Origin of the sequence: Streptomyces sp. 3211.6, from assembly GCF_003634815.1 — a bacterium.
Classification (GTDB): domain Bacteria; phylum Actinomycetota; class Actinomycetes; order Streptomycetales; family Streptomycetaceae; genus Streptomyces; species Streptomyces katrae_A.
On the sequence record NZ_RBXC01000001.1, the window covers coordinates 2590956 to 2703780 of the forward strand.

106 protein-coding genes, 1 tRNA gene, 1 other RNA gene, 2 pseudogenes and 1 riboswitch (2 of these 111 only partly in view) are annotated in these 112825 nt (G+C 72.5%); of the genes and pseudogenes, 55 read left to right on the forward strand and 55 right to left on the reverse strand.

Annotation, left to right across the window (positions count from 1 at the left end):
- On the forward strand, window positions 1-447 hold the 3' portion of the coding sequence (gene efeU / locus BX286_RS11985; protein WP_100863739.1) for an iron uptake transporter permease EfeU. It extends 396 nt beyond the left edge of the window; the window shows 447 of its 843 coding nt (coding positions 397-843); the start codon falls outside the window, past its left edge; it ends in the stop codon at window positions 445-447.
- Window positions 448-542: 95 nt separating this feature from the next.
- On the opposite strand, the gene BX286_RS11990 is transcribed toward efeU, so the two are convergent.
- On the reverse strand, window positions 543-1304 hold the full coding sequence (locus tag BX286_RS11990) for an SDR family oxidoreductase (RefSeq protein ID WP_079426465.1): 762 nt from the start codon (window positions 1302-1304) through the stop codon (window positions 543-545).
- A 108-nt stretch (window positions 1305-1412) separates the two neighbouring features.
- On the opposite strand from BX286_RS11990, the gene BX286_RS11995 reads away from it, so the two are divergent.
- Entirely contained in the window at window positions 1413-2750 is a 1338-nt protein-coding gene (locus BX286_RS11995) for a Bcr/CflA family multidrug efflux MFS transporter (protein ID WP_260338059.1), read from the forward strand.
- A gap of 9 nt (window positions 2751-2759) precedes the next feature.
- The gene (locus BX286_RS12000) at window positions 2760-3788 is read left to right on the forward strand and encodes a small ribosomal subunit Rsm22 family protein (protein ID WP_079426468.1); all 1029 of its coding nucleotides are present in this window, start codon (window positions 2760-2762) and stop codon (window positions 3786-3788) included.
- Between the two features lie 46 nt (window positions 3789-3834).
- Here BX286_RS12000 and ddaH read toward each other — a convergent pair whose 3' ends face one another.
- Entirely contained in the window at window positions 3835-4644 is an 810-nt protein-coding gene (ddaH, locus tag BX286_RS12005) for a dimethylargininase (protein ID WP_079426470.1), read from the reverse strand.
- Between the two features lie 151 nt (window positions 4645-4795).
- On the opposite strand from ddaH, the gene BX286_RS12010 reads away from it, so the two are divergent.
- Complete coding sequence (locus BX286_RS12010) at window positions 4796-5440, forward strand: TetR/AcrR family transcriptional regulator (RefSeq protein WP_079426472.1); 645 nt, start codon at window positions 4796-4798, stop codon at window positions 5438-5440.
- Window positions 5441-5619: 179 nt separating this feature from the next.
- Entirely contained in the window at window positions 5620-6369 is a 750-nt protein-coding gene (locus BX286_RS12015; RefSeq protein ID WP_079426474.1) for a bifunctional DNA primase/polymerase, read from the forward strand.
- A gap of 81 nt (window positions 6370-6450) precedes the next feature.
- Here the strand turns inward: BX286_RS12015 and yaaA are convergent, their stop codons facing one another.
- Together yaaA and BX286_RS12025 are read right to left on the reverse strand one after the other, a co-directional pair.
- Window positions 6451-7251: a peroxide stress protein YaaA gene (yaaA, locus tag BX286_RS12020; protein WP_100863736.1), complete on the reverse strand. Its 801-nt coding sequence runs from the start codon at window positions 7249-7251 to the stop codon at window positions 6451-6453.
- A gap of 261 nt (window positions 7252-7512) precedes the next feature.
- A complete protein-coding gene (locus BX286_RS12025; RefSeq protein WP_123995630.1) occupies window positions 7513-8469 on the reverse strand; it encodes a helix-turn-helix transcriptional regulator in 957 nt (318 codons plus the stop codon).
- 267 nt (window positions 8470-8736) lie between these two features.
- Here BX286_RS12025 and BX286_RS12030 point away from each other — a divergent pair, with 267 nt between their 5' ends.
- The gene (locus tag BX286_RS12030) at window positions 8737-10200 is read left to right on the forward strand and encodes an RNB domain-containing ribonuclease (protein WP_079426482.1); all 1464 of its coding nucleotides are present in this window, start codon (window positions 8737-8739) and stop codon (window positions 10198-10200) included.
- Here BX286_RS12030 and BX286_RS12035 read toward each other — a convergent pair.
- Complete coding sequence (locus tag BX286_RS12035; protein ID WP_121014955.1) at window positions 10082-10978, reverse strand: hypothetical protein; 897 nt, start codon at window positions 10976-10978, stop codon at window positions 10082-10084. The genes BX286_RS12030 and BX286_RS12035 overlap by 119 nt on opposite strands.
- Window positions 10975-11130 carry a hypothetical protein gene (locus tag BX286_RS12040; RefSeq protein WP_315974710.1) on the reverse strand — a complete coding sequence of 52 codons (156 nt, stop codon included), beginning with the start codon at window positions 11128-11130 and terminating at the stop codon, window positions 10975-10977. The genes BX286_RS12035 and BX286_RS12040 overlap by 4 nt, the downstream gene beginning before the upstream one ends.
- Before the next feature lie 172 nt (window positions 11131-11302).
- Here BX286_RS12040 and rnpB point away from each other — a divergent pair.
- The 3 genes from rnpB (at window position 11303) to BX286_RS12060 (ending at window position 14735) form a co-directional block, all read left to right on the forward strand.
- Window positions 11303-11704, forward strand: an RNA gene (rnpB, locus tag BX286_RS12045) — RNase P RNA component class A.
- Between the two features lie 351 nt (window positions 11705-12055).
- Window positions 12056-12622 (forward strand): Uma2 family endonuclease, encoded by a 567-nt coding sequence (locus BX286_RS12055; protein ID WP_121014956.1) that lies wholly within the window; start codon window positions 12056-12058, stop codon window positions 12620-12622.
- Window positions 12623-12767: 145 nt separating this feature from the next.
- Window positions 12768-14735 (forward strand): serine/threonine-protein kinase, encoded by a 1968-nt coding sequence (locus BX286_RS12060; RefSeq protein WP_079426490.1) that lies wholly within the window; start codon window positions 12768-12770, stop codon window positions 14733-14735.
- A 75-nt stretch (window positions 14736-14810) separates the two neighbouring features.
- On the opposite strand, the gene BX286_RS12065 is transcribed toward BX286_RS12060, so the two are convergent.
- The 3 genes from BX286_RS12065 to BX286_RS12075 are packed head-to-tail and all read right to left on the reverse strand — an operon-like array spanning window position 14811 to window position 18060.
- Window positions 14811-16460: a bifunctional RNase H/acid phosphatase gene (locus BX286_RS12065; protein ID WP_100863732.1), complete on the reverse strand. Its 1650-nt coding sequence runs from the start codon at window positions 16458-16460 to the stop codon at window positions 14811-14813.
- Window positions 16460-17203, reverse strand: coding sequence for a zinc ribbon domain-containing protein (locus BX286_RS12070; RefSeq protein ID WP_079426494.1), 744 nt, complete (start codon window positions 17201-17203; stop codon window positions 16460-16462). The genes BX286_RS12065 and BX286_RS12070 overlap by 1 nt, the downstream gene beginning before the upstream one ends.
- Window positions 17200-18060 carry a Nif3-like dinuclear metal center hexameric protein gene (locus tag BX286_RS12075; protein WP_079426496.1) on the reverse strand — a complete coding sequence of 287 codons (861 nt, stop codon included), beginning with the start codon at window positions 18058-18060 and terminating at the stop codon, window positions 17200-17202. Before BX286_RS12075 ends, BX286_RS12070 begins: the two co-directional genes overlap by 4 nt.
- Before the next feature lie 172 nt (window positions 18061-18232).
- Here BX286_RS12075 and BX286_RS12080 point away from each other — a divergent pair, with 172 nt between their 5' ends.
- Together BX286_RS12080 and BX286_RS12085 are read left to right on the forward strand one after the other, a co-directional pair.
- Window positions 18233-19345: a hypothetical protein gene (locus BX286_RS12080; RefSeq protein WP_187344123.1), complete on the forward strand. Its 1113-nt coding sequence runs from the start codon at window positions 18233-18235 to the stop codon at window positions 19343-19345.
- A gap of 33 nt (window positions 19346-19378) precedes the next feature.
- A complete protein-coding gene (locus BX286_RS12085) occupies window positions 19379-20020 on the forward strand; it encodes an HAD-IA family hydrolase (protein ID WP_100863730.1) in 642 nt (213 codons plus the stop codon).
- A 6-nt stretch (window positions 20021-20026) separates the two neighbouring features.
- Here BX286_RS12085 and BX286_RS12090 read toward each other — a convergent pair whose 3' ends face one another.
- Window positions 20027-20902 (reverse strand): LysR family transcriptional regulator, encoded by an 876-nt coding sequence (locus BX286_RS12090; RefSeq protein WP_079426502.1) that lies wholly within the window; start codon window positions 20900-20902, stop codon window positions 20027-20029.
- Between the two features lie 70 nt (window positions 20903-20972).
- Here BX286_RS12090 and BX286_RS12095 point away from each other — a divergent pair, with 70 nt between their 5' ends.
- Window positions 20973-21341, forward strand: a complete 369-nt coding sequence (locus BX286_RS12095) for a nuclear transport factor 2 family protein (protein WP_079426504.1) — start codon at window positions 20973-20975, stop codon at window positions 21339-21341.
- A 69-nt stretch (window positions 21342-21410) separates the two neighbouring features.
- Here BX286_RS12095 and BX286_RS12100 read toward each other — a convergent pair whose 3' ends face one another.
- From BX286_RS12100 to BX286_RS12110, 3 genes are all read right to left on the reverse strand, one after another.
- Window positions 21411-22352: a 3-oxoacyl-ACP reductase gene (locus BX286_RS12100; protein ID WP_121014957.1), complete on the reverse strand. Its 942-nt coding sequence runs from the start codon at window positions 22350-22352 to the stop codon at window positions 21411-21413.
- A gap of 24 nt (window positions 22353-22376) precedes the next feature.
- Window positions 22377-23453 carry a Zn-dependent alcohol dehydrogenase gene (locus BX286_RS12105; RefSeq protein WP_079426508.1) on the reverse strand — a complete coding sequence of 359 codons (1077 nt, stop codon included), beginning with the start codon at window positions 23451-23453 and terminating at the stop codon, window positions 22377-22379.
- Window positions 23454-23560: 107 nt separating this feature from the next.
- The gene (locus BX286_RS12110; protein WP_079426510.1) at window positions 23561-24433 is read right to left on the reverse strand and encodes a MaoC/PaaZ C-terminal domain-containing protein; all 873 of its coding nucleotides are present in this window, start codon (window positions 24431-24433) and stop codon (window positions 23561-23563) included.
- 240 nt (window positions 24434-24673) lie between these two features.
- Here BX286_RS12110 and BX286_RS36525 point away from each other — a divergent pair, with 240 nt between their 5' ends.
- On the forward strand, window positions 24674-25033 hold the full coding sequence (locus BX286_RS36525) for a DNA-binding response regulator (RefSeq protein WP_261993627.1): 360 nt from the start codon (window positions 24674-24676) through the stop codon (window positions 25031-25033).
- Window positions 25034-25165: 132 nt separating this feature from the next.
- On the opposite strand, the gene BX286_RS12125 is transcribed toward BX286_RS36525, so the two are convergent.
- The gene (locus tag BX286_RS12125) at window positions 25166-26467 is read right to left on the reverse strand and encodes a cytochrome P450 (protein WP_079426512.1); all 1302 of its coding nucleotides are present in this window, start codon (window positions 26465-26467) and stop codon (window positions 25166-25168) included.
- Between the two features lie 192 nt (window positions 26468-26659).
- Here BX286_RS12125 and BX286_RS12130 point away from each other — a divergent pair, with 192 nt between their 5' ends.
- Window positions 26660-27820 (forward strand): amidohydrolase family protein, encoded by a 1161-nt coding sequence (locus BX286_RS12130; protein WP_121014960.1) that lies wholly within the window; start codon window positions 26660-26662, stop codon window positions 27818-27820.
- Window positions 27821-27956: 136 nt separating this feature from the next.
- Here the strand turns inward: BX286_RS12130 and BX286_RS12135 are convergent, their stop codons facing one another.
- From BX286_RS12135 to BX286_RS12145, 3 genes are read right to left on the reverse strand one after another with little or no spacing between them, the layout of a single operon-like run.
- Window positions 27957-29141 carry a lipid-transfer protein gene (locus tag BX286_RS12135; RefSeq protein WP_079426516.1) on the reverse strand — a complete coding sequence of 395 codons (1185 nt, stop codon included), beginning with the start codon at window positions 29139-29141 and terminating at the stop codon, window positions 27957-27959.
- 16 nt (window positions 29142-29157) lie between these two features.
- The gene (locus BX286_RS12140; protein WP_121014961.1) at window positions 29158-31629 is read right to left on the reverse strand and encodes an acyl-CoA dehydrogenase; all 2472 of its coding nucleotides are present in this window, start codon (window positions 31627-31629) and stop codon (window positions 29158-29160) included.
- A 38-nt stretch (window positions 31630-31667) separates the two neighbouring features.
- Entirely contained in the window at window positions 31668-32693 is a 1026-nt protein-coding gene (locus tag BX286_RS12145; RefSeq protein ID WP_100863723.1) for a YafY family protein, read from the reverse strand.
- A gap of 97 nt (window positions 32694-32790) precedes the next feature.
- Between BX286_RS12145 and BX286_RS12150 the strand changes: the two genes are divergently transcribed.
- From BX286_RS12150 to BX286_RS12170, 5 genes are all read left to right on the forward strand, one after another.
- On the forward strand, window positions 32791-33201 hold the full coding sequence (locus BX286_RS12150; protein WP_079426520.1) for a DUF3224 domain-containing protein: 411 nt from the start codon (window positions 32791-32793) through the stop codon (window positions 33199-33201).
- A gap of 174 nt (window positions 33202-33375) precedes the next feature.
- On the forward strand, window positions 33376-34020 hold the full coding sequence (locus BX286_RS12155; RefSeq protein WP_121014962.1) for a class I SAM-dependent methyltransferase: 645 nt from the start codon (window positions 33376-33378) through the stop codon (window positions 34018-34020).
- Window positions 34021-34251: 231 nt separating this feature from the next.
- Window positions 34252-35223 carry an N-acetylmuramoyl-L-alanine amidase gene (locus tag BX286_RS12160; protein ID WP_100863721.1) on the forward strand — a complete coding sequence of 324 codons (972 nt, stop codon included), beginning with the start codon at window positions 34252-34254 and terminating at the stop codon, window positions 35221-35223.
- Between the two features lie 200 nt (window positions 35224-35423).
- Window positions 35424-36212, forward strand: coding sequence for a DUF5336 domain-containing protein (locus BX286_RS12165; RefSeq protein WP_079426528.1), 789 nt, complete (start codon window positions 35424-35426; stop codon window positions 36210-36212).
- Window positions 36213-36551: 339 nt separating this feature from the next.
- Window positions 36552-37562, forward strand: a complete 1011-nt coding sequence (locus BX286_RS12170; RefSeq protein ID WP_121014963.1) for an LLM class F420-dependent oxidoreductase — start codon at window positions 36552-36554, stop codon at window positions 37560-37562.
- Between the two features lie 103 nt (window positions 37563-37665).
- Here BX286_RS12170 and BX286_RS12175 read toward each other — a convergent pair whose 3' ends face one another.
- Complete coding sequence (locus tag BX286_RS12175; RefSeq protein WP_237292807.1) at window positions 37666-38307, reverse strand: hypothetical protein; 642 nt, start codon at window positions 38305-38307, stop codon at window positions 37666-37668.
- 160 nt (window positions 38308-38467) lie between these two features.
- Between BX286_RS12175 and BX286_RS12180 the strand changes: the two genes are divergently transcribed.
- On the forward strand, window positions 38468-38773 hold the full coding sequence (locus BX286_RS12180; RefSeq protein WP_398898424.1) for a hypothetical protein: 306 nt from the start codon (window positions 38468-38470) through the stop codon (window positions 38771-38773).
- A gap of 65 nt (window positions 38774-38838) precedes the next feature.
- Here the strand turns inward: BX286_RS12180 and BX286_RS12185 are convergent, their stop codons facing one another.
- From BX286_RS12185 to BX286_RS12195, 3 genes are all read right to left on the reverse strand, one after another.
- Complete coding sequence (locus BX286_RS12185; RefSeq protein ID WP_121014964.1) at window positions 38839-39927, reverse strand: prenyltransferase; 1089 nt, start codon at window positions 39925-39927, stop codon at window positions 38839-38841.
- Window positions 39924-40721 carry a class I SAM-dependent methyltransferase gene (locus BX286_RS12190; protein WP_100863718.1) on the reverse strand — a complete coding sequence of 266 codons (798 nt, stop codon included), beginning with the start codon at window positions 40719-40721 and terminating at the stop codon, window positions 39924-39926. Before BX286_RS12190 ends, BX286_RS12185 begins: the two co-directional genes overlap by 4 nt.
- A 207-nt stretch (window positions 40722-40928) precedes the next feature.
- Window positions 40929-42248, reverse strand: coding sequence for a glycosyltransferase family 4 protein (locus tag BX286_RS12195; RefSeq protein ID WP_079426536.1), 1320 nt, complete (start codon window positions 42246-42248; stop codon window positions 40929-40931).
- 249 nt (window positions 42249-42497) lie between these two features.
- Here BX286_RS12195 and BX286_RS12200 point away from each other — a divergent pair, with 249 nt between their 5' ends.
- Window positions 42498-43139: a TetR family transcriptional regulator gene (locus BX286_RS12200; RefSeq protein ID WP_079426538.1), complete on the forward strand. Its 642-nt coding sequence runs from the start codon at window positions 42498-42500 to the stop codon at window positions 43137-43139.
- Between the two features lie 202 nt (window positions 43140-43341).
- On the opposite strand, the gene BX286_RS12205 is transcribed toward BX286_RS12200, so the two are convergent.
- Complete coding sequence (locus BX286_RS12205) at window positions 43342-44100, reverse strand: GntR family transcriptional regulator (protein ID WP_121014965.1); 759 nt, start codon at window positions 44098-44100, stop codon at window positions 43342-43344.
- 149 nt (window positions 44101-44249) lie between these two features.
- Between BX286_RS12205 and BX286_RS36530 the strand changes: the two genes are divergently transcribed.
- Both BX286_RS36530 and BX286_RS12210 read left to right on the forward strand, forming a co-directional pair.
- Entirely contained in the window at window positions 44250-44390 is a 141-nt protein-coding gene (locus BX286_RS36530) for a hypothetical protein (protein WP_159036793.1), read from the forward strand.
- Entirely contained in the window at window positions 44383-44592 is a 210-nt protein-coding gene (locus BX286_RS12210) for a hypothetical protein (RefSeq protein WP_079426542.1), read from the forward strand. The genes BX286_RS36530 and BX286_RS12210 overlap by 8 nt, the downstream gene beginning before the upstream one ends.
- 43 nt (window positions 44593-44635) lie before the next feature.
- On the opposite strand, the gene BX286_RS12215 is transcribed toward BX286_RS12210, so the two are convergent.
- The 5 genes from BX286_RS12215 to BX286_RS12235 form a co-directional block, all read right to left on the reverse strand.
- Window positions 44636-45373 (reverse strand): cyclopropane-fatty-acyl-phospholipid synthase family protein, encoded by a 738-nt coding sequence (locus BX286_RS12215; protein WP_121014966.1) that lies wholly within the window; start codon window positions 45371-45373, stop codon window positions 44636-44638.
- Window positions 45374-45499: 126 nt separating this feature from the next.
- Window positions 45500-45691 (reverse strand): DUF1059 domain-containing protein, encoded by a 192-nt coding sequence (locus BX286_RS12220; protein ID WP_079426546.1) that lies wholly within the window; start codon window positions 45689-45691, stop codon window positions 45500-45502.
- 70 nt (window positions 45692-45761) lie between these two features.
- On the reverse strand, window positions 45762-47969 hold the full coding sequence (locus tag BX286_RS12225; RefSeq protein ID WP_121014967.1) for a choice-of-anchor J domain-containing protein: 2208 nt from the start codon (window positions 47967-47969) through the stop codon (window positions 45762-45764).
- Between the two features lie 125 nt (window positions 47970-48094).
- A complete protein-coding gene (locus BX286_RS12230; protein ID WP_045951372.1) occupies window positions 48095-48328 on the reverse strand; it encodes a ferredoxin in 234 nt (77 codons plus the stop codon).
- Complete coding sequence (locus BX286_RS12235) at window positions 48328-49779, reverse strand: aldehyde dehydrogenase (RefSeq protein ID WP_121014968.1); 1452 nt, start codon at window positions 49777-49779, stop codon at window positions 48328-48330. Before BX286_RS12235 ends, BX286_RS12230 begins: the two co-directional genes overlap by 1 nt.
- A gap of 209 nt (window positions 49780-49988) precedes the next feature.
- Here BX286_RS12235 and BX286_RS12240 point away from each other — a divergent pair, with 209 nt between their 5' ends.
- The 7 genes from BX286_RS12240 (at window position 49989) to BX286_RS12270 (ending at window position 58284) form a co-directional block, all read left to right on the forward strand.
- On the forward strand, window positions 49989-51026 hold the full coding sequence (locus BX286_RS12240) for an MBL fold metallo-hydrolase (RefSeq protein ID WP_121017622.1): 1038 nt from the start codon (window positions 49989-49991) through the stop codon (window positions 51024-51026).
- A 92-nt stretch (window positions 51027-51118) separates the two neighbouring features.
- Window positions 51119-51198, forward strand: a riboswitch (cobalamin riboswitch).
- Between the two features lie 130 nt (window positions 51199-51328).
- Window positions 51329-52579 carry a prenyltransferase/squalene oxidase repeat-containing protein gene (locus BX286_RS12245; protein WP_121014969.1) on the forward strand — a complete coding sequence of 417 codons (1251 nt, stop codon included), beginning with the start codon at window positions 51329-51331 and terminating at the stop codon, window positions 52577-52579.
- Between the two features lie 74 nt (window positions 52580-52653).
- A complete protein-coding gene (locus tag BX286_RS12250) occupies window positions 52654-53334 on the forward strand; it encodes an SCO2322 family protein (protein ID WP_121017623.1) in 681 nt (226 codons plus the stop codon).
- A complete protein-coding gene (locus tag BX286_RS12255; protein WP_261993405.1) occupies window positions 53331-54632 on the forward strand; it encodes an energy-coupling factor transporter transmembrane protein EcfT in 1302 nt (433 codons plus the stop codon). The genes BX286_RS12250 and BX286_RS12255 overlap by 4 nt, the downstream gene beginning before the upstream one ends.
- Window positions 54629-56659 (forward strand): ABC transporter ATP-binding protein, encoded by a 2031-nt coding sequence (locus BX286_RS12260; RefSeq protein WP_121014970.1) that lies wholly within the window; start codon window positions 54629-54631, stop codon window positions 56657-56659. Before BX286_RS12255 ends, BX286_RS12260 begins: the two co-directional genes overlap by 4 nt.
- Window positions 56656-57546: an ECF transporter S component gene (locus BX286_RS12265; protein WP_121014971.1), complete on the forward strand. Its 891-nt coding sequence runs from the start codon at window positions 56656-56658 to the stop codon at window positions 57544-57546. Before BX286_RS12260 ends, BX286_RS12265 begins: the two co-directional genes overlap by 4 nt.
- A gap of 333 nt (window positions 57547-57879) precedes the next feature.
- The gene (locus tag BX286_RS12270) at window positions 57880-58284 is read left to right on the forward strand and encodes a transglycosylase SLT domain-containing protein (protein ID WP_237292811.1); all 405 of its coding nucleotides are present in this window, start codon (window positions 57880-57882) and stop codon (window positions 58282-58284) included.
- Between the two features lie 76 nt (window positions 58285-58360).
- Here BX286_RS12270 and BX286_RS12275 read toward each other — a convergent pair whose 3' ends face one another.
- Both BX286_RS12275 and BX286_RS12280 read right to left on the reverse strand, forming a co-directional pair.
- Window positions 58361-58954 (reverse strand): exonuclease, encoded by a 594-nt coding sequence (locus BX286_RS12275; RefSeq protein ID WP_187344126.1) that lies wholly within the window; start codon window positions 58952-58954, stop codon window positions 58361-58363.
- Between the two features lie 221 nt (window positions 58955-59175).
- Window positions 59176-60345, reverse strand: coding sequence for a steroid 3-ketoacyl-CoA thiolase (locus BX286_RS12280; RefSeq protein ID WP_079426562.1), 1170 nt, complete (start codon window positions 60343-60345; stop codon window positions 59176-59178).
- A gap of 266 nt (window positions 60346-60611) precedes the next feature.
- Between BX286_RS12280 and BX286_RS12285 the strand changes: the two genes are divergently transcribed.
- A complete protein-coding gene (locus BX286_RS12285; protein ID WP_100863712.1) occupies window positions 60612-61862 on the forward strand; it encodes a cytochrome P450 in 1251 nt (416 codons plus the stop codon).
- A gap of 242 nt (window positions 61863-62104) precedes the next feature.
- Complete coding sequence (locus BX286_RS12290) at window positions 62105-63490, forward strand: FAD-binding oxidoreductase (protein ID WP_121014972.1); 1386 nt, start codon at window positions 62105-62107, stop codon at window positions 63488-63490.
- A gap of 72 nt (window positions 63491-63562) precedes the next feature.
- Here BX286_RS12290 and BX286_RS12295 read toward each other — a convergent pair whose 3' ends face one another.
- The 4 genes from BX286_RS12295 to BX286_RS36055 all read right to left on the reverse strand — a co-directional run bounded on the left by BX286_RS12295 (window position 63563) and on the right by BX286_RS36055 (window position 66682).
- Entirely contained in the window at window positions 63563-65584 is a 2022-nt protein-coding gene (locus tag BX286_RS12295) for a phosphatase PAP2 family protein (protein ID WP_187344127.1), read from the reverse strand.
- A gap of 461 nt (window positions 65585-66045) precedes the next feature.
- Complete coding sequence (locus BX286_RS12300) at window positions 66046-66273, reverse strand: hypothetical protein (RefSeq protein WP_121014973.1); 228 nt, start codon at window positions 66271-66273, stop codon at window positions 66046-66048.
- The gene (locus BX286_RS12305; protein ID WP_121014974.1) at window positions 66270-66500 is read right to left on the reverse strand and encodes a hypothetical protein; all 231 of its coding nucleotides are present in this window, start codon (window positions 66498-66500) and stop codon (window positions 66270-66272) included. The genes BX286_RS12300 and BX286_RS12305 overlap by 4 nt, the downstream gene beginning before the upstream one ends.
- The gene (locus tag BX286_RS36055; protein ID WP_148710265.1) at window positions 66497-66682 is read right to left on the reverse strand and encodes a hypothetical protein; all 186 of its coding nucleotides are present in this window, start codon (window positions 66680-66682) and stop codon (window positions 66497-66499) included. The genes BX286_RS12305 and BX286_RS36055 overlap by 4 nt, the downstream gene beginning before the upstream one ends.
- 139 nt (window positions 66683-66821) lie before the next feature.
- Between BX286_RS36055 and BX286_RS12310 the strand changes: the two genes are divergently transcribed.
- Complete coding sequence (locus BX286_RS12310) at window positions 66822-67928, forward strand: helix-turn-helix domain-containing protein (RefSeq protein WP_121014975.1); 1107 nt, start codon at window positions 66822-66824, stop codon at window positions 67926-67928.
- 174 nt (window positions 67929-68102) lie between these two features.
- Here BX286_RS12310 and BX286_RS12315 read toward each other — a convergent pair whose 3' ends face one another.
- Window positions 68103-68681 carry a recombinase family protein gene (locus BX286_RS12315; protein WP_121014976.1) on the reverse strand — a complete coding sequence of 193 codons (579 nt, stop codon included), beginning with the start codon at window positions 68679-68681 and terminating at the stop codon, window positions 68103-68105.
- Window positions 68682-69102: 421 nt separating this feature from the next.
- Here BX286_RS12315 and BX286_RS12320 point away from each other — a divergent pair.
- Together BX286_RS12320 and BX286_RS12325 are read left to right on the forward strand one after the other, a co-directional pair.
- Window positions 69103-70527 (forward strand): annotated as a pseudogene (locus BX286_RS12320) (IS1380 family transposase).
- A gap of 248 nt (window positions 70528-70775) precedes the next feature.
- A protein-coding gene (locus tag BX286_RS12325; protein ID WP_261993406.1) for an IS5 family transposase occupies window positions 70776-71584 on the forward strand; the annotation gives its coding sequence in 2 pieces (ribosomal slippage) (window positions 70776-71093 and window positions 71096-71584; 807 coding nt in all).
- A gap of 5 nt (window positions 71585-71589) precedes the next feature.
- Here BX286_RS12325 and BX286_RS36535 read toward each other — a convergent pair.
- Window positions 71590-71745, reverse strand: coding sequence for a hypothetical protein (locus BX286_RS36535; protein ID WP_187344128.1), 156 nt, complete (start codon window positions 71743-71745; stop codon window positions 71590-71592).
- Between the two features lie 818 nt (window positions 71746-72563).
- Here BX286_RS36535 and BX286_RS12330 point away from each other — a divergent pair.
- The gene (locus tag BX286_RS12330) at window positions 72564-75821 is read left to right on the forward strand and encodes an ATP-binding protein (protein ID WP_187344129.1); all 3258 of its coding nucleotides are present in this window, start codon (window positions 72564-72566) and stop codon (window positions 75819-75821) included.
- A 150-nt stretch (window positions 75822-75971) separates the two neighbouring features.
- Window positions 75972-77414 carry an IS1380 family transposase gene (locus BX286_RS12335; RefSeq protein ID WP_121014977.1) on the forward strand — a complete coding sequence of 481 codons (1443 nt, stop codon included), beginning with the start codon at window positions 75972-75974 and terminating at the stop codon, window positions 77412-77414.
- Window positions 77415-77834: 420 nt separating this feature from the next.
- Here BX286_RS12335 and BX286_RS12340 read toward each other — a convergent pair whose 3' ends face one another.
- Window positions 77835-79583, reverse strand: a complete 1749-nt coding sequence (locus tag BX286_RS12340) for a recombinase family protein (protein WP_121014978.1) — start codon at window positions 79581-79583, stop codon at window positions 77835-77837.
- Here BX286_RS12340 and BX286_RS12345 point away from each other — a divergent pair, their 5' ends adjacent.
- On the forward strand, window positions 79584-79904 hold the full coding sequence (locus tag BX286_RS12345; protein WP_121014979.1) for an antibiotic biosynthesis monooxygenase: 321 nt from the start codon (window positions 79584-79586) through the stop codon (window positions 79902-79904).
- A 54-nt stretch (window positions 79905-79958) separates the two neighbouring features.
- On the opposite strand, the gene BX286_RS12350 is transcribed toward BX286_RS12345, so the two are convergent.
- The gene (locus BX286_RS12350; protein ID WP_079426571.1) at window positions 79959-80354 is read right to left on the reverse strand and encodes a nuclear transport factor 2 family protein; all 396 of its coding nucleotides are present in this window, start codon (window positions 80352-80354) and stop codon (window positions 79959-79961) included.
- 130 nt (window positions 80355-80484) lie between these two features.
- Between BX286_RS12350 and BX286_RS12355 the strand changes: the two genes are divergently transcribed.
- Window positions 80485-81006 carry a GNAT family N-acetyltransferase gene (locus BX286_RS12355; RefSeq protein WP_100863710.1) on the forward strand — a complete coding sequence of 174 codons (522 nt, stop codon included), beginning with the start codon at window positions 80485-80487 and terminating at the stop codon, window positions 81004-81006.
- Window positions 81007-81093: 87 nt separating this feature from the next.
- Here BX286_RS12355 and BX286_RS12360 read toward each other — a convergent pair whose 3' ends face one another.
- On the reverse strand, window positions 81094-83142 hold the full coding sequence (locus tag BX286_RS12360) for an MFS transporter (protein WP_079431697.1): 2049 nt from the start codon (window positions 83140-83142) through the stop codon (window positions 81094-81096).
- Between the two features lie 128 nt (window positions 83143-83270).
- Here BX286_RS12360 and BX286_RS12365 point away from each other — a divergent pair, with 128 nt between their 5' ends.
- Both BX286_RS12365 and BX286_RS12370 read left to right on the forward strand, forming a co-directional pair.
- Entirely contained in the window at window positions 83271-84365 is a 1095-nt protein-coding gene (locus tag BX286_RS12365; RefSeq protein WP_148710266.1) for a peptidoglycan-binding domain-containing protein, read from the forward strand.
- A gap of 133 nt (window positions 84366-84498) precedes the next feature.
- Window positions 84499-85182, forward strand: coding sequence for an HAD-IA family hydrolase (locus tag BX286_RS12370; RefSeq protein WP_079426577.1), 684 nt, complete (start codon window positions 84499-84501; stop codon window positions 85180-85182).
- A 33-nt stretch (window positions 85183-85215) separates the two neighbouring features.
- On the opposite strand, the gene BX286_RS12375 is transcribed toward BX286_RS12370, so the two are convergent.
- Window positions 85216-85797 (reverse strand): TMEM165/GDT1 family protein, encoded by a 582-nt coding sequence (locus tag BX286_RS12375; RefSeq protein ID WP_079426579.1) that lies wholly within the window; start codon window positions 85795-85797, stop codon window positions 85216-85218.
- A gap of 534 nt (window positions 85798-86331) precedes the next feature.
- Here BX286_RS12375 and BX286_RS12380 point away from each other — a divergent pair.
- The 4 genes from BX286_RS12380 to BX286_RS12395 all read left to right on the forward strand — a co-directional run bounded on the left by BX286_RS12380 (window position 86332) and on the right by BX286_RS12395 (window position 90175).
- Window positions 86332-87015 (forward strand): HNH endonuclease family protein, encoded by a 684-nt coding sequence (locus BX286_RS12380; RefSeq protein WP_079426581.1) that lies wholly within the window; start codon window positions 86332-86334, stop codon window positions 87013-87015.
- A 113-nt stretch (window positions 87016-87128) separates the two neighbouring features.
- Window positions 87129-88790, forward strand: coding sequence for an alkaline phosphatase D family protein (locus tag BX286_RS12385; protein WP_079426583.1), 1662 nt, complete (start codon window positions 87129-87131; stop codon window positions 88788-88790).
- 105 nt (window positions 88791-88895) lie between these two features.
- The gene (locus BX286_RS12390; protein ID WP_079426585.1) at window positions 88896-89507 is read left to right on the forward strand and encodes a DedA family protein; all 612 of its coding nucleotides are present in this window, start codon (window positions 88896-88898) and stop codon (window positions 89505-89507) included.
- Between the two features lie 173 nt (window positions 89508-89680).
- A complete protein-coding gene (locus BX286_RS12395; protein WP_079426587.1) occupies window positions 89681-90175 on the forward strand; it encodes a hypothetical protein in 495 nt (164 codons plus the stop codon).
- A gap of 3 nt (window positions 90176-90178) precedes the next feature.
- Here BX286_RS12395 and BX286_RS12400 read toward each other — a convergent pair whose 3' ends face one another.
- Window positions 90179-90406 carry a DUF2277 domain-containing protein gene (locus BX286_RS12400; protein WP_079426589.1) on the reverse strand — a complete coding sequence of 76 codons (228 nt, stop codon included), beginning with the start codon at window positions 90404-90406 and terminating at the stop codon, window positions 90179-90181.
- Window positions 90407-90413: 7 nt separating this feature from the next.
- Entirely contained in the window at window positions 90414-91064 is a 651-nt protein-coding gene (locus BX286_RS12405) for a TRADD-N-associated membrane domain-containing protein (RefSeq protein ID WP_237292813.1), read from the reverse strand.
- 115 nt (window positions 91065-91179) lie between these two features.
- On the opposite strand from BX286_RS12405, the gene BX286_RS38025 reads away from it, so the two are divergent.
- Window positions 91180-91254 (forward strand): 50S ribosomal protein bL37, encoded by a 75-nt coding sequence (locus tag BX286_RS38025; protein WP_099895366.1) that lies wholly within the window; start codon window positions 91180-91182, stop codon window positions 91252-91254.
- Between the two features lie 59 nt (window positions 91255-91313).
- Here the strand turns inward: BX286_RS38025 and BX286_RS12415 are convergent, their stop codons facing one another.
- Window positions 91314-91892 (reverse strand): hypothetical protein, encoded by a 579-nt coding sequence (locus tag BX286_RS12415; RefSeq protein ID WP_079426591.1) that lies wholly within the window; start codon window positions 91890-91892, stop codon window positions 91314-91316.
- Between BX286_RS12415 and BX286_RS38030 the strand changes: the two are divergent.
- Both BX286_RS38030 and BX286_RS36540 read left to right on the forward strand, forming a co-directional pair.
- Window positions 91891-92313: pseudogene (locus BX286_RS38030) on the forward strand (pyridoxamine 5'-phosphate oxidase family protein); the annotation flags it as partial. The gene BX286_RS12415 and the pseudogene BX286_RS38030 sit on opposite strands and share 2 nt — an antisense overlap.
- 16 nt (window positions 92314-92329) lie before the next feature.
- Window positions 92330-92494 carry a hypothetical protein gene (locus BX286_RS36540; RefSeq protein WP_187344316.1) on the forward strand — a complete coding sequence of 55 codons (165 nt, stop codon included), beginning with the start codon at window positions 92330-92332 and terminating at the stop codon, window positions 92492-92494.
- A gap of 68 nt (window positions 92495-92562) precedes the next feature.
- Here BX286_RS36540 and BX286_RS12425 read toward each other — a convergent pair.
- A tRNA-Val gene (locus tag BX286_RS12425) sits at window positions 92563-92637 on the reverse strand.
- A gap of 105 nt (window positions 92638-92742) precedes the next feature.
- Here BX286_RS12425 and BX286_RS12430 point away from each other — a divergent pair.
- From BX286_RS12430 to BX286_RS12440, 3 genes are all read left to right on the forward strand, one after another.
- Entirely contained in the window at window positions 92743-93987 is a 1245-nt protein-coding gene (locus BX286_RS12430; protein ID WP_398898885.1) for a hypothetical protein, read from the forward strand.
- A 176-nt stretch (window positions 93988-94163) separates the two neighbouring features.
- Window positions 94164-94868, forward strand: a complete 705-nt coding sequence (locus BX286_RS12435; protein WP_237292815.1) for a DUF4383 domain-containing protein — start codon at window positions 94164-94166, stop codon at window positions 94866-94868.
- Window positions 94869-94877: 9 nt separating this feature from the next.
- Window positions 94878-95081: a zinc ribbon domain-containing protein gene (locus tag BX286_RS12440; protein WP_045950330.1), complete on the forward strand. Its 204-nt coding sequence runs from the start codon at window positions 94878-94880 to the stop codon at window positions 95079-95081.
- A gap of 31 nt (window positions 95082-95112) precedes the next feature.
- Here BX286_RS12440 and BX286_RS12445 read toward each other — a convergent pair whose 3' ends face one another.
- Genes BX286_RS12445 through BX286_RS12460 form a run of 4 tightly spaced genes read right to left on the reverse strand, consistent with a single transcriptional unit; the run spans window position 95113 to window position 100389 of the window.
- Window positions 95113-95772, reverse strand: a complete 660-nt coding sequence (locus BX286_RS12445) for an O-methyltransferase (RefSeq protein ID WP_079426593.1) — start codon at window positions 95770-95772, stop codon at window positions 95113-95115.
- A complete protein-coding gene (locus tag BX286_RS12450; RefSeq protein ID WP_121014981.1) occupies window positions 95769-96602 on the reverse strand; it encodes an HAD family hydrolase in 834 nt (277 codons plus the stop codon). Before BX286_RS12450 ends, BX286_RS12445 begins: the two co-directional genes overlap by 4 nt.
- A complete protein-coding gene (locus BX286_RS12455; protein ID WP_121014982.1) occupies window positions 96599-99190 on the reverse strand; it encodes a phosphoribosyltransferase in 2592 nt (863 codons plus the stop codon). The genes BX286_RS12450 and BX286_RS12455 overlap by 4 nt, the downstream gene beginning before the upstream one ends.
- Before the next feature lie 23 nt (window positions 99191-99213).
- Complete coding sequence (locus BX286_RS12460; protein WP_100863704.1) at window positions 99214-100389, reverse strand: HpcH/HpaI aldolase/citrate lyase family protein; 1176 nt, start codon at window positions 100387-100389, stop codon at window positions 99214-99216.
- A 194-nt stretch (window positions 100390-100583) separates the two neighbouring features.
- On the opposite strand from BX286_RS12460, the gene BX286_RS12465 reads away from it, so the two are divergent.
- The gene (locus BX286_RS12465) at window positions 100584-101363 is read left to right on the forward strand and encodes a TerD family protein (protein ID WP_187344131.1); all 780 of its coding nucleotides are present in this window, start codon (window positions 100584-100586) and stop codon (window positions 101361-101363) included.
- A 39-nt stretch (window positions 101364-101402) separates the two neighbouring features.
- Here BX286_RS12465 and BX286_RS12470 read toward each other — a convergent pair whose 3' ends face one another.
- The 6 genes from BX286_RS12470 to BX286_RS12495 form a co-directional block, all read right to left on the reverse strand.
- Window positions 101403-102152 (reverse strand): Tellurium resistance, encoded by a 750-nt coding sequence (locus BX286_RS12470; RefSeq protein WP_079426603.1) that lies wholly within the window; start codon window positions 102150-102152, stop codon window positions 101403-101405.
- 143 nt (window positions 102153-102295) lie between these two features.
- Window positions 102296-103432, reverse strand: coding sequence for a DUF475 domain-containing protein (locus BX286_RS12475; protein WP_079426604.1), 1137 nt, complete (start codon window positions 103430-103432; stop codon window positions 102296-102298).
- 25 nt (window positions 103433-103457) lie between these two features.
- Window positions 103458-104033, reverse strand: coding sequence for a TerD family protein (locus BX286_RS12480; RefSeq protein ID WP_079431701.1), 576 nt, complete (start codon window positions 104031-104033; stop codon window positions 103458-103460).
- Window positions 104034-104184: 151 nt separating this feature from the next.
- Window positions 104185-104760: a TerD family protein gene (locus BX286_RS12485; RefSeq protein WP_042816748.1), complete on the reverse strand. Its 576-nt coding sequence runs from the start codon at window positions 104758-104760 to the stop codon at window positions 104185-104187.
- Between the two features lie 125 nt (window positions 104761-104885).
- Window positions 104886-105344 (reverse strand): peroxiredoxin, encoded by a 459-nt coding sequence (locus tag BX286_RS12490; RefSeq protein WP_045945771.1) that lies wholly within the window; start codon window positions 105342-105344, stop codon window positions 104886-104888.
- 227 nt (window positions 105345-105571) lie between these two features.
- The gene (locus BX286_RS12495) at window positions 105572-105997 is read right to left on the reverse strand and encodes a DUF3052 domain-containing protein (protein ID WP_185117272.1); all 426 of its coding nucleotides are present in this window, start codon (window positions 105995-105997) and stop codon (window positions 105572-105574) included.
- Between the two features lie 445 nt (window positions 105998-106442).
- Here BX286_RS12495 and aceE point away from each other — a divergent pair, with 445 nt between their 5' ends.
- On the forward strand, window positions 106443-109190 hold the full coding sequence (gene aceE / locus BX286_RS12505) for a pyruvate dehydrogenase (acetyl-transferring), homodimeric type (protein WP_079426608.1): 2748 nt from the start codon (window positions 106443-106445) through the stop codon (window positions 109188-109190).
- A 93-nt stretch (window positions 109191-109283) separates the two neighbouring features.
- Window positions 109284-110090 carry a potassium channel family protein gene (locus tag BX286_RS12510; RefSeq protein WP_079426610.1) on the forward strand — a complete coding sequence of 269 codons (807 nt, stop codon included), beginning with the start codon at window positions 109284-109286 and terminating at the stop codon, window positions 110088-110090.
- Here BX286_RS12510 and BX286_RS12515 read toward each other — a convergent pair.
- Complete coding sequence (locus tag BX286_RS12515) at window positions 110071-110451, reverse strand: peptidase inhibitor family I36 protein (RefSeq protein WP_100863701.1); 381 nt, start codon at window positions 110449-110451, stop codon at window positions 110071-110073. The two genes, BX286_RS12510 and BX286_RS12515, sit on opposite strands and share 20 nt — an antisense overlap.
- Before the next feature lie 199 nt (window positions 110452-110650).
- The gene (locus BX286_RS12520; RefSeq protein ID WP_398898886.1) at window positions 110651-112231 is read right to left on the reverse strand and encodes an MFS transporter; all 1581 of its coding nucleotides are present in this window, start codon (window positions 112229-112231) and stop codon (window positions 110651-110653) included.
- A 142-nt stretch (window positions 112232-112373) separates the two neighbouring features.
- On the opposite strand from BX286_RS12520, the gene BX286_RS12525 reads away from it, so the two are divergent.
- Window positions 112374-112825, forward strand: the 5' portion of a protein-coding gene (locus BX286_RS12525) for a TetR family transcriptional regulator (RefSeq protein WP_079426615.1). Its footprint extends 217 nt past the window's final position; the window shows 452 of its 669 coding nt (coding positions 1-452); its start codon is at window positions 112374-112376; its stop codon lies beyond the right edge, outside the window.

The window sequence follows — 112825 nt, forward strand, 5'->3', positions numbered from 1 at the left end:
CTGTTCGTGTGGGCCTCGGTCCGGGCCAGCGGGGAGGGCTCCTCCGCGCCGCTGATCGGGGTACTGCTGGGCATCGCGACGGCCATCGTGCTGGGCTGGCTGTTCTACCGGGGCGCGCTGAAGATCAACCTGTCGAAGTTCTTCACGTGGACCGGCGGGATGCTGGTCGTCGTCGCGGCGGGCGTCCTGGCGTACGGGGTGCACGACCTCCAGGAGGCCGGGTTCATCGGCGGCCTGCAGGACAAGGCGTTCGACATCAGCTCGGTGATCCCGCAGGACAGCTGGTACGGGGTCCTGCTGAAGGGCGTCTTCAACTTCCAGCCGGACCCGACGGTGGCGCAGCTGGTGGTGTGGCTGCTGTACCTCGCGGCGGTCCTGACCGTGTTCCTGCTGCCGGCGCGCGTGCGCGGCGCGGCCGAGGCCCCGGCCGCGGCCCCGGTGAAGTAGCCCGCCCGGCTCCGCTGCGTCCCGAAAGCCCGGCGCCCGGTTCGTTCCCCCCTCCGCGGGGACGAGCCGGGCGCCGTTGCGTGCGGGGCGCGGCCCTAGCCGCGGCCGATGTACGGCATGGCCGTGGCCATCACCGTCGCGAACTGGACGTTCGCCTCCAGCGGGAGCTCCGCCATGTGCAGCACCGTCCGGGCGACGTCGGCGGCGTCCATCACCGGCTCGACCGCCAGCTGTCCGTTCGCCTGGAGGATCCCGGTCTGCATGCGCGCCGTCATGTCCGTCGCCGCGTTGCCGATGTCGATCTGCCCGCAGGCGATCCGGTAGGGCCGCCCGTCGAGCGACAGCGACTTCGTCAGGCCCGTCATGGCGTGCTTGGTGGCCGTGTAGGCGATTGAGTGCGGGCGCGGGACGTGCGCCGAGATGGAGCCGTTGTTGATGATGCGGCCGCCCTGGGGGTCCTGTTCCTTCATCACCCGGAAGGCCCCCTGTGCGCAGAGGAAGGACCCCGTGAGGTTGACGTCGACGACCTGGCGCCAGTCCTCGTAGGCGATGTCCTCCAGCGGGACCCCCGCCGGGCCGAAGGTGCCGGCGTTGTTGAAGAGGAGGTCGAGGCGCCCGTAGCGGGTCCGGACGGTCTCGAAGAGGGCGGTCACGTCCCCCGGGTCGCTCACGTCCGCCCGGACGGGCAGGACGTCAGCGCCCTCCCCGGCCGCCGCCGCGGTCTCCTCCAGGGGTCCGGTCCGGCGCCCGGCCACGGCCACCGACCAGCCGGCCCCGGTCAGGGCGAGGGCCACGGAGCGGCCGATCCCGGAGCCGGCGCCGGTCACTACAGCGATCTTGTTCCCACGTGCGCTCATGGGCCCGCAGAGTACGTCACACCGGACATCCGGCCCGGAACGGTCCGACAGCTGAGAGCATGGGCCGGTCAGGGGTGCATAAAGCAGATGAAAAGACTGGAGTTCCGTATGTCGGAGAGAGGCCCCTCCGCGGCCCCCTCGCACGAGCCGTCCCGCTCACCCTCCACCTCCCCCTCGGCCCCCGCCCCCGGCCCCCTGACCGCCGCACGCCGCACCGGCCTGCTGGTCACCTTCATCCTGGGCGGACTGACCGCCCTGCCGCCGCTGTCCATGGACATGTACCTCCCGGCCCTGCCGGAGGTCACCGCCGCCCTGGGCAGCCCGGCCGCGACCGTCCAGCTGACGCTCACCTCCTGCCTCGCCGGCATGGCGCTCGGCCAGCTGGTCATCGGGCCCATGAGCGACAAATGGGGGCGGCGCCGCCCGCTGCTGGCCGGCATGGCCGTCTACGTCCTCGCCACCGCGATATGCGCCCTCGCCCCCTCCGCCGAACTGCTGATCGGCTTCCGGCTGCTCCAGGGCCTGGCCGGCGCGGCCGCCATCGTCATCGCACGGGCCGTCGTCCGCGACCTGTACGACGGGGTCGAGATGGCCCGCTTCTTCTCCACCCTGATGCTCATATCCGGCACCGCCCCGATCGTCGCCCCGCTGATCGGCGGCCAGGTGCTCCGCTTCGCGGACTGGCGCGGGGTGTTCGTCGTCCTCACCGCCGTCGGCCTCGCGCTGACCCTGGTGGTCTGGCGCGGCCTCGGCGAGACCCTGCCGCCCGAACGGCGCCAGACCGGCGGCGTGGGCGCCGCCCTGCGGACCATGCGGGGGCTGCTCTCCGACCGGGTCTTCGCCGGTTACACCCTGGCCGGCGGCTTCGCCTTCGCGGTGCTCTTCTCGTACATCTCCGCCTCGCCCTTCGTCGTGCAGGAGATCTACGGCGCCTCCCCGCAGGCCTTCAGCCTGCTGTTCGGCCTCAACTCCGTCGGCCTGATCGTCGTCGGCCAGATCAACGGCAAGCTGCTGGTCGGCCGGGTCAGCCTGGACAAGGTCCTCGCGGCCGGCATCGCCGTGCTCACCACCGCCTCGGTGGCCCTGCTGCTGATGTCCACCGGCGTGTTCGGGAAGGCCGGCCTGTTCCCCGTCGCCGCCGCGCTGTTCGTGCTGATGTCGACGATGGGCCTGGTCCTGCCCAACACCAACGCACAGGCCCTGATGCGCACCCCGCACGCCGCCGGATCGGCGTCCGCGCTCCTGGGCACCTCCTCCTTCCTCGTCGGGGCGGTGGCCTCCCCGCTGGTCGGGATCGCGGGCGAGCGGACGGCCGTGCCGATGGCCCTGGTCCAGCTGAGCTGCTCCCTGCTGGCGGCGGGCTGCTTCCTCGCCCTGTGCCGGCCCTGGCGGGACCGGGAGGCCATGGCCGCACCGGCAGAGCCAGCCGGCCCGGCCGCGCCGTAAACTTCGCTGGTGAACGCCACCGCCCCCACCACCGCCGAAACCCTCCGCAGCGCGCTGGGCGGGCTGCTCGACGGACTCCCGCCGAAGCAGGCCGCGGCCGCCGTCGAACGGCTCATCGCCAACTACCGGGGCGCCACCCCGACCGACGCCCCCGTGCTGCGCGACCGCTCCGACGTGGCCGCCTACGCGGCGTACCGGATGCCGGCCACCTTCGAGGCCGTGCGCTCCGCGCTGTACGGGCTGGCGGACGCCGCGCCGCAGTGGGCGCCGGGCTCGCACGTGGACGTGGGCGGGGGCACGGGGGCCGCGACCTGGGCGGTGGACGCCGTCTGGGACGGGCCCCGCACGACCACCGTGCTGGACTGGGCCGAACCGGCCCTGGCCCTCGGCAAGGAGCTGGCCGGGCGCTCGGCCTCCGCCGCCCTCCGCTCGGCGGACTGGCGCCGGGCCGTCATCGGCGCCGGGATCGCCCTCCCCGACGCGGACCTGGTCACCGTCTCCTACGTGCTGGGCGAGCTGACGCAGGAGTCCCGCCGGGCGGTCGTCGCCGAGGCGGCGCGCGCCGGACAGGCCGTCGTCCTGATCGAGCCGGGCACGCCGGAGGGGTACCTGCGCATCCGCGAGGCCCGTGACCAGCTGATCGCCTCCGGGCTGAAGGTGGCCGCGCCCTGCCCGCACGACGGGACCTGCCCGATCGAGGTGGGCCAGGACTGGTGCCACTTCTCGGCGCGGGTCAGCCGCTCCTCCCTGCACCGCAAGGTCAAGGGCGGCTCCCTCCCGTACGAGGACGAGAAGTTCGCCTACGTCGCCGCGACCCGCTTCCCCACCACCCCCGTCCCCTCCCGGATCACGCGGAGGCCGCAGATCCGGAAGGGGCTCGTCCTGCTGGACCTGTGCGGTCCCGAGGAGACCGGGCTGGGGCGCGCCACCGTCACCAAGCGCCACGGCGACCTCTACAAGGCGGCCCGGGACGCCGAGTGGGGCGACCAGTGGCCCCCCGCCGGCTCCCCGGACGCCCCGGACGCCCCGGCCGTCTGACGCCCCGGACGCCCAGGCCGTCTGACATCCCGGACGTCCCGGCCGTCTAAGGACGCAGCTCCTGGGTGCAGCACTTCACGCTGCCGCCGCCCTTCAGCAGCTCGCCCAGGTCCATCGGGATCGGCTCGAACCCGCGCGCCCGCAGCGGCGCCAGCAGCCCGGTCGCGCCCTGCGGGAGCAGCACGTGCCGGCCGTCCGAGACCGAGTTCAGGCCGAAGGCCGCCGCGTCCGGGGCGTCCACGAGCAGGGCGTCCGGGAACAGCCGGCGCAGCACGGCCTGGCTGCCGGGCGAGAAGGCCGGCGGGTGGTACATGATCTCGTCGCCGTCGAGCACGCACAGCGCCGTGTCCAGGTGGTAGTAGCGCGGGTCCACCAGGTCGAGGCCGATGACGGGGCGGCCGAAGAACTCCTGCGCCTCGTCGTGCGAGAGCGGGCTGGAACGGAAGCCGCGGCCCGCCAGGATGTAGCCGGCGGTGACGGCGAAGTCCCCCTCGCCCTCGTTGACGTGGGAGGGCTCGTGGATGTCGGTGAAGCCGTTCGCCCGGAACCAGTCGAGGTGGATCTCCGCCTCGGCGGTGCGTTCCGGGTAGGCGAAGCGGGCGCCGAGGACCCGGCCGTCGATGACGAGGGCGCCGTTCGCGGCGAAGACCATGTCGGGCAGGCCCGGGTCCGGCTGAAGGGTCTCGACGGTGTGCCCGAGGGAGAGGTACCGGTCCCTGAGGTCCTCCCACTGGGCGAGGGCGAGGGGCAGGTCCACCGGTTTCGTGGGGTCCATCCACGGGTTGATGGAGTACGTGACCTTGAAGTGTGCGGGTGCGCACATCAGGTAGCGCCGGGGTGTGGCGTCTCTGCGCAAAGAAGGCTCCTCACGACTGCGGACTCACGGTACGGGTGTGTACGGAGAGAATCGTCTCCCCTCAGGGTGCGGCCGCACAGTGAACCGATCGGGTGGTTTACCACAACGGCCGGAAGACGAGACGTCTCGACGGGATTGGTACGTTGGGCCGATGAGCAAGCCTCCGGACTCCAGCCGCCGCAGCGAGCGCTCCCGGCGCGCCATCCTCGAATCCGCCCTCGCCCTCGTCGGCGAGGTCGGCTACAACAAGCTGACCATCGAGGCCATCGCGGCCCGCGCGGGCGTCGGCAAGCAGACCATCTACCGCTGGTGGCCCTCGAAGGCGGACGTCCTGCTGGACGCCTCGCTGGCCCTGGCCGGTGAGAGCGGGACCGATTCCGGCTGGTCGGGATTCCCCGATACGGGTGACCTGGCGGCCGATCTGAAGACCGTCCTGCGGGCCACCGCGGACGAGTTCTCCGACCCCCGCTACGACGCCCCGGCACGCGCCCTGACGGCGGCCGGGGCGACCGACCCCGAGCTGGGGGCCCGTTTCACCGAGCAGCTGCTGGAGCCCCAGCTCGCCCTCTACGAGGCGCGGTTGCGGTCGGCCCAGAAGGCCGGGCAGCTCGCGGCGGACGTCGACGTCCGGCTCGTGGTGGAGCTGCTGGTGGGTCCCGTGACCTACCGGTGGCTGATGCGGACGGCGCCGCTGAGCCATGCGTACACGGACGCGCTGGTGGACTCCGTGCTGGGCGGCGTGGGCGGCGCTGCCGGTGACGGCGTGGGCGGCGGCGCGGGGGGCGGTGTGGCGTAAGTCACCGTCCGATAGCCGGACAGCCTGCGACCTCGGCAAGACCGAGAACATATGGCCGGATTGTGCGGTTATCGGGGGAAGTGGGCCCGGGGGTCCGGTCGGGGGGTGCGGTCACCGGGCCCACGGGATGGTGGGACCATGGATTGGTCTGCCGGGGCAACGGTGAGGTGAGGGGATCGATGGGGTCTGAGTCCGGCCGCGTCAAACGCGGCGAGCAGAGCAGGATTTCCCAGTGGCTGCGCCGCCGCTCGAAACCCGCTCCAGAGGACCCCGGCAGGGAACGCGAAGCGCTCCTCGTGGCCGTCGCCGCCGCCGGACTCCCGGTCGCCCCCGCCGCCCATCCCGTCGGCTACCGCTGTTCGTGCGACCGCATCGGCTGTCCCACCCCGGCCCGGCACCCGGTCTCGTTCGCCTGGCAGACCCAGTCGACCACCGACCGCGCCCAGATCGAACGCTGGGCCCGCAACCAGCCCCAGGCCAACTTCATCACCGCCACCGGCATGGTCCACGACGTCCTGGACGTGCCCCTGGAGGCCGGCCGCAGCGCCCTGGACCGCCTGCTCGCCGCCGGCATCGAGGTGGGCCCGGTCGCCGAGTCGGGCGGCACGGGCGACCAGGCGCGGATGCTCTTCTTCACGGCGACCCGCGGTACGCCCGAGGACGAGGACGAGTGGTGGCCCTGCGAACTGGACTGCCACCCCGAGACGATGGACGAACACCCGGGGCTGCGGTGGCACTGCCGCGGCAGCTACGTCCTGCTCCCGCCGGCGGCGCTGCCGGGTGAGTTCGCGGTGACGTGGGTGAGGGACGTCCGCCACGCCCTGCCGGACCCGCTGACCCTCCTGGAGACCCTGACGGACGCGTGCGCGCAGTACGCGGGCACGGCGGACCAGAGCCCTTCGGCGGTCGCCTGGCCCCTGGGCCGCTAGGGACTTTGACGACAGGCCCTGGGCCGTCTCCTGCGGGTGCCGCTGCACGGGGCTGTCACCCGGCCCGCGCAGCGGCCCCGGTCAGTGGATCTGGGTGACCACCACGTCCAGGGACCAGGCCCGCCCCGCCCGCGCCGGAGCCTCCGCCTCCACCGCGTACCCCAGGTCCCGCAGCGCGGCCACCAGCTCCGCCGGTCCCGCCGGCTCGACCCCCGCGACCAGCAGGTCCCGCACCAGCCGCCCCTTCGTCGCCTTGTTGAAGTGGCTCACCACCGACCGCTTCTCCACCCCGTCCACGATCTGCGCGTGCAGCACCCGCACCGTGGCCGTGCGCCCCGCCGTCTCCCCCTTCGGCTTCCACGCCGACGCGTACGCCGACGACCTCAGGTCCAGCACCAGCCCGTCCCCCGCCGCCTCCGGCATCACCTCCGCCATCGGCGTGCGCCAGTACGCGCCCAGCGCGCCCAGCCCCGGCAGCTTCACACCCATCGAGCACCGGTACGACGGAATCCGGTCGGTCACCCGCACCGCGCCCCACAGCCCGGAGAACACCAGCAGGGTCCGCTCGGCCAGGGCCCGCGCGGGCTCCGGCAGCGCCGCCAGGCCGAGGGCGTCGTAAAGGACCCCCGTGTAGATCTCCCCCGCCGGCAGCGCCGCCGCCGACCGCAGCCCGGCGTTCTTGGCGACCTCGCCCCGCAGCCCCTCGCTGAGCCCCAGCACCTCGCGCGCCTTGAGCTCGTCGCCCGCGCACAGCTCGACCAGCTCCTCCAGCACGGCCGCCCGCGCCCCGGCCAGCCCGGGCAGCGACAGCGACGCGGCGTCGAGCGGTGCGCCGGAGCCGCCGGCGGCCTTTCCCTCGGAGGGCGGCAGCAGCACGAGCACGGTGGTTCTCCTATCGATGGCACGTCGCGGGGGGTGCGGCCCCCGGGCCAGGGTAGACGGCCCGCCGCGGGCCGGTCACGGGCGAACGGCCACGGCCGTGCCCGGGCCGCTGGGCCGGGGCGGGCCGTGGCCGCCGGTGGGGGGTCCGTGGTGGGCGGTGCCTCGTCGCCCGTCGTGCCGTGGTGCTGGACCGACTGTCCGCTGCGGCGCCCGGCCGCGTCCAGGTGTTTCGAGCAGGTTCGAAAGACCTGGACGCGCACCTCAGCCGCGCAGTAGAAGGGAGCCCAGCGAGGTCGCCGTGTGCAGGACGGAGTTGCGGTGGCGGGCCGAGCTGATCAGGCCCGCCGCGCGCAGCACCGCGGTGTGGTGGCTGACCGAGGCCTGGGACATCCCGACCAGCCGGGCGAGTTCGGAGGTGCTGCGGGAGCCCTCCGAGGTGTGGTGCAGGATCTCCGAACGGGTGCGCCCGATCAGCGGCACGAGCTTGCGCCCGGCGGAGCCGTCCGGGGCCACGGTGCGCCGTGCCGGGTAGGTGAGGACCGGCGGGAGTTCCGGGTCGAGGAGCGACACCGGGGTACGGGCGCGGAACAGGGTGGGGACGAGGAGCAGGCCCCGCCCGCCCAGGTGCAGCTCCTGGTCGACCGGGTACTGGACTTCGAGCACCGGGGGTCTCCAGCGCATGCCGGGCCCCAGTCCCGACAGGACCCCCTCGATCCCGGACTCGGCGGCCGTCTTCGCCTGCGCCGCGTACTCCGCCCGGACCGTGGTCCGCATCGTCTGTTCCAGGGGTGCCACCGCCGCCGCGTGATAGCCGCGCAGGGCTCCGGCCAGTCCCCGCAACGCGTCGGGGCGGCCTGCGCCGAGGTCCTGCGTCCAGGTGGGGAGGGCCCCGCCGGCCGCGAGGACCGCCAGGTCGCCGCGCAGGTGGCGGGCGGGCGTGGCGGTGAGGGCGTCGAGGCCGTGCTCGATGTCCGCGGAGCCGTCGGAGGGGGTGAGGAAGTCGGGGAAGTAGCCGAGCGGGCGCACCAGCGGCAGGAGGGTGCGCAGGCTGTCGAGCCGGCGGGCCCGGACCGCGCGGCCCCAGGCGTCGGCCGCCGGGTTGCCGGTGCGGCGCTGGAGCATGCGCAGGCTCAGCACCGTCTCCCACAGGGGATCCGGCCGGCTGGCCACGCTCGTGCGGGCCAGATCGGCTCCGGTGAAGTGAATCCTCAACAGCATGTGCCGCCCCGTGATTGAGTTCCGATCGGTTCCGGTGGGTTCGGGCGATCCGCCCCCCACATTGCGCCCCGGCCGGGCTCCGCGTTCCAGGAGGTTTCACGCCGTCGTGCGCGGCCGTTTCCGCGCCGTGTTCCGGTGAGCGGAACACGGCGCGGAATATCGGACACCCGCGGACCGCGCACCCGTACGCGCGGGGGTCCCCGCGCGCGGCCCCGCCTCCCGCGCCGCTGCCGAGAAGATCTCCCCGGCAGGACATACGCTCGGTCCATGCCACGCCGTCACATGCACATGGCCGGTGCGGACGGTGCCGCCCTGGGCGCCGCGCTGCGTGAGCTGCGGACGCGTCTGGGCGTGCCCGACGCCTTCCCGGCGGAGGTGCTCGCCGAGGCCGAGCGGGCCGCGGCCGCTCCCCGGCTGCCCGCCGAGGACGCCACCGACCTGCCCCTCTTCACCATCGACCCGCCGGCCTCCGTGGACCTCGACCAGGCGATGCACCTGGCGAAACGGTCCGGCGGGGGCTACCGCGTCCACTACGCGATCGCCGACGTCGCCGCCTTCGTCACCCCCGGCGGCGCCCTCGACACCGAGGCCCACCGCCGGGTCACCACCCTCTACTTCCCCGACGGCCGGGTGCCCCTGCACCCGCAGGTGCTCTCCGAGGGCGCGGCCAGCCTGCTGCCCGGCCAGACCCGCCCGGCCCTGCTGTGGCGGCTCGACCTGGACGCCGACGGACGGGTGGAGACCACCGACGTCCGCCGCGCCCTGGTCCGCAGCCGGGCCAAACTCGACTACGACGGCGTGCAGAAGGCCATCGACACCGGCACCGCCGAACCCGCCCTGGCCCTGCTGAAGGACGTCGGGACCCTGCGCGAGGCCCTGGAGACGGCGCGCGGCGGGATCTCCCTGAACGTCCCCGAACAGGAGGTCGTCCTCGCACCGGACGGCTCGTACCACCTGGCCTACCGGGCGCCGCTGCCCGCCGACGGCTGGAACGCCCAGATCTCCCTGATGACCGGCATGGCCGCCGCCGACCTGATGCTGGCCGCCGGGACCGGGATCCTGCGCACCCTCCCGGCCGCCCCCGACGGTGCGGTGGGCCGGCTGCGGCGGGCCGCGCAGGCCCTGCGGATCGACTGGCCGCACCACGTGCCGTACGCCCGGCTGGTGCGCTCCCTCGACCCGCGGATCCCCGCGCACGCCGCGTTCCTCCAGGAGTGCACGGCGCTGCTGCGCGGCGCCGGGTACACGGTGTTCACCGGCGGCGAGCGGCCCGAGCACGCCGTGCACGCGGCGGTCGCGGCGCCGTACACGCACAGCACCGCCCCGCTGCGGCGGCTCGTCGACCGCTACGCCGGGGAGCTGTGCGTGGCGGCGGTCGCGGGGGCGGCGCCGCCCGACTGGGCGGTGGCGGCGCTGGCGGCGCTGCCGCACGAGATGCAGGAGGGGACCAGGCTGGCCAACTCCGTGGAGCGGGAGTGCGTGGACCTGGTCGAGGCGGCCCTGCTGAAAGACCGGGTCGGGGAGACCTTCGAGGCGACGGTCATCGACGTCGAGGAGCGGGACCCGCAGGCCGGGACGGTCCACCTGGAGGACCCGGCGGTGGTCGGCCGGGTCAGGTCCGAGGCGGGTCCCCTGCCGCTGGGCGACCGCATCCGGGTCCGCCTGACGCAGGCCGACCCGGGCACCGCGAAGATCCTCTTCGCGCCCGCGGCTGCCGCCGCAGGGCGGTGACCAGGGCGCGGGGGTCGTCGGCGTGGAAGCGGATCGTCCGGGCCCGCGCGCGGGCGCCGAGGGGGCGGCGGAACTCCAGGGGGCGGTGCAGCTCCAGGGTGACCGTCGTCTGGCTGCCCACGATCAGGTCGAGCACCCCGTCTCCGGAGAGGGTGACCAGCCGGCCCTCCGGGTAGCGCCGGTCCACCCGGACCGAGGCCACCGCCTCCGGCGGGACGGTGAGGTCGAACAGGGCCCCGTAGCGGATCCGCAGCGTCCCGTCGGGCCGTACGACGTGCGGGCGGGTCACGCAGGCGGTGTGCAGGGCGAGCACCAGCAGCACCCCGTAGACGTCGAGCACGAGCACCACCCGGTGCACGGCCGGCCAGGGGATGAGCAGGGCGAGCGCGACGGTCTCGATCAGAGACACGAAGAGCAGCCCGTACATCATCGCCGTCTGCGGCCCCGTGTAGGCGGCGGCGAGGTCCCCCGGCCGCACCCCGTGCGGGCGGCGGGCCACCCACCGGCCGAGCGAGGCGCAGGCCCGCAGCTCGTGCAGCAGCAGCCGGCGCACCGGCTCCGGCACCACGGCCCTTACGGCCTCCCGCCAGGAGCCGGTGCGCCGCCGCAGCGAGACCAGCACCCAGCCCTCCAGCAGCAGCATCCCGAGCACCGCCGACTCGACGCCGGCGGTCAGCCGGCCGGGCGGCCGCACCCCGGACGCGAGGCAGACGACGAGGACCAGCTCGCCCGGTACCGCGGCGGCGGCCGCGATCCGGGCCGCACGGACGGCGTTCACGCCGGCCCCCTTCCCGCGAAGGCCGCCATCACCCGGCGGACGACCTCCGCCTGGGCGGGGGCGTACTCGGCGAGCAGCGCCTCCCCGAAGCCGGGGACGACGGGCCCGCCCGCCGGAATCGCGGCGAAGGCCGCATCCGGTACGGCGGCCACCATCGCCTCCGCGAGCGGGCCGATCCGTGGGTCGTCGGCGGGGGCGTCGGCCAGCTGGTGACCCCGACGAGCGTGGCGATCTCTCCGATCCGCATGCCCCTCAGTAGAAGCCCTGCCGCTGCGTCAAGGTCAAGCCGGCACCGGCAGCCGGTAGCATGGTCGCTACGACAGACGAGTCGGCCGGGCGGCCGCGTCGGGATCCCCGGATCCCGCCGAGGAACGTCCGGGCTCCACAGGGCAGGGTGGTGGGTAACGCCCACCCGGGGTGACCCGCGGGACAGTGCCACAGAAAACAGACCGCCGGGGGCTTCGGCCGCCGGTAAGGGTGAAACGGTGGTGTAAGAGACCACCAGCGCCTGAGGTGACTCAGGCGGCTAGGTAAACCCCACCTGGAGCAAGGTCAAGAGGATCCGTCCCCGGACGGATCTGCGCGAACGCTTGAGGGCTGCCCGCCCGAGTTCGCGGGTAGACCGCACGAGGCCGGCGGCAACGCCGGCCCTAGATGGATGGCCGTCTCCCCGGCGACCGCGAGGTCTCCGGGCGACAGAACCCGGCGTACAGGCCGGCTCGTCCTGCCGAACGCCCCGGACCGGGGATCCTCCGGTCCGGGGCTTTTGCGTCCCGGACACGGAAAAGGGGGCTGCCCGCCGCCGCCCGGAACCGCTCACCGGAGCCGCTGTCACAGGCGCCCGGTACCGTGGGCAACGGACGAGAGGACACACCTTGCAGTTCGACCAGTTGTTCACCGACCGGCTCGCCGCCGTGGGGGCCACCCCGGTGCTTCGGGCGTGGACGATGGCCGTGACCTGCCTCGCCGCCCTTCGGCTGCCGGCACTCTCCCTGGTCCCGCGCTCCGGCTCCGTACCCAGCAGGCGCGCAGTCCCCCAACCGGTACCCGCCGCGTAACCCATTGGGAGCACCCACGATGTCCGCCCAGCACCGGCACCGCGAGTACCTCCCCGTCGACCGGGAGACCTCGCTCAAGTTCGCCGTACAGAGACTCGATGAGAGCGGCGTACGCGCGCAGCTCATCGAGGGGGAATTCGAGATCATGGCTCCCACCTGGGACCACGAGAACGCCGTGCACCTGATCCGCGACGGCCTCGCCCACAGGGCCCGAGAGCTGAAATGCGTCAAGGGCTCGGGGAACCTCGACCTGCCGGGTACCGAGAACTGGTACCTGCCCGATATCGCGATCATCCCGCAGGAGATCGCCAAGGGCGCCAAGTCCCTGCCTGTGGACGAGGCGCTCCTCGTGGTGGAGGTGACATCCGAGTCGAACGCGTCCGACGACCGGATCAAGAAGCGCCGCCGGTACGGCCAGTTCGGGGTACCGCTCTACCTGCTCGTGGACCGCATCGACGGTACCTGGACCCTCTTCTCCGACCCCGTCCACGACGGCTACGCGCAGGCGGAGGGGCCGCACGCCTTCGGAGTCCCGGTCCGGCTCCCCGAGCCGTTCGGTATCGAGATCGACACCACGGGCCTGTAGCGCGCCCCTCGAACGGGCCCCACGGGCACGGAACATGAACAGCGCCGGCCTTGACGAACTGTCAGAACTGTCAGAATGCGCCCTTGAGGGTCACCGGGATGAGACGGTCGCCCCCGACAAGCCGCGCTGACAGAGAGAAGTCCCCTTGAGAAGCACCGACCCTGGTGGGCGGGTCCAGCCCGCCCACCCCGGTGACCCGAAGAGGATCGGTCCCTACCGGATCATCGGGCGCCTCGGCAGCGGCGGCATGGGCATCGTCCACGCCGCCCTCGACCCCCGGGGAACGAGGGTCGCGGTCAAGGCGGTCCACCAGCCGCTGGCGCAGGATCCGGAGTTCCGGGCAAGGTTCCGCCGCGAGGTCGCCCTGTCCTCCCGTGTGCAAGGGCCCTGCCTGGTGCCCCTGTTGGCCGCCGATCCCGAGGCCGCAGGCCCGTGGCTGGCGACGGAGTACATACCCGGCCCGACGCTGGACCGGCACCTCGCCGCTCACGGCCCGCTCGTCGGCGGCAGTCTGTACGCCTTCGCCTCCGGGACCGCGCAGGCGCTCGCGGCGATCCACCGCGCAGGCGTCGTCCACCGCGACGTGAAGCCGCAGAACGTCATCCTGAGCCCCGCCGGACCGAGGATGCTGGACTTCGGCATCGCCCGCGCCTCCGACGGCACGTCCGTGACCCGTACCGGGATCATGACCGGCACACCCGGCTGGATCAGCCCCGAGCACTACCGCTCCGGCACGTCCGGCCCGGCCGGCGACGTCTTCGCCTGGGGCGCCCTCGTGGCCTACGCCGCCACGGGCCGCCTGCCCTTCGGAGCCGGAGCACCCGATGTGGTCGCCTTCCGCATCCTGTCGGGCGAGGCGGACCTAGAGGGTGTGCCGCAGGCGCTCCGCGAGTTGGTGGAGAAAGCCCTCTCCAAGACCCCTGACACCCGCCCGACGGCCGAAGAGGCCGCCCTCCACTGCGCGGCCCTGTTCGCCGCCGGGACCACGCAGGCCGGCCTGCCCGGCAGCGCACCGACCCTCGCCGAGGCGGTCCAGGCCCAGTGGACCGTTCCCGAGGTCGAGGACCCCGCCTGGGCCGCCCCGCCGTCCCGGGGCCGGAAGCGGCTGTTGTTCACCGTCGCCGTGGGCGCGGCCGTCGCCGGCGGGCTCGTCGGCGGACTCCTCGCTCTTCCCGCCGCTCACGGCCGACCGCCGGGGGCAGCCCCGTCCGGGGCTGCCCCCGGCCATACGGCCGCCGCCGTCTCCGGCACGTCGGCGTCCCCCGTCCCGGCCGGGAGCGGCGAGCCACCGTCCCCGGCCGCGGGCCCGACGGACAACGCGCCGACCCTCGCGACATGGCGGCAGGCACGGGCCGCACAGACGCCGGCCGAGAACGACGCCCGCCCGGCCATGGGGACCGGGGCCTGGCTCGACCCCGTCGCCTATCCCGATCAGCAGTTCGCCCTCACCTTCCACCAGCCCCGTGGCGAGGTGTACATCGCCTCCGGCGGCCAGGAACTCGACGGCGGGACGATGCGCGAGCTGGCCCGGCTCGCCTGCCTGGGCCTGCGCGGCCTCCGCGGCGCCTACCCGGACCTCCCGTACAGCACCTACGTGATCGTCGACACCGCGCGCCGAGGAGGCCCTGCGGTCATCTGGTCGGACAACTTCCTCACCAACACCACCTGCTCGGCGTCCGTGACGGACCGCACCACGGCTCCGCGGGCGGAGCAGGCCACCGACTGGTATCCCCTCGCCACGGGGTTCGCCGCCGCCCAGATCCCGTCACACGACCCGGACGAGATCCGCATCGCCGACCGGATCGCCACCGCGATCATCAAGGACTGGAACGCCGACCCGTCCGGCAGCAGGGCCGGCCGCCTCAGCCACGACAACCTGAGCGTCGGGTTCGACCCCGCCAACCGCGTGATGTACGTGTGGGCGGACGAGCCCCGGTGGGACGGGGCCACGCGGGCGGAGTGGGCGCGCCTGGCATCCCTTCGGTCCTGCAGGGAACTGTCGGGTGAGACCACCGCGCACTGGCCCTATTCCAAGTACGCCGTCCTCATCAACGGCGACTCCGGGGGTGACGTCTTCCTGCGCTGGGATTCCACCGGAAGCTGCACGGTCTGACCTGAGGGCGGAAGGCCCCGCCCTTGGGTCGGGGCCTTCCCCTGCGCGGCATTCGGGGCGGGGCCGCCCCGTCGGTCAGCGCAGGTGCGAGGTGTCGTTGAGGAGCCGGACCGAGGTGTTGCCGTCGGCGTAGTAGGCCACCGCCGAGAGGGAGGCCGCGGAGAGCTCCATCTTGAACAGGGACTCCGGCGGGGCGCCCAGCGCGAGACGGACCAGGGTCTTCACCGGGGTCACGTGGGTGACCAACAGGACCGTGCGGCCCGCGTACGCGGACAGCAGCCGGTCCCGGGTGGCGGAGACCCGGCGGGTGACGGCGGCGAAGCTCTCGCCGCCGCCCGTGGGGGCGGCCTTCGGGGAGTCCAGCCAGGCCTGGAGGTCGTCGGGGAAGCGCTCGCGCACCTCGGCGAAGGTCAGGCCCTCCCAGGCGCCGAAGTCCGTCTCCCGCAGGCCCTCCTCGACGGTGACCGGCAGTCCGAGGCGGTCGGCGACGGCCTGGGCGGTCTCGCGGCAGCGGCGCAGGGGCGAGCTGACGACGGCCTGGACTGTGCCCCGCGCGGCCAGCGCCTCGGCCACGGCGGCGGCCTGCCGGCGCCCGGCCTCGGACAGCTCCGGGTCGGTGCCCCCACTGCCGGAGAACCGCTTCTGCGGGGTCAGGGCGGTCTCGCCGTGCCGTAGCAGCACGAAGGTGGCGGGGGCCCCCATGTCAGGGCCACCCCAGCCGGTGCCGGTGCCTCCGGCGGTGGCGCGGGGCTGGGCGGCTGCGGCCGGGGCTCCGGCGCCCCGGGCGGCCAAGCCCGCCGGGCTCTGGGCGGCGGCGCCGGCCGGAGCGGAGCCCGGGGCCGGGGTCTGGGCCGGAGCCACCGGGGCCAGGGCCTCGGCTTCGCCGAAGAGGGTGTCGGCCTCCGGGCCGGCCGCGGTCCGGGCTGCGCGCAGGTCGGCGGCGACATCCCGGGCAGCCGGGCCGGCGGACGGGGTGCCGTGGGCCGCGCTCCGCGCCGCGCGCACGTCGGCGGTCGCCGTGCCCGGGGTCGCGGGGCCGGAGGGGGTCGCGGGGCCGGCCGCGGTGTGCGCCGCGCGCACGTCGGTGCCGGCCGGGGCCGGGTGGGATTCCGCCGCGGCGGCGGAGTCGGCGGGCACAGCGGACCTCGTGGCGCCGCCGGAGGCCGCCGCGGCGGCGGAGTCGGCCGGCGCAGCGGGCCTCGTGGCGCCGCCGGAGGCCATGGCGGCGCGGACCGCGGCCGCGCCCTTCGCCGCGTCGCCCGGGGGGCCCTGCGGGGGCAGGTCGGCCGTGGAGGCGGAGGGTTCCCACTGCCCGCCCCGGCGGCCCGCGTCCATCGCCTCGTTGGCCAGGCGGTCCGCGTGCTTGTTGCGCTCGCGCGGGATCCACTCGTACGTGACCTGCCCGCGCGGCAGGACCGTCGCCGCCTCCGCCGCCAGCGGCTTCATGTCGGGGTGCTTGATCTTCCAGCGGCCCGACATCTGCTCCACGACGAGCTTCGAGTCCATCCGGACCCGGACCTCCGCGTCGGCGGCCAGCTCACGGGCGGCCTTCAGCCCCGCGATGAGGCCCCGGTACTCGGCGACGTTGTTCGTCGCGACGCCGATGAACTCGGCGCGTTCGGCCAGGGTCTCTCCCGTGACCGGGTCCAGGACGACCGCGCCGTAGCCAGCGGGCCCCGGGTTGCCCCGGGAGCCGCCGTCGGCCTCCACGACGAAACGCGGCATCAGATGCCCGAGTCCGCCGTACGGACCAGGATGCGGCCGCAGTTGTCGTGGCGTACGACCTGGTTGGCGGCGGCGGCCTTGATCTCGTTGATCTCGGCCATGTCGAGTTCCAGGCGGCAGCCCTCGCAGCGGCGCTGGTACAGGCGCGCCGCACCCACGCCGCCCTGCTTGACGCGGATCTTCTCGTACAGGGCCATCAGGTCGGCCGGCATGGAGCCGACGATGACCTCGCGGTCCTTGGTGATCTTCGCGGCCTCGGCGTCCAGCTCACCGGTGGCGGCGTCGCGGCGCGCGATGGCGTCGGCGAGCTTGGCCTCCAGCGCGGAGACCCGCCCGGTGATCTCGGTGACGCGCTCCTGCGCGCCCTCCAGGCGCTCCATGACCTCCAGGACCACGTCCTCCAGGTCGGCCTGCCGCTTGGCGAGCGAGGCGACCTCGCTCTGCAGGTTCGCCAGGTCCCTGGCCGAGACGCCGGCGCCCGACTCCAGGCGCTGCTGGTCGCGGGCGGCGCGCTGGCGCACCTGGTCGACGTCCTGCTCGGCCTTGGTCTGCTCGCGGGCGGCGTCGCTGGCCTGCGTCTGGGCGGCGACGAGGAGGTCGCGCTGCTGGCTGAGGTCCTTGGTCAGGGAGTCGGCTTCGGCGTGCTCGGGCAGCGACTTGCGCTTGTGGGCGAGCTGCGACAGGCGGACGTCCAGGGCCTGGACGTCGAGCAGTCGGATCTGGTCGGCGGGCTCGGCGTTCAGTTGGGGGCTCCAGAGACACTAGAAGGGGTGGTTTCGGACGGCGCATGAGCCGTCCACGGGTCGGTGGCCGTGCGCGACACGTGGGTCCGCAGACCCCAGCCGTGGCGCTCGGAGATCGCGTCGAGCTGGGCCGCGGCCTGCTCGCACCAGGGCCACTCGGTGGCCCAGTGGGCGGCGTCGACGAGGGCGAGCGGGCTCTGCTCGCGGGCCTCGGACACCGGGTGGTGACGCAGGTCGGCGGTGAGGAACGCGTCCACGCCGGCGGCGCGGACCTGTGCGAAGAGGCTGTCGCCGGAGCCGCCGCTGACGGCGACGGTGCGGATCGGGGTCTCCGGGTCGCCGGCGACGCGGATGCCCTGGGCGGTGCGCGGGAGCCGGGCGGCGGCGCGGGCGGTGAACTCGCGCAGGGTCTCGGGGTGGTCCAGTTCGCAGATCCGACCGAGGCCGCGGCGGCCCGACGGGTCGGTCGGGTCGGGCACGAGCGGGCCGGTGACGCGCAGGTCGAGGGCGCCGGCGAGGGCGTCGGAGACCCCGGGGTCGGCGGTGTCGGCGTTGGTGTGGGCGACGTGCAGCGCGATGTCGTTCTTGATCAGCGTGTGCACGACGCGGCCCTTGAAGGTGCCCGCCTCGACGGTGGTGGTGCCGCGCAGGTAGAGGGGGTGGTGGGTGACGACCAGGTCGGCGCCGAGCTTCACCGCCTCGTCGACGATCTCCTGTACGGGGTCCACGGCGAACAGCACCCGGGTGACCTCGGCGTCGGGGTCGCCGCAGACGGTGCCGACGGCGTCCCACTGCTCGGCCCGCGAGGGGGGCCAGAGAGCGTCCAGCGCGGCGATGACTTCAGAGAGAGAGGGCACGGGCCAAGGCTACCGTCCGTGGCGACCGCCCAGCCTGTCACCGGGACGGCACAGCCGGTCCCCCCGTCACGGGAGAACCGCGGTGGTGCCACCCGTACGTGTGAAGCATGCGCGGTCGTGTTGTCCGGTCGGAAGCACGAAACCTAGGTTCCTCCCCGGAGGTGACGGCCGGATGACTGTCTGTGCCACCGAGATGACCACGAGCGCCCCCCTCACGATCACCACCGACGGGGCGTACGCCGCGCGGCTGGCCGGGGAGGGGGAGGCCCGCTATCCCGAGCGGTGGACGCTCGACGGGCCCGAGCCGTACGCGGTGCCGCTGCCGCTCGCGCAGCCGGAGGAGGCCGACAGCGAGGTGCTGCCGCTGGCCGACGGGCGGGTGCTGATCCACCGCCGGGTCGCCGACCGGCACGCGTTCGCCCTGCTCTACCCCTCGGGCACGTACACGGGCCCCCGCGCCGCGGGCTCCGGCGCCGGACCGCGGACCGGGGAGCTCCGGCTCGGCGGGATCGACGCCGAGGAGGGGCTGCGGGTCCGGCTGCTGCCGCCCTGCCCCGACGGGAGCGCGGCCTACGCCCTGGCGGTGGGGGACGAGGAGACCACCGTCTGGCAGGTGGCCGGGCACGGCTCCGACGGGCCGCGGCGGGCCGCCGTGCTGCCGGGCCGCTGCTCCGGCGGGGTCTGGCTGGACCGCGCGGGCCGGCTGCTGTCGCTGGACCGGGAGACGGACGGGCGGGTCAAGGCGGTGGCCGTGGACCTGACCCGGGGCGGGGTGGTCACCCCGCTGCTGCAGATCGCCGAGGGCAGTGACGACCGGCTGCTGATGGCGGCCCCGGACAGCGGGCTGCTGCTGATCCGCTCGGACGCCCCGGGCGAGCCGCGGCTCGGCTGGGGGGTGCTGGGCAGCGCGCGCCCGGTCCGCTTCCCGGAGTGCCTGCGGCTGGAGGACGCCCACCCCTTCGCGGTGCAGCCGGGCCAGATCCTGATGCCGGAGACCTGCGGGGTCGCGCTGCGCGTCGGCGGGGGCGCGGGCGGTGGGGCGGGCCTCGCCCTGTGGCGTCCGGCCGACCGGTACGTGTTCCGGCTCGGCGCCCCGGAGGGCTGGCTCGGCACCGGCCTGTGGACCCCGGAGGGCCGGCTGCGGCTGCCGTACTCCACCCCGGAGGTCCCCTGCGGGACCGTCGGGCTGAGCCAGCCGGCCGCCCCGCCGCCGCCCGTGCACGTGGACCCGCCGCCGAAGCCGGCCGCCCGTCCGGTACCGCTGCGGGAGGCACCGCTGGGCTGATGCCCGTACGAAGTGGCGTGATAGGGAAGGGGCATGACCCTTTCGACAGCCCCCGGTACGGCCAGGCCCTTCGACGCGGTCCTGTGCGACGTCGACAACGTCATCCGGTTCTACGACTCCTCCCGGCTGGCCGAGCTGGAACGCGCGGCCGGGCTCCCGGAGGGGGCGACGGCGGCGGTGGCGTTCCGCCCGGACCAGGGCGACCCGCTGGTGCTCGGGCAGGTCACCAAGGAGCAGTGGGCGGAGTCGGTCGCCGACCGGCTCGGTGCCGAGGCCCCGCTGCCCGGGCAGCGGGCGCGGGAGCTGGCCGACGCCCTCGCCCTGTCCCCGTTCGAGGCCGACGAGGCCGTGGTCCGCGCGCTGCGCGGGGCGCGCGAGGCCGGACTCTCCCTGGTGCTGGTGACCAACGCGGCCCTGGACCTGGACGAGGACCTGGCGGCGATGGGGCTGGAGGACCTCGCGGACCACGTGGTCAACAGCGCCCTGGAAGGGGTGGCCAAGCCCGACCCGGAGATCTACGCGATCGCCGCCGGCCGGGCGGGCGCCGCCCCGGAGCGCTGCCTGTTCGTGGACGACCGGCGGGAGAACGTGGAGGCCGCCGTCGCGCTCGGGATGACGGGCGTCCACTTCCGTGGGCCCGAGGACCTGCGCGGGGCGCTCGCCTTCCTGGGATAGGGCGGTTCAGCCGGCTCGCAGTGCGGCCAGGAGTCTGGTGCGCAGGAGGCGGACGGCCGGGGAGTGCTGGTCGGGGCGGGTGACGAGGCCGAGCCGTGCGTGCGTGGCGGCGTCGGCGAGGGGGACGGCGCGCAGGCCGGCGGCCCGGGCGGAGGAGGCGCTGAGGACGGCGACGCCCGCGCCGCGCTCGGCGAGGCGGAGCAGTGCGGCCGGGGAGCTGGCTTCGAGGTCCACCCGCGGGTCGAGGCCGGCGCGGCGGCAGGAGTCCTCGTAGGCGGCACGGATGCCCGTGCCCGGCGGGAGGCAGAGGACCTTCTCGCCGCGCAGGGCGGTGAGGGGCAGTTCCGTCCGGTCGAGGGGGTGCCCGGCCGGGACGACGGCGGCGATCGGCTCGTCGGTCACGATGTCCGCCTCCAGGCCCGTGGCGGCCTCGCCCGCGAACCCGATCAGGGCCAGGTCGAGGGAGCCGGAGAGGACCTGGGCCTGGAGGGCGTCGGAGTGCCCCTCGTGCAGCCCGAGTTCGATGCCGGGGTGGCTGCGGCCGAGGTCGGCGAGGGTGTCCAGGAAGGGCGGGATGGAGCAGCCCATGACCATGCCGAGCCGGACCCGGCCGCGTACGGCGTCGGCGAACTCGGCCGCGGTGTGCCGGATGGCGTCGAGGGTGGCGAGGGCGCTCTTGGCGAGGGGGAGGACCGCCTCGCCCGCCGGGGTGAGGCGGACCTGACGGCCGGAGCGGTCGAAGAGGGCATGGCCCAGCTCGCGTTCCAGTTTGGCCACCTGGGTGCTGACGCCGGACTGGCTGACGTGCAGCCGGTGGGCGGCGCCGGTGAAGGTGCCTTCGTCCACGACGGCGGCGAAGTAGCGCAGCTGGTGCATCTCCATATCTAATGATGATAGCTGGCATCTGATCCATCTGTTGGACGGATGACCGCGGGGCCACCAGGATGGAGACATGACGACGACGAGGACCGCACGAGAGCTTGCCGAGACCTACTTCACCGCCTGGGAGGCGGGCGACTTCGACACGATGCGCGGACTACTGGCCGAGGACGTCGACTTCGTCGGGGCGCTGGGGACGGCCCAGGGCACCGAGGAGGCGCTGGCCGGGCTGAAGGGGCTCGGGCAGGTGCTGGAGAGGATCGACGTGAAGGTGCGGGTGGCGGAGGGCGACGAGGTGATCACCTGGTTCGACCTGTGCACCAGCATCGCCCCGCCGGCGCCGACCGCGAACTGGATGCACGCGGCGGACGGAAAGATCACCCGGATCCGGGTCACCTTCGACCCGCGCGCCCTCCTGGCAGGCTTCGCCGAACACCACTGATCCCCGGCGGGCCCCGGGGCCCGCCGGGGCAAGGACGCGGGCCCCACCAGCGCGATCCGGAAGGCGGCCTTAGTCGTGCTTGAGGCCCAGGACCTCTGCCGCCGCGAAGGTTTCGCCCGCCGGGCGGGAGGCGTAGTGCGGGGTGAGGACGGAGTCGAGCTCCTCGAAGGAGAAGACCTCCTTCGCGGTGTCGAACTTCGCCGCCACCCGGGGGCGTTCCATCACCACGACGATTCCGCCGTGCACCACGAACAGCTGGCCGTTGGCCTTCGCCGACGCCGGTGAGGCGAGGTAGCCGACCAGGGGGGCGACGTGCTCGGGGGCCAGCGGGTCGAGCTTGCCCTCCTCCGGGACCTGGAAGCCGGCGAAGACGTCCTCGGTCATCCGGGTGCGGGCGCGCGGGCAGATGGCGTTGGCGGTCACCCCGTACTTGGCCAGGGCCAGGGCGGTCGAGGTGGTCAGGCCGACGATGCCGCCCTTGGCCGCCGCGTAGTTGGGCTGGCCCGCCGAACCGCCGAGGAAGGCCTCGGAGGAGGTGTTGACGATCCGCCCGTACACCGGGCCGCCCGCCGCCTTGGAGCGCTCGCGCCAGTGCGCGGAGGCGAAGTGGGTGGTGTTGAAGTGGCCCTTGAGGTGGACCCGGATCACCGAGTCCCACTCGTCCTCCGACATCGAGAAGACCATCCGGTCGCGCAGGATCCCCGCGTTGTTGACCAGGACGTCCAGCTTCCCGAAGGCGGAAACGGCCAGGTCGACCAGTTCCCGCGCCTGCTCGAAGTCGGCCACGTCCCCGAGGTGCGCCACCGCCTGGCCGCCCGCCGCGCGGATCTCGGCGGCGACCTCCTCCGCCGGAGCGGACGAGGCCTCCCCGGAGCCGTCGCGGCCGCTCTGGCCGAAGTCGTTGACGACCACGCTCGCGCCGAGCCGGGCCAGTTCGAGCGCCTCGGCCCGGCCGAGCCCCCGGCCGGCGCCGGTGACGATGGCGCTGAGCCCCTCAAGTGGCAGTGACATGTGCCGGATTCCTCTCAGGACGGATCAGATCTCGATGCAGGTGCGCAGGGCCGTGCCCGTGCGCATCTGGTCGAGGGCGTCGTTGATCTCGGCGAGCTGCACCCGGTGGGTGATCAGGCCCGCCAGGTCGATGCGACCGGCCCGCCACAGCTCGATGGTGCGCGCGTAGGAACGCAGCACGTCCCCGCCCCCGTACATGGAGGGGAGGATCTTCTTCTCGTCGAAGAACAGCGAGAACATGTCGATCTGGAAGTTGTCGTCGAGGGCCCCCGCCCCGACGATCACGACCGAGCCGCCACGCCGGGTCATCTGGTAGGCGGTGCGTGCGGTGACGGACTTGCCGACGACCTCGAAGACGTAGTCGAAGCCTTCGCCGGAGGTGATCCGGGCCTTCGCGTCCTCGAACGCGTCCGGCGCGACCGCCTCCGTCGCCCCGAAGCGCAGGGCCGCCTCGCGCCGCGACTCCACCGGGTCGACGGCGATGATCTGCGCCGCGCCCTGCACCTTGGCGCCCTGGATGACGGAGATGCCCACGCCGCCGCAGCCGATGACGGCGACCGAGGAACCCGCCTCCACCTTCGCGGTGTTGATGGCCGCACCGAGTCCGGTGGTGACGCCGCAGCCGATGAGGGCGGCGATGTCGAAGGGCACGTCGTCGGGGATCGGGACGGCGCAGTTGGCGGCGACGACGATCTCCTCGGCGAAGGTGCCGGTCGCGGCGAAGCCGAAGATCTCCCCGCCGGCCCGGCGGAAGTTGGGGATGCCCGCGTTGACCAGGCTCTCCAGGCACAGGTGTCCCTGGCCGCGCTTGCAGGCGGCGCAGTGCCCGCAGGGCGGCAGCCAGCAGACGAGGACCCGGTCGCCCTCCTGGTGGCCGGCGACCCCCTCGCCGACGCCGGTGATCACCCCGGAACCCTCGTGGCCGGGGATGAAGGGCGCGGGCTGCGGCAGCACGCCGCTCATCGCGGAGAGGTCGGAGTGGCACAGGCCGGTGGCCTTGATGCGGATCCGCACCTTGCCGGGGCCCAGGCCCACGGCTTCCATGTCGTCGACGACCTCTAGCTTGTCCTGGCCTATCTCGCTCAGCAGTGCTGCGCGCACGGTGCGGCTCCTTAGGGGCGTGTGCCTGGGCGTGTGCGGGTGCGGGGTGGCGCGGTGCGCGGTGTGGGGCGGGGGGTGGGGGGTGTGTGTTCGGTGCGCTGTGCGCGTTACGCGTGTTCGACCACGGTGTCGGCGAGGACCGGCGCGTCGTCGCGTTCGGCCGCGGTCACCGAGACCAGGACGCGGCCGGGCTCCTGCCACATCCGGATGCGCAGGGTCTCGCCGGGGAAGACGACGCCGGCGAAGCGGGTGCGGTAGGCGCGGACCCGGGAGACGTCCCCGCCGAGGACGGTGTCGACGACGGCCTTGAGGGTCATCCCGTACGAGCACAGGCCGTGCAGGATCGGCCTGTCGAAGCCGGCGAGCTTGGCGAACTCGGGGTCGGCGTGGAGCGGGTTCCAGTCCCCGGAGAGCCGGTAGAGCAGGGCCTGTTCCTCGCGGATCGGCCGCTCCTCGGTCCGGTCGGGGGCCCGTTCGGGCAGCTCGCCGCGGACGGAGGGGCCGCGGTCGCCGCCGAAGCCGCCCTCCCCGCGGACGAAGATCTGCGCGTCGCTGGTCCACAGCGGCCCGTCGGCGTCGGCCACCTCGGAGCGCAGCACGATCACGGCCGCCTTGCCCTTGTCGTAGACGGCAGCGACCTTGGAGGAGGAGGTGGCCCGGCCCTTGACGGGGATCGGCCGGTGCAGCTCGATGGAGTGGCCGCCGTGCAGGACGTGCGCCAGGTTGACCTCGATGCCGGGGGCGGCGAGCCCGCCGAGCATGGCCATGCCGGCGCCGGCCACGGTCGCGAAGCTGGGGAGCACGTGGAGCTTGGACTCCAGGGTGTAGCGCAGTTCGTCGGGGTCGGTGGCCAGGCTGTTCCCGTGCAGGGACGCGCCGGCGCCGAGGCCGAGGTGGTAGAGCTGGACGTCCTTGTGGTCCCAGCCGATCTCCCCCTGGCGGGGGTCGGCGGCGAGGGCCCTGGCGGCATCGATCGGCATTCGGATGCTGCTCCTTCTGCTCTCTGGAAGACCTCGGTGCGACCGTCCGCACCGTCGGCCGCACCGAGGTCGCATGCGGAGCCGGTTCTAGAACGCGTTCTAGGAAGCGGCTGAGGGAATGTATAACGCACGCCCCCGTGGTTGGGAAGAAGGCTGCTGACTTCGCGTCAGATGATCGTGGTGCGGGGCGTGTTGCCCGGCACGTCGAGGGCCGGGCGGTAGCCTGCGGCGGTGGATGAGATGCCCGCGACCCACCGGCCCGCCCGTTCCCTGCGCGTCCTGCTGGACCCGCCGAACCCGCCGCTCGCGCTCCGCCTCGGGCTCCAGCCGGACATCGAGGTGGTCGCCTCGCCGGCGGAGCGGCCGGCGGTGGCGCTGGTCGAGGACCCCGCCACGGTGGCGGCCCTGCTGGCCGAGGACCCGGAGTGCCGGGTCCTGGTGGCCACGGGGTCGGCGCACCCGGGGCTGCGGGAGGCGGTCCTGGCGGCGGGCGCGGCGGGGCTGGTGCTGCGGGACGGGCCGGTCGAGGAGCTGGCGGAGTGCCTGCGGAGGGCGTCGACGGGCGAGACGGTGGTGGACCCGGCGCTGGCGGGGCCCTGAGCAGCCCGGCCGCTGTCCGGGCAGGGGTGGGGGCGGGGGCGGCGTGGGCGTGGGGGCGGCGTGGGCGCGGGGGTGTATGAAAGCCCTCCGCCGGTCAGCGGCGGAGGGCTCCCCTCGGGGCTCGGGCCCCGGTCAGCTGCCCGCGGTCCAGTCGTCGACCGTCCGCGAGGGGTCCAGTGCGACCGGCAGCTTCTCCAGCCCGCGGAAGGCCGGGAACGGCCCCTTGAGCCAGTCCCCCTCCGCCGGCGTCGGCATGGCGAGGACCATGTCGGGGAAGCGGTCGAGCAGGGCCGTGAGGCAGATCTCCAGCTCCAGCCGGGCCAGCGGCGCGCCCAGGCAGTAGTGGGCCCCGTAGCCGAAGCCGAGGTGGCTGCTCTGCAGTCCTTCCCGGGTGAAGTCCAGGGTGTCGGGGTCGGGGAATTTCTCCGGGTCGCGGTTCGCGGACGAAAGGGCGATCTGCACGACGGCCCCCTTCGGAATGACCGTCCCGCCGATTTCGACGTCCTCCAGCGCGTACCGGAAGGTGGAGGTTTCCACCGAGCCCTCGAAGCGCTGCATTTCCTCGATCGCCTGCGGCAGCAGTTTCCGGTTCTCCTGGATCGCCCGCAACTGGTCCGGGTGGGTCAGGAGGCTGAAGACGCAATTGCCGATCTGGAGGGTGGTCGTCTTGTGTCCGGCGAAGAGCAGGACCCAGATCATCGACACGAGTTCGTCGTCGGTCAGCGGCTCTTCCTCGTGCGGCGTCTCCACCAGCATGGTCAGGAAGTCGTCCGTGGGCTGGAGGCGGGTCCGGTGGATGTGCCGGGCGAAGTAGTCACGCAGCCAGATCTCGGCCTCTTGCAGGTCTCCCTTGAGGTCCTTGCTGAACCGTGAGCGCGTCACGACGGCGAACCACTTGAGGACCTCGGTCCGCTCCTCCCCGACGATGCCGAGCAGCTCGCAGATGACCATGACGGGCAGCGGCAGCGCGAAGGCCTGCATCAGGTCGACGGGCCGGTCCGTGGGGCAGCGGTCGAGCAGCCCGTGGGCGAGCTCCTCGATGTGCGGGCGCAGGGCGTGGATGTGGCGCGGGGTGAAGGCCGTCTTGGCGATGTGGCGCAGCCGGGTGTGCCGGGGCGGGTCGGCGAACAGCAGGTTGTCGTCGAGCGCCTCGCACAGGTCCCCGAACAGGGCGTGGTAGAGGTCGATGCCCTCGTGCATGTCCTTGCCGATGCGGGGGTCGGCGAGGATGGCGTGGGCGTCCTCGTAGCGGGTGATCAGGTACGTGTCCACGCCGTGGCCCGGGGTGAGCCGGGCGATGGGGGCCTGTTCGCGCAGGGTCCGGTAGACCGGATAGGGGCACTGCCGGTATTCCGGTGTGCTCTTCGTCGCGGCCGCCACCGCTTCGTCCAGCGCGAGACCGCCATCCGCCGCGGTAGTCGGTTCAGTCGTCACGCGCCCAGACCTTTCGGGTAACCCGGAATTGACAGTCGGCTCCTTTCCCGGGCCGGATCGAGGGCGAAACCCGATTGACCCGTTCGGAGCCGAAACCTCCCCCGGCGGAATGTCCGGGCGGCGGTTCCGGGGAGCCGCCCTAGGGTGTGCGGTGGTTTTCGATTCGCGGGCCGACGAGAGGGAAATGCGCACATGCCGGAATACGGTGCGGGCGGCCTGGCCGCCGGCGGAGCGGTACGCCGGGACGCGGCGGCTACGGCCGGGGCGGCGGTCGGGGCGGAGGACGACGGGAGCGGGGGTGTGATCGACGTCCACCACCACTTCTGCGCCCCCGACTGGCGCCGCTGGGCGGAGCGGCAGGGGCTGGTGGGCCCGCGGTCGCTGCCGCCATGGGCGGGCTGGGACGCGGAGAGCGCGCTGGCGGTGATGGACCGGACGGGGATCGCCGTGGCGGTGCTGAAGCCGATGCTGCCCGCACGGTACGAGAGTGCCGCGCAGCTGCGGGAGGCGGTGGCCGTGACGATGGAGGCGGCGGCCGGGGTGGTGGAGGCGTACCCGGGGCGCTTCGCGTTCCACGCGCCCCTGTTCCTCGACGAGGAGGAGGTCTCCTCCTGGACCCTGCGGCGCGGCCTGGACGAGCTGGGGGCGGTGGGGGTCAACGTGACGGCGAACTACCGCGGGGTGTACCTCGGTGACCCCTCGTACGACAGGATCTTCGCCGAACTCGACGAACGCGCGGCGATCGTGGACACCCACCCGCACAACCTCCCGGACGGCCCGGCCGGCGGACGGCCCACGGTGGCACCCGGGGGGCCGGGCGGCCCGCCCGCAGGTGCGGCCGGCGGTCCGGGCGGGCACGGGGCCCCCGGCGGGCCTGGTGGAGGGCGCGGGGGGCCGGTGGCCGTGCCCGGACTGCCGAACTTCCTCTGTGACTTCCTGCTCGACACCACCCGCGCCGCCGCGAACATGATCCGTACCCGGACCCTCGACCGGTTCCCGAACCTGTCGGTGATCCTGCCGCACGGCGGCGGCTTCCTCCCGCAGATCGCGACCCGGATGGAGGCCTTCGCGTACGCCTTCGACCCGCCGGTGGAGCCCGCGGCGGTACGGGACCACATGCACCGCTTCTACTACGACACCGCCGGCCCGCTCTCCCCGGCCGGCACCCTCCTCGCCACCGTCGACCCCGGCCGGATCCTGTTCGGCAGCGACTGGCCGGCCTGCCCGGCCTCCGTCGTCACGGACCTGGCCGTCCCCGCCCTGGCCGCCGACCCGGCGTTCACCCCGGCACTGCGCCGGGCCGTGAACCGGGAGAACGCGCTGCGCCTGATGCCGGGCCTGGTCCGCGCCTGACGCCCCCGCAGGCCGCCGCCCGACGAGACGGAACCCCGCCGGTACGGCCCTTGCCGTACCGCCCGCCGCCGGGCCGCGCCGCCCGGCAGGCCCGGCACGGCCCGTGCCGCCCGCCCGGCGGCCCGGGCCGGCGCCGTCAGCGGCGCAGGAGGGTTACCACCGCCGCCCCGCCCAGCCCGATGTTGTGGGCCAGGCCCACCCGGGCGGCGGGGACCTGCCGCGCCCCCGCCTGGCCGCGCAGCTGCCACACCAGTTCCGCCGCCTGCGCGAGCCCCGTCGCCCCCAGCGGGTGGCCCTTGGAGATCAGGCCGCCCGAGGGGTTGACCACCCAGCGGCCGCCGTAGGTGGTGGCTCCGCTCTCGACGAGCTTGCCGGAGGCCCCGTCCGCGCACATGCCGAGCGCCTCGTACGTCAGCAGTTCGTTCACCGAGAAGCAGTCGTGCAGCTCCACCACGTCGACGTCCTCGATGCCGAGCCCGGAGTCCTCGTAGACCCTGCGGGCGGCCGCGGCCGTCATCGGCTTGCCGACCACGTCGATGCAGGAGCCGCCGAAGCTCTCCTCGGTGTCCGTGGTCATGGCCTGCGCGACGATCTCGACGGCCTTGTCGTGCAGCCCGTGCGCCACGACGAACCGCTCCGAGACGACGAGGGCGGCGGCCGCGCCGTCGGAGGTGGGCGAGCACTGGAGCTTGGTCAGCGGATCGTGGATGGTCTTGGCGGCGAGGACCTCCTCCACCGTGTACACGTCCTGGAACTGCGCGTTCGGGTTGTTCGCGGAGTGCCGGTGGTTCTTGGCGCCGACCGCCGCGAGCTGCGCGGGCGTGGTCCCGTACCGCTCCATGTGCTCGCGGGCGGCGTTGCCGAAGATCTGCGCGGTGGGCGGGGACATCTCGAAGCCGTGCGCGGCGGCCATGATCCCGTAGTGCCGGGCGACCGGCGAGGTGTTGAAGTCCCCGCCGTCGGCGCCGCCCCCGAGCGCGCCCCGCTTCATCTTCTCGAAGCCGACCGCCAGCACGCAGTCGCTGATGCCGCCCTGCACGAACTGGCGGGCCATCATCAGCGCCGTCGAGCCGGTCGCGCAGTTGTTGTTGACGTTGTAGACCGGGACCCCGGTCAGGCCCAGTTCGTACGCCGCCCGCTGGCCGGCGGTGGAGGGCTGGAAGCAGTAGCCCACCGGCACCTGCTCCACCAGCCCGTAGTCCACGCCGGCGTCGGCGAGCGCCGCGCCGCCGGCCTCCCTGACCATGTCCCAGTACTGCCAGTCCCGTGACTCCGGCTTCTCGAACTTCGTCATGCCGACGCCCACGATGTACGACTTCATCAATGCTGCCCTTCAGTCAGTCCCTGGGGAGGCCGAGGATCCGCTCGGCGACGACGTTCAGCTGGACCTGGGTGGTGCCCCCGGCGATGGTCAGGCAGCGCGACATCAGCATCCCGTGCACCGCCCGCTCCCCCGCCCCCTCCCGCACCGCGCCGGCCGGGCCCAGCAGTTCGAGCGCGAGCTCGGCGGTCCGCTGCTGGTGGGGGGTCTGTACGAGCTTGCGGACGGAGGCGCCCGCGCCCGGCTCCAGTCCGGACACCTGCTGGAGGGTGGTGCGCAGGCCGATGCAGGCGAGCGCGTGCGCTTCGGCGGCGAGCGCGCCGATCCGGGCCCCGTAGGAGGCGTCGAGGCCGGAGGAGGCGGCGATCAGCGTCTCCAGTCCGCTGTCGAAGGTCATCTGGTCGGCCATGTGGACGCGTTCGTTGCCGAGGGTGTTGCGGGCGGCCTTCCAGCCGCCGTCGGCGGCGCCCACCAGGGCCCCGGCGGGCAGCAGGACGTCCTCGAACCAGACCTCGTTGAAGAGGGAGTCGCCGGTGATCTCCTTCAGCGGGCGGATCTCGATCCCCGGGGTGTTCCTCATGTCGACGACGAAGTAGCCGAGCCCCTTGTGCTTGGGCGCCTGCGGGTCGGTGCGGGCGAGCAGGATCCCGAAGTCGGCGGTGTGGGCGGAACTCGTCCACACCTTCTGGCCGTTGATCCTCCAGGAGCCGTCTGCGGTCCGGTCGGCCCGGGTGCGCAGGGAGGCCAGGTCGGAGCCGGCGCCCGGCTCGGAGAACAGCTGGCACCAGGTGGTGTCCCCGCGCAGGGTGGGCAGGACGTACGCCTCGCGCTGCTCCTCGCTGCCGAAGGCGATCAGCGAGGGCACGATCCAGGTGGCGATCCCGAGATCGGCGACCTTGACGCCGGCCTCCTTCAGCTCCTGCTGGATCACGATCTGCTCGGCCGGCCCCGCGCCCCGCCCGTACGGCGGCGGGAGGTGGGGGTTGGCGTAGCCGGTGGGCGCGAGCAGCCGGCGGGCGGCCGCCGGGTCGAGGCCGCGGGCGGCCCCGATGGCGGCGCGGGCGGCCGGGCGGTGGGCCTCGGCCTCCGCCGGGAGTTCCAGGCGCAGCTCGCGCCGGGCCCCGGCTGCGGCGAGGCGTACGGCGCGCAGGCGGTGGGCGTCGCCGGGGCCCAGCAGCTGGCGGGCGACGAGGGCGCGGCGCAGGTGGATGTGGGCGTCGTGCTCCCAGGTGAAGCCGATGCCGCCCAGGATCTGGATGCAGTCCTTGGCGCAGGACCAGGCGGCATCGAGGGCGGTCGCGGCGGCGAGCGCGGCGACGAGCGAGCGCACGTCGGAGGGGTGGGGGGAGGCGTGCCGGGGGGCTCCGCCGGGGGTCCCGCTGGGGGCCTCCGCGGAGGTACCGCTGGGGGCCTGGCCGGGGGTACCGCTGGGGGCCCCGCCGGGGGTACCGCTGGGGGCCTCGCTAGCGGGGGTGCCGCCGGGGGCCTGGCCAGGAGTCTCACCGGGGGTACCGCTGGGGGCCTGGCCGATGGCCTCGCCGGAGGCCTCGCCGGAGGCCTCGCCGGGGAGCCTGCCGGGCGCCTCGCCGGGGGCCGCGCCGGAGGCCTCGCCGGGGAGCCTGCCGGGGGCCTCGCCGGGGGTTCCGCCGGGGGTTCCGCCGGGCGCATCGCCGGGGGGCGGGGTCGCGCTGTTGGCGGCGTCCCAGGCGAGGGCGCGGGCCTGTTCGAGGCGGACCAGCATGTCGGCGCACAGGTGCTTGACGCCCTGGAACCGCCCGACGGGGCGCCCGAACTGCTCGCGGGTCTTGGCGTGTTCGGCGGCCGTGTGCACCGCCCAGGCGGCGGTGCCGCAGGCGTCGGCGGCGAAGAGCACGCAGGCCAGGTCCCGCACCAGGGCCTCGTCCAGCCCCAGGAGCCGCTCCGCCGGGACGGTGACCCCGTGCGCCCGGACCTCGGCGGTGGGCCGGGTCGGGTCGGCGCTCTCGTGCGGCCGGACCTCCAGCGCTGCGGCGTCCACCGCGAACCACCGGACCCCGCCCGCCCCCTCGGCGGCGAGCAGCACCAGCTCCGCCTCACCGGCCCCGAGCACGGGAGGCGCGAGGCCGTCCAGCCGCCACCCGCCCCCCTCGGCAGCGACGGCGGTGACCCCGCCGGCCCCCAGGGCGACCGCCCCGACCCGCCCGTCGAGAGGTTCAGCCCCCGCCCGGTCCAGGAGTACGGAGGCCAGCGCACTCGGCAGGAACGCCCCGGGCAGCGCCGCCCGGGCGGCCTCCTCCACGACGACGGCCAGATCCAGCAGGGTCCCGCCCTCCAGATGGGGCGTCACCAGCCCCTGCGCACACATGCCGTCCCAGTAGCCCGGCCGCGCCCCGGCCTGGGGCGGGGCGTCGAGCAGTTTCCGCACCGCCTCGGGCGGCACCGCCCGCGCCACCCAGCCGCGCACGGCGTCGGCCAACTCCCGCTGCTCCTGCGTGATTCCGATGCCCATGCGCGGCAGACTAGAACACGTTTCAATCTGACGGAAGGTCAGATGAGAAGATGCGAGGGTTCTTCCCGGCGCGGCACAACGGGGCCCGACGGGGCGGGCTCCGCATAGCGAGCGGCGAGCACCCCCACCGCCTCGGCCACCGCCGCCCGCAGCTCCGCCGGACCGAGCACCTCCGCCTCCGCCCCCAGCCGGAGCAGGTCTCCCACCGCCACGGCCCGCGACTCCACCGACAGCTCCACCTCCACCCACCCCTCCCCGTCCGGCTCCCCCGCCCCCTCCAGGGCCCGCACCCCCGGGGCCCCGAACTGCATGGGCAGCAGCCGCTGGGCGCGGGGCGAGATCCGCAACCGGGCCGTGTCCTGGTGGAGGGCGGCCTCCAGGCGGCGGGAGGACTCCTCCCAATGGGCGGCCAGGTCGAAGCCGGACGGCCGCTCGAAGGCCGCGCCCGTCTCCTCCACCGCCAGCAGCCGTGACACCCGGTAGGTGCGCGGGCTCCCGGCCGCCGCCGCGACCAGGTACCAGATGCCCCCCTTGAGGACGATGCCCAGCGGGTGCAGCTCCCGCCGCCGCAGCTCGCCCGACCAGCGCCGGTACTCCACCCGCAGCGTGCGCTGCTCCCACACCGCCCGGGCCACCGCCGCCAGGTGCGGCACCGGGTCGGCGTCGCGGAACCAGGCCGGGGCGTCCAGGTGGAAGCGGTCCTGGACGAGCCGGGCCCGGTCGGCCAGCGCGGCGGGCAGTGCGGCCTCCAGCTTCAGCCGGGCGGTGGCCACCACCGCACCCAGGCCCAGGTCGCGGGCCGGCCCCGGCGCCCCGGCCAGGAAGAGCGAGCCGGCCTCGGCGTCGGTGAGGCCGGTCAGCCGGGTGCGGTAGCCGTCCATCAGGCGGTAGCCACCGGCGGGCCCCCGGTCGGCACGGACCGGCACTCCGGCGGCGCCGAGCGCCTCGACGTCCCGGTACACCGTGCGGACGGACACCTCCAGTTCCGCGGCGAGTTCGGGGGCGGTCATACCGCCGCGGTTCTGGAGCAGCAGGAGCAGGGAGAGGAGCCGGTCGGCGCGCATGCGGCCATTCTCCGCGGGATACCTGACAGGAGATGTCAGGTATCCCGCCGAAGCTGGTCACCGCACGAGCACCACCGCCCGTTCCGGAAGGACAGCCATGCCCACGCACACCGCCACCGGCCGCTTCACCTACGCCAAGTGGGAGGAGCACGCCGCCGGCCCGGACGACGTACTGCCCCGGCTCGCCCAGGCCTCGGTCGTCAACTCCTTCTCCGGCGGCATCGAGGCCGCCGAGACCGTGTGCACGTACGCGATCGCCTACCTGACGGCGGCCACCGGCACGTTCACCGGTCTGGAACTGATCACCGGCAGCCTCGACGGCCGCGGCGGAGGCTTCGCGGTCGAGGAGCGGGGCTCGTTCCATGAGGACGGCACGACCCAGTGCACCTTCGAGGTGGTCCCGGGCTCGGGCACCGGCGCCCTGACGGGCCTGCGCGGCAGCGGCGGTTTCGTCCACCGGCAGGGCGAGACGTCCGTCCCCTACACGTTCACCTACGAACTGGACTGACCCCAGCCCCCTGCCCCGTTCCCTGCCCTTTCCCCTGCTCCCGACCCCCTCCCCGGACCCCCGGCATGGTGCCCTACCGCCCGGTAGGGCACCATGGGCCGCCACACCCGCACCACGCCCGCCACACCCGCGCCGCATCCGCGCCGGACCCGCTCACCGCCCGGAGGACCACCCATGGCCGCCACCCCCAAGCCGGAGACCCTCGCCGCCTTCGAGGCCGCCAAGGGGTTCATGCCCGTCGACGAGGGCCTCGCCCTCCACGAGGCCGCCTCCGCCGCGGCCGCGCTCGGGCTGCCGCTGCTGGAGGTCGGCACGTACTGCGGGCGCTCCACGATCCTGCTGGCCGACGCCGCCCGCGAGGCGGGGGTCCCGGCGATCACCGTCGACCACCACCGGGGCAGCGAGGAGCAGCAGCCGGGCTGGGAATACCACGACCCGACGGTGGTGGACCCGGAGGTCGGGCTGATGGACACCCTCCCCACCTTCCGCCGCACCCTCCACAAGGCCGGCCTGGAGGAGCACGTGATCGCGGTCGTGGGCCGCTCCCCCCAGGTCGCGGCGGCCTGGGGCGGCAAGCTCGGCTTCGTCTTCATCGACGGCGGCCACACCGACGAGCACGCCACGAACGACTACGAGGGATGGGCCCCGCACCTGGCGGTCGGCGGCACCCTGGTCATCCACGACGTCTTCCCCGACCCGGCCGACGGCGGCCAGGCCCCGTACCGGATCTACCTGCGGGCCCTGGCCTCCGGCGCCTTCGAGGAACTCTCGGTGACGAACTCCCTCCGCGTCCTGCGCCGCATCGCCGAGGGCGTCTGACCCCGCACAGGCCTCGCGTCGCCACAGGCCTCGCGTCGGCACAGGCCTCGCGTCGGCACAGGCCTCGCGTTGGCATAGGCCTCCCATAGGCCTCGCGCATCCGGGCTCGGCGGGGACACCCCCGCCAGGCCAAGCCGGGCCAAGCCAGGCCTACAAGACCGACAATCAGACCACGCCCTCGGATGGCGCAGTGTGCGTATGGGAGCCGCCCGGGCGTTCTAGCATCGCGACGTGCGCTACGACGACAGCCCCCCGCCGCCCGAGTCCGCCTCCTCCATCAGCCCCGACCGGCCTTGGTTCGCACGCCGGCCCGCCCTTGCGGTGGCGCTCGCGGCGCTGGCCCCGACCTGCCTGGCGGGTTGGGTGCTCACCCAGGTGCTGGCCGGTTCGGGAGCCGCCGCCCCGCAGCCCGCGGGGGCGGCGGCCGCCGCCTCCACCCCCGCGGCCGCGGCTGACGCCAAGGCCAGCGCCTCTCCGAGCGCCCCGGCCGCCCCGGCCGCCCCGAAGCCCGCCGCCGCTCCCGCCAAGGGTCCGCTGAGCGGCCGGACCGTCGTCATCGACCCCGGGCACAACACGGGGAACTTCAAGCACGGCCGGGAGATCGACCAGCAGGTGGACATCGGCACCAACCGCAAGGAGTGCGACACCACCGGCACCACCACCAACTCCGGTTACATGGAAGCGGAGTTCTCCCTCGACGTCTCCCACCGGGTGCGCGCCCTGCTGGAGGGCAAAGGCGCCAAGGTGGTCCTGACCCACGACGGAGACCGCCCCTGGGGCCCCTGCATCGACGAGCGGGCCCGGATCGGCAACCAGGCCGCGGCCGACGCCGTCGTCTCCGTCCACGCCGACGGCGCCTCCGCCGGCAACCGCGGTTTCCACGTGATCCTGCCCGCCCGCGTCAAGGCCGGCGCGGCCGACACCGCGAAGATCGTCGGCCCTTCCCGCGACCTCGGCGAGCGCATCGCCTCCAACTTCGCCCGCACCACCGGCTCGTCCCCCGCCAACTACCTCGGCAGCGGCACCGGGCTGGTCGTCCGGGACGATCTGGGCGGCCTCAACCTGTCGACCCGGCCCAAGGTGTTCCTCGAATGCGGCAACATGCGGGACGACAAGGACGCGGCGCAGCTGACGAGTCCGGAGTGGCGGCAGAAGGCGGCCCAGGGCATCGCGGACGGCATCACCGGCTTCCTGGGCGGGTAGTCCTCCGGGGCGGCGGCCCCCGAAGGGCCGTCCCCTGGAAGGCAGTCCCCCGGGGCCGCCCCCGGGGGCCGCCCCCGGGGACAGTCCCCAGGGGCAGTCCCGTGGCGGCTCGCCGCCCCGGTCCTCTCGGCCGCGGAAACCTCCGTACCATGGGGGCGCCCGATCCGCCCCCTGCCAAGACCGAGAAGGACACCAGAGACGTGAACATCCGCTCCCTCACTCGAGGCGACGGCGTGGTGATCGGAGCAGCGGTGCTGCTGTTCATCGCCTCGTTCCTCGATTTCTACTCCGCCGCCAGCGGCGCCGACCTCCCGAGCGTGTGGGACACCGACGTCTACCGGCTGGCCCTGCCGGCCGTCTTCCTGATGGGCTTCATCGCGGCGGGCCTGCTGATCGGGGCCCGCTTCCAGCCCGAGGGCCGCAAGGTGGCCGGCCTGACCCTGACGGCCTGGGGCACGGTGCTGGCCGTGGCCGCCGCCTGGAACGGACTCTGGTCGCTGATCGCCACCCCGCCGCTGGCCGACCTGGCCGCCGGCTGCATCCTCGGCTTCCTCGCCACGCTGGCCCTGGCCGCGGTGGCCGTCGCCGGTTCGAAGGTCCCCGCGCTGGCCGGGCCGCTGGTCCCGGAGCCCAGGCCGGTCACCGCCCAGCCGTACGGGGGCCAGCCCGGCACCGGCTACGGCTACCCGGGCGGGCAGCAGCCGCAGGGTTACGGGGCCACGCCGCAGCCGGCCCCGCCGTACGGGGGCGCCCCGCAGGACTCCGCCGGCGCCGGGTTCCCGGCCGCGGAGTTCACGCCGTTCTGGTTCGCGGTGCCGGTGGCCCGGCCCCTCTTCGCCGAGGACGGCTCCCCGACGCCGATCGCGGAACTCGCCCCGGGCACCTGGTACCTGGCCGTCGACCAGCGCGGCCCGTCCACGCTGATCGCCCAGACCCAGGACGGCCGCCGCGGCGTCCTGAACGACACCTCGGGCATCCAGCGCGGCTGACCCCCGCCCGCACGCAGCGCACCCGCACGCCCCCCCCCGCCCCACCGGCGGGGGGCCGTCGCACTTCCCGGCGGGGGCGGCGTGCCCTACAGTCGCCCGGACGGTACCTGACGCTGCATCAGATCCCGTCCGGGCTCGGGCTCGGGCCAGAGTTCAGGCTTCGGCTCGGGTTCGGGCTGAGGCTCGGGCTCAGGCTCAGACTCAGGCTCGGGCTTCGGCTTCGGCTTCGGCTTCGGCTGGGACCTGAGTTCGGGCTCGGCTCGCATCACGGCTCGCGACCCCGGTCAGGACCCGGCTCAGGCAACGGCAACGGCACCGGCATCGCGGAGGGGACCGTACATGCGCCTCGGACTCGCACTCGGCTACTGGGGCCGCGGACCCAGCCCCTCCCACCTCGACCTCGCCACCGAGGCCGAACGCCTGGGCTACGACTCGGTGTGGACCGCCGAGGCGTGGGGCTCCGACGCCTTCACCCCCCTCACCTGGATCGCCGCCCACACCTCCCGCATCCGCCTGGGCACCGCCATCGCCCAGATGGCCGCCCGCACCCCCACGGCCACCGCCATGCACGCCCTCACCCTGGACCACCTCTCCGGCGGCCGGATGATGCTGGGCCTGGGCCTGTCCGGGCCTCAGGTGGTGGAGGGGTGGTACGGGCGCCCCTTCCCCGCGAGCCCGCTCACCGCCACCCGCGAGTACGTCGACGTCGTCCGCCAAGTGCTGCGCCGCGAGGCCCCCGTGGCGCTGGACGGCCGCTTTCACGCCCACCCGTACCGGGGGCAGGACGGCACCGGCCTCGGCAAACCCCTCAAGCCCATCACCCACCCGCTGCGCGCGGACCTCCCGCTGCTGCTGGGGGCGGAGGGGCCGAAGAACATCGCCCAGACGACCCGGATCGCCGACGGCTGGCTGCCGCTGTACTGGTCCCCGACCCGCACGGACGTCTACCAGGCCTCCCTGGCCGGTCTGCCCGAGGGGTTCATGATCGCTCCGATGGCCCGGGCCCACGTCTGTGACGACGTCACCGAGGGGCTGCTCCCGGTCAAGGCGATGCTCGGCTTCTACATCGGCGGCATGGGGCACGCGGCCCGCAACTTCCACGCCGACCTGATGGCCCGGATGGGCTACGAGGCCGAGGCCCGCCGGATCCAGGACCTGTTCCTGGCCGGGCGCAGGCAGGAGGCGGTCCTCGCCGTGCCGGACGCCTTCGCCGACGAGATCTCCCTGGTCGGCCCGCGCGAACGGATCGCGGAACGGCTGGAGCTGTGGCGCAAGGGCCCGGTCACCGACCTCCTCGTCACCGCCCCCGACCCCCACACCCTCCGGGTCCTGGCGGAGCTCAACGGTTAATCCGCCACCGGCTGCGCCGCCACGCGGATGCCGCCCACCGGTCTCCCGGTGGGCGGCATCGGCGGCCGTGCGGCCAAGCACCCGCGGCCGGGCGGCGGGGCGGTCAGCCGCCCAGCTGGGAGACGCTCGGCACCTGGTCGGTCACCGGGGCGCCCGCGCTCTTGCCGGCCTCCTTCACCCCGCTGATCACGTTCTCGAAGGAGCTGATGTCGGCGTCGCCCGCGTTGCCCTTGCGCAGCTTGCTGCCCAGGTTCTTGAGGGAGTCGATGCCCGCGGTGAGCGGCCCCATCGCCTTCGACAGCAGCGGGTCGCCCTTGGCGTTGTCGGCCGCCGCCTTCAGCCGGTTGTACGCGAACGCGCCCGCGAGACCCGCCTTGATCAGCGCGAACGTCCGCCCCTTCGCGCCCTTCTTGAACTTGCCCGCCCGGTACGGCTTGATGATCCACTGGTAGGTGGCCCCCGCCGCGAGACCGGCGTTGGCGACGAAGCGCGTCTTGGCGAACTTCTGCCGCTCCTCCGACGTGCTCGGCTCGGGCGTCGCCGCGGCCAGCTCGTCGGCCTCGGCCGCGTCCGGCTCCGCCACCGCGAGGGCGGCCAGCTCCGCCGCGGTCGCCGCCGACGAGACCTCCTCCCGTTGCCCCCGGTCGCCGCCGGTACCGCACGCGGAGGCACCGGCGATCAGCGAGGTGGACAGGACCACGGCCGCCACGGCGCGGCGGAATCGGACGGTGGTGGGTACGCGCACGGTTGCCTCCGGGGACTGAGGTGTCCCCCGCAGCCTCACCCGGCCGCCGTCCCCCCGCCACTCGGGCGACCCGTTCGGACACGGGGGGGACGGAGCGGCCGTCGCCACCGGAACGGGGCCGTACGGGTTTCAACCGGGCGGGAGCGGCAAGACGCCCGGCATGTACGGAGACCGCATCGCAGGACGCCGCCGGGCCGGCTGGTCGGCCGGCCGGCTCGTGGCGCTGGCCGCCGACGTCGTGGCGTTGATCATCATCGTGTGGATCGTGATGGACCTGCTGGACGCGAACCGTTCCAACGACGTAGTCCAGTGGTTCCACGACGCGGCGACCTGGCTGGCGGGCTGGTCGCTCGACATCTTCCACCTCGGCCGCCACTGGGCGCAGGTGGTCGTCGGCTACGGCATCGCCGCCGTCGTCTACCTGGTGGCGGGCCATGCCCTGGCCCGCCTCCTGCACCGCCTCTGAACGGGGGAAAGGCCGCGTCCGAGGAACGGTCACGGTCCTAGGAACAGAGGAACGGTCCTACGGTCCTAGGAACAGCAGCCCGGGTCCATGCCCGGCGGGAGCCGGTCGCCGCCGAAGACGACCGTGGTGGCCTCGTCCCCGCCCAGCGCGGCCACCGCCAGCAGCAGCGAGCCCGCCGTCCAGGTCGTCTGCTCCACCGGCCACACCGCCCGGACCTCGAAGACGTAACCCGTCCAGTACATGCCGTTGTCGGCGCGCAGGTGGCCGATCGAGCGCAGGATCTCCAGCGCCCGGTCCGACTCCCCCATCGCCCAGAGGGTGAGCGCGAGCTCGCAGGACTCCCCGCCCGTCACCCACGGGTTCGGCAGCACGCACCGCACCCCCAGGTCCGGGACGACGAACTCCTCCCAGCGTTCCTCGACGCGCGCCTTCGCCTCCGCACCCGTCAGGGCGCCGCCCAGCACCGGGTAGTACCAGTCCATCGAGTAGCGGGACTTGTCCAGGAACCGCTCCGGGTGCCGGCGTATCGCGTGCGCCAGGGCGCCCGCCGCCAGTTCCCAGTCGGGCTGCGGGTCACCGCGGTGGTCGGCGATGGCCAGGGCGCAGCGCAGGGCCTGGTGGATGGAGGAGGATCCGGTCAGCAGGGCGTCGGTGACCGCCGTGCCGTCCGCCTCCCGCTTCCAGCCGATCTCGCCGCCGGGCTGCTGGAGGCCGAGGACGAACTCGACGGCCGCCACGACCGCCGGCCACATCCGGTCCAGGAAGGTGTCGTCGCCGGTGGCCAGGTAGTGGTGCCAGACGCCGACGGCGATGTACGCGACGAAGTTGGACTCCCGTCCCGCGTCCTGCGGTTCGGCGGTGTCCACCCCGTCGGGCCGGTCCGCGTAGGCCGCGTACCAGGAGCCGTCCTGGTTCTGGTGGCGGGCCAGCCAGACGTAGGCCCGCTCCGCCGCCTCGTGCTCGCCGGCCGCGTCGAGGGCCATCGCGGCCTCGGTGTGGTCCCACGGGTCGAGGTGGTGGCCCCGGAACCACGGTATGGCGCCGTCCGCGCGCTGGACGGCGAGTATCCCCTCGACCGTGCGGGCCGCCTGTTCGGCGGTCAGCACGCCGTCCAGCACGAGGTGTTCGGGAACGGTGCGCTCCGGCGAGCTCACTGGGCTGAACCGGCTGCGCCGGCGGCGTTGGAGGCGTTGGCGGCCTTGGAGGGCTTGGCGGCCTCGGCGGCTTCGACCGGGAGGTGGGGCTTGGTCGCGTAGGCGACGAAGCTCTTGCCGATGAGCGGGTTGAGGGCCTGCTCGGCGAGGCGGGTGGCCAGGGGCTTCTTCATGATGTCCCAGACCAGGAGCTTGTGGTACGCCTTGACCGGCAGCGCCTTGTCGTTGTCCACGCCGAAGGCGCACTTGAGCCACCAGTACGGCGAGTGCAGGCCGTGCGCGTGGTGGGTGCCGTACGGCTTGAGGCCCGCCGCCTCCATCTTGCCGAGCAGCTCGTCCGCCTTGTAGATGCGGATGTGGCCGCCCTCGACCTCGTGGTAGGCGTCGGACAGCGCCCAGCAGATCTTCTCCGGGCCGTAGCGCGGGACGGTGACCGCTATGCGGCCGCCCGGCTTGAGCACGCGCACCATCTCGGCGAGGACGCCCTTGTCGTCGGGGATGTGCTCCATCACCTCGGAGATGATGACGACGTCGAAGGACTCGTCGGGGAAGGGCAGGGCCAGGGCGTCGCCCTCCATGGCGGTGGCGGTGGCGCCGGCCGGGGCTTCACCGGCCTCCTTCATGGCGGCGAACCACTTGGCGACCTCGCGGATCTCCTCGCCGTTGCGGTCGACGGCGACGACCTGGGCGCCGCGCCGGTAGCACTCGAAGGCGTGCCGGCCTGCGCCGCAGCCCAGATCGAGCACACGGTCGCCTGCGGCGAGCGGGAACCGGGAGAAATCGACGGTCAGCACGGGGTCCTGCCTTCGCGGTCACGGGGGTGAAGGGTGGTGCGGGGTGGTGCGCGGTGGTGAGTGTTGTGGGGTGGTGCGGGATGGTGCGGGGTGGTGAGTGTTGTGGGGTCGTGCGGGTCGTGCGGGTCGTGCGGGTCGTGCGGGTGGCGTGGGGGGGTGCGGGTGGTCTGCGGTGCGTGCGGTGCTCGCCGGGTGGTGGTGCGTCCGTCACCGGGTCCGAGCGGCGGCGGCACGCGCGATGGCGGCTCTGTAGTGCGCGGCGGTGCCTTCGGCGGCCTTGGCCCAGGTGAACCGGGCCAGCACCCGCTCCCGGCCGGCCGCTCCGAGCCGGACGCGCAGTTCCGCGTCGCCCAGCATCCGGCCCAGGGCCGCGGCCAGCGCTCCCGCGTCGCCGGGCGGCACGGCCAGGCAGGTCTCCCCGTCCGGGCCTGCCACCTCGGGGATGGCCCCGCCGGTGGTGGCGACGAGCGGGGTGCCGGTGGCCATGGCCTCGGCCGCGGGGAGCGAGAAGCCCTCGTAGAGGGAGGGCACGCAGGCCACCTGGGCGCTGCGCACGAGGTCGACCAGTTCGGCGTCGGTGATGCCCTTGACGAAGCGCACCGCGTCCTGGAGGTCGTACTTCTCGATCGCGCGGGCGACCGGCCCGGTCTCGGCGCGCTTGCCGACGACGACGAGGTGCGCGTCGGGCTGCTCGGTGCGGAGCTTGGCGAGCGCCTCGACGAGGTGGACGAGCCCCTTGAGCGGGACGTCGGCGCTGGAGGTGGTCACGATCCGCCCGGGGACCTCGGCCACGGAGGGGTCGGGCGACCAGAGGTCGGTGTCGGCGCCGATGTGGACGACGTGGATGCGGTCGTCGCGGACACCGAGGTGTTCGGCGATCTCCTGCCGGGAGGAGCCGGAGACCGTGAGGACGGAGGGCAGGCGGCGGGCGACGCGGCCCTGCATGCGCGTGAACGCGTACCAGCGGCGCACGGAGGCGCGCTTCTTGCGGTCCTTGGCGGCGGCGAGGTCCAGCTTGCGGTCGACGGTGATGGGGTGGTGGATGGTCGTCACCAGCGGTGCGCCGAGGTCACCGAGCAGGCCGTAGCCGAGGGTCTGGTTGTCGTGGATGACGTCGAACTCGCCCGCGCGGGCCTGGAGATGGCGTCGGGCGCGGAGGGAGAAGGTCAGCGGCTCGGGAAAGCCGCCGGTCCACATCGTCGCGACCTCGAGGGCGTCGATCCAGTCCCGGTACTCGTCGCGCCCCGGTGTGCGGAACGGGTCGGGGCTGCGGTAGAGGTCCAGGCTCGGCAGCTCGGTGAGCGTGGCGCCGGTGTCGAGCACCGGGTAGGGCTGCGCGCCGATCACCTCGACGGAGTGGCCCAGCTTCACGAGCTCGCGGGAGAGGTGGCGGACGTAGACGCCCTGGCCGCCGCAGAACGGGTTCCCCTTATAGGTGAGGAGTGCGATGCGCATCGGGCGGTCGCCGTCGGCGGCGGAAGCCTCGACGGCCTCGAAAGGGCTCGTCACCACGGCCTCTGCGGTCACTCTCGGCCCCCTTCTCCCTGCGCTGTCGCCGGAGCGTAACCGCTCGGATAATGTAGAACAAGTTTCAGACTTGATCCGTCGAAGACCATTGAATCTACCGGCCGGAAACCACACCGTAAGAGGCGGAGCAGGTGATTCGCGCCACGGCTCGGACGCCTGACATGCTGACGTCCGGACCGTCACGGAACTTCCACCGGCCCATCCCGGAATCAGCCCCCGCAACGACACGGAACGCCAGGAACGGGACACATGACAGCGGAAGCGAAGGCCGTCACGAAACCGGCGACGACGACCGGCCCGGCATCCCCTCCCCTGACCGAGCGCCAGGAGGCCCGGCGGCGCCGGATCCTCCACGCGAGCGCGCAACTGGCCAGCCGGGGCGGCTTCGACGCGGTGCAGATGCGCGAGGTCGCGGAGTCCTCGCAGGTCGCGCTCGGAACGCTGTACCGCTACTTCCCGTCCAAGGTGCACCTGCTGGTCGCGACCATGCAGGACCAGCTCCAGCACCTGCACGCGACGCTGCGCAAGCGGCCGCCGGCGGGCGAGGAGCCGGCGGAGCGGGTGGCGGAGACCCTGATGCGGGCGTTCCGGGCGCTGCAGCGGGAACCGCACCTGGCGGACGCCATGGTCCGCGCCCTGACGTTCGCGGACCGCAGCGTCAGCCCGGAGGTGGACACGGTCTCGCGGCTGACGACGGCCATCATCCTCGACGCGATGGGGCTGGAGGCCCCGCCGACGGCAGAGCAGTTGTCGGCGGTCCGCGTCATCGAACACACCTGGCACTCGGCGCTGATCACGTGGCTGTCGGGGAGGGCGTCGATCGCGCAGGTGAAGATAGACATCGAGACGGTGTGCCGGCTGATCGACCTGACGGCACCGGAAAAGGCCTGAACGGGTTGTCGGGCGGCCGGGTCGTGGCTGGGCGGTCTCAGGGAATCGTCATCCGGGGCCGGGGGCGCCCCAGATCGCTACGCGCTTCTCTCGGTTCGGCGTCCGCAGCCCGTCTGCGGCTGATACCCGCGCCTGATGACGAACAGAGCGGCATCGGGGACCGATGGACATCTCCGCCCACGGACCCTGGCCGGGCCCCCCGCTAGGCGTCGAAGTCGTATTCCAGGACGTAGGACGCCGAGTCCAGGGTCGTGTCGTTGACCTCGACGGGGCGGCCGCCCTCGGCGAAGGCCGTGCGGACGATCTGGATGACGGGCGTGCCCAGGGTGAGCGACAGCCGGTCGGCCTCGTCCGCCGACGGCATGCGGCAGCGGATCTCCTCACGGAAGTGGACCGGGGCGTACCCGAGGTCCGTCAGCCGTGCGTAGATGCCTCCCGGGCCGGGGTCGGTCCGGGTGATGGCGGAGTCGGCGACGAGGGTCGAGGGGAGGTACGACGTCGCGATGAGCACCGGCTTGCCGTCGAGCACGAAGCGGCGGCTGCAGGCCCAGACCTGGTCGCCGGAGGTGATGCCGAGCGCCTCGGCAACGCGGTCGTCGGCTTGCTGCTCGTGTACGTCGATCTGGTCGACTAGGAGCTCACGGTCATCGGTGTCGGCCGACCAGATGGAACGGCCCGAACCCCACTGCTCCTGTGCCAACCGCTCGATACCGCGCCGCCGCAGGGGCTTGAAGGCGCGGACGAAGACACCGGCGCCCTTGCGTGCTTCGACGAGGCCTTCGTTCTGCAGAACCCCGAGGGCCTGGCGCGCGGTCATGCGGGCGACGTCGTACGTGGCCATGAGGTCGTTCTCGCCGGGCAGTCGGTCACCAGGGCCGTACTCGCCCGACCGGATGGCCGCCTTCAACGCATCGGCGATCCGCTGGTACTTCGGCTGGCGGGAACTTCCCTGGCTGGTCATCGAACTGATCACTCCCTCTCCTCTCTAGACACCCTAGACCCAGCGGCAGACCGCTGCACTCAGGGGTGCTGCGGCCTCTTCGCACCCCGATCGAGTGGCTTCTCTAGAGAGGCACCCGCCTGGCTTTCCCCCTGAGAGGAGTGATCCCAATGCGGCAGTTTCCGGTCGAGGCGGAGACGCCTGAGGTGCACAGCCCTCCCTACGCCACGCCCAGCGCCGATCTGCTGGACCGTGTGCTGGCCGGGTGGGAGCGCTTCGTCGACACCTTCGAGGAAACGGTCGATGAATGAGGGCTACGCGTACCTGCTGCGCCGTCGGGTGCGGGACATCCCGTCCGGTGTCGAGGGGGTGCTGATGGCCGTGATCAACGAGGACGTCTCGGACTTCGCCGGATGCGAGCGGTGGGTGGAACTGGCTTACATCCGCGACGCGTCGGGCCGTGAGTTCAGCACCGCCGTCGGGAACGTCGAAGCCGGCGAATGGACGGATTGAAGCCCCTGGCGGCGCTGCCGCCAGGGCGGGATCGGAGTCGGGGTCAGTCCGTCGTGCGGCGGAGGGTCAGGGTGGCGAAGCCCCAGGTGTCGCGGTAGGTGCGGAGCCAGTCGGTGCGGCGGGTGGTGGCCCAGGTCAGGATCTCGGGGCTGTCCGGGTGGGTGGGGTGGTCCAGGGCCCAGTCGGCGAGGGTGCCCCAGTTGGACCACTCGTATGCGTCCAGTTCCTGGCGGGTGCTGGTGTGGCCCTGGACGGGGGTCCAGCCGGCGGCGGTGATGCGGTCGATCGTGGTCGGGAGGTCGGCGAAGTCGCCCAGCATGTCCACCGCTTCGGGGGTGGGGGTGCGTTCCCAGATGCCCTCGCCGATCAGGACGCGGCCGCCGGGGGCCAGGTGGGTGCGGGCGGCTTCGAGGGTGGGGAGGAGGCCGCCGAGGGCGTGGGTGGAGCCGACGCAGAGGATCAGGTCGAAGGGGTGGGAAGGGGTGAAGTCCTCGGCCCTTTGGTGGTGGAGGGTCAGGCGGTCGGAGACGTCGAGGGCCTTTGCCCTGTGGCGGGCATCCGTCAAGTCGGACTCCGAGATGTCCACGCCCTCGGCGTGGACGTTCGGGTGCGTGGTGAGGGCGCGCAGGAGCCATTCCGCGCTGCCGCAGCCGAGGTCCAGGACGCGTTCGTCGCCGCGCGGGAGGGCGTCGGCGAGGAGGCGGGTCACCGAGTCGTCGTTGAGGGGGGACTTTATGGGGTGGTGGGTATGGGCGAGCTTCGAGATCTGTTCACGGTTCACCCGGCGCAGCCTTGCAGGGAGGCGATGCGCTCGCAGCTCGTTTTTTGCGTGGGCGTCGGTGGACCGGCGGCTTCCTCCTGATCCCGTGGATTCACGGGATCAGGGAGGCTGCCGGTCCGGGCGGGGTCAGGCGGGCTGGGCGACCTCGGGCTTCAGCATGCCGCGCAGTGCGTCGCGGAACTCCTGGCTGTCCTCCTCGCCGTGCACGGCGACCGCGTGCTGGACGGCCGCGCCCATGACCTCGTCTTCCTCGCCGATGATCACCAGGGTGCACCCGACCTCGCTGGGGTACTCCCTGCAGTCCATGACCTTGCGCATAACGCACCTCCTAGCGGTCATACCGTCCACGATCCTCCCTTCCCGGCCGGTAGGGAAGCCGGGCCGGCGGTCAGCTGCCGCCGGGCTGGAGGACGCCGTTGACGGTGAGGCGGTAGGGCGCCGCGATCTTGATTGATTCGGTGGGTTCGTAGTGGTCGATGATCGCGAAGACCGTTTTGGCCTGTGTGCCCAGCAGGCGGCGCAGGCGGCGTTGGTCGAGGGCCCCGTGGTGGTTGGCGTCCAGGGGGACGTCGGCGGTCCAGGCGTGCTGGTGGTCGTCGGTGTAGGCGACGAGGCGCAGGCTGATGCCGGGGATCGTGTGGATCTGGTAGCTGCTGATCGTCTGCCAGCCGGTGAGGGTCGTGCCGTCGGAGACGAGGGTGGCGCCGGACTTGATGTTGTCGATCCACAGGCCGGGCTGGATCACGCTGGCGTCGGTCTTGTAGCGGAAGGCGACGAGTACGGTCCGGCCGGCCAGGTCGGAGAGGTCGATGCTCTGGTGGGTCCAGCCGCCGGAGTCTCCGGTGAATCCGGGGAGCAGGGCCGCGATGTCGGATGCCGCATCGCCGTTCAGGGTGGTGACCATGCCGGCGCTGCGGCGGGAGGTGAAGGTGGCGCCGCCGTCGGTGGAGACCTGGACGGCGCCGAGGTCGTAGCCGGGTTCGATGTCCCAGCGGGCGTCGAAGGTGAGGGTGGGGTCGGCCGGGTCGACCGTGATCTCGCGGACGATGCTGCGGTCGATGCTGACCTCGTCGCCAGGGGGGCCCGAGTAGAGGGCGGGGTCGCCGGGTGCGTGGCCGTCCGGGTCTACGGTCCACTCGACCGGGCGGGTCGGGTAGACGAGTGGTGCCTCGAAGTCCAGGCTCCGCAGGGCGGATGCCGTCAGGGGCCTGCCGGAGGCGTCGCGGAGGCGGACGAAGTCGGCGCCGTTGGAGGGGGCGCCGGGGCGGGCGTAGGCGAAGGGGGTGTCGAGGTTGACGGTGGAGTGGAGCGCCTTCGCCCGGAAGCGGCGGGGGTCGGCTCCGGTGAGTTCGGCGCCGTCGTCGAGGATGCCGTCGAGGGCCGCCGTGGTGGACCAGTCGCGCAGGAGGGCGAAGGGGTCCTCGTGCGCTCCGTGCCGGGCCAGGGTCTTGGCGAGGCGCTCGAAGCCGGAGCCTCCGCCTGCGTAGAGGAGGTCCCTGACGAAGCCGTGTCCGTGGCGTTCGGAGAGGGTGTGGATCATGACCTCGGAGGCTCCGTAGTCGCACAGGAAGCTCTGTCCCGGGTCGGGCCAGAGCGTGAGCGAGTTCTCGGGTCCTCCGTTGCGGTCGCCGTACGGGTCCGTGTACCCGGCGGGGAACATGGCCCTCTGGCGGCCCTGGAAGCAGCCGATCTTGAGGTTCTTGAGGGCGTCCTCGGAGCGGTCGTCGTAGCCGACCAGCCACCTGGCCCATTCGGCCGTGCCCTCGATGGTCCAGTTGGCGCCGTTGGGGTCCTGCGCGCCGCTGTACCAGAGCACGTGGTTGTACTCGTGGGCGAGCAGGCCCTCGATGTAGTTCGGCATCGGGAAGCCTTCCCAGATGCGGCACGGGCTGCCGCCCAGGTTGGCCGGCCTGGCGCCGAGCATGGTCTTCCAGCCCGCGGCCTCGATGATGAGGATGTTGCGGTCCGTCGCGTCGACGTCGGCGCTGATGAACTCGCCGCCGGACGCGATGTTGTCGACGAGCACGACGACGCGGTCGCCCTTGCCGCGCCAGGCGTCCGGCGGGATGCTCGGGTCGAGCAGCTCCGGCTTGGCGTGGCTGCCGTCGCGGGGCCTCGGGACGCCGAACACCTTGGCCTCGCGCGGGCGGATCACGTGCTCGAACTGTTCGCCCAGGTAGCGCAGCTGCGGGTCGGTGATCACGAGGTCGTCGGCGTTCGAGCTGCTGCAGTCGTCCGTGTCCACCGGCAGGTCGCCGGTGGGGACCCAGATCTCGGCGTGCTCGGTGACGGCGCGCAGCCGGAACTCCCGCAGCACGGTCTGCTGCGACCAGTCGACGGTCGGCCAGGTGCGGAGCGTGCCGAGCCTGGCCTCGCCGCCCCCGTAGCGGCCCGTCTTCGCCTGCTGGGACAGCCGGGGTGAATGGTGGCGCTTGTGGTGGACCGAGTGCCGGTGCTCGCGGTTCGGCCGGGGCTGGGGCCGGGGGGTGGCCTGGGCCGGGGCGGGAGGGAGGGCCCAGGCCAGGAGGAGTGCGGTCAGGACCAGGGGCCACCACGCGGTGCGTCTGCGCGCGGTGGACGGGGCGGGCTGGCGCATCGGTCTTCTTCCGGAGCAGTGGAAGGGGATGATGCGACAAGTTAGCGAAATGGGATATTCCGGTCGGGCATGTCGGGTGGTGCGGCATGTCGGGCCGGAGCCGGGCGGCCCCGGCCCTCCTGCCGTCAGTCCTCCGGCGGGAACACCGGCTCCCCCGTGGCCGCGAGGGTGATCAGGATGGCCTCCACCGGGCAGCCCTCCGCCGCCGTGAGGGTGGGTTCGTTGGCGTCCGTCTCCGGGGTGCGGGGGTGGGACTGGCGGGCGGAGTCGAGGGTGAAGGCGTCCGGGGCGTGGTTCACGCACATGCCCGAGCCGATGCAGACGCCCCGGTCCACCTCGACCTGCCAGCGGTCGCCCATCACGAGCCCGCCGGCAGGTGGATCATCTTGTGCTCCAGGTACTCGCTCAGGCCCTCGGGGCCGAACTCGCGTCCCACGCCGCTGTTCTTGTAGCCGCCGAAGGGGCCGAGCATGTCGAGGCTGAAGGTGTTGACGTTGAAGGTGCCGGTCCGGATGCGGCGGGCGAAGTCGATGCCGTGGTCGGTGTCCGCGGTCCAGACGCTGCCGCTGAGGCCGAACTCCGAGTCGTTGGCGATACGGGCGGCCTCTGCCTCGTCGCCATAGGGGATCAGGCAGACGACCGGGCCGAAGATCTCCTCGCGGGCGATCCGCATCGAGTTGTCGACGTCGCCGAAGAGGGTGGGTTCGACGTACCAGCCGCGCTCCAGGCCCGCAGGGCGGCCGCCGCCGGTGAGGAGCTTGGCGCCCTCCTCCTGGCCGATGCGGATGTAGTCGAGGGAGCGCTGCTGCTGGCGCTTGGCGACGAGCGGGCCGAGCTGGGTCGCCGGGTCGAGGGGGTCGCCGACGACGAGGGCTCCGGCCGCCGCGGCCAGGGCCTCGGCCACGTCCCCGTAGCGGCTGCGCGGGGCGAGGATGCGGGTCTGGGCCACGCAGGCCTGGCCGTTGTTCATCCAGGCGGCGGGGACGATCCCGGCGACGGCGGCCTCCAGGTCGGCGTCCGGGAGGATGACGGCGGCGGACTTGCCGCCGAGTTCGAGGGTGACCCGGGTGAGGTTGCGGGCGGCGACCTCCATGACCCGCTTGCCGGCGGCGACCGAGCCGGTGAAGGCGACCTTGTCGATGCCGGGGTGTCCGACCAGGTACTCGCTGACCTCCCGGTCGGCGGGCAGGACCGACAGCACGCCCTCGGGCAGCCCGGCCTCGCGGACGATGTCGGCCAGGATGAAGGAGTCCAGCGGGGCCTCGGGCGAGGGCTTGAGGATGACCGAGGAGCCGGTGAGCAGCGCGGGGGCGAGTTTGGCGGCGGCCACGAACTGCGGGACGTTCCACGGGATGACGGCGGCGACGACCCCGACCGGTTCGCGGCGCACCAGGATCGGGCCGAGGGCGCCCTGGCGGCGTTCCTCGTAGGGGTAGTCGCGGGCGACGGTGATGGCGGCGTCGTAGACCATCATCGCGCCGAGGGCCTGGGCGAGGACGCTCCAGGAGTACGGGGAGCCGTTCTGGGAGCTGATGGAGCGGGCTACCTCCTCGTGCCGGACGGTGATGGCGTCCTTGATGCGGGAGACGACGGCGATGCGCTCGTCCAGGGTGAGGCGGGGCCAGGGGCCCTCGTCGAAGGCCTTGCGGGCGGCGGCGACGGCGCGGTCGACGTCGGCCTCGGAGGCGTGCGGGACGCTGCCGATGACCTGCTCGGTGTGGGGGGAGACGACGCGGATGGTGCCGGTGCCCAGCGGATCGGTCCATTCCCCGCCGATGAACAGTTGTCCGTGTTCCACGAGCTCGGTCATGTCCGATGCCTCCAGGGGCTGCGCACGCTCTCACCGATGTCGCAGAACTGATACCAGTTCTAGTTCCAGGAGTCCACGGTCGGGACGGGGACCGCGGAAGATCCGATGACAGGTCAGGACTGTTGGTGGACGGTCGACTTGGGCTACTACTGGAACGCGTTCTCGTCAGAGCGGACCGAGCCGGCCAGGGAGCCCCCATGTCAGAGGTCATGTCACAGGTCACCGACCACGGCGGGGGTGTGTGGGGCATCAAGGTCCCCATCCCCGACAACCCCCTCGGACACACCCTCGTCCACGTCCTCGACACGGACGCCGGCCCCGTCCTGGTCGACACCGGCTGGGACGACCCGGACTCCTGGGACGCCCTCACCGCGGGGCTCGGCGCGCTGGGCATCGCCACCGCCGACGTGCACGGGGTGGTCATCACCCACCACCACCCCGACCACCACGGCCTGTCCGGGAAGGTCCGCGAGGCCTCCGGGGCGTGGATCGCCATGCACGCCGCCGACACCGAGGTCGTCCTGCGCACCCGCTCGGCCGATCCGGGCCACTGGTTCGACTACATGGGCGAGAAGCTGGCCGCTGCCGGAGCCCCCGAGGAGCACGTCGCACCCCTGCGGGCGCTCCGGGAGAGCGGCCGGGCCCGGACCCTGCCCGGGCTGCGGGCCGCCGTCCCCGACCGGGAGATCGTCCCCGGGGAGCTGCTGGCGCTGCCCGGGCGCCGGCTGCGCGCGATCTGGACGCCCGGGCACACCCCCGGTCACGTCTGCCTGCACCTGGAGGAGGCCCACCCGGCGCACCTGCCCGGCAACGGCCGGCTGTTCTCCGGCGACCACCTGCTGCCCGGGATCTCCCCGCACATCGGCCTGTACGAGGACCCGGAGGACACCCGGGTCACCGACCCCCTCGGCGACTACCTCGACTCCCTCGAACGCGTCGGCCGCCTGGAGCCCGCCGAGGTGCTCCCGGCCCACCAGCACGCCTTCACCGACGCCCCCGCCCGCGTCCGGGAACTCCTCGCGCACCACGAGGAGCGGCTGGACGGACTGTGGCGGCTGCTGGCCGACCCGCTGACCCCCTGGGCCCTGGCGGAGCGGATGGAGTGGAACCGGCCCTGGGAGCAGATCCCGTACGGCTCGCGGAACATCGCCGTCTCCGAAGCGGAGGCCCACCTGCGGCGGCTGGTGAAACAGGGCCGGGCCGAGGCGGTCCCGGGCACCGACCCGGTGGCGTACCGGGCCGTGTGAGCGGCGCCGGGCGGGGCTGCCGGGGTCCGGCGCCCCGGGGCCCGCGGGGTACGGGCCGGTAGAGTGAGGCCGTCGTCCACACTTCCGTACGGGGGGAAGCCGGTGCGAATCCGGCGCTGACCCGCAACCGTGACCCGGCCCGCAGCTCGCGGGGCGGGGAGCCGGAACGCCCCGTAGCGGAGGTGCGCGGCTCGTGCCGCCGGAGCCCCCGGCGGCCGGCACCGTCGAGGTAAACGGAGCCGGAGCCCGGTGCCCGCGCGTGCCCGTCTCCCGCTCCCCGCACGAGAGGCACCCGCCCCGCCATGAACGTCCGCCGCAGCGCAGCCGCGCTCGCCGCCTCCGCCGTGCTCTGCGTGGGCGCCGCCCCCGCAGCCCTCGCCGACACGCCGCCGCCCGCCCCCTCCGCGCCGCCGGTCATCCCCTCGGGTCTCTTCGGCAAGGCCGACCCCTCGTATGACGGCGTGTGGCGCCAGTCCTTCGCGCTGCTCGCCCAGCAGACCGTCGGCGAGAAGCCCGCCCCGCAGGCCGTCGACTGGCTGACCGGCCAGCAGTGCGCGAACGGCGGCTTCACCTCGTTCCGCGCGGACGCCACGAAGGCCTGTGACGCGACGACCGTGTTCGACACGAACGCCACCGCCGTGGCCGTCCAGGCCCTGAAGGCCCTCGGCGGCAAGGACGCGCAGGTCAAGAAGGCCGCGGACTGGCTGAGGTCCGTCCAGAACGAGGACGGCGGCTGGGCCTACGTCCCCGGATCCCCCAGCGAGGGCAGCTCTACCTCGATCGTGATCAGCGCGCTGGCGGTGGCCGGCGAGAAGCCCGCCGAGGTGAAGTCCAAGGCCGGCAAGTCCGCCTACGACGGCCTGCTCTCCTTCCAGCTGGGCTGCTCCGCCGAGCCGGCCGCCGACCGGGGCGCCTTCGGGTACCAGCCGGCCGACGGCAAGCTCGCCGCCAACGCCGACGCCACGGCCGCCGCCGTCCTGGCGGGCCTGGGCAAGGGCGCCCTCGTCGAGCCCGCCACCACGGACACCCCCACCGCCGCGCTGGCCTGCCCGGCGGGCGCCGCCGACCCGGCGGCCGCCGCCCAGGCCGCGGCCGGCTACCTGGCCGAGGCCCTGAAGAAGGACGGCCACCTCACGGCGGTCACCCCCGGCGCCGACCAGCCGACCCCGGACACCGGCAACACCGCCGACGCGGTGATCGCCCTGGCGGCGGCCGGACACCGGCAGGCGGCGTCGGGCGCGCTGGAGTGGCTGAAGAACAACTCGGCCTCCTGGTCGAACCGGAACCCGGCCGCCCTGGCCACCCTGGTCCTGACCGCCCACGCCACCGGCACCGACCCGAAGGCCTTCGGCGGCGTCGACCTGGTGGCGGCGCTGAACGCGACCGGCCCGGCCCCGCAGCAGCCGGACGCGCAGGCGCAGAAGGTGGAGAACAAGGCCGACAAGACCGGCTCGGGCGGCCAGAACCTGTGGTGGATCATCGGCGCGGGCGCCGCGGCCGGCATGGGCATCGGCATCCTGCTGAGCGGCCGCCGCAAGAAGAACGAGCTGTGAGCCGCCTCCGTTCGCGGGGCCTGGCCGGTACGCGCGGCCTGGCTGGTACGCGCGGCCTGGCCGGTTCGCGGGGCCTGGCCGGTACGCGGGGCCTTGTCGGCCTGCTGGCCGCCCTGGGACTGCTGCTGACCCTGTTCGCGGCCTCCCCGGCCCTGGCGGCGAGCTACCGCTACTGGTCGTTCTGGCAGGGCTCGGGCGGGAACTGGGGTTACGCGACCGAGGGCCCGTCCACGGCCCGGCCCGCGGACGGCACCACGCTCGGCTTCCGCTTCTCGGTGAGCAAGGACGCCGGCGCCGAGGCGGCCAAGCCGCGCGCCGGAGCCGACTTCGAGGCCGTCTGCGGCGCCACCGGCGCGGTGGAGGGCAAGAAGCGGGTGGCGCTGGTCATCGACTTCGGCGTGCCCGCGGACGCCCCCGCCGGGGAGGCCCCGCCGCAGGATGCCCCGCGCACGGCCTGCGCCCAGGTGGCCCCGGACGCCACGGCGGCCGAGGCGCTGGCCGCGGTGGCGAAGCCGCTGCGCTACAACGGCGCGGCGCTGCTGTGCGCGGTCTCCGGCTATCCGAAGTCGGGCTGCGGCGAGCCCATCGCCGACCCGGAGCCCAAGGCGTCCGGGTCCGCGTCCGCCCCGGCCCCGGCCGCCGCGCCCTCCTCGGGCGGGGGCTCCGGCCCCTCGGCGGGCCTGGTCGCGGGCGTGGCGGCGGTCGCCGCCCTGGGCGCGGCGGCCGTCTGGCAGTCCCGCCGCCGCAGGCGATGACCCCCGTCCCGCCGAACCCACCGCACGGCACGGCCCCGGCGGGCCCACCGGGCGACGGCACGTCGCCGCAGGCCGGGCGCACCGCCCACGGTCCGGCGGCCGAAGACGCGACCCCGGCCGGGCCCGGCTCCGCAGGGGCCGGTCGGGGGTCGCGCGGGACCTCGTACGAGAAGGGACGGCCCTGGCGGGCTCCCGAGGCACGGCGCGGCAACGCCCTGCACGCGGGGGCCTGGTGGCTGTGGGCCCTGGGGCTCGCGACCGCCGCCTCCCGGACCACCAATCCGCTGCTGCTCGGGCTGGTCATCGGCGTCGCCGGGTACGTGGTCGCCGCCCGCCGCACCGAGGCCCCGTGGGCGCGCTCCTACGGGGCCTTCGTCAGGCTCGGCCTGTTCGTCATCGGGCTGCGGCTGCTGTTCTCCGCCCTGCTGGGCTCCCCGGTCCCCGGCGCGCACACCCTGTTGACCCTGCCGGAGCTCCCGCTGCCGGCATGGGCGCAGGGCATCCGGTTCGGCGGCCGGGTCACCGCCGAGCAGCTGGTCTTCGCCTTGTACGACGGGGCGAAGCTGGCGACCCTGCTGATCTGCGTCGGCGCGGCGAACGCCCTGGCCAGTCCGGCGCGGCTGCTGAAGTCGCTGCCGGCCGCGCTGTACGAGGCGGGCGTGGCCGTGATCGTGGCCATGACCTTCGCGCCGAACATGGTCGCGGACGTGGCCCGGCTGCGGACGGCCCGCCGGCTGCGCGGCCGTCCCACGGGCGGGGTGCGGGCCGTCCTGCAGATCGGGCTGCCGGTACTGGAGGGCGCGCTGGAGCGCTCGGTGGCCGTCGCCGCCTCGATGGACGCACGCGGCTACGGGCGCACGGCACAGGTCCCGCCCGCGGTGCGGCACACCACCAATGCCCTCGTGCTGGGCGGCCTGCTCGGCCTGTGCGCGGGCACGTACGCCCTCCTCGCGGCGGAGGGCGCCGGCTACGGGCTGCCCCTGCTCGGCCTCGGCCTGGTCCTGGCCCTGGCGGGGCTGCGGCTGGGCGGGCGGCGCAGCATCCGCACCCGTTACCGGCCCGACCGGTGGGGGGCGCGGGCCTGGCTCGTCGCCGGGTCGGGGGCGGCGGTGGCGGCCCTCCTCGTCCACGCGGGATCGGTGGACCCCGAGGGGCTGCGGCCGGGCGTGGTCCCGCTGGTGGCCCCGGGGCTGCCGCTGTGGCCGGCGGCGGCGGTCCTGCTCGGCCTGCTCCCCGCGTTCGTGGCCCCCGTCCCCGCCCCGTCCCCCTCCCCTTCGTCCGAGGAGCCGTCCCGTTGATCCGCTTCGACCAGGTCTCGGTGACGTACGAGGGCGCCGCGCAGCCCTCGCTCCGCGATGCGGACTTCACCCTTCCGGAAGGGGAGCTGACCCTGCTCGTCGGCCCGTCGGGGGTCGGCAAGTCGACCCTGCTGGGGGCCGTGTCCGGGCTGGTCCCGCACTTCACCGGGGGCACGCTGCGGGGGCGGGTGACGGTCGCGGGGCGGGACACGCGCACGCATCCGCCGCGCGAACTCGCGGACGTGGTGGGCACGGTGGGGCAGGATCCGCGGGCCCACTTCGTGACGGACGTGGTGGAGGACGAGCTGGCCTACGGCATGGAGTCGCTGGGCCTGCCGCCCGCGGTGATGCGCCGCCGGGTCGAGGAGACCCTCGACCTGCTGGGCCTGAACGAACTCCGCGACCGCCCCATCGCGACCCTCTCGGGCGGGCAGCAGCAGCGGGTGGCGATCGGCTCGGTCCTGACGACGCACCCGAAGGTCCTCGTCCTGGACGAGCCGACCTCCGCCCTGGACCCGGCGGCGGCGGAGGAGGTCCTGGCCGTGCTGCAACGCCTGGTCCACGACCTCGGCACGACCGTCCTGATGGCGGAACACCGCCTGGAACGGGTCGTCCAGTACGCCGACCGCGTCCTCCTCCTCCCGTCCCCGGGCGCGGCCCCGGTCCTGGGCACCCCGTCCGAGATCATGGCCGTCTCCCCGGTCCACCCCCCGGTGGTCTCCCTGGGCCGCCTCGCGGGCTGGACCCCGCTCCCCCTGTCCGTCCGCGACGCCCGCCGCGCATCGGCTCCGCTCCGCGCCCGGCTGTCCACGCAGACCCCGACGATCGCAGCCCCGCCGACGTTCGAGGCACGGCCCCCCGAAGCCGCACCCCTGCCGACCCCAGCCCCGCCGACACCCGGGGCACAGACCCCCGGGGCAACGTCCCTGCCCTCTCCAGCCCCACCGGCACCCGAGGCAGCGTCCCCGGCTCACCCCGCGGAGCCCCAGGCCCAGGCCCCCGACGCGGCACCCCCGGCCCACCCGGCCCCGTCGGCGCTTGAGGTGCGGGACTCCGGTGTGGCGCCCCGGGGAACGGTGGCAGGGAGGGGAGGGGAGCGGCTCCGCGCAGCGGCACTCCCGGCATCCGCCCCCGAACCCGCCCCCCGCCGCCTGCTGGCCCGCCTCGCGCGCCGCAGGCCAACGCCGGCAACCCCCGCCACCCCCGCCGGCGGCCTCGGCGCCCCCGCGGCCACCGCCACCCACCTCCACATCCGCCGAGCCCGCGCAGAGGTCCTGCACGACATCACCCTCACCGTCGCCCCCGGCGAGACCATCGCCCTCATGGGCCGCAACGGCGCCGGCAAGTCCACCCTCCTCGCCGCCCTCACCGGCACCCTCGCCCCCACCACCGGCCGGGTGACGGTCGGCGGCCGCATCCCCCACCGGACCCCGCCCCCGGAGATGGTCCGCCAGGTCGGCCTGGTCCCGCAGGAGCCCCGCGACCTCCTCTACGCCGACACCGTCGCCGCCGAGTGCGCCGCGGCCGACGCCGACGCCGCAGCCGTGCCCGGGACCTGCCGGGCCCTGGTCAGCGCCCTGCTGCCCGACGTACCGGACGGCACCCACCCCCGGGACCTGTCCGAGGGCCAGCGCCTCACGCTCGCCCTCGCCCTGGTCCTCACCGCCCGGCCCGCCCTGCTCCTCCTGGACGAGCCCACCCGCGGCCTGGACTACGCCGCCAAGGCCCGCCTCGTCGAGACCCTGCGCGCCCTCGCCGCCGACGGCCACGCCATCGTCCTCGCCACCCACGACGTGGAGCTCGCCGCCGAGCTGGCCCACCGCGTCGTCATCCTGGCGGGCGGTGAGATCGTCGCCGACGGGCCGACCGCCGAGGTCGTGGTGTCCTCGCCCGCCTTCGCCCCGCAGGTGGCGAAGGTCCTGGCCCCGGGCCACTGGCTCACGGTCTCCCAGGTGGCCGCCGCCCTGAAGGCCCCCCAGGCCACGGGCGCCGCGCAGGCCACAGGGGCCACGGAGGTGACCCCATGAGCCCCCGTCCCGTCCGCATCGGCCCCCGCGCCGCCGCGGCCCTGGTCCTCGTCACCCTCATCGGCATCGCCGCCTTCGGCTGGCCCCTGCTCGCGGACGCCCAGTCCGGTCTGGCCCACTCCCAGGACGCCCCCTGGCTGTTCGCGGCGCTGCTCCCCCTCCTGGTGGCCGTCGTCATCGCGACCATCGCCGACCAGGGGATGGACGCCAAGGCGGTGGCGATGCTCGGGGTGCTCGCCGCCGTCGGGGCGGCGCTGCGCCCGCTGGGCGCGGGTACGGCCGGTCTGGAGCCCATGTTCTTCCTGATGGTGCTCAGCGGCCGCGTCCTCGGCCCCGGCTTCGGCTTCGTCCTCGGCGGCGTCACGATGTTCGCGTCCGCCCTGCTCACGGGCGGGGTCGGACCGTGGATGCCGTTCCAGATGCTGGCCCTGGGCTGGTTCTCGCTGGGCGCCGGGCTGCTGCCCGGGGCGATGGAGGTCCCCCCTGGTCGAGCGAAGCCGAGGGCCTGGGGGGCGATCCGGGGGCGGGCCGAGCTGGCGATGCTCGCGGCGTACGGGTTCCTGGGCTCGTTCGCGTACGGGACGGTCATGAACCTCCAGGGCTGGGTCCTGCTCCAGGGCATGGGCCAGGGCGTCTCCTTCCATCCGGGTGACCCCGTGCCGGCGAACCTCGCCCGCTTCCTCGCGTACTGCCTGGCCACCTCGCTGGGCTGGGACCTGGGGCGGGCCGCCCTGACCGTCGTCCTGACCCTCACCCTCGGGGGCACGGTGCTGAGGGCGCTGCGACGGGCGACTCGGAAAGCTGCGTTCGACGCGCCCGTTTCCTTCGATTCACCGGCCGGAAGTGGCCCGGGCCACGCACCCGACAGGGTACGAGCGGACACATAACGTGACATCCGGGCCGCTGGGCGGTGAGGCGGCCCACAGGACCCACGTCACATCCGGCCCCGCCTAGTAGCCCCCGCCCCGGCCCCCCGCCCCGCTCCTCACCAGCGGGAACACCCTCACGGCCGGGCCGGGACCTTCCGCCCCGCCCCCGAAGGGCGTTAGTAGCAGGGGGGCATTGCCAGGGCGGCGGGGGCCTGGCTAACTGGTGTTGTCGCCACGGCGGCCGGGGCGCAGCGCCCCCCGCCCGGTCGAACCCCTCTCCCCCGTGTGAGTGGCTCACGCATGCTCCGGCATGCGCCGCGACCGCCCCTGTTCCCGTCGGAAGGTTCCTCCGTGTCCAACGCCGTCATCCGCCGCATCGCCGCTTCGAAGAAGACCCTCGCCGGTACCGTCCTCGCCCTGGGCGTCGCGGGCTCGATGCTCGCCACCGTCCCCGCGCAGGCCGCCCCGACGAGCGCCAAGGCGATCGCCCAGCAGATGATCAAGGACCCGGCGCAGTTCGCGGCCTTCGACAAGATCGTCACCCACGAGAGCGGCTGGGACTACACCGCCACGAACTCCTCCTCCGGCGCCTACGGCCTGGTCCAGGCCCTCCCCGCGTCGAAGATGTCCTCCGCCGGCTCGGACTGGAAGACCAACCCCGCCACCCAGATCAAGTGGGGCCTGGACTACATGAACGAGCGCTACGGCAGCCCCGTCGGCGCCTGGAACTTCTGGCAGGCCAACCACTGGTACTAAGCCACCAGGCACACACGCGAAGAGCCGCTCCCCCGGAAACCCCGGGCGAGCGGCTCTTCGTGTCGTGCTCATCCCCTCACGCCCGGCCGCCGTCCCAGCGCATCAGGTTCTGGAACAGTTCGCCCTGCTCGATCGCGTCGTCCAGGGCGTTGTGCGTGTGGGGGCGGTCCGACAGCAGGTGACTGGGCATTGACCGCTTCGTCGCCTCGCCGACCCGCACGTCGGCCTTGGCAGCGTAGAGCGACTTGAGGTCCATGCAGCGCGAATGCCCGAAGGGCGAGCCCCCGTCCGCGAACCGCATGAAGTACCAGTAGATCCACATCCAGTCGTAGCCGAGCGGGTACGCGACGAACACCGGGGTGGCGCCCAACTCCTCGGCCACGGCTGCGATCCAGCCGGCGGCCGCGTTCATGGCCTCGGCAGGCTCCCGCCCCTCCCGCGCCAGCCGCTCCCGGTCCAACCCGCCGACGGCCAGGGCCTCCGGGTCGTAGTCGTCACTGATCGGCTTCAGCTCGGCGTAGAACGTCCGCTCGGCCGGATCGGCGCCCCGGAACCCGGCCCCGTCACGAACCCCCGCGACGGCCATCCCGAAACTCGACATCGAATACGGCCCGGGCACCGGCCCGTCGGCCTCCACGTCGACGGAGACGTAGAACTCTGCTTTCGCCATGACGTTTCTCCACACTTCAAGATCTACGAGGGTATCTGCGCCGTGACGGTCAGCCCCGCCCGGGCTGCCTGCTCGACCGGGTGAGCACCCGGCCGCTGCCGTACGCGACGTAGTGGCAGAGGGCATACGAGGGCCCCGGTGGCCGGCCTCCCCAGGTCCGGCCACCGGGGCCTTCGCATCCCATCCCACGGGTTCGGTAGGCGCCCTCGGGCGCGGTGCGCTCAGAGGCGCTGGATGATCGTGCCGGTGGCCAGCGCGCCTCCCGCGCACATGGTGATCAGCGCGAACTCCTTGTCGCGCCGCTCCAGCTCGTGCAGCGCGGTGGTGATCAGCCGGGCGCCGGTGGCGCCGACGGGGTGGCCGAGGGCGATGGCGCCGCCGTTGACGTTGACCTTCTCCAGGTCCTGTCCGAAGACCTGGGCCCAGCTGAGGACGACGGAGGCGAAGGCCTCGTTGATCTCGACGAGGTCGATGTCCCTGAGGGACATCCCGGCCTTGCCCAGCACGGCCCGCGTCGCGTCGATGGGCCCGTCCAGGTGGTAGTGCGGGTCGGCGCCGACCAGGGCCTGGGCGACGATCCGGGCGCGCGGCTTGAGCTTGAGCGCGCGGGCCATCTTGCGGGAGGCCCACATGACGGCGGCGGCCCCGTCGGATATCTGGGAGGAGTTCCCGGCGGTGTGCACGGCCGTCGGCATGACCGGCTTGAGCCGGGCCAGGCCCTCCATGCTGGTGTCGCGCAGGCCCTCGTCCCGGTCGACCAGCCGCCACATGCCCTGCCCGGCCGCCTGTTCCTCCTCCGTCGTGGGGACCTGGACGGCGAAGGTCTCGCGCTTGAAGCGCTCCTCGGCCCAGGCGGTGGCGGCCCGCTCCTGGGAGAGGACGCCGAGGCGGTCGACGTCCTCGCGGGTCAGGCCCCGGTGGCGGGCGATCCGCTCGGCCGCCTCGAACTGGTTGGGGAGGTCGACGTTCCACTCGTCCGGGAAGGGCTTGCCGGGGCCGTGCTTGGAGCCCGAGCCGAGCGGCACCCGGCTCATCGCCTCGACGCCGCAGGCGATTCCGATGTCGATGACCCCGCCGGAAACCATGTTGGCGACCATGTGGTTGGCCTGCTGGGAGCTGCCGCACTGGCAGTCGACGGTGGTGGCGGCCGTCTCGTAGGGGAGCCCCATGGCGAGCCAGGCGTTGCGGGCGGGGTTCATGGACTGCTCACCGGCGTGGGTGACGGTCCCGCCGACGATCTGTTCGACGCAGTCGGGCTGGATTCCGGTACGGGCGAGGAGTTCGCGGTAGGTCTCGCCGAGCAGGTAGGCGGGATGGAGGTTGGCCAGGGAGCCCCCGCGTTTCCCGATGGGCGTGCGTACGGCTTCGACGATGACGGGTTCCGCGGCCATGAGCTCGTCCTCTCCTGCACACTCTGCACAGCGCCGGCGTGGCGGGCCGTCCCGGCTGCCGCCCTGCTCGAACTAGTACGCGTTCTAGTTATCTACCGCAGTCTTATGACCTGGACCCCCGGCACGCAAGGGTCTTGCACGCCCCCTCCACGGATTCCACACTCAACAGTTGGCGCGGAGGCCCTTGTCACTTCTAGAACTCGTTACTACCTTCGAGCCAACTTCTGATGGGCCGTCAGACCTTCGTCAGACCTTGGAGTCGCCCGATGTCCTGTCCCGTGCTGCCCGAAGGCTTCGACGCCACCGACCCCGACCTCCTGCAGGAACGGGTCCCGCTGCCGGAGTTCGCGCGGCTCCGGCAGACCGCTCCCGTGTGGTGGTGCGCACAGCCGCGCGGGATCACCGGGTTCGACGACGAGGGCTACTGGGCCGTCACCCGGCACGCGGACGTCAAGTACGTCTCCACGCACCCGGAACTGTTCTCCTCGACCACCAACACGGCGATCATCCGCTTCAACGCGCACGTCCAGCGCGAACAGATCGAGGCCCAGCGGCTGATCATGCTGAACATGGACCCGCCCGAGCACACCCGCGTACGGCAGATCGTGCAGCGCGGCTTCACCCCGCGCGCCATCCGCGGCCTCGAACAGGCCCTGCGCGACCGGGCCCGGAAGATCGTCGAGGAGGCGCGGGCGGCGTCGGGCGACGGCAGCTTCGACTTCGTCACGCAGGTCGCCTGCGAACTCCCGCTCCAGGCCATCGCCGAGCTGATCGGCGTACCGCAGCGGGACCGGTCCAAGATCTTCGACTGGTCCAACAAGATGGTCGCCTACGACGACCCGGAGTACGCCATCACCGAGGAGGTCGGCGCCAACGCGGCCGTGGAGCTCATCGGCTACGCGATGAACCTGGCCGCCGAGCGCAAGCAGTGCCCGGCCAAGGACATCGTGACGCAGCTGGTGGCGGCGGAGGGCGAGGGCAACCTGCGCTCCGACGAGTTCGGCTTCTTCGTGCTGCTGCTGGCGGTCGCGGGCAACGAGACCACGCGCAACGCCATCAGCCACGGCATGCACGCCTTCCTCACCCACCCCGAGCAGTGGGAGCTGTACAAGGCGACCCGGCCGTCGACGGCCGCGGAGGAGATCGTGCGCTGGGCCACGCCCGTGGTCTCCTTCCAGCGCACCGCCACCCAGGACACCGAGCTGGGCGGGCAGAAGATCAAGGCGGGCGACCGGGTGGGGATGTTCTACTCCTCCGCCAACCACGACCCCGAGGTCTTCCGGGACCCGGAGGCCTTCGACATCACCCGCGACCCGAACCCGCACCTCGGCTTCGGCGGTGGGGGCCCGCACTTCTGCCTCGGCAAGTCCCTGGCCGTCATGGAGATCGACCTGATCTTCAACGCCCTCGCCGACACCCTGCCCGACCTGCGGCTCGCCCCCGAGGGCGGCGAGCCGCGGCGGCTGCGGGCGGCCTGGCTCAACGGCATCAAGGAGCTCCGGGTCAACGCCGGTTGACCCGTGACCCAGGACGGCAGGGGCCGTCACCTCCCACGCCCCGGCCCCTGCCGTCCGCTGGAACGGCCCACCGGAGGACCGCCCGGGTGGCGGAACTCCGGAAGCGGGCCGATCCTTGCAGGACGCGGCGATCCACCGAAGGGGCGCCGGGGCCCGCACGGCCCCGGCGCCCCTTCGGCTTCCCTTCGGCTTCCCTTCGAGGCCGGCGTGCGGGCGCCCCGGGGCGGTGCCAGACTGGGGCCATGGCCACGGTCACGGCTGCGCCGGGCCCCTCCTTCCGGGGACGGCTGGTGCGGCCCGGAGACCCCACGTACGACGAGGACCGGCGGGTCTGGAACGGCTCGGTCGACCGGCACCCCGCCCTCGTCGCCTGCTGCGCGGGCGTCGCGGACGTCATGGACGCCGTACGGTTCGCGGCCGGCGAGGGGCTGCCCCTGGCCGTCCGCTCCGGCGGCCACAGCTTCCCCGGGCACTCGGTGTGCGACGACGGGATCGTCCTCGACCTCTCCGCGATGCGCGGCATCCGCGTGGACCCCGAGGCCCGTACCGTCCGCGCCCAGGCGGGGGTACGGCTCGGCGAGCTGGACCGGGAGACCCAGGCGTTCGGGCTGGCGGTCCCGGCCGGGATCGTCACGACCACCGGGCTGGCCGGGCTCACCCTGGGCGGCGGGATCGGCTGGCTGATGCGCAAGTACGGGCTGACCATCGACCAGCTGCTGTCGGTGGACATGGTCACGGCCGACGGGTCGTTCCTGACGGCAAGCGAGAGGGAGAACGCCGGACTCTTCTGGGGGATCCGCGGCGGAGGCGGGAACTTCGGGATCGTGACGGAGTTCGAGTTCCGTCTCCAACCGGTGGGTCCGGTGGTCCTCGCGGGTCCGGTCCTGTGGCCGATGGAGGAGTCTCCGCGGCTGCTGCGCCTGTACCGGGACTGGATCACCGACGTGCCGGACGAGCTGACCACCGCGGTCGTGCACCGCCGGGTGCCGCCGGTGCCGTTCATGCCGCGGGAGCTGCACGGGCGGCCGGTGGTGATGGTGGTGTGCTGCTACGCCGGGCCGGTCGAGGACGGTGAGAAGGTGCTGCGGCCGCTGCGCGAGGCGGGCCCGCCGCCGCTGCTGGACCTGTGCGTGCCCAAGCCGTTCACCGCCCACCAGGCGATGTTCGACCCGTCCTTCCCACGCGGGCGCTGGTACTACTTCAAGTCCTGCGACGTGGACCGGCTGGACGACGAGGTCATCGACCGCACCGCCGAGCACACGGCCCGGATGGTGTCACCGCTCACCGCCTTCCCCATCTTCCAGCTGGGCGGGGCGATCCGGCGGGTCGGGGACGACGAGACGGCCTTCGGCGGCCGGTCCTCCGGGCACACCTTCAACATCAACGGGACGACGGAGGGCCCCGAGGGGTTCGAGGCGGAACGGGAGTGGGCGCGCGGCCTGTGGTCGGCGCTCGCCCCCTACCAGACCGGCGTCTACTCCAACTTCCTCATGGAGGAGGGCGAGGACCGGGTCGCGCAGGCCTACGGGGAGGCGAAGTACCGGCGGCTGCGGGAACTGAAGCGCCACTACGACCCCGGCAACCTCTTCCGCCTCAACCAGAACATCCCACCGGCCGACGCCTCCTGACGCCACGTCCCGACCCCGCGCCTCGCCCCGGCGCCCCGGCGCCCCGGCGTCCCGGCGTCCCGGCCCCGCGTCCTACCGCTGCGCGGCGGCGGCCAGCCGGTCGGGCTCCCCGGCCGTCGTGCGCTGCACGGGCAGGGTGACGCGCAGCCCGCGCGGCCCGGACAGGACGTGGACCAGCCCGAAGCCCGCTCCGACGACGGCCGCACCGCCGACGGCGTCCAGCACCCAGTGGTTGGCGGTCGCCACGATCGCGCACACCGTGATCAGCGGGTGCAGCGCACCGAGCAGCTTCTGCCAGCCCTTCGGCGCCAGGACGACGACCACGATGCCGCACCACAGCGACCAGCCGAAGTGCAGCGAGGGCATCGCCGCGTACTGGTTGGAGATCGCGGTCATCGCCCCGTACGAGGGGTTCGCCAGGTCCTGCGCCCCGTGCACGGTGTCGACGAAGCCCAGCCCGGGCATCAGCCGCGGCGGCGCGAGCGGGAACAGCCAGAACCCGGCGAGCGCGAGGGCGGTCGCCAGGCCCAGGGAGGCCCGCGCCCAGCGGTAGTCGCCGGGGCGGCGCCGGTAGAGGACGGCCAGGATCCCGAGGGGCACCACGAAGTGGAAGGAGGAGTAGTAGAAGTTGAAGAACGCCTCCAGCCACGGCGTGTCGACCACCGCCCGGTTCACGGCCCGCTCGATGTCGATGCCGAGGACCCGCTCGATGCCGTGGATCCGGCTCCCGTTGCGCTCGGCGAGGGAGCGGCTGGCGGGGGCGGCGGCGCGGATGTGCGAGTAGACCGAGTAGCCGACCCGTATCAGCAGGAGTTCCAGCAGCAGGCTGGGGCGCGACAGCGCGCGCCGCCAGAACGGCAGCAGCGGCACCCACGCCCGGCGGGCGGCGGCGGGCCGCCCGTAGACGGTGGGGACCGGCTCGCGCCAGTACGGGGAGGAGCGCGGCAGGAACGGCACGGCGCACGCCGCGGCCACGGCCGCGAGGAGCGGAACGTTGTCCCGTACGGGGGCCAGTGCGGCCAGGTTGGGCAGCAGGACCGCGCTCGGCAGGGTGATGGCCAGGACCACGGCGGCCGGCCACACCCGCCGGTCCGCGGCCCGCCTCCCCACCTTGCCGGCCACCGCGAGCAGCACCCACAGCAGCTGGTGGCGCCAGCCGGTCGGGGAGACGGCGACGGCCGCGCAGCCGGTGACGGCGACGGCGAGCAGCAGCTGGCCGTCGCGGGCGTAGCGGGCGGCGCGGCGCAGGGCGGCCCAGGTGATCGCGGCGGCGAGGGCCGTGTAGAGCAGGATCTCGCCGGGGCCGCTGAGGCCGAAGCGGAGCAGGGCGCCGTGGACGGACTGGTTGGCGAGGCCGTCGGGGGAGCCGCCGAGGCCGGTGCCGGCGAGGTGGTGGATCCAGTACGTCCACGAGTCGCGCGGCAGGGCGGCCCAGGCCAGCACGGTGGCTCCGGCGAAGGTCGCGGCGGCGGCGCGGGCGGTGGGGCGGCGGCCGGTGAGCCACAGCAGCGGGGCGAAGAGCAGGAGGGCGGGCTGGAGGGCGGCGGCGAGGCCGACGAGGAGCCCGGCGGGCCGCTCGCCGGGCACCCGGAAGACGGCGAGCAGCACCAGCAGCACGGGCAGGACGGCGGTCTGCCCCGGTAAGGCGGCCGCGCGGACCGGCAGGGAGACCATCATCAGCGCGACCAGAACGGGCGCCGCGAGCAGCGCGGTGCGGCGCGGCACCGGGTCGGGCAGCCCGCGCGCGGCGACCACCCCGACGGCGGCGACGAGGAGCAGGGTCGCGCAGGTCCAGGCGACCTCCAGCGAGGAGGGCGCGGCGAGGCCGGCGAGGGGCTTGAGGACCAGGCCGGCGAAGGGGGTGCCGGTGAACTGTCCGGCGTCGTAGAGGGTGCCGGGGGCCGCGGTGCTCGCCGAGAGGTGGAGGTCGCCGAACCACTCGGCCGGGGGCACGCGCAGGACGGAGGCCGCCTGTCTGACGGTGAGGAGACCCGCGAGCGCCCACAGCAGGAGGCGGGCCGCCCCGAGTCTGCCGCTACCGCCTATGACCCCGGCATGTCCGTTGGCACCGCCGTGCTCCGCCGCGTCAGCCACGCCTCGCCGTCCTCCCGCCCTGCCGACCGCAACCCTGACTCCGCCTGGCTGCCGTACCGCGGCACGCGCCGCGCCTGTCACTGGGGTTCACTACCGGGACGACGATATCCCCCGCGCGATCCCTAGGATGGCGGCATGAGCATCGTGAAGATCAACAAGGGTGTCAAGGCGCTCACATAGAGCCCCACCTGCGGGTGACTCACGCCGGCGACTTAAGCATAGGGAGCCCGCCCGGCGGGGTCGGTCTCCGTCGCCGAACGGGGCTCGCGGCCGGCTCAGCGGTTCAGGTCCCGGTGTTCGTCCAGCACGCGCAGTCCGGGTGCGAGACGGGGCAAGGAGGAGTGAGCAGGACAGGCACCACAGCATCTGGTGATGCTCCGCGTCCGGCACCGGGAATCGTGGTCATGGTGCCTTCCCTTGGCCGCGCTGCGGGGAAGCGGTCCCCGCGCTGCCCCCACCGGTCACGGGCGGGGAGTCTCGAAGTTCCACATGGCCTGTAGGCAGCGCAGGCACTCACAAGGCGGGAACACGTCCCCGAAGCCCTCCCAGTAGCCGTCACGGCGGAAGCGCGCCACGTCGATCGGGTCGCGCACCAGCGGGCGCACGGGGTCACCGGACCGGAAGATCAGCACGGGGCCGGCTGAGCCCCCGCTGAGCACGCGGATCGTCAGCCGGGACCGCCCCCTCACCGGACCCGCTCCACCACGGCGACTTCCGAGAACTCCCGCAGGAACGTCATGTGCCCCGTCCGACCCGTGTGCTCGATGCACATGTCGGTGCAGACGTCCGCGTTGCCCGTCGGAGCGGCCGCCCACTGGCAGTCCGGGTTCAGGCACCGTGCTGTGGCGGTCGTCTCCGCCGACGGATGGCGGTGCATCACGTAGTGGACGAAGCGGAGGACGGCTCGAACGGTCATGCCGCGCCCCCGTCGCGGGAGTGGTTACGCAGCTCGTTACGCAGCGACTCGACAGCGCCCAGGTTGCCGACCGCTTCGGCCACCGTCAGGTCGGCGTCGAGCGCGCGGCACACCCCGCATTCATGAGCGAGAGGCTCCGAGGCCTCCGGCCGGTTCACTTCCTGTCGTGCTGCCGTCGGCATGCTGCACCTCCGTGTCACCCTCGGTGCGGGCATCGTTCCGCCGCCGGGAAGCCCGGCCTAGTGTGATCCGTAGTGGCAACCGTCCCTCGGGCCCCGGAATCCCTCCGTCTAGTGGCATCCCTGGTAGCAAGATGGCCGCATGGACATCGGGGAGCTGATTCGGGATCTCCGCACGGCTCGTGGCTGGAGCCAGGGGCGGTTAGCTTCGGAGATCAACAAGGTTCACGGCACGACGCTGACCCGGGAGTACGTGAGCAACTGGGAGCGTTCCAAAGTCAGGCCGGGCCCGTTCTACCTGGCCGCGCTGTCCGCCGTGCTCGACGTTCCCCTAGCTGTCCTTGAAGGTGAAGTGGACCGACGCGAGTTCCTTACCGACGTGGCCGGGGCCGCCATAGCCCCTGTCGTTGCCTCCGATCTGATCAGCGCAGGATTCGCCGCCCGGTTGCGTGGCGGGCCGTCAGTGGACGCGTGGGAGGCCAAGCTGGCCACGTACGGCACCGAGTACATGTCCATGGGCGCGGCAGACATCCAACGTCGGGTCGCTGGCGAACTCATCACCGTGCAGCAGCAACTCGATGACCCACGGCTGTGGTCCGTCGCCTCCCGCCTGATGACCCTCTACGCCAAGACCTTCCCGGGGTCGGACGGCTCCAAGGCCGTGCACTGGTACCGGATGGCGGCGACGGCTGCCGACCAGTCCGGCAACGACGAAGCGCGGGTGTGGGTCCGGGGCCGTGCCGCTATCGCCCTGGGGTACGAGGGGGCGTCCCTCGGGGTGGCTGACGTACTGGCCGACCAAGCCATGGCGATATCGGATCGCCCCTCCCTCGGCCTCCTCAACGCCGTGATGGGCAAGGCGCACGCGGCAGCGATCCGAGGGGACCGCGCAACAGCGCTCCACCTGGCGGACCGTGGCCGGCGCATCTTCGACAAGGCGGGTTCGCACGAGCAGACCAGCGACTACGCCGTGCCCTGGTGGCGGATGAACGTCTTCCTGTCCCTCCTCCTGGCCCGCCTGGGAGATGAACGGGGAGCCGTGGAAGCACAGGAAGCAGCACGCCGGGAACTCCCCGCAGAGCTGCCCCGATTCGCGACACACCTGGAGATGCACCGAGGGCTCATGCTCGCCCGGTCCGGAGACCTCTTGGGCGGAGCCGCCTACGCCCGGACAGCACTGGACGCCTTGCCGCCGGAGAAACACTCCCTGACGCTGCGGTTGCTCATGGCGGAGATCGAACGCACCTAAAGGGCGGGCAGGGGTTCCAATGGCTCTCCCAACCCCGTCAAGGGGCCGCTCTCGGGTAGTAGCGGAGTTGTTTCAGCTGGTCAGCGCCAAGCCAGGCCGAAAAACGGCGCTGCACCCGGCGTACGCACCGGGAGCTTGGGTCGGGTGCAACACCGCACGGTCCGGCTCTCTCCCTCAGGCCGTGTCCCCCAGAGCCCGGTAGAGCGTGGCGCGTGAGACCCCGATGGCCTTGGCGATGGCCGTGACGCTCTCCCCCTTGGCCCGGCGGGCCTTGGCCGCAGCAAGCTTGTCCGCGTCCATGACGGCTGGGCGTCCACCCGTACGCCCCTGAGCGCGGGCAGCGTCCAGACCGGCGCGGGTGCGGTCCTTGATCAGGCTGCGCTCGAACTCCGCCATGGCACCCACCACCTGAAGCATGAGCCGTCCGTCCGGCGTGTTCGGGTCGATGCTCGCCAGCGCTCCCGTCAGCACCTTGAAGCCGACGCCACGGGCAGCGAGCGAGTCCACGAGGGTCACGAGGTCGATCAGCGATCGGGCGAACCGGTCCAGCTTCCAAACGCACAGGGTGTCGCCGGGGCGCAGGTAGTCCAGAGCGGCCGTCAGCTCCGCGCGGTCAGTATTCTTCCCGCTCGCCTTGTCCGTGAAGATCCGGATGCAGCCTGCCTCGGTCAACGCATCGTGCTGCAACTGCGCTTCCTGGTCGTCGGTGGAGACTCGGGCGTATCCGATCAGGTGTCCTGCGGTCGTCGCCATGCAGAGATCGTCGCACAACCCGTCTCAAAACCTCAACGGCTTCCGAGAGATTCTGAGACGGGTTTTGAAACACAAGCCCGCCACCCTCGGGTCGCTGCCGCAGATGTCTCATAAACCATCGTTTACGAGACCCCTGGCCAGCCATAACACTCCGTCACACCCGACCGCCCGCATCCACCAGACCCGTACGCCGCGCGAGGACCAGCCATCTGACGGTCACTCGCATCAGCTCGACGAGGATCCCCCCTGGCCTCCGTCGGCCACACTGGTCCGACTGAGCGCCAAAATGCCAAACTAACCGCCTTTTTCATTTTCTCTATAACGCGTTAGCCTCGCCGTTTCGGTTGGGGTGCGGCTGAGGGTTGGGTAGAAACGCAAAAATGCATCCCTGAGCTGGGACGATGGGCCTTGTCTAGGGGTTCTGTCGTCGCCAGAGAAAGGCACTTTCTGCGTGAAGGCTATCGGTTCGCTGCCCCGGCTTGTGGTGTCCACTGACGGGTCGGGGGTGGTCGGGCACGCCGGAGCACGTTTGCTGGAGGACCTCGCCGAAGCGACCGGGCTGACGGCGGCGTATTCCACCGTGCTCCGGCCGCGCGGCACGGGCCATGACCCAGGCCGGATCGCCACCGATCTCGCAGTGATGCTCGCCGACGGCGGCGAGGCGATCGGGATCTGGCCGTTCTGCGGGACCAGCGCGAGGTGTTCGGCCCGTGGCCTCCACGCCGACGGCTTGGCGGCTGCTGGCCGCCGTCGATGAACGCACACCGGACCGCCTGCGATCGGCCCGCGCCGCAGCCCGGGAGGTGGCCTGACAGCAGGCCGCCGATACCCGCACCGCGATACCCGCAGTGAAGGCCGGGCGGACTCGAACTGCCCGGCCTGGTCCTGGACCTCGACGCCATGCTGGTCACCTGCCACTCCGAGAAAGACCAGGCCGCACCCACCTATAGAGGCGGCTTCGGATTCCACCCGCTGCTGTGTTTCCTGGCCAACACCGGCGAGGCGATGTCCGGGCTGCTGCAGCCGGGCAACGCCGGAGCCAACACCGCCGCCGATCACATCACCATCCTCGACCAGGCCCTCGCGCGCAGATCCCCGACGCCCACCGGCACGCCACCGACATCCTGGTCCGCACCGACAACGCGGGCAGCGCGAAGGCGTTCCTCACGCATCTCCGCGCCCTGCGTGACAACGGCCTTCACCTGCGTTTCTCGGTCGGATACGCGGTCACCGCACCGGTCCGCCGCGCGATCCGCGCCCTGCCCGAACACGTCTGGCACCCCGCCCTGGACGCCGACGGGACCCTGCGTGAGTCGGCCGAGGTCGCCGAGCTGACCGGCATGGTCGACCTGAACGGCTACCCGGCCGGCACCCGCATAATCTGCGCCGCGAGTGCCCCCACCCCGGCGCCCGGCTCTCCTTGTTCGACAGTGACGAGGGCCTGCGGCACCAGGTCTTCCTCACCGACACCCCGTACTCCGGCGGCGGCTCGGCCCAGTTCCTGGAGGTCCGCCACCGCGGACACGCCACCGTCGAGGACCACATCCGGTGCGGCAAGACCACTGGCTTCGGACGCTTCCCATCCCGCCTGTTCTCCGTCAACGCCGCCTGGCTCGAGCTCAGCCTCGTGGCCATCGACCTTCTGGCCTGGACCCGCGTCCTGCTGCTGGACGGCGAGCTGGCTACCGCCGAACCCAAGAAACTCCGCTACCGGATCCTGCACGTCGCTGCCCGTCTCACCCGCGGCGGCTGCCGCCTCCACCTGCGGATCGCAGCAACCTGGCCCTGGCGACACCAACTCGCCGCTGCCTTCCACCGTCTCGCCCTACTCCGCCCCGCCAACTGACCAGCCGCCCCGGCCACCTACGACACGAAAGACCTTGGAGAACCCGACCAACGCGCCGGGTCCCCACCATGCCCACCGCCCGATACCGCCTCGATCGACCCCACAGCGTCACCTCGTCACCCCAAGAGAAACAGCGAGGCTAGACCGCGGGGAGCGTTGCCCAGGCATGCAAAGAGCTCGTAACAGGATCTTGGTGAGATGTACTGGTCAGCCGTGACCGGTGTGACGATTCGGCCGTTCGGGATGGTGTGAGTAACCGGCCGTGGATCGTGAACGACGACTTGTGGGCAGTGATCGAGCCGCTGCTGCCGCCCTGGCCGGAGCGGTCTCCGGGGCCCCGGCCGGTGGCTGACCGGCTGTGCCTGCAGGGCGTCCTGTACGTGATCTACAACGACATCGCCTGGCAACTGCTTCCGCTGGAGCTGGGGTTCGGCTCCGGACAGACCTGCTGGCGGAGACTGGAGCGGTGGCAGCAGGCCGGGGTCTTCGACCAGCTGCACCGCATCCTCCTCGCCGAACTGAACACGGCCGGCCGCCTCGACTGGTCCAGGGCCTGCGTGGACGGCTCCCACATCCGCGCGAAAAAGGGGGCGCCGACACCGGCCCGTCGCCGGTCGACCGGCGGAAAACGGGCAGCAAGCACCACCTGATCTGCGACGGACGCGGCACCCCGCTCAAAGTCATCACGACCGCGGCGAACGTCAACGACGTCACCCAGACCCTCGCCCTGGTCGACGGCATCCCACCCGTCGCGGGCCGCCCCGGCCGTCCCCGAAGGCGTCCCGAGGCCCTGCTCGGCGACAAGGGCTACGACTCCAACCCCAACCGCGATGAGCTGCGCAAACGCCGGATCCTGCCGGCCATCTCCCGCAAGGGCGCCCGGAACATCAAGGGCATGGGCAAGCTCCGCTACGTCGTCGAGCAGACCTTCGCCCTGCTCCACCACTTCAAACGCCTCGCCGTCCGCTGGGAACGCCGCACCGAACTCCACGATGCCTTCATCTCCCTCGCCTGCAGCCTCATCTGCTGGCGACGCCTCAACAAGCCAGATTCATGATCGTGTTACGAGCTCAAAGGAGCAGGCGGCTTGAAGCCCGCCTTCGTGGAGAGCCCGATTCGCTGGTTCTCGAGCGCGTAGCAGTCGACGGCGGCGACGCACTGGTCTCGCCACCACAACTTGCGCTTCAGTCCGGCGTCGAAGCCGGCCATCTCGCCCACCCGCGCGCTCCAGGTGAGGACGTTGTGGTCCTCAGCTTCGATGCGGGTCTCGCCATCGGTCCTGAAAGGCGGTCGAGACCCCGCCCGTCGCACACCTCGCAGTGGCAGGTCGCCTACTCCGCGTTCGCGTGGCTGTTCGATAGCGCCTCGGCTCCCTTGAAGCACATGAGCTCCGGCATGAGAACACTCGGGTATTGCGGGCCGGGTTTTGTGAACTGCGGCTCGCTCGCGCGCAGCCACAGAGTGCCGCACGGCACTGGACACGCCGATCCCGGCGCAGAGGGCGCCGTGGGCCATGGCGTCGAGTGCGGCGAGGTCTGTCCGCAGCAGCATCATGTGCTCCACCTCGGAGATGACTCGGCGGAGGTTGGCGGGGATGCCCTTGGCTTGCTCCAGTGGATCGAACTGGCGAACCAGTACAAGAGCCGTCGGCTGGCTGATGCGCGAGCACGCGGCAATGAGTTAGCCGAGGCGCTCGTTACTGAGTGTCGATGGGCAGGGTTACGACCGTGTCAACGCCGCACAAGCCACTGCGCGTCCTGGCTGCGGCACGCGTAGTCTGGCTGGTATGGGCAGTGGAATATTCCATCCGATGCCAGTGAGGGAAGACCCCGATGAATCAGGTCATCCGGCATCCTGAGGGGAAGTTTCGGCCTCCGGACGAGCCGCGCTTCGTTCGTGGAAAGCGCTTCCTTTCCTGGCTGAGATCCCATGTACGCCGAACGTGGCGAATGCGACGCGTCCGTGGCGAGGCCCAGCAGCGGGTGGCCACTCCCCGGAAATGGCACGGAAGATGGACGCCCGGAAACTATGTCAAGGTGTCCTCCTGGATCGGAACGATACTATTCCTCGGCTGGCTGTACCTGGCCGGCAACGTGATCATTGGCGGAAAGCCCGGATTCGTTGAGAACACCTGCCGCAGTATCAGCCAGTCCTGCAGCGTAGTCATCAGCTTCACCACGCCCTTCCTTGTCCTCTCGCTAAGCACGGCTGTCTTTCTGGGCGTTCGGCACTGGAAGACAATCCGGCCGATAGGGCGAACCGCACGGAGGAACCCGCAGCAGCTGGTGCCCACGGCCGGAACGATCGTAGACGAGGTCGTCGGCCGACAGGAGCTGTGCTCGGTCATCGCGCAGGCCCTGCGGGACCGGCGCCGCCGCCGGCCGTACGTGCTCGTGGGTGGTATCGGCAGCGGGAAGACGGCCGTGCTTGTGCAGCTGACCCAGGTGCTGGCGGAGAACGGCGCTGTTCCAGTCCCGATTCACCTCCGGCGCATTGACCTCGATGGTGACGACCTGAATTTCGGCGAGCTGGCCAAAAAGCGCTTCTGTGACGAGGTGGACCCCGGCGTGATATCCAGGGCCCAGGCCGAGCGGGTATGGCGGCAGCTCTGCATGGAGGACAAGGCCGTGGTCATTGCGGACGGGCTTGAGGAGGCGTTCTGCGACGACGAGAAACAGACGAACCGGGACAGTGTGATCCGCCGCGCGATCGGACGGGCCCAGAAACAGAAGCTTCCGCTGGTGATCGCCTCGCGTCCGCACGCGGCGCTCGAAGGCACCCAGGCGGCCGTAATCGATCTCGAACCGCTCAGCGAGGAGGCCGCGCTTGGCTACTTGGCGCAGCGGGAACCCGGCGCGGACAACCGGAGGTTGGACTGGATCGTCGAGACGGCCGGGGTTGCCGAGTCGCCGCTGTACCTCCAGATCGCCCGTCAGCTACGGCAGCACCAGATTCGGGAGCATTTCGAGAACATCAAGGAGTGGGACCAGATCAACACCCGGGGAGGCGACCGGTCGGGCATTCGGTTGAGTCTCCTGGAATCCTGGACGAAGGCACTAGTCGACGGCCATCTCCAGGCCCAGTTCGACACCTCATCAGAGCAGCGGAAGAGGACGGTTTCGGTGATTTCGGCGCTGGCCTGTATTGGACTGCTCAAGGACCGGTTGGAGGTAAAATTCGAAGAACTGATCAGCTGGAACGGCGACAGCAGTGAGCGGAAGAAGAAACCAAGGATCCCCTATCCGGAGATCCTCGGCGCGCTGCGCCGGAGAGTCGGAGACCTGCCAAGGGACGAGGAGGACTCCTGCTGGCGCACCGCCTTGTCGCGGTATGCGGCGTGGGGTGAGCAACTCGGGCTGGTGGAAGCCCAGAGCTTCAAGGTGAGATTTCCGCACAGCATTCTGCAGGCCTATCTGGGGTCCTCCTTCCTCGACGCCGTTCAGCAGGACCACGTGGGAGACCTCGAAACGGCACTCGCCGAACCAGGCCGTGAGCTTCTCATCGCCCTGGTCCTGCGCTCCCGCCGTAATAATCGGGAGACCCCGCAGCGCGCCACCGTCGAGCTGCTGGTCAAGGTGGCTCGGGAGCGCCGGGACGACAAAGCCCTCGATCTGTTCGCCGCAGCGTTGGAGATCGATACCGGTGAGGCCAATGATTCGGCCCACGTGCGGATCACCAGAACGATCCTGCGGCGGTGGCCGAAGATCGTCGATGGCGATCCGAGAACGCTCGACGAGGCAAAGTTGCGGCTGGTGCACTCCTTCGGCGAGGAGGCTCGTCGACTCGATCGCTTGAACGCGGAAGACCCCAAAAAATGGGCCAAGCCGGCCTACAGCGACATGATGAGGATCAGTTGGGTCGAGGCCAGCTATCCCGTCAGGCTGGCTATCGCCCAGGAGATCGGCGCTGGCGGCGACAATGCATTCGACGCGCTGCGCAGGCTCTTCCCGTGGCCGAAGCGTAAGAATGCTTCCGACGCCGAAATATACGACCCATGGGAACAGTACAAAACCGCCATGGAGGTCCAGAGGTACGAGGAGAGCACGGCACGCGAGGAGAGAATCGGCCCGACCGGCGAATTGGATAGGGTCGAGCGGGAAGCGCGGACCGCAGTGCAGATCTGGCGCGAGTTCGTCACCAGGGCCTGGCTCGTTCCCATGATCGTGGGCTCGGTGGGTAACGAGCGGTGCAGCCAGGCCCGTGAGCGCATGGACCTCTGGCTGCAACACCTCACGCCGAACCCCGCGACGGGGCGCGCGGATCTGCCCATCTCGCTGGAGATCGCCCTCGCCCAGGGCTTCAAGGGCGCGGCCAACCGCCGGAGGCGGCATCCTGCAACCTCCAACGAGGCCCGTGAGTACCTGATCGAACGGGCGGAGCACATGCTGACGCACGCACGCTACTGGTACTCCCAGGTCACTCTCATCCACGCCCTGTGCCTCTGGGAGCTGCCGGACAGCACCGACGACGTGCTGGAGGGCGCCGAGGGCGGCCGCCGGGCCAGCGCCGACCCGCTGCAGGCCGTGGAACGCTGGCTCGGCATGGCGGGCAGTGAGCAGGCTCCCGGCGATCGGCCCGCGGATGAGCTGACGGTGCGGGGAGGAAAGCGGCTGCACCCCTTCGTCGCCGAGGCCGGGGACCTCGCGGCGCTTGCCCTGGAGACCCGGCGTCCCGAGCGGTTCATCTGGATCGACGAGAAGGGGACCATGGCCAACATCGGCTCACGGCCCGCCGATCCCACCGTCCATCGCAAGCACAACCTCTGGATTCCGCCATCGGTGGGGTGGAGCACCTTGAATCCGCGCGCCCAGCAGCTCCTCGCCGACATTCTGTTGCTTCTGAACCTCACCGAACGCGACGGGCTGATGGTGGTCGACAGCCGGCTGGAGCGCACCAACCGCACGATTCTGCCGCCTTGCCTGACGAAGGACCGCACGGCGCTCCATCCCGAGCGTACGGTGGGCATGCCGGGTACGGCCGAACCCGGGACGAGTTGCCTGCGTAGCTGCCAGTTCGAGCTGTGCCCGTACCCCGCGAAGGGGGCGCAGCCAGGCGCCGAGCTGCACGAACCTTTCTGCCGGCAGCAGCAGGCACTGCTGAAGAGGCGCACCATCCGGCGCACGAGGGCAGGCTGGCAAGGTATGACCGACCGTGAGCTCGGCCGGTTCTGGACGGCGATGGCGGAACGGACCCGGACGCCCTCGGTGACTCAGGTCGTCGGTACAGGGGTCCGCCGGTCGGCCGGACGGTGGCGTTGGCCCGGCGACCGGGGGTGGCGGCCGACCCACCGTTGATCGGGACCCGGGTCCTGGATAACCCCCTTCACCGGGCTGGGCCCGCGCGACTTCCACTAGGCTCGCCGTTTCGGTTTGGTACGGCAGCTGGTGAGGCGGAAACGCGAAAGTGCCTTCCTGACCTGGAACGATGAACTTTGCTGAGGGGTTCTGTCGGTCCAAGCGGAGGGCACTTTCTACGTGCAGGCTATCGGGTTGCGTCCCAAGGTCCATGTCAGCGCCGATGGTTCGGGGGTGGCCGGGCATGCCGGGGCACGGTTGCTGGCGGATCTCGCTGGTGCCACCGGGCTGACCGCCGCGTACTCCGCCGCTCTCAGGCCGCTTCGGCCGCGCGGGACCGGGCATGATCCGGGCCGGATCGCCACCGACCTGGCGGTGATGCTCGCCGACGGAGCCGAGGCCATCGCGGACCTGGCAGTACTGCGCGACCAGGGCGAGGTGTTCGGCCCCGTCGCCTCGACACCGACGGCCTGGCGACTGCTCGCCGACACCGACGAGAGGACACTGATCGCTCTGCGCTCGGCCCGTGCCCAGGCCCGGGAAGTCGCCTGGCTGCAAGCCGCCGAGCAAGGTGAGGGGATACCCGCAGTCCGGGCCGCGGGACGCATGCTGCCCGGACTGGTCCTGGACCTCGACGCCACGCTGATCACCTGCCACTCCGAGAAAGACCAGGCCGCACCCACCTACAAGGGCGGCTTCGGATTCCACCCGCTGCTGTGCTTCCTCGCGAACACCGGAGAGGGATTGTCCGGCCGGCTGCGGCCCGGAAACGCCGGCGCCAACACCGCGAGCGACCACATCACGGTGCTCGACCAGGCACTCGCGCAGATCCCCGACGCCCACCGGCACGGCACTGACATCCTTATCCGCACCGACAGCGCCGGATCCGCGAAGGCCTTCCTCACCCACGTCCGAGACGTGCGGAAACGAGGAATCAGTACCTTCTTCTCAGTCGGATACACGGTCACCGAGCCGGTCCGCCACGCGATCCGGGCCATGCCCGACCATCTCTGGCATCCCGCCCTGGACCAGGACGGCTCGCTCCGTGCCGGCGCCGAGGTCGCCGAGCTGACCGGGATGGTCGAGCTGACCGGCTATCCGGCCGACACGCGCATCATCGTGCGCCGCGAGCGACCACACCCCGGCGCCCAGCTGTCCCTGTTCGACCAGGACGAGGACGAGGGCCTGAGGCACCAGGTGCTCCTGACCGACACCCCCTACTCCGGTGGTGGTTCCGCCCAGTTCCTGGAGGTCCGCCACCGCGGTCATGCCACCGTCGAGGACCACATCCGGTGCGGCAAGACCACAGGCTTCGGCCGCTTCCCCTCCCGCCACTTCACGATCAACTCGGCCTGGCTCGAACTCAGCCTCGCGGCGATCGACCTGCTGGCCTGGATGCGTGTCCTGCTGCTGGACGGGGAGCTGGCGGCTGCCGAGCCGAAGAAGCTCCGCTACCGGCTGCTGCACGTCGCCGCCCGCCTCACCCGAGGTGGCCGGCGACTGCGCTTGCGGATATCGCAGACCTGGCCCTGGAGACACGAACTGGCCACGGCCTTCCACCGCCTCGCCGCACTGCCCCGTCCCGCCGGCTGACCAGCAAGCCCCCGACCGCCCACGACCCGAAAGACCTTGGAGAACCCGACCCCCGCGCCGGGACTCCGCCATGCTCAAGCAACGAAGTCACCTCGCCCCCCTGGCAGCAGACGATCAGCGACGTCTCATCACCCCAACCGAAACGGCGAGGTTAGAGAGAAAATGAAACTAGGGGTCAGATTTGCATTTTTGGCACCCTTCGCTACTCATGGTGAGACGAGGCGGCGATCCGTCACTCCGCGTCCTTGAGTGGGGCTTGCGTACGACGTCCGGCCGTCCAGTGCCACGTCACTGGCCGCCTTCCCGCCTCTCCGACGGGGCAAGGGCGAGGCCCATGGAGCCGCACACGCCCACTGGAACGCCGGACGGCCCGCCACCGGGGTTCCCCAACAGCGGGCCGTGAACGGCGCTCAGGCAAGCTCAGGCGTCCGCAGGTTCCGGAGACTCAGCCCATCGCAGGATCACGCGGTCAAGCGTCTTCGCGTTCCGGCCCCTGCCGACAGACTTGGCGATCCTCACGGAATCGATGAACAGCGCCAGGAACTCCCGCTTCGTCTTGAGGTCCCAGGCTGCCCACGTGGACCCCTCTCCGAGCGGGTCTCCGTCCACGCCGGTCCACTCGTTGGGAATCTCGATCGTCCGGCTTTCCGTCGCGTCCAACTGGGCAAGCCGTTCGGCCGTGCGCTCCTCGTGGGCCGACAGACGCGCCATCGACTCGTGGAACATCTGCGTGCCGGTCTTGTCGTCGTAGACGCCCGCCAACCGGTCCATGTGCAGGATGCGGCGGGACTCCCGTACGTGCTCCAGTTCGGCGCGCACGGCCGCTCGTTCAGCGTCCCGCTGGGACGTGTCCCGCTGCCTGGCGAATCGGCGGGATGCCTCAGCGAGCCATTCGAGGTCGTCCGGGTCGTCCGGGTCCATGGCCGTGAGGCGCGCCCACACTCGTCGTGCTGTCTGGTCGTCCGCCGCTTCCTGGCCGATGACGAGACCGCCATGGCCGGCTACGACTCCCCCGGCACGGTTGCACTTGTAGTAGAGCTTTCCCGCCCGGCGGTCAGCGACCATGACGGAGCCGCACACGTCGCAGAACAGCAGCCCGTGACCGGCAAGCAGCGTGGGCACGCGTCGTCCGGCACGCACGACGGTCTGTGTACGGCCGTTGAGCACGTCCTGTAGCTGCCACCACTCCTCGACGGGGATCAGTGCATCGTGCGTCTGGACAGGCTGCCCCTCTTCGTCACGGAGGATGACGCGCTTGCCGGTCTTCCCCGGGACCGGGTTGCCGTCAGCATCCTTGGTTGGCAGTACGCGTCCCTGCCATTCGATGGCGTACCCGGCAAGGCGCGGGTCCCGCAGGATGCGGAGCACGGTGGAGGACACCCACGCGGGCCGGTCCACAGCTTCGGAGATCGCCCGAGCGCGCCGCGCGGCAAGCCTCTTTATGCCCGCCTCTCCCAGGGACTCGGCCTTGGTGGGTACGCACTCTTCGTTGAGTCGCTTGGCGATCTGCGAGGCGGACAGTCCGTCGGCCGCCCACCTGGCCATGTCGCGCACATGCGGGGCCTCTACGGGGTCCGGGACGAGCCGGATGACCGACAGCTTGCCGCTGGTGCCGCGTTCCGTCGTGAAGCCATAGGGAGCGAGACCGGACACGTGGCTACCGGCCCGCCGGAGCGTCTCCTTCGTGGCGGAGACGTAGGCCGACTTCATGTCGGATTCCTGCTGCGCCAGACCCGCGATGATGGCGAGGATGCCGACACCGACCGGGGTGGACGTGTCGAGGTACGGCTCTTCGACGCTCACCAGCCGGACGCCGTGCGATTCCAGCTCCTCGATGATCCGCATGGCCTCGAGAGCGCCACGGCGCGTGAGGCGGGACAGCGAGAAGACGACCACCGCGTCCACGTGTCCGCCGCGTACGGCAGCCATCATCTCCTCGAACCCCGGGCGGTGGATGCTGGGGTCCCATCCGGACTTGCCGACGTCCTCGAAGTGGCCCGCGTCGTTCCACCCCTTCGAGCTAATGAGTGACGCGCACCTGTCGCGCTGCGCCACGGGTGACGCCTGTGAATCGTCCTCACGACGCTTTGACTGACGGATGTAGGAGACTGCTCGCACGTGGTCAAGGCTAGGTGCAGTGCCCAGCCTGCTTTTCCTGAGAGGTGTCATGTGCCTAGCGTGGTAAAAATCAACGCCCTTGCCGTTCCCGACGACCAGCGGGAGGTGCTGGAACAGCGGTTCGCCTCGCGGGCGGGGGCCGTGGAGTCCTCGGACGGGTTCGAGTGGTTCGAGCTGCTGCGGCCGGTCGAGGGCACGGACCAGTACCTCGTGTACACGCGCTGGCGCTCCGAGGAGGACTTCCAGGCGTGGATGGAGGGCCCGATGAAGGCGGCGCACCAGGGTGGCGGGGACCGGCCGAAGCCGGCGGCCTCGGGGTCGCAGGTGTGGTCGTTCGAGGTCGTGCAGCAGGCGGCGCCGAAGAAGGCGTGAGGACGGCCGGAAGGGCCCGGGGGCGCGGGCTCCCGGGCCCTTCCGCTGCGGCGCTCAGCTCCAGAAGGCGTCGCTCTCGTCGATGTCCTGCGTGCACTGGTCGATGTCGGTGATCTTGCCGCCGACGATGGTGAAGAAGAGTCCCTCGTGGATCTCGATGCCGCGGTCGCCGCGGTCGGCCATGGTGGTGTGGAAGGACATCGCGTGGCCCCTGCCGTCGACCAGCACGCGCTCCAGGCTGACCCTGAAGGTGCCGCCGGTCTCCTCCCCCAGGCGGCGGTAGAGGTCGAGGACCGCTTCCCGCCCCTTGTGGTGCCCGGCCAGGGGGCTGGTGCCGGGCATGTGGTGGATGACGTCAGCCGTCATCAGGCTGCCCAGGGTCTCCATGTCGCCCTTGCCGAAGGCCTCGTAGCAGCGGCGGATCAGGGCACAGTCCGGATGCTCCGACATGACCGTCCACCCTTCGTTTCGTTCGTGGTATTTACGCCTTTTCTCATCATCGGCCCGTGCCTGTGGATATTCCACGCGGGGGACGGGGACGGGTCTTCACAATGGCGCCATGGACAGGAATTCGATCACCATGGCAGGCAGTGCAGGCACGACGACGGGACGGCCCGGAGCCTGCGGCTGGGTCGTCGCCCCCGAGCCGTTCGCGACGGCGGACGCCACCGCCCTGCGGCGCGCGTACTACGCGGAGGTCGCCGGGCGCTACTGGGAGCGGTCCGTGACCGAGGCGGAGATCGACCAGGGGATGCTGGACGACCCGGCCGACGAGCTCGCACCTCCGACGGGGCAGTTCGTGGTCGGCCGGCTCGACGGGCGGCCCCTGGCCTGCGGCGGCATACGGCTCCTCGACCCCGCCACCGCCGAGCTCACGAGGATCTACGTCGACGGGAGCGCGCGCGGCACGGGGGGCGGGGCTGCGCTGCTCGCCGCCCTGGAGGAGGAGGCCCGCGCGCTGGGCGCCGGGCGGATGCGGCTGGACACCCGGACCGACCTGGTGGAGGCGCGCGCCCTGTACGCGCGTCACGGGTACCGGGAGATACCGGCGTACAACTCCGGCCCGTACGCCCAGCACTGGTTCGAGAAGCCGCTGGTCTGACCGGTCAGGGCCGGCCGGACCGGCCTGCCGGCCGCCTGGCCCCGCGGCTCGGGTCCGTCGGTCAGGGCCGCCGATCAGGGCTGCCGGTCAGCGCGCCGCGTGGTCCCGGCGGGGGAGGGTGTCGTAGGGCTCCTCGGCGTCGGATCCGCACAGCTCCCGGCTGAGTTCCTCGACGAGTTTGACCAGGTCGGTGGGGCGGTCGGGGCCCCACCAGTCGCCGAGCAGGTCGGCGAGGGACTCCTGCCGGGCGGCGGCCAGCCGGTCCGCGGACTCGCGGCCCCGGTCGGTCAGGACGAGGGAGAGCCCTTCCCGGACGGCGAGCCCGCGCTCCTCGATCTGGCGGGCGGCGTCGGTGACGACCCTGAGCGGAACGGACGTGCGTTCGGCGAGCACCCCGGGGTCCACCGATCCGTACTTCTTGATCCGCAGCAGTATCCAGCTGGCGGCGGGCAGCAGGTCGTAGCCCGCCTTCGCGGTGATCTTCTCGTAGACGTGGACGCGGCCCTCGCGGGTGCCGAGTACGGACAGGGCGCGGGCGACCTCGTCGCGGGAGGAGCGCTCAACGGGGTTGGAGGCGAGGGTCTCCGTCACATCGGGTGCGGTGACGGACCCGCGCAGCTTGTCCTCCTTGAGGAACCAGGCGATCAGGAACGCGAGCAGGACCACGGGGACGGCGTAGAGGAAGACGTCGGTGATGGCGCTGGAGTAGGCGTCCAGCACCCGGGGCCGCACCGCGGGAGGAAGGGCGCCGATGGCCCGGGGGTCCGCCTCGATGCGTTGCGGGCTCGCGGCGGGTGGGAGGGGGACGCCGGCGAGGGCGGAGCTGAGCTTCTCGCCGAGCCGGCTGGTGAAGATCGTGCCGAAGATGGCGACGCCGAAGGAGGCGCCGATGGAACGGAAGAAGGTGGCACCGGAGGTGGCGACTCCGAGGTCGGCGTAGCTGACGGCGTTCTGCACCACCAGGACCAGCACCTGCATGACCAGGCCGAGGCCGGCGCCGAAGACGAAGAAATAGGCGCTCATCTCCAGGTCGGAGCTGGTGCGTTCGAGCCGGTGCAGGAGCACCAGGCCGATGGCGGTGACGGCGGTACCGCTGATGGGGAAGACCTTCCAGCGTCCGGTGCGGCTGACGATCTGCCCGGAGGTGGTGGAGGCGATCAGCAGGCCGAGCACCATCGGCAGCATGTGGACGCCGGACATGGTCGGTGAGACGCCGCGGACGACCTGGAGGAAGGTCGGCAGGTAGACCATCGCGCCGAACATGGCGAAGCCGACGATGAAGCTGATCACCGAGCAGAGGGTGAAGGTCCGGATCCGGAACAGCTTCAGCGGCAGGACGGGTTCGGCGGCCCGGCGCTCGACGAAGAGGAAGGCGACGAGGAGGACGGCGCCGAGGACGGCGAGGCCCACGATCCGGGCCGAGCCCCAGCCCCAGCTGCCGCCGAGGGAGGCGACGAGGACGAGACAGGTGGCCACGCCGGCGATCAGGGCGGTGCCGAGGTAGTCGATGGTGTGCCGGGAAGGCCGGGCGGGGATCCGCAGGGCGGCCGCGATGACGACGAGGGCGACGAGACCGATGGGGAGGTTGATGTAGAAGACCCAGCGCCAGGAGAGGTGGTCCACGAACAGGCCGCCCAGCAGGGGGCCGAGCACGCTGGTCGCGCCGAAGACGGCACCGAAGAGGCCCTGGTACTTGCCTCGTTCGCGGGGCGGGACGATGTCGCCGACGATCGCCATCGACAGCACCATCAGCCCGCCGCCGCCCAGGCCCTGGAGGGCGCGGAAGCCGATCAGCTGCGGCATGTCCTGGGCCAGCCCGCAGAGCGCGGAGCCGATGAGGAAGATGACGATGGCGTACTGGAAGAGTCTCTTGCGTCCGTACTGGTCTCCGAGCTTGCCCCACAGGGGGGTGGCTGCGGTGGACGCCAGCATGTAGGCGGTGACCACCCACGACAGGTGCTCCATGCCGCCGAGCTCGCTCACGATCGTGGGGAGCGCGGTGGAGACGATCGTCTGGTCGAGTGCGGCGATCAGCAGGCCCAGCAGGAGGGCCCCGATCGAGACGAGCACGTCCCGTGAAGCGTGTTCGGCCCCCTGGGCCGGATTAGCTGGCGACGCGGTCACATCCTGAGCCATCGGCTTCTCCTCCCGCCGGATCAACATCTCCATCCTGAGTGGTCTGTCCGGTTATGGCCTCTCGGAAGGGTTGGGTGGGGCCAAAGGGGTCTGCATAATCGCTGGCAGTGTCCAGGGAGGGGTTATCAGTGAGCGCTGAGCGCTGTCCGGAATGCGGCGCCGCGGGCGCCGACTGCACCTGTGCGCGAGGGGTGGGGTTCAACCCGCTGCGCATCCGCCCGTACATGGCCGCGCCCGGCGCCGACGGGACGGCCCCTCCCCCGACGCCGCCCCAGCCGGTCCTGGGTGCCATGGGCGAAGCCCCCACGACCGTGATCCCGCCCGTCGTGGCGGACCCGGCGGCCCCGTCCGGCGCGGCCCCCGAGGCCCCCACGGCCATGATCCCGACCGCGCCGTCCCACCTGACGGCACCGGCCGGGGCGGGCCCCGAGGCCCCTACCGCCATGATCCCGACCGCGCCGTCCCACCTGACGGCACCGGCCGGGGCGGGCCCCGAGGCGCCTACCGCCATGTTCCCGCCCGTCCCGGCGGACCCGCACGGACCCGGCGGCCCGATATCCGGCGCCCCGACACCCGGGGCGCCGGTGGCCGACCAGACGATGCGGCTGCGGGCCGTGGCCCCGCCGGGGGTCGGGACGGCGGGGGCCGGGCGGCCGGAGCGGCGGCGGGTGGTGCCGTTGCTGGCGGCGGCCGGGGCGGTGGTGGCCGCCGGGGCGGTGGCGCTGGCGCTGGGGCTGTTCACGGGCTCCGGGAAGGACGGCACGGCGCTCGCGGACCCCAAGCCGTCGGTCCCGGTGACCGGCGAGGCCCCGGCCGGCCCGTCGCAGACGCCGTCCGGCCCCGCGGAAAGCGCCTCCGCGTCGGCCTCGCCGTCCGCGTCGGCGAGTGCGTCCCGGTCGCCGTCCCCGTCCCCGAGCGCCTCCCGTACCTCGGCGGCGCCGTCCCCGAGCCCGTCCGCGAGCGCCCCCCGCACCACCAAGCCCGTCGCACCGCCTCCGCCGGCGCCCTCCAAGCCCCCGACCCTGCGCTCCGGCGACTCGGGCCCCGAGGTGCTGAAGCTCCAGCGGCTGCTTGCGGACCGCGGGATGTACAACGGCCGGTTCGACGGCCGGTACGGCCGCTCCGTGGAGCGGGCCGTGGAGGACTTCCAGATGGAGTCCGGGGTCTACGGGGACCCTTGGGGCGTCTACGGTCCGGCGACCCGGAGCGCCCTGGAGGGATAGCTCACGCGGGCGGCGGTGGCGCACACCGCCCCGGGTTTTGTATCGTGTAGGAACAAAGTGGTTCCGTCCACACCCCCTGACCGGTGGACGGAACCGCTTGTTCTCTTCTCCCGCCCCGTCTGGAGCCCCGCCGATGTCGGCCAGCACCGCCTCCGCCCACGTCGTCCTCACCGCCAGGGCCCTGCTCCTGGACATGGACGGCACCCTCGTCAACTCCGACGCGGTGGTCGAGCGCTGCTGGCGCGAGTGGGCGCTGTCGCACGGGCTGGACCCAGAGGAAGCCCTCAAGGTGGTCCACGGCCGACAGGGCTACGCCACGATGGCCATCCTGCTCCCCGGGCGCCCGATGGAGCTGAACCACGCCGAGAACGCCGAGATGCTCGCCCGCGAGACGGCTGACACCGACGGCGTGGTGCCCGTCGCGGGCGCCCCGGAGTTCATGGCCGCGATCGCCCGCCTGCCGCACGCCCTGGTCACCTCGGCCGACGCCGCCCTGGCCGGGGTCCGCATGGCGGCCGCCGCCCTGCCGCTGCCGGACGTGCGGATCACCGCCGAGTCCGTCGGGGCCAGCAAGCCCGACCCGGAGGGCTTCCTCAAGGGCGCCGCCGAGCTGGGCGTGGACCCGGCCGACTGCGTGGTCTTCGAGGACTCCGGCGCCGGCATCGCGGCGGGCCTCGCGGCCGGCATGCGCGTGATCGGCATAGGTCCGCGCGCCGCCGCCCACGGCCCGACGGCCCACGTCGACGACCTCACCGCGGTCCGCGTCGAAACCGCCGACGACGGCTCGATCCGCCTCACCCTCGCCCCGGCGCGGTAGCCGCCCCGGGGCGAGGGGACGCGACCGGCGGCCTCAGCCCGCGATCGCCTCGTAGAGGGAGAACCCGGCCAGCGCCGCCATGACGCAGGCCGCGACCTTGGTGATGAGCCGCAGCGGGACGTACTTCATGAGGGTGCGCCCGCCCAGGATGCCGATGCCCGCCACCGCCCAGAGGGCCAGCACGGCGCCGAGGCCGACGGAGAGCGGATTGTCGTACCGCGCCGCGAGGTTGGCGGTCATGATCTGGGTCAGGTCACCGAATTCGGCGACCAGGATCAGCATGAAGCCGGCGCCGGAGACCTTCCAGAAGGACTGGTCGGCGGGCGCCTTGACCTCTTCCTCCTCGTCGTTCTTCTTCAGCAGCAGCATGGCCGCGCCCGCGAGGAACAGCAGGCCCACGACGGCCTGCACGAGCCGGTGCGGCAGGAGCGTGAGCACGCTGCCCGCCGCGATGGCGAGCCCGACGTGCACGGCGAACGCGGCGGCCACGCCCGCGAAGACGTAGGAGGCGCGGTAGCGGGTGCCGAGCATCAGACCGGCCAGGGCCGTCTTGTCGGGGAGTTCGGCGAGGAAGACGACGCCGAAGGCGATCGCCAGCACGGTGAAGCTGAACACGGGGTGAAACCTCGATCGGTCGGGCAGGACGCCATCGGGACCGAGAGACCTGGGGTGTTTCAGGGGTCGCTTCGGCTCGGCGGCGCCCTGAGGTACGTCGACACGCCGCACACCGCGCGCATGCGGTGTGCGCACGCTGCGCCGCGCGCGTCGCGTCACATGGACAGGACACTGCGGCCGAAGGTCTCGCTGGCGGCCCGCTGACGCGGTCCGCCTCCGGGCGCCGGCTGGTGTGACCCAGCAGTATGTCGACGGTCCGGCGAAGAGCTACTCCCCTTCTGCTCCGTCCAGGGTACGCGATGACGGCCGCGACCCCCGGGAGTCCGGAATGTGAGCTTGGCCCCATTCTGCCCCGCTCCGAAGGCCGGAATCTCAACTTCCCCTTGAATGCGGGCCGTTGATCTCCTTGATGTGACGTGCCCATGTCGGCAATCTGTCACCTGGTGCCCATCCCCGCGACATCCGGCGCCGCCACCATGGCCGCGCCCCGCCGGGGCCGCACGGCCGTCAACCCCCCGCATCAGGGAGCCCCTCATGCCCCTCACGCCCTTCCGCGCGCCCTCCGTCTACGCGCGTCGCATCCGCCGCGCCGGACGGGCCGGCGTCCTCGCCTCCGCCGTCGCCCTCGCCGCCCTCACCTCCCTCGTCAACGCCCCGGCCGCCCTGGCCTCCCCGCCCACCCCCATCAGCGCCGCCGAGGCCCGCGCCTACCTGGCCACCGTCACCCCGGCCGCCGAGGGCTCCCTCACCGGCTACAGCCGCAGCCAGTTCCCGCACTGGATCACGATCTCCGGCAGCTGCAACACCCGCGAGACGGTCCTCAAGCGCGACGGCGTCAACGTCGTCACCGACTCCTCCTGCGCCGCCGTCAGCGGCAGCTGGTACTCCGAGTACGACGGCGCCACCTGGACCGCCGCCTCGGACGTGGACATCGACCACATGGTCCCGCTGGCCGAGGCCTGGCGTTCGGGCGCCAACACCTGGACCACCGCCCAGCGCCAGCAGTTCGCCAACGACCTCACCCGCCCCCAGCTCATAGCCGTCACGGACAACGTCAACCAGGCCAAGGGCGACCTCGACCCCGGCAAGTGGCTGCCGCCGCGCACCGCCTACCGCTGCACCTACGCCCGCTCCTGGGTCCAGGTGAAGCAGTACTACGGGCTGAGCATGGACGCCGGGGAGAAGACCGCCCTGGTGAACGTCCTCAACGGCTGCTGACACCCCGCCGCTCACCGGGAATTTTCACCCCCGCTATCCCCCGCCAGGGGGAGGCCGGGCCCCCGCCCCGCCCCGTACCGTGATCCAAAGGGCTGTCGAGGAGGGGGAGTCGGATGGCCGGACTGCGACTGGGACCACTGCTGCGCTACGTCGACTGGGACACGGGCGGCTCCGCCACGATATGGGTCGAGGCGGACCGCCCGTGCACCGCGGAGGTGCGGTGCGCCGACGGGTCCGGCGGCAGCGCCCGCACCTTCCAGATCACCGGCCACCACTACGCCCTCGTACCCGTCACCGGCCTGACGCCCGGCAGTGAAACGGCGTACGAGGTACTGCTCGACGGCGCCACCGTCTGGCCCGGGCCCGCCGGCCGCTTCCCGCCCAGCACGATCACCACCCCGGCCGTGGGAGGCGGCGCGGGCCACCCCGCGCCCGGCCTGCGGATCACGTTCGGCTCGTGCCGGCAGGCCGCCCCGCCCGCCGGCCGGCGCGGGCCGCACGGGGCGGACGCCCTCGACACCCTCGCGGCGCGGCTGGCAGCCGACCCGTCGGAGGCCCGCCCGGACCTCCTGCTGCTCCTCGGCGACCAGGTCTACGCCGACCATCTGTCGAAGGACACCCGGCGATGGCTGGCGGCCCGCCGGGACCTGCGCGAGGCACCGGGCGCGCAGGTCGCGGACTACCAGGAATACACCCGCCTCTACGACGAGTCCTGGGGCGACCCGGAGATCCGCTGGCTGCTGTCCACCGTCCCGAGCCTGCACATATTCGACGACCACGACGTCATAGACGACTGGAACACCAGCGCCTCCTGGCAGGCGGAGATGCGCGCGACCCCCTGGTGGCCGGAGCGGATCCTCAGCGGGCTGATGTCGTACTGGGTGTACCAGCACCTGGGCAACCTCTCCCCCGCCGAACTCGCCGCCGACCCCCTGTACGCGGCCGTACGGGCCACCCCGGACGGCACGGACGCGCTGCGCGCCTTCGCGGCCTCGGCCGACGCCGATCCGGCCTCGGTGCGCTGGAGTTACCGCCGGGACTTCGGCCGGACCAGGCTGCTGATGGTCGACACCCGGGCCGCGAGGGTGCTCGCCGAGGACGGGCGCGCCATGCTCGACCACGCGGAGCAGCGCTGGCTCCGGGAGAACGCCCTGTCCGGGCACGGCGGTTACGACCACCTGCTGATCGGCTCCTCGCTGCCGTGGCTGATGCCGCCGCTGATCCATGACGCGGAAGCGTGGAACGCCGCGCTCTGCCGCGGGGAGCGCGGGGAGAGATGGGCCCGGATCGGGGAGGACCTGCGGCGGCGCAGCGACCTCGAGCACTGGGCGGCGTTCCCGGCGTCGTTCGTCGCGCTCAGCGACCTGATCGAGGAGGTCGGGACGGGCCCGAAGGCCCCGGCGACGGTCGCGGTCCTGTCCGGGGACGTCCACCACGCGTACGTGGCCGAGCCGCTCATACCCAGTACGGCGCGGGTGTTCCAGCTGACCTGTTCGCCGGTGCACAACTCCATCCACACGGCGGTGAAATGGGGCTTCCGGCTGGGCTGGTCCCGGCTGGGCCGCTGGCTCGGCCGCGGCTTCTCCCGGCACGGCCGGACGGGACGGCCGCCGCTGAGCTGGCGGCGTACGGGCGGCCCCTGGTTCGGCAACCAGCTGATGACGCTGACCCTGTCGGGGCGCGAGGCCCGGCTCCGGCTGGACCAGGCCCGGCGGTCGCGGCCCGGCGCCCGCCTGCTGACGGTCCTGGACCGCCGGCTCACCGGAGCGGAGTAGGCCGGGGCCCTCGGGCGGGGGCGCCGGGCGTACGCTGTATGGCTGTCAAGCCGCCCCTGCCGCTCCCCCGCGACCACGCGGCGCTCCGGAATGGGGAGTCCCGTTGTGATCGAGACGCTGGGGTCGCTGACCGCGAGCCCGTGGATCTACGCCCTGGTGGCGGTGTCGGTCCTGCTGGACGTGTTCCTGCCGGTGCTGCCGAGCGGAGTCCTCGTGATCACCGGGGCGGCGGCAGCGGCGGCCGGCGGGCCGCCCTCGCGGGTCCCGGACGTCGCGGTCCTGCTGACGGTGGCCGCCACGGCGTCGGTGCTGGGCGACCTCACGGCCTACCGGCTGGCCCGCCGCAGCGGGCCCCGCCTGGACCGGGCCATCGCCCGCTCCCGCCGCCTGACCCGGGCCCACGACCGGCTGGGCACGGCCCTGGCCCGCGGCGGCGGCCTGCTGGTGGTCCTGGCCCGCTTCGCCCCGGCCGGCCGCTCGGTGGTCTCGCTGGGCGCGGGCAAGACACGGCGCACGCTGGCGGAGTTCCTGCCCTGGTCGGTCTTGGCGGGCATCAGCTGGGCGGGCTACAGCGTGGCCCTGGGCTACTTCGGCACCCAGTGGCTGGGCACGGCCTGGCTGGGCACGGCGGTCTCCCTCCTCGCCCTCTTCACGGCGGGCTCCCTCTCCGCCTTCCTCCTGCGCCGCCCCTCCCCTACACCCCAGGCCACCGCCTGACGCCACCGCCCCGCGGGGGCATGGGCCGGGTGGTCCAGTGGGTCACCCGTTCACCCGGCAGCAATCGCGGCCCGCCGCCCCGGCTTCTAGCGTCCAGAACACGGCACGCCACCGAACCGGCCTCACGTCACTGTCCCGGCGGCGCCGTTCCGAGGAGCCGAGGAGATCCCGCCATGCCCCCCATGCTCATCCGGCATCGCCTGACCGGAGTCGCCGCCGCGACGCTGGTCATCGCAGCCGCCGCACCCGCCTTCGCCGCCCCCGCCGGCGGCACGACCCCCTCCGCCACCGTCTCCCCCGGCACCGTCTCCCCGGGCGGCCGCGTCGGCCTCAACGTCGACGGCTGCAGCACGCGCACCGGCCGGGCGTCCTCCCGTGTCTTCAACACCGTCGCACTGGCCCCGGGCAGCGCCACCGCGAGCAACCTCTCCGGCGCGGCCACCGTCTTCAGCGACGCGGCCCCCGGCTCCTACCCGGTCACCTTCGAGTGCGGAGGCCGCCGGGTCACCGTCACCCTCCAGGTCGCCCCCGGTGCCGCCCGCGGCGGCCTCGGCGGAAGCGTCGACTCCATGAGCCGGGCCCAGATCGCCGTCGGCGGCACCCTCGCGGCCGGCGCGCTCGGAGCCGGGATCTGGCTGCTGCGCCGCCGCACGGCGCAAGCCCGCTGACCCTCACACCGCGGCAGCGGCCCGCCCGCGCACCTGCACCCCGTCCAACAGCAGCCGCGTCGCCTCGGCCACGGCGTCCACGGCGGCGTCGAACACCTCCTGGTTGTGCGCGGCCGGTGCCCGGAACCCGGAGACCTTCCGCACGTACTGGAGCGCGGCCGCGCGGATCTCCTCCTCGGTGGCCTTCTCGGGGATGGCGGGCGGGCGCAGGGTCTTGATGGAACGGCACATACCTCCACTATGACCCCGCGGGCGGCAGCTCCGCCCCGGAAAGCCTGATGACCAGCCCGGCCTGCAGCCTTGCCCGCAGGTCCGGATCGGCGATCTCCTCCAGCAGGGCGATCGCCTGCCGGGTGCCCTCCGCGGCCCGCCGGTCCTCGCGGAGGGAGGCGCTCTGGGCGGCCATGTGCCGCAGGGCGGCATCGGCCCGGCGGTGGAACAACTGCCCGACCAGGGTGACGACCACCCCGACGGAACTGGTCACCACCCCGATGTACGCCTCCCCGCCGCTCTCGGCCTTCCACACCCCGAGCCCGATCCCGAAGAGCAGCACGGCCGCGCCGACGCCCGCGAACCACTGGCTGGTGGCGAAGCTGGCGCGCGCCTGCGTCAGCCCGTACGCGTAGTACTCAACGAGCATCGGCGTGAATGCGTCGCCCGGCCCCCCACCCCCTTCCCTCCCCCCTGCGGAGGCGTCCACCAGCCGCGGATCCCCGGCCGTCCCGGTCTCCGTCGCCCTCTCCCCCAGCCGTGCGAGCAGCCGCTCCCGCTCGGCCTCGCGCGCCCGCTCGAACCGTCCCCGTCCCGGCCACCAGGCGGCCAGCCCCAGCCAGGCGGCCCCGAGCCCGAACGCCCCGACGGACCAGATCCACTCCCCGGCACCCGCCACACCCATCACCCCCCGCGGGATGGTCCCCGCGCCGCCGCGCGGGAAACCGGCCCGGATCCTAGACTGACGAACGCCCGGAACATCCGCGTTACAGGCGATTCAAGGGAGACGCCCGATGGCCAAGCGAGGAAACAAGAAGCGCGCCCGCAAGAAGAAGAAGGCCAACCACGGAAAGCGCCCCAACGCCTGACCGCGGCCCACACCCCCGCAGCCCCCGGCCGCAACCGGCCGGGGGCTCGTAGATGGGGATCACCTCCCAGGTATGCCGATGAGATCCGGCCCGTTGTCGATCAGCCGCCCCTGCCCCTTGACCCGGTCCCGCTCGGCGGGCGTCACGCACAGCGTGTCCCCGACCCACTTCTCCCGCCAGACGTAGCCCGGCTTGCAGGTACTGGGCCCGTACGCGCCCCCACCGGGCTGCCGGTTCGGATTCTGCGCATGCACCCGGTCCCGCTCGGCCGGGGTGACACACAGCGTGTCGCCGTCGTAACTGTCCCGCCACACGAACCCCGGCTTGCAGGTACTGGGCCCGTACGCGCCCCCACCGGGCTGCCGGTTCGGATTCTGCGCATGCACCCGGTCTCGCTCGGCCGGGGTGACGCACAGGGCGTCGCCGTCATAGCTGTCCCGCCAGACGTAACCCGATGGACAGGGCAACGCGTCGGTTTTGACAGCCGCCGGAGCCCGGGGCACGGCCGCCGCCGACGCCGGCGTCGCCAGGGACGCGATACCGCTGGCGACGAAGGCGGCCGAGGTCAGGACCATCGTGTAGCGGAGCATCCGGCGCTTGGCCGGGACCGGGCTCGGGGCGTGAACGTGATGGGACATGGCTGCTGCTCCTCTGCGTTCCGTCGCTCGGCCGTTCCGTAGCGACCGGACCTCAAGTAAGCGCAATCCGGCCCCCACGGGTCACGCCCCGGAAGAACGTGACTTGACGCCCCCACGCCACTCGTGCCTCACCCGCACCCCCTGCAAGCTCCAGCCAAACGATCTCCGCACCCGATCGAAAGGCAGCCTGGTGGATGTCGAAGAGTTCCTCGCCCGCCCCCTCGTCGCACGCGTCGCCACGCAGGGGCCCGAGGTCCGGCCCGTGTGGTTCCTCTGGGAGGGCGGCGCCTTCTGGTGGCTGACCGGGTCCTACTCCCGCATGGAACGGATCCTCGCCGCCGACCCCCGCGTCGCGCTGGTCGTCGACACCTGCGAGCTCACCGACGCCGAGGTTCTTTCGGTGACCTGCCGCGGCACGGCCCAGGTCGTACCGGGTCATGGGCGTAGAGGGTGGCTACCCCCAAGGGGGTGCGGCCGTCAGGATCTGCGCGTTCAGGATCCGCACCGAAGGCCAGCAGTACGCCCGCGTCGTGCAGGACACGCAGCGCGAGGCGGTCGGGCACATCGACCGGCTGCTCAGGGCCCGGCGCGACCGCTCCTGACCGTCCCCGTTGGTGTCAGATGTAGATGTCAAAGGCCCCCAACCGTGATCGGTTGGGGGCCTTCTGACTGGTGGGCGCGGACGGTTTCGAACCGCCGACATCTGCTTTGTAAGAGCAGCGCTCTACCCCTGAGCTACGCACCCGTGGACGAGTGGACAGCCTACATGGCGGGCGCACCCCCCACGCAAACCCGTTCCCGTGGGGGAGAATGGACCGGGGCTTGGCGGACGGGGTACGGGAGAGGGACTGTGGCGACGGCATCCCGGCGGTGGTTCGGTGGGCGGGACGAGAGTCGGCGGGCGGATGCGCAGGCGGCGAAGGATGCCGCCGCGGCCGCGTTCTACGAACTGGACACCGCCCAGCGGGACCTGCGGATCTCGATGGAGACCATCGCCGCCGCCGACGGCTCGCCCGCCGCGCGGCAGGCCGCCGAGGGGTTCGCGGCGCTCGGGCGGCGGATCGACGAGGTGAGCCACGCCTACATCGAGGCCGTCGACGCGCACGACCTGGACCGGGTCGACCTGGAGGGGTCCGTCGCGGCGCAGGCCCGGCAGCAGCTGACCCGGGCCCGGGAGGAACTGGTCCGGGTCAAGGAGGAGCTGGAGCGGTTCGCCCGGGGGCTGCAGCCGCTGCTGGACAAGGCCGAGACGCAGCTGGCCCGGGTCGCGCCGGCTCGGGAGCGGGCGAAGGCGGCGCTGCTGGCAGCGAGCGACGCGCTGGACGCCGTACGGGCCAAGGGGATGCGGGCCGACGACCTGGCGGCGCGGCTCGCCGCGCTGGGGCCCGAGCTGACGAAGCTGAACCAGGGCGCGGCGCAGCACGGGGTGCCGGAGACGGTGCAGCGGGCGGAGCGGATCCTGCGGGACGCGGGGGCGGTGCGGGCCGAGGCGGAGCGGCTGCCGGAGCGGGCGGCGGAGATCGACCGGCGGCTGGTGAGCCTGCGGACGCGGGCGCAGGCGCTGCGCAACCGGGCGGACCGGGTGGATCCGGTGCTCAGCGAGCTGCGCCGCCGGTTCAGCGCGGACTGCTGGCAGGACCTCCAGCACGTTCCCGACCAGGCCGTGCGGGACGTGGCGCAGGCCGAGGAGCGGCTGGCGGAGGCCGGGCGGGCGCGGGACGAGCAGCGCTGGGCGGACGTGACGGCGCTGGTCGAGGCGGTGCGGGCGGGGCTGGACGCCGTCGACGAGGCGGTGTCGGCCGCGCAGGACCGACTGTCGCGGCTGGAGGCGGTGGCGCGGGACCCGCAGGCGGAGGTGCAGCGGACCCGGTTCGCGATCCGGGACGCGCAGCGCCTGGCGATGGACGGCCGCAGCGTGCCGGATCCGCGGCACGCGCGGCCGCTGGACGAGTCGGTGGCCCGGATGGAGCGGGCGCTCGCGGGCCTGGAGGGGCGCCACCCCGACTACTGGCACTTCCTCCAGGAGATGGAGGAGGTCCGGGTGTCGGTGGGCCGGGTGGTGGCGGACATGCGGGGTCGCCGCGCCGCCGGGTGAGCCCTCCGGTGCGGCGGAGGCGGCCGGGTGGCTGAGGCCGCCGGGGCCGGGGCGGCGACGGGACCGGGGCGGCGACGGGGCCGGGGTGGCGACGGGGTCCGGTGGGGGAGGAGTTGTCCGGGGCGGGGGTTCGGCGGATGCTGGAGGGTGCCGGGAACGGAAACGAGGAGGGCGTCATGGCTGTCCATGCTTTCCACAGGCCGCGCGAGCGCCGGGCGCCCCCCGCGCGCCCGGAGACGTACGTGCCGCACGCGGCCTACGGGTGCACCGAGCCGCACGAGCACTACGCGCCCTACGTCCCCCACGAGCCCTATGGCCCGCCTCCCGAACGGCACGGTCCGCGGCTGGCGCAGCGCCTGCTGCACCCCGTCAACGCCCGGCTCGACGAGCACCTGCCCACCGACCACAAGCTGAGCAAGGTCTACCGGGTCGGCGCCGGGCTGACCGGTCTGCTCCTCATCGCCTTCGGGATCCTGGGCCTGGTCCACCAGATCGGGTTCTTCGACACCGGCGGCGACACCGTGCTGGCCCTGAACACCAACGGCGCGCTGAGCGTGCTGTCGATCTGCATCGGCATCCTGCTGGCCGCCGGCATGGTGATCGGCGGGACCTTCGCCTCCACCCTCAACATCGTGCTGGGGCTGCTCTTCATCGCCAGCGGGTTCGTGAACCTGGCTCTGCTGGACACCGGTCTGAACTTCCTGGCCTTCAAGATCCAGAACGTGCTGTTCAGCTTCGTCGTCGGCGTGATGCTGATGTGGTTCGGGATGTACGGGCGGGTGGGCAGCGCCCTCCCCCACGACAACCCGTACTGGCGCGCCCGCCACCCCGACGAGGCCGCCCGCGAGGAACGGGCCCGGGGCGGGGCGGCGGCCCGTTAGCCTGTGCGCATGCCTCGTTACGAATACCGCTGCCGGACCTGCGACGACACCTTCGAGGTCAGCCGTCCGATGGCCGAGTCGTCCGCGCCCGCCGACTGCCCCGCCGGGCACGCCGACACCGTGAAGCTGCTGTCCGCTGTCGCCGTCGGCGGGACCAGCAGTGCCCCCGCGCCCTCCGGCGGGGGCTGCTGCGGCGGGGGCGGCTGCTGCTGAGCCCGGACGGGGGGCGGCCGGCCGGCCGGCGCTAGCGCTTGCGGGAGAGGGTGAGGCCGTCCGAGATGGCCAGCAGGACGGAGTCCATGCGGGTGTCCGCCATGGCGTGGTCGTTGAACGCGCGGACGCTCGCGCCCCTGCTGTCCGGGGATTCGTCCAGCACCGTCCCGTGGAAGAGGGTGTTGTCCGTGACGATCAGGCCGCCCGGGCGCAGCCTCGGTACGAGCTCCTCCCAGTAGAGGATCTGGTTCTCCTTGTCGGCGTCCACGTAGGCCAGGTCGATGTGTGGTTCGGCCGGCATGGCCCGCAGCGTGTCGAGGGCGGGGGCGATGCGCAGGTCGATGCGGTCCGCGACGCCGGCCGCCTCCCATGCCTCGCGGCCGTACGCGGTCCACTCCTCCGACACGTCGCAGGCGATCAGGCGGCCGTCGGCCGGCAGGGCCTGGGCCATGGACAGGGCGGAGAAGCCGGTGAACGTGCCGACCTCCACGATGTGCTTCGCGCCCGTCAGCCGGACCAGGAAGGCCAGCAGCGGGCCCTGCTCCTCCGCCGACTGCATGCCCGCGGACTGCGGGAACTTCTCCCAGGTGGTGGTGACCAGCCCCCGCTGGAACTCGTCCAGCGGGGGGTTGTGCGCGAGGACGTAGCGGTAGAGCTCGTCGGTGATCTTGGTGCTGTTGCCCTTGGTCATGCGGTCAGTGTCGCAACCGCCCGCCCGAAAGCGCGGACGATCTCCTCCCCGGCGAGTACCCCGGCCTCGTGCAGCGCGGTCACCGTCGGCGCGGTCCAGCCGGCGTCGGCCAGTTCGCCGTGGCCCGGCCGCCAGGCCCGGCCGGCGGCCAGCAGCAGGTCGGCGTCGAGGAGGGAGTCGCCGGCCGCGAGGGTGGCGGTGGCGCCCGTACGGCGGGCCACCTCGTGCATCGCGGCGCTCTTGGTCAGCGGGCGCGGGACGGCGTAGATCTTGCGGCCCTGGAGCGAGACGGTCCAGCCGCGTTCCTCCGCCCAGCGGGTGAGTGCCTTGAGCCATTCGTCGGGGACCAGTGCCCGCTCGACCACCAGGTAGGCGAAGAGGTCCTCCGCGAGCCGTGCCTTGCGCAGCCACTGCGGGTCGGCCGCGTCCAGCAGGTGCCGGTGTACCTCCTCCAGCGGGGCGCACTCCTCGGCGAGCCGCCGGGCCACCGCGCGCCGCCAGCCCCGGTCGGGCTCCCCGTCCACCAGCAGCTGTCCGCCGTTGGCGCAGATCGCGTACGGGGCCGGGGGGCCGGGGAAGCGGATCCGCTGGTACTGCTTGCGCGTGCGCGTGGTGGTCGGGACGAAGACGGCCGCCGGGTCGGCGGCCAGTGCGGCCAGCAGCGTGGCCGCCGTCTCGGTCATGAAGGACAGCGGCTTGCCCTCGTGCACCTCGACGCACAGCAGCCGGGGGGCCTGCGGGTCGGGCATGGTCAGGCCGAGGGCGGCCGACGAGTAGATGAGCGTGCGGTCGAGGTCACTGGCGACGAGGACGGTGCCTTGGCGGGTCACTGGGCGGCCACTGCCTTTCCGTCGGCGCCGGTGGCGCCGCGCGTGAAGCGGGGGTGGATGAGTCCTACACAGGTGTACGGGAGGCCGTCGACCTCCTCGACCGGAACGCCGCGCTGGGCGGCGAGCAGGCGTACGTGGTCCAGGTCGGAGCCGGCGCCGCGCTGGGCCAGGATCTTCCACGGTACGCGGCGCAGCAGTACGCGGGTGGTCTCGCCGACGCCCGGCTTGACCAGGTTCACGTCATGGATGCCGTACTCCTCGCTGATCCGCTCGACGGCCGCCCAGCCCACCCAGGTGGGGGTGCGGTCGGCGGCGAGGAGTTCCTTGACCTCGGCGTCCACGGCCTCGGCGACCTCCTCGAAGCGGGCGGCCACCGCGTCCACGAAGGCGCCCGAGACGTCGGCGCCGGCCAGCTCGCGGTAGAACTTCGCGCCGTGGAAGTCGTCCGGGCCGACCAGGTCGGACCGCAGGACGGTGCGCGAGACCAGTCCGGAGACGGTGGAGTTGAGGCAGGCGGAGGGGATCAGGAAGTCCTCGCGGGTGCCGTACGTCTGCACGCACGCGCCGGGGTCGGCGAGGACGACGATCTCCGGGTTGAAGCCGGGGAAGGCGGACAGGGCCTCGCGCAGCTCGCGGGTGATGGCGCCCTTGCCGGTCCAGCCGTCCACGAACACCACGTCGGCCGGGTCGTGGTGGGCGGCGAGCCAGCGCAGGGCGTTGGCGTCGATGCCGCGCCCGCGCACGATGGAGACGGCGTAGTGCGGCAGGTCCAGGCCGTGCCGGGCGGCGGCCCAGCGGCGCATCAGCACGCCGACGGGGGTTCCGGCGCGGGCCAGGGAGACCAGCACCGGGGAGGGGGACCGTTCGGCGAGGACGGTCTCGGTGACGGTGCCGACGGCGCGGGCGACCCGGGCCGCGGAGGTGGTCAGGGCGTCCTGGTAGAGCTCCTGGTAGCGCGGGGAGGGCTGGTACTCCACGGGCAGGGACTCCGCGTAGTGCGCGCCGCCGGCCTGGATGGCCTCCTCGCGCTCCTCCGTCGGGGCCTCCAGCTCGACGGCGGAGAGGTCCTGGAGCAGCCAGCCGACGTCCTCGGGGGCGTAGGAGGAGAAGGCGGGCCCGCGCAGGGGCTCCGGCAGGCGCGGCTCGGACATCTTCGGCTCCTGCCGGTGGGGGGTCTCGGGTATGCCGGGCGCGTTCGCGGCGGGGCGGCCGGGCGCGTTCGCGGCGGGTGCGCCCGGGGCGTACGACGGGACGACGGCCAGCACGACGCGGCCGGTGTGCGGGGCCAGGGCTGCGAGCAGCCCGGTGTGCAGCTCGGGGGTGTCCCCGGCGGAGTCCACGACCGCGACGACCGCGTCGAAGCCGGCCCCCGCGACGTTGTAGGCGTAGCGGTCGCCGGGGCCGTCGGCGGGGGCGTCGTGGGCGGGGAAGACCAGGCGGGTGCGGATGGCGTAGCCGGGGTCGTCCACGGCGAGGACGGGTGAGCGGGTGGTCGAGGAGAACCGCACCTCGGCCGCCGCCCCGCGCTCCTCCAGGGCCGCGGCGAGGCGCAGCGGGCCGTACATCAGCTCCTCGTTGCCGAGTACGAGGACCCGCCCGGGCCCCTCGCCCAGCGCGGCCGCCACCTGCCCGGCGAGGGCGGGCAGAGCGGTCTCCAGCGCCGCGCGGTGGCCGGGGGTGAAGCCGTGCCGGCCCCCGTCGGGAACCCCGGCGGGCCACTCCAGGACGACGCGCGCGTACGGGGCGTCAGCCGGACCGGGCGCGGACCGGCGCAGGCCCGCCCCGGCCGACCCCGCGGAGGCCGGCGCGGGAACGGTCCCGGCCGCGCCGGGGGTTTCGTACGCCTCCACCAGGGCCTGCCCCTTGGCCAGGACTCCCTCCGGGAGGGAGACCGTGCCCGAGGCCAGGGCGATCAGGTCCACGCGGGCGCCCAGTTCGGCGGCGAACGCGGTCAGCCGGTCGCGGTCGGCGGCGGAGCGCATGTCGACCAGGGCGACGACCACGTAGTGGCCGCGCGGGTGGCGGGCGTGCAGGTCCCGGATGGTGTTGAGGACGGTGTTGCCGGTGGAGAACTCGTCGTCGACGAGGACCAGCGGCCCGTCCCCCGCCAGCAGCTCCGGGTCCTCGGGCAGCAGCAGGTGCGAGGTGGCGTGCGAGTGGGCCTCCTCGAACCCGCCCGCGGGCCGCACCCCCGGCACCGGGCGGCGCGTGGAGTGCAGGTAGGGGGCCGCGCCCAGGCCGTCGGCGACGCAGTGGCCCAGCCCCGTCGCGGTCTCGGCGTAGCCGAGGACCACCGCGGAGGCCGCGGAGTCGCCGAGCAGCGCCCGGACCCGCTCCCCGAGCCCGTACCCGGCGGCGTACACCGTCGCGGGCGACTGCGGGACGTGCTTGCCCAGTACCTGGGAGACCAGCAGGTGCGCCCGCTTGGGGTTGCGCCGCAGGGCCAGCCCGAGGAGCTTCGTCAGGCTCCCGTCGCCGGGGCCCCCTTCGCCGCCGGTTCCCTCCGCGCCCTCCAGGCGCACGCCGAGCCGCTGCGCGACCCAGGTTCCCGGCCACACCGTGTCGATCGTCTTGCCCTTCATCGTCATCCTCGTCCTCGGCGGCGGGCCGCTCACAGCTGGAGCCCGGCGGTCAGCAGGTCGACGAAGCCGACCTCCTCCTTCGCCACACCGAAGACCTCGGCGCGCAGCATGGTGCGCTCGGCCCAGGCCCGGTGGGGCTTCACCTCGTTCATCTTGTTCGTGTAGGCGGAACGCATCACTCCGCCGCCGTCGCGCTCGGGCCGCAGGATGTCCTGGGCGTCGCAGAACTCCTCGTGGGAGACGACCGACAGCGCGTGCACCGGGGTGACGTGGGCGGGGTGGATGCAGGTCTTGCCGAGCAGCCCGTTGGCCCGGTCGAGCTCGACCTCGCGCAGCAGCCCGTCCAGGTCGTGCTCGATCAGCGCGGTGCGCAGTTCCTCGACGCCCTCCTCCAGGAAGGGGCTGCGGCGCAGCTGCGGCTTGAAGAGGCGCTGCTGGCTGCGGAAGTACTCCCAGACGGGGCCGGTGACGGTGAAGCCGGTGCCGTCGGCGCGGCTGAGGACGTTGACCACGTCGGCGATGACGCCGGCCACGATCTGGACGTCGTACGCGGTCATGTCGGGGGTGCGGCGCAGCCCGTAGACGGAGCAGAAGTCGGTGACGCCCAGGCGCAGGGCCAGGACCCGCTCGCGGGAGCGGTTCACGGTGCGGGAGATGCCGGCGAGGGCCTGGACCCGGGTTTCCAGGTGGAGGAGGTCGGGGGTCTCCAGGACGGGCATGGCGTACAGCCGGGGCAGGCCGCTGACGGCCTCGGCATGGGCCACGGCGTCGAGGAAGGCGGCTCCGCGGCTCTCGTTGAATTTGGGAAGTACGAATCCGGCCAGATTCCGCGCCGACCGGCCGAGGCGGCGCACCAGGTCGGGTATCTGCTCGGGGGTGCGGACGCGGATGAAGAGGAGGGGGAGTTCCCCGGCGCCGGCACCTTCGGCTTCGAGCTCCGCGAACTGCCGGACGAGGTTCTCCTCGCCGTCGACCACGTCGGCGTCGCTGATGGAATCCTCCAGGCAGAGGACCATGGAGACGACGCCCCGGCCGGCCTGCTTGCGGATGTCGGCGGCCAGCCGCGGGCGGGTGGCCGGGCTGTAGAGGGTGGCTCCGAGTGCGGCGGCGAGGGTACGGGCGGGGGAGGCCAGGGTGAACTCGGCGGGTTCCTGGTGGAAGAGGCCCTTCCGGGCTGCGGGCGCTATGTGCCCAAAGTGACGCATGTGCTTCCCCCGTACTGCCTCGGCGGCCCAACTGGCGTGGCCGGTAATAGTACGTACGAACGTGAGTCAAGAGTTCCTCAAGCACATGAAGTTCCGGTAACCCTCTCGCACCATGCCCAGCTCCTCGGCCGGGGACAAGGCCCTACGGGGGGCCGCATTGTTCCCCGCCCGTCCGGGAGGGCAGGATGACGGGCATGACGCACGCGATGCAGAAGGGCTCGAACATCCCGGTGGCCGCCACGGCGGTCCGGGCGGTGCTGCGCTGGACCACCGGGCCCGACGTACCGGACGTGGACGCCTCCGCGCTGCTCGTGGGGGCGGACGGTCGCGTGCGCTCGGACGAGGACTTCGTGTTCTACAACCAGCCCCGCCACCCCTCGGGGTCCGTCTGGCGCCTGGGCAAGAAGCAGGTCGGGGACGGGGTCACGGACGCGGTGCAGGCGGACCTGCGGGCCGTGCCCCCGGTCGTGGACCGGATCCTGGTGGTGGCCTCCGCCGAGGACGTGCCCTTCGAGCAGGTCCACGACCTGCGGATCCAGCTGTACGACGCCTCCCCGGGCGGCGCGCCGGAGCCGCTGGCCCACTTCGACGTGCGGCCGGAGACGGGTGCCGAGACGGCACTGATCTGCGGCGAGCTGTACCGCCGGGGCGAGGGGTGGAAGTTCCGCGCGCTGGGCGAGGGCTACTCCGACGGCCTGGTGGGGCTGGCGACGGACCACGGGATCTCCGTCGACGAGAACGCCGCCGAGGCCGGCGAGAGCGCCGCTGCCGCGCCAGCGCCCTCCGCGGGGCCGGCCGACGACCTGACCGCCGCCATGCGCCCGCCCGCGCCCGCCCCGGTCACCCAGGCGCCGCCTCCCGTCCAGCCCGCCTACGGCTACCCCCAGCAGGTGTCCCCGGTGCCCGTGCCGGCTCCGGGCGGGGACCCCTCGTTCCGGCTGCCGGTGCAGGGCCCCCAGTTCATCCGCCGCTGACGGAGCCGCCAACGGGGGCGCCGGCGGTGCGGGAGGGGCTCAGGCCTTGGTCTTGTAGCCCCGCCCCCACTGGAGCCCCCAGCCGTACAGCCGGTCGAGCTCGGCCTGGAACCCGTACACGAACTTCACCTCGCGGCGGACGATCAGCTCGCCCTTGACGTTCTGCAGGGAGACCACCGCACAGGAGCGGGCCTGCGGGTGGCGTTCCTCCAGCGGGATCTCGATCCTCGGGCCGGCGGTCGGGTAGAGGGTGACCAGGGCGTGGGTGCGGTCGAAGGCCGGGGTCTGGTCATAGATGTAGACGAAGACCAGCAGCCGTTTGATCTGGTCGGCATGGTCGAGGTTGACGTAGAGGGTCTCCCCCGAGGGGGAGCCGAACCGGTCGTCCCCGCTGAGCTTCACGTACGGCGGGTCGTTGAGGTCGCCGAGCAGGTTGCCCAGCGGCTGCACGGCGCCGCGGGTGCCGTCCGTCAGCTCGTACAGGCAGCCCATGTCGAGGTCGACGTTGACCATGCCCTGGGTGTGGGCCTGCACCATGTCGGGCTTGAACAGCTTGAACGGGTGGCGGAAGAGCCGGCCGCTCTGGCCGGAGCCGCCCCCTATGTCCGAGGTGCGCATCCGCCAGGAGAGGTTGACCCGCAGGTTGCCGTGGACGGCCTGCTGTTTGGTGAGCGATACCGTCGGCTGCCGTTTGGTCAGCTCGATGGCGTTCGACGAGGCGTTGCCCGAGTCGAACTGCATGGCGCGGGCGCCCCTGATCCCGTCGAAGAACCCGTCGAAGAACCCCATGTGCCCCAACCCCCCTGGTCGGTCCGTGCGCGGCCGTGCCGCGGATATGCCGCGGGGCGGCCACGCGGTCCCGTGGGATCCGCGCGGCCGCCCCGCCGAAGAAGAGACGGCTCCTGTAGGAGCGTTCCGCAATCAGGGCCGGGTCACACCCCGGCGCTGACCTCCGCCGTCTCCCCGTCGCCGCCCTCGGCCGCCAGCCGCTTGTTGCGGCGCACGGAGGACCAGAAGGACCAGGCGATCAGCACGACGCCGACGAGGCCGGTGATGACCTCGTTGATCTCGTGCTGGATGGTGACGAGCAGGATCACGGCGAGGGCGCCGATGGCGTAGTGCGCGCCGTGCTCCAGGTAGACGTAGTCGTCCAGGGTGCCCTGGCGGACCAGGTAGACCGTGAGCGAGCGGACGTACATGGCGCCGATGCCGAGGCCGAGGGCCATGAGCACGATGTCGTTGGTGATGGCGAAGGCGCCGATGACCCCGTCGAAGGAGAAGGACGCGTCGAGGACCTCGAGGTAGAGGAACATGAAGAACGCGGCCTTGCCGGCCATCGCGACGGCCGAGACGGGCTTGCCGCTCCTCTTGGCGGCTTCCTCCGCCTCGTGCTCGGCCTCCTCCTCTTCCTCGAGCTTGTTCTCGAAGTAGCCGGAGAGGCCGCCGACGATCATGTAGGTGATCAGGCCGAGGATGCCGGAGACCAGGACGGTCTGCGCCTTGTCCACGTGGGCGCCGCCGTGCTGGTGGGCCTGGGTGGCGAAGGTCATCGAGGTGATGACCAGGACGATCAGCGCGATGCACGCGGACAGCATGTCGATCTTGCCGAGCTTGGCGAGCGGGCGCTCCAGCCAGGCGAGCCACTTGATGTCACGGTCCTCGAAGATGAAGTCGAGGAAGATCATCAGCAGGAACATGCCGCCGAAGGCGGCGATGGACGGGTGGGCGTCCGTGACGAGCTGCTTGTACATCTCCTTGTCGGTCATCGCGAGGTCGACCGCGTCGAGCGGTCCGATCTTGGCGCTGATCGCGACGATCACGACGGGGAAGACCAGGCGCATGCCGAATACGGCGATGAGCACGCCGACCGTGAGGAAGATCTTCTGCCAGAAGGCATTCATCTTCTTCAGGATTCCGGCGTTGACCACCGCGTTGTCGAAGGACAGCGAGATTTCGAGGATCGACAGGATCGCCACGATCCCAAAAGCGGTCCACCCCCCGTAGAACACCGCTGCGACCAGACCGAGCGCAGTGACTGCGAACGACCAGCCGAAGGTTTTGAGAACCACTGGCACCCCATCGTCTTGTACGGCTTTACGAAACGTTGACCCCGAAGTCTAGAGCGATGCCCCGCAGCCCCGACGCGTACCCCTGTCCCACCGCCCGGAACTTCCATTCGCCCCCGTAGCGGTAGACCTCACCGAAGATCATCGCCGTTTCGCTGGAGGCGTCCTCGGTCAGGTCGTAGCGGGCCAGTTCCTGGTCGTCCGCCATGTTCACCACACGGATGAAGGCGTTGCTGACCTGGCCGAAGCTCTGCCGGCGACTGTCCGCCTCGTGGATGGAGACCGGGAAGACGATCTTGTCGACCTGGGCCGGGACCTTGGTGAGGTCCACGATGATCGACTCGTCGTCGCCCTCACCCTCGCCGGTGAGGTTGTCGCCGGTGTGTTCGACGGAGCCCTCGGGGCTCTTGAGGTTGTTGTAGAAGACGAAGTACTGGTCGCCGAGCACCCGGCCGTCACGGCAGAGCAGCGCGCTGGCGTCGAGGTCGAAGTCGGCCCCCGTGGTGGAGCGCGCGTCCCATCCGAGCCCGATCAGAACCCGGGTGAGGTTCGGTGCCTGCTTGGAGAGGGAGACGTTGCCCCCCTTGGCGAGTGTGACGCCCATGATGTGGTCCTCCCCGAACGACGTGGTGATGGTGGCCCCGCCACCCGCCTCCATGGTGGCAAAGCCGGTCCGGCGCCGTACACAGAGGTGCACGGCGCCGGACGGACTGACTTTCCCGGGCTCGGACGGCGGCCCGGGCGGCTCGGACGGCTCAGACGTTGACGCCGAAGTCCTGCGCGATGCCGCGCAGACCCGAGGCGTAGCCCTGGCCGATGGCACGGAACTTCCACTCCGCGCCGTTGCGGTACAGCTCGCCGAAGACCATGGCGGTCTCGGTGGAGGCGTCCTCGGAGAGGTCGTAGCGGGCGAGCTCGCTGTTGTCGGCCTGGTTCACCACGCGGATGTACGCGTTGCGGACCTGGCCGAAGCTCTGCTGGCGGCTCTCGGCCTCGTAGATGGAGACCGGGAAGACGATCTTGGCCACATCGGCCGGGACGCCTGCGAGGTTGACCTTGATCGCCTCGTCGTCGCCCTCGCCCTCGCCGGTCAGGTTGTCACCGGTGTGCTCGACCGAACCGTCCGGGCTCTTCAGGTTGTTGAAGAACACGAAGTTCGAGTCGGTGGCGACCTTGCCCTGGTCGTTGGTCAGGATCGCGCTGGCGTCGAGGTCGAAGTCGACACCGGTGGTGGTGCGGGCGTCCCAGCCCAGACCGACGATGACCGCCGTCAGGTTGGGCGCGGCCTTGGTCAGCGAGACGTTGCCGCCCTTGCTGAGGCTGACTCCCACGAGTCCTCCATTGGTATGAGTGAGGGGCGGTGCCCCGCGTGCGTTGCTACCGGATCAACGTTTCGATCCTAGTGACGGGTTCCCGCCCGCAGGCGGGTTTTCACCACGAACCCGTCCGGGGGTCCTCAGAGGCTGTCGAGGGCCTTGATGTACTCGTTCAGGTCACGCGCGTCGGGCAGCCCGTTGACGACGCTCCAGCGCACGACTCCGTCCTTGTCGATGACGAAGGTGCCGCGGACCGCGCAGCCCTTCTCCTCGTCGAAGACGCCGTAGGCGCGGGAGGTCTCGCCGTGCGGCCAGAAGTCGGACAGCAGCGGGTACTCCAGGCCCTCCTGGTCGGCGAAGACGCGCAGGGTCGGCACGGAGTCGTTCGAGACGGCCAGCAGCTGGACGTCGTCGTTCTGGAAGCGGGGCAGCTGGTCGCGCAGCTCGCAGAGCTCGCCGGTGCACACGCCGGTGAAGGCGAACGGGTAGAAGAGCAGCACGACGGCCTTCTCCCCCCGGAAGTCGGACAGCCGCACGGTGGCGCCGTGGTTGTCCTTGAGCTCGAAGTCCGGGGCCTTGGTTCCGACCTCGATCGCCATCTCTCGCATCCCTTCGTTCCTGCGGTCCCGCACGGGGCCGTTCGGGTGAGACCCACCCTAAGGCCGGTCCCGCGGATCGGGCCGCCGGCGGGGCCGTGGCGCGCGCGGCGGGATCGGCCGGCCGGCCCCGGCGGGGCCGGGGGCCGGGCCCGGAACGCGCACACCCCGCCGGCCCCGGGTGATCCGGGCCGGCGGGGTGTGCGTCCCACTTGGCTGCGGGGAGCGGCTCAGCGCTTGGACTTGGCGGCCTTCGGCGTCACCAGCTTGGTGGAGGTCCACTCCTTGCCGACGGGCAGGCCCTTGGCCAGCGAGAGGCCGGCCGTCTCGGCGGCCTCGCTGATGTCGCTGGCCTCCACGTAGCCGTCACGGCCCGTCTTGGGGGTCAGCAGCAGGATCAGTGCGCCGTCCTCGACCAGCTCGGTCGCATCGACCAGGGCGTCCGTCAGGTCGCCGTCCTCGTCGCGGAACCACAGCAGCACCGCGTCGGCGACGTCGTCGTAGTCCTCGTCGGCGAGCTCACTGACGAGGGCCTCGACGGTGTTGCGGAATTCCTGATCGACGTCCTCGTCGTAGCCGATCTCCTGGACCACCTGTTCGGACTGGAAACCCAGCCGGGCGGCCAGGCTCTCCGCGTGGTCCGCGGTCGCGCTCACGGGGTGCCTCCTGCTCATGTTCGGTGAATGTCTTTCGGCGGCGCGCGTACGCGCAGCATTGGGCGTAGTCCACACGGGCGCGGCGGATCGCGCAAGTACCCGGCCGCCGAGACCGTCGAAACGGTGACGATTGCGGCCGTCTCGCCGCAACTTTCAGGCTTCCGGGGTGGGCCACCGGTGATTCATCCCACACCATTCCAGCTCATTCGGCATCGCATGAGGACTTCCTACCTGTTTGAGGGACGAACGGCCTTACGAACCCGGTGATCGCCCTGGGCGTAAGGTTGCGATTTGGCCCCGCCGCGTCCTGGACCGGTACGGCCCGCCCGGCGCTCCTTCCCCGCTCCAGGTGTTACCCAGTGGTAGAGGTGAAGATTCCGGCTGGGCGTAAGACCATGGGAGGCGGCGACCCAAGGCACGACTCCCCTGACAGCGAAGGAACAGCGTGGCTTCCGCATCCGATCGCAATCCGATCATCATTGGCGGCCTGCCGAGCCAGGTCCCGGACTTCGATCCGGAGGAGACCAAGGAGTGGCTCGACTCCCTGGACGCCGCCGTCGACGAGCGGGGCCGTGAGCGCGCCCGCTACCTGATGCTGCGACTGATCGAGCGGGCCCGCGAGAAGCGCGTGGCCGTCCCCGAGATGCGCTCCACGGACTACGTCAACACCATCGCCACCAAGGACGAGCCCTTCTTCCCCGGCAACGAGGAGATCGAGCGCAAGGTCCTCAACGCCACCCGCTGGAACGCGGCCGTCATGGTCTCGCGCGCCCAGCGCCCCGGCATCGGCGTCGGCGGCCACATCGCGACCTTCGCCTCCTCCGCCTCCCTCTACGACGTGGGCTTCAACCACTTCTTCCGGGGCAAGGACGAGGGCGACGGCGGCGACCAGATCTTCTTCCAGGGCCACGCCTCCCCCGGCATCTACGCCCGCGCCTACCTCCTGGACCGGCTCACCGAGCAGCAGCTCGACGCGTTCCGCCAGGAGAAGTCGAAGGCCCCGTACGGCCTGTCGAGCTACCCGCACCCGCGGCTGATGCCCGACTTCTGGGAGTTCCCGACCGTCTCGATGGGCCTCGGCCCGCTCGGTGCGATCTACCAGGCCCGGATGAACCGGTACATGGAGGCGCGCGGGATCGCCGACACCTCCAAGTCCCACGTTTGGGCGTACCTCGGCGACGGCGAGATGGACGAGCCGGAGTCGCTCGGCCAGCTCTCGATCGCGGCCCGCGAGGGCCTGGACAACCTGACCTTCGTGGTCAACTGCAACCTCCAGCGCCTCGACGGCCCGGTGCGCGGCAACGGCAAGATCATCCAGGAGCTGGAGTCGATCTTCCGCGGCGCCGGCTGGAACGTCATCAAGCTGATCTGGGACCGCTCCTGGGACCCGCTGCTGGCCCAGGACCGCGACGGCATCCTGGTCAACAAGATGAACTCCACCCCGGACGGGCAGTTCCAGACCTACGCCACCGAGTCGGGCGCGTACATCCGCGAGCACTTCTTCGGGGGGGACCAGCGGCTGCGCGCGATGGTCGAGAACATGACCGACCGGCAGATCCAGCACCTGGGCCGCGGCGGCCACGACCACAAGAAGGTCTACGCGGCCTACGCGGCGGCCAAGGCCCACAAGGGCCAGCCGACGGTGATCCTCGCGCAGACGGTCAAGGGCTGGACCCTCGGCCCGAACTTCGAGGGCCGCAACGCGACGCACCAGATGAAGAAGCTGACGGTCGACGACCTCAAGCGCTTCCGCGACCGCCTGCACATCCCGATCACCGACGCGCAGCTGGAGAACGGCGCCCCGCCGTACTACCACCCGGGCCGCAACTCGCCCGAGATCCAGTACATGCACGACCAGCGCAGCGCCCACGGCGGCTACGTGCCCACCCGCGTGGTGCGCGCCAAGCCCCTGGCGCTGCCGGACGACAAGGCCTACGCGGCGGCCAAGAAGGGCTCGGGCCACCAGTCGATCGCGACCACGATGGCCTTCGTCCGCATCCTGAAGGACCTGATGCGGGACAAGGAGATCGGCAAGCGCTTCGTGCTGATCGCGCCCGACGAGTACCGCACCTTCGGCATGGACGCCTTCTTCCCGAGCGCCAAGATCTACAACCCGCTGGGGCAGCAGTACGAGGCGGTCGACCGCGACCTGCTCCTGGCGTACAAGGAGTCCCCGACCGGCCAGATGCTGCACGACGGCATCTCGGAGGCCGGCTGCACGGCCTCGCTGATCGCCGCCGGCTCGGCGTACGCGACGCACGGGGAGCCGCTGATCCCGGTCTACGTCTTCTACTCGATGTTCGGTTTCCAGCGCACGGGTGACCAGTTCTGGCAGATGGCCGACCAGCTGGCGCGCGGTTTCGTCCTGGGCGCGACCGCCGGCCGGACCACCCTGACGGGTGAGGGCCTCCAGCACGCCGACGGCCACTCCCAGCTGCTCGCGTCGACCAACCCGGCGTGCGTGGCGTACGACCCGGCCTACGGCTACGAGATCGCGCACATCGTCAAGGACGGCCTGCGCCGCATGTACGGCCCGACCGAGACGAACGAGCCCGGCGAGGACGTCTTCTACTACCTGACGGTCTACAACGAGCCGATCCAGCACCCGGCCGAGCCGGCCGACGTGGACGTCGAGGGCATCCTCAAGGGCATCCACCGCATCTCGCAGGGCACCTCGGGCGCCGTCGGGGCGCAGCTGATGGCCTCGGGCGTGGCGGTGCCGTGGGCGCTGGAGGCGCAGCGGATCCTCGCCGAGGAGTGGAACGTCCGGGCGGACGTCTGGTCGGCGACCTCCTGGAACGAGCTGCGCCGCGAGGCCGTCGCGGTGGAGGAACACAACCTGCTCCACCCGGAGGAGGAGCAGCGCGTCCCGTACGTGACCCGGAAGCTGTCGGGTGCGGAGGGTCCGTTCGTGGCGGTCTCGGACTGGATGCGCGCGGTGCCGGACCAGATCTCGCGCTGGGTGCCGGGCACGTACACCTCGCTGGGCGCGGACGGTTTCGGCTTCGCCGACACGCGCGGCGCGGCGCGGCGCTTCTTCCACATCGACGCGCAGTCGGTGGTCCTGGCGACGCTGACGGAGCTGGCCCGTGAGGGGAAGATCGACCGTTCGGCGCTGAAGCAGGCCATCGACCGGTACCAGCTGCTGGACGTCGCGGCCGCCGACCCGGGCGCGGCGGGCGGGGACGCGTAGCCGCGGCGGGAGCCGCCGGAGGGGTCACTCTTCCGAGGGGGCGCTGGGACACCTGTCCCAGCGCCCCCGTCCGCTTTACCTACGATGATCCGTATGAAGGAAACCTCCCGCCAGGCGCGGTGGGAGCGCCGTACTCAGGTCCCCCTGCTGGTGCTCGCCGTGGCCTTCGCCGTCGCCTACGCCGTGCCGATCGTCGCGCCGGACGCCGGAGAGGGGGTGCACCGGGCCTGCACCCATGCGGAGTGGGCGGTGTGGGCGGCGTTCGCGGTGGACTACGTGGTGCGGCTGGGGCTGTCGGGGAACCGGATGGTCTTCGTACGGACGCACTGGCTGGACCTGGCCGCGGTGGTGCTGCCGCTGGTGCAGCCGCTGCGGCTGCTGCGGCTGGTGGCGACCCTGATGCTGGTGGGGCGGCGGGCGCGGATGGCCCCGCAGATCCGGCTCACCACGTACGTGGCGGGCGCCGTGGTGGGGCTGCTGATGTTCGGTTCCCTCGCGGTGCTGAGCGTGGAACGGGACGCGCCCAACGGGAACATCAAGAACCTGGGCGACGCGGTGTGGTGGTCCTTCACCACCATGACCACCGTCGGGTACGGGGACCACTCCCCCACCACCGGGCTGGGCCGGGTCCTGGCGGTGGGGCTGATGCTGTCGGGGATCGCCCTGCTCGGTGTGGTGACCGCCAACATCGCCGCCTGGTTCATCGCCCGTTTCGAGCGCGACGACCAGGTGGAGCGGCTGCAGCTGGCGGCCGTCCGGGAGCTCCAGGAGGAGGTGCGGGCGCTGCGGGCCGAGGTCGCGCGGCTGGGCCACGGATCCCGGTGCGCGATGCCCGCCCAGGCCGCCCAGGGCCCCGAGCCGGCCGCCGGTCAGGCGGGGCCTACCGCTCCCACACCTTGAACGCCCTGACCTGGTAGGGGGACTGGGGCAGCCAGATCCCGTCGCCCGGGTAGGTCTGGAACTCGCCGGTCTCCGCGCACTCGGCCGACTGGTACGTGGTCACCGGGCGCCCGGTGCGGTTGACCAGCGACTGGAAGCCGGCCTTGGGCGGCAGGGCGGTGCAGCTGTTGATGTCGAGGGTGCTGAGGTCGTAGGTCTGCTTGGTGCCCTTGAAGTCGGGTTTCGCCCACAGGCACAGCTCTCCCGTGGCGCAGGGCGGGGAGGCGGCGTGCGCTCCGGTGGCGGTGGACGGGACGAGGGCGCAGGCGGCCAGGAGGGCGGCGGCGAGGGTGGTGACGCGTGCGGTGCTCCACGTACGCATGACGGGGTCAACTCCTTGTGGACGTACGGGCCCCGGACGGTTTCCGAAGGCTCCGTGACACCACGCTGACCTGCGACGACGTGCGAGCGGAAGGGGCTGCGGGCGGGTCCACCCTGATAGGCGACAGCCCCGCCGCGGGGCTGCGGCGGGGCTGTGGCGGGCGCGCTGTTGACGCGGCCGTAACGGCGGGCGGTGCGGCTCAGATGTGGGCCGCACCTGCTCCGGCCTCGGCGTTCTCGCCGCGCTTGGTGAAGCAGGCGACGACCGCGGCGAGGACCGCGACCACTGCGGCGCAGCTGAAGGCCGTGCTCATACCGGACACGAAGGTCTCGTGGGCCACGGAGGAGATGGCCTGGGCGACCGGCTCGGGAGCCCCGGGCGGAACGGGGGCGATGCCGACCTGGACGCCCTTCTCGGCGAGTTCCAGCTGCTCGGGGGTGAGCGGGGGCAGGCTCGCCCGCTGCCAGTTGTCCCCGAACGTGTCACTGACCTCGGCCGCCATGACCGCTCCGAGGACGGCCGTGCCGAGGCTGCCGCCCACCTGCATGGCGGCCTGCTGGAGGCCGCCGGCCACGCCGGACAGCTCCAGCGGGGCGTTGCCGACGATGACCTCGGTGGCGCCGACCATGACGGGGGCGAGGCCCAGGCCGAGGAGGGCGAACCACAGGGACATGGTGAGCGTGCCGGTGTCCGGGGTGAGGCGGGACATCCCGAAGCAGGCGACGGCCGTGGCGACCATGCCGGCGACGAGGGGGACGCGCGGTCCGGCCTTCGTGATGGCGGCGCCGGCCAGCGGCGAGCCGATGATCATCATGCCGGTGAGCGGCAGCAGGCGCAGGCCGCTGTCGACCGGGCTCATCCCGTGCACGTTCTGCAGGTAGAAGGTGACGAAGAACAGCCCGCCCATGAAGGCGAAGGCCATCAGCACCATCAGCACCGTGCCCGCGGACAGCGCCGGCGAGCGGAACATGCCGAGCGGGATCAGCGGCTCGGCGACCCGGGTCTCCCAGAAGGCGAAGAGGACGAAGCACACCAGGGAAGCGAGGAGGAAGAGCACCGTCCGCAGGTCGCCCCAGCCCCACTCGGCGGCCTTGATCAGCGCCCAGATCAGGGAGAACATCGCGGCCGACAGCAGCACGATGCCCGGCAGGTCGAAGGAGCGCGGGGCGTTCTCGGCGCGGTGGTCGAGCAGGATGAACAGCCCGAAGACGAGCGCGACGATGCCGACGGGCACGTTGATGAAGAAGACGGACTGCCAGCTGACGTGCTCCACGAGCAGGCCGCCGACGATGGGCCCGGCGGCGGTCGAGGCGCCGATGACCATGCCCCAGATGCCGATGGCCATGTTGAGCTTCTCGGCGGGGAAGGTGGCGCGCAGCAGGCCGAGGGCGGCCGGCATCAGCAGGGCGCCGAAGAGGCCCTGGGCGACGCGGAAGCCGATGACGAGCCCGACCCCGCTGGACAGGCCGATCACCGCCGAGGAGAGCCCGAAGCCGGCGATGCCTATGAGGAAGGTCTGGCGGTGTCCGAAGCGGTCGCCCAGCTTGCCGGCGGTGATCAGGGAGACCGCGAGGGCCAGCAGGTAGCCGTTGGTGATCCACTGCACCTCGGCCAGGCTGGCGCCGAGGTCCTTCTGGATCGCGGGGTTGGCGACGGCGACGATCGTGCCGTCGAGGGTGACCATCATGACGCCGATCGCCACGGCGAACAGCGTGAGCCACGGGTGCCCGCGCAGACCGGCGCGGACCGGTGACGGACTCGATTCCTTGGCGACGGTGATCTGACCAGTCATGCCCAGCAGGTTAGTGACAGCGACTGACAGTTCACAAACGGCTTAACGCGGCAGTAGCTGTCAGCTCCGTCACAGGTACCCTGACCGCTCACTCAGCGTCAGATGCAGCAGCAGAGAGGACCCCGCGGTGATGACCGACGAGCGGCCCGCCCGGGCGGCCGGACTGCGCGAGCGCAAGAAGCGGCGCACCCGGGACGCGCTGCTGCGCGCCGCGCTGCTCCTGTTCATCTCGCAGGGCTACGAGCACACCACCGTCGACGAGATCACCGAGACGGTCGAGGTCTCCCAGCGCACCTTCTTCCGCTATTTCGCGAACAAGGAGGAGGTCGCCTTCGCCGTCCAGGACCTGGTCGAGTCGCACTTCGTCGCCGCGCTGGCCGCCCGCCCGGCCGGCGAGCCGCCGCTGGAGGCCATGCGGCGCGCGGTGCTCGCCGCATGGGACACCCTCGACGAAGCCCTCTCCGAGGTGGTCCCCGTCGACCTGTACATGCAGGCCTACCGGCTGATCGAGTCCACCCCGGCCCTGCTCGCCGTCCACCTGCGGCGCTCCACCGAGCTGGAGGAGCGGATCGCCCGGCTGAT

Coding starts and splice junctions, on each gene's coding strand:
- BX286_RS11990 (WP_079426465.1), bottom strand. CDS start 1,304: ATGAGCGCACGTGGGAACAAGATCGCTGTAGTGACCGGCGCCGGCTCC.
- BX286_RS11995 (WP_260338059.1), top strand. CDS start 1,413: ATGTCGGAGAGAGGCCCCTCCGCGGCCCCCTCGCACGAGCCGTCCCGC.
- BX286_RS12010 (WP_079426472.1), top strand. CDS start 4,796: ATGAGCAAGCCTCCGGACTCCAGCCGCCGCAGCGAGCGCTCCCGGCGC.
- BX286_RS12015 (WP_079426474.1), top strand. CDS start 5,620: ATGGGGTCTGAGTCCGGCCGCGTCAAACGCGGCGAGCAGAGCAGGATT.
- BX286_RS12025 (WP_123995630.1), bottom strand. CDS start 8,469: ATGCTGTTGAGGATTCACTTCACCGGAGCCGATCTGGCCCGCACGAGC.
- BX286_RS12030 (WP_079426482.1), top strand. CDS start 8,737: ATGCCACGCCGTCACATGCACATGGCCGGTGCGGACGGTGCCGCCCTG.
- BX286_RS12055 (WP_121014956.1), top strand. CDS start 12,056: ATGTCCGCCCAGCACCGGCACCGCGAGTACCTCCCCGTCGACCGGGAG.
- BX286_RS12065 (WP_100863732.1), bottom strand. CDS start 16,460: ATGCCGCGTTTCGTCGTGGAGGCCGACGGCGGCTCCCGGGGCAACCCG.
- BX286_RS12080 (WP_187344123.1), top strand. CDS start 18,233: ATGACTGTCTGTGCCACCGAGATGACCACGAGCGCCCCCCTCACGATC.
- BX286_RS12085 (WP_100863730.1), top strand. CDS start 19,379: ATGACCCTTTCGACAGCCCCCGGTACGGCCAGGCCCTTCGACGCGGTC.
- BX286_RS12090 (WP_079426502.1), bottom strand. CDS start 20,902: ATGGAGATGCACCAGCTGCGCTACTTCGCCGCCGTCGTGGACGAAGGC.
- BX286_RS12095 (WP_079426504.1), top strand. CDS start 20,973: ATGACGACGACGAGGACCGCACGAGAGCTTGCCGAGACCTACTTCACC.
- BX286_RS12100 (WP_121014957.1), bottom strand. CDS start 22,352: ATGTCACTGCCACTTGAGGGGCTCAGCGCCATCGTCACCGGCGCCGGC.
- BX286_RS12110 (WP_079426510.1), bottom strand. CDS start 24,433: ATGCCGATCGATGCCGCCAGGGCCCTCGCCGCCGACCCCCGCCAGGGG.
- BX286_RS36525 (WP_261993627.1), top strand. CDS start 24,674: ATGCCCGCGACCCACCGGCCCGCCCGTTCCCTGCGCGTCCTGCTGGAC.
- BX286_RS12130 (WP_121014960.1), top strand. CDS start 26,660: ATGCCGGAATACGGTGCGGGCGGCCTGGCCGCCGGCGGAGCGGTACGC.
- BX286_RS12135 (WP_079426516.1), bottom strand. CDS start 29,141: ATGAAGTCGTACATCGTGGGCGTCGGCATGACGAAGTTCGAGAAGCCG.
- BX286_RS12140 (WP_121014961.1), bottom strand. CDS start 31,629: ATGGGCATCGGAATCACGCAGGAGCAGCGGGAGTTGGCCGACGCCGTG.
- BX286_RS12145 (WP_100863723.1), bottom strand. CDS start 32,693: ATGCGCGCCGACCGGCTCCTCTCCCTGCTCCTGCTGCTCCAGAACCGC.
- BX286_RS12150 (WP_079426520.1), top strand. CDS start 32,791: ATGCCCACGCACACCGCCACCGGCCGCTTCACCTACGCCAAGTGGGAG.
- BX286_RS12155 (WP_121014962.1), top strand. CDS start 33,376: ATGGCCGCCACCCCCAAGCCGGAGACCCTCGCCGCCTTCGAGGCCGCC.
- BX286_RS12170 (WP_121014963.1), top strand. CDS start 36,552: ATGCGCCTCGGACTCGCACTCGGCTACTGGGGCCGCGGACCCAGCCCC.
- BX286_RS12180 (WP_398898424.1), top strand. CDS start 38,468: ATGTACGGAGACCGCATCGCAGGACGCCGCCGGGCCGGCTGGTCGGCC.
- BX286_RS12200 (WP_079426538.1), top strand. CDS start 42,498: ATGACAGCGGAAGCGAAGGCCGTCACGAAACCGGCGACGACGACCGGC.
- BX286_RS12205 (WP_121014965.1), bottom strand. CDS start 44,100: ATGACCAGCCAGGGAAGTTCCCGCCAGCCGAAGTACCAGCGGATCGCC.
- BX286_RS36530 (WP_159036793.1), top strand. CDS start 44,250: ATGCGGCAGTTTCCGGTCGAGGCGGAGACGCCTGAGGTGCACAGCCCT.
- BX286_RS12210 (WP_079426542.1), top strand. CDS start 44,383: ATGAATGAGGGCTACGCGTACCTGCTGCGCCGTCGGGTGCGGGACATC.
- BX286_RS12220 (WP_079426546.1), bottom strand. CDS start 45,691: ATGCGCAAGGTCATGGACTGCAGGGAGTACCCCAGCGAGGTCGGGTGC.
- BX286_RS12225 (WP_121014967.1), bottom strand. CDS start 47,969: ATGCGCCAGCCCGCCCCGTCCACCGCGCGCAGACGCACCGCGTGGTGG.
- BX286_RS12230 (WP_045951372.1), bottom strand. CDS start 48,328: ATGGGCGACCGCTGGCAGGTCGAGGTGGACCGGGGCGTCTGCATCGGC.
- BX286_RS12235 (WP_121014968.1), bottom strand. CDS start 49,779: ATGACCGAGCTCGTGGAACACGGACAACTGTTCATCGGCGGGGAATGG.
- BX286_RS12240 (WP_121017622.1), top strand. CDS start 49,989: ATGTCACAGGTCACCGACCACGGCGGGGGTGTGTGGGGCATCAAGGTC.
- BX286_RS12245 (WP_121014969.1), top strand. CDS start 51,329: ATGAACGTCCGCCGCAGCGCAGCCGCGCTCGCCGCCTCCGCCGTGCTC.
- BX286_RS12255 (WP_261993405.1), top strand. CDS start 53,331: ATGACCCCCGTCCCGCCGAACCCACCGCACGGCACGGCCCCGGCGGGC.
- BX286_RS12265 (WP_121014971.1), top strand. CDS start 56,656: ATGAGCCCCCGTCCCGTCCGCATCGGCCCCCGCGCCGCCGCGGCCCTG.
- BX286_RS12275 (WP_187344126.1), bottom strand. CDS start 58,954: ATGGCGAAAGCAGAGTTCTACGTCTCCGTCGACGTGGAGGCCGACGGG.
- BX286_RS12280 (WP_079426562.1), bottom strand. CDS start 60,345: ATGGCCGCGGAACCCGTCATCGTCGAAGCCGTACGCACGCCCATCGGG.
- BX286_RS12285 (WP_100863712.1), top strand. CDS start 60,612: ATGTCCTGTCCCGTGCTGCCCGAAGGCTTCGACGCCACCGACCCCGAC.
- BX286_RS12290 (WP_121014972.1), top strand. CDS start 62,105: ATGGCCACGGTCACGGCTGCGCCGGGCCCCTCCTTCCGGGGACGGCTG.
- BX286_RS12305 (WP_121014974.1), bottom strand. CDS start 66,500: ATGACCGTTCGAGCCGTCCTCCGCTTCGTCCACTACGTGATGCACCGC.
- BX286_RS36055 (WP_148710265.1), bottom strand. CDS start 66,682: ATGCCGACGGCAGCACGACAGGAAGTGAACCGGCCGGAGGCCTCGGAG.
- BX286_RS12310 (WP_121014975.1), top strand. CDS start 66,822: ATGGACATCGGGGAGCTGATTCGGGATCTCCGCACGGCTCGTGGCTGG.
- BX286_RS12315 (WP_121014976.1), bottom strand. CDS start 68,681: ATGGCGACGACCGCAGGACACCTGATCGGATACGCCCGAGTCTCCACC.
- BX286_RS12340 (WP_121014978.1), bottom strand. CDS start 79,583: ATGACACCTCTCAGGAAAAGCAGGCTGGGCACTGCACCTAGCCTTGAC.
- BX286_RS12350 (WP_079426571.1), bottom strand. CDS start 80,354: ATGTCGGAGCATCCGGACTGTGCCCTGATCCGCCGCTGCTACGAGGCC.
- BX286_RS12355 (WP_100863710.1), top strand. CDS start 80,485: ATGGCAGGCAGTGCAGGCACGACGACGGGACGGCCCGGAGCCTGCGGC.
- BX286_RS12360 (WP_079431697.1), bottom strand. CDS start 83,142: ATGGCTCAGGATGTGACCGCGTCGCCAGCTAATCCGGCCCAGGGGGCC.
- BX286_RS12370 (WP_079426577.1), top strand. CDS start 84,499: ATGTCGGCCAGCACCGCCTCCGCCCACGTCGTCCTCACCGCCAGGGCC.
- BX286_RS12380 (WP_079426581.1), top strand. CDS start 86,332: ATGCCCCTCACGCCCTTCCGCGCGCCCTCCGTCTACGCGCGTCGCATC.
- BX286_RS12385 (WP_079426583.1), top strand. CDS start 87,129: ATGGCCGGACTGCGACTGGGACCACTGCTGCGCTACGTCGACTGGGAC.
- BX286_RS12395 (WP_079426587.1), top strand. CDS start 89,681: ATGCCCCCCATGCTCATCCGGCATCGCCTGACCGGAGTCGCCGCCGCG.
- BX286_RS12400 (WP_079426589.1), bottom strand. CDS start 90,406: ATGTGCCGTTCCATCAAGACCCTGCGCCCGCCCGCCATCCCCGAGAAG.
- BX286_RS12415 (WP_079426591.1), bottom strand. CDS start 91,892: ATGTCCCATCACGTTCACGCCCCGAGCCCGGTCCCGGCCAAGCGCCGG.
- BX286_RS36540 (WP_187344316.1), top strand. CDS start 92,330: ATGGGCGTAGAGGGTGGCTACCCCCAAGGGGGTGCGGCCGTCAGGATC.
- BX286_RS12435 (WP_237292815.1), top strand. CDS start 94,164: ATGGCTGTCCATGCTTTCCACAGGCCGCGCGAGCGCCGGGCGCCCCCC.
- BX286_RS12440 (WP_045950330.1), top strand. CDS start 94,878: ATGCCTCGTTACGAATACCGCTGCCGGACCTGCGACGACACCTTCGAG.
- BX286_RS12445 (WP_079426593.1), bottom strand. CDS start 95,772: ATGACCAAGGGCAACAGCACCAAGATCACCGACGAGCTCTACCGCTAC.
- BX286_RS12455 (WP_121014982.1), bottom strand. CDS start 99,190: ATGACGATGAAGGGCAAGACGATCGACACGGTGTGGCCGGGAACCTGG.
- BX286_RS12460 (WP_100863704.1), bottom strand. CDS start 100,389: ATGCGTCACTTTGGGCACATAGCGCCCGCAGCCCGGAAGGGCCTCTTC.
- BX286_RS12465 (WP_187344131.1), top strand. CDS start 100,584: ATGACGCACGCGATGCAGAAGGGCTCGAACATCCCGGTGGCCGCCACG.
- BX286_RS12470 (WP_079426603.1), bottom strand. CDS start 102,152: ATGGGGTTCTTCGACGGGTTCTTCGACGGGATCAGGGGCGCCCGCGCC.
- BX286_RS12480 (WP_079431701.1), bottom strand. CDS start 104,033: ATGGGCGTCACACTCGCCAAGGGGGGCAACGTCTCCCTCTCCAAGCAG.
- BX286_RS12490 (WP_045945771.1), bottom strand. CDS start 105,344: ATGGCGATCGAGGTCGGAACCAAGGCCCCGGACTTCGAGCTCAAGGAC.
- BX286_RS12510 (WP_079426610.1), top strand. CDS start 109,284: ATGAAGGAAACCTCCCGCCAGGCGCGGTGGGAGCGCCGTACTCAGGTC.
- BX286_RS12515 (WP_100863701.1), bottom strand. CDS start 110,451: ATGCGTACGTGGAGCACCGCACGCGTCACCACCCTCGCCGCCGCCCTC.